This window comes from Herbidospora galbida (assembly GCF_005233835.1).
Taxonomy (GTDB): Bacteria; Actinomycetota; Actinomycetes; order Streptosporangiales; family Streptosporangiaceae; genus Herbidospora; species Herbidospora galbida.
On sequence record NZ_SZQA01000005.1, the window covers coordinates 56,951 to 169,749 of the forward strand.

Annotated in this window: 112 protein-coding genes and 1 pseudogene (2 of these 113 running past the window's edge); 34 read left to right on the forward strand and 79 right to left on the reverse strand. The window is 69.8% G+C overall.

Going from position 1 to position 112,799, the window contains the following annotated elements; genetic code table 11:
- The 16 genes from nuoN to FDA94_RS07725 form a co-directional block, all read right to left on the reverse strand.
- Positions 1-417, reverse strand: partial view of an NADH-quinone oxidoreductase subunit NuoN gene (nuoN, locus tag FDA94_RS07650; RefSeq protein WP_137246339.1) — the start only. The gene continues 1,137 nt to the left of window position 1, outside the view; only the first 417 of its 1,554 coding nucleotides appear in the window; it begins with the start codon at positions 415-417; the stop codon falls past the left edge of the window.
- The gene (locus FDA94_RS07655; protein WP_137246340.1) at positions 414-1,925 is read right to left on the reverse strand and encodes an NADH-quinone oxidoreductase subunit M; all 1,512 of its coding nucleotides are present in this window, start codon (positions 1,923-1,925) and stop codon (positions 414-416) included. Before FDA94_RS07655 ends, nuoN begins: the two co-directional genes overlap by 4 nt.
- A complete protein-coding gene (gene nuoL, locus FDA94_RS07660) occupies positions 1,925-3,769 on the reverse strand; it encodes an NADH-quinone oxidoreductase subunit L (RefSeq protein ID WP_137246486.1) in 1,845 nt (614 codons plus the stop codon). The genes FDA94_RS07655 and nuoL overlap by 1 nt, the downstream gene beginning before the upstream one ends.
- 69 nt (positions 3,770-3,838) lie before the next feature.
- A complete protein-coding gene (nuoK, locus tag FDA94_RS07665; RefSeq protein WP_062357224.1) occupies positions 3,839-4,135 on the reverse strand; it encodes an NADH-quinone oxidoreductase subunit NuoK in 297 nt (98 codons plus the stop codon).
- Entirely contained in the window at positions 4,132-4,884 is a 753-nt protein-coding gene (locus FDA94_RS07670; protein WP_137246341.1) for an NADH-quinone oxidoreductase subunit J, read from the reverse strand. The genes nuoK and FDA94_RS07670 overlap by 4 nt, the downstream gene beginning before the upstream one ends.
- Positions 4,877-5,392 carry an NADH-quinone oxidoreductase subunit NuoI gene (nuoI, locus tag FDA94_RS07675; RefSeq protein WP_030456122.1) on the reverse strand — a complete coding sequence of 172 codons (516 nt, stop codon included), beginning with the start codon at positions 5,390-5,392 and terminating at the stop codon, positions 4,877-4,879. The genes FDA94_RS07670 and nuoI overlap by 8 nt, the downstream gene beginning before the upstream one ends.
- The gene (gene nuoH, locus FDA94_RS07680; protein ID WP_425460137.1) at positions 5,385-6,743 is read right to left on the reverse strand and encodes an NADH-quinone oxidoreductase subunit NuoH; all 1,359 of its coding nucleotides are present in this window, start codon (positions 6,741-6,743) and stop codon (positions 5,385-5,387) included. Before nuoH ends, nuoI begins: the two co-directional genes overlap by 8 nt.
- A gap of 5 nt (positions 6,744-6,748) precedes the next feature.
- Positions 6,749-9,136: an NADH-quinone oxidoreductase subunit G gene (locus tag FDA94_RS07685; RefSeq protein ID WP_137246343.1), complete on the reverse strand. Its 2,388-nt coding sequence runs from the start codon at positions 9,134-9,136 to the stop codon at positions 6,749-6,751.
- Positions 9,133-10,419, reverse strand: a complete 1,287-nt coding sequence (gene nuoF, locus FDA94_RS07690) for an NADH-quinone oxidoreductase subunit NuoF (protein ID WP_137246344.1) — start codon at positions 10,417-10,419, stop codon at positions 9,133-9,135. Before nuoF ends, FDA94_RS07685 begins: the two co-directional genes overlap by 4 nt.
- Positions 10,416-11,069 carry an NADH-quinone oxidoreductase subunit NuoE gene (nuoE, locus tag FDA94_RS07695; RefSeq protein ID WP_137246345.1) on the reverse strand — a complete coding sequence of 218 codons (654 nt, stop codon included), beginning with the start codon at positions 11,067-11,069 and terminating at the stop codon, positions 10,416-10,418. The genes nuoF and nuoE overlap by 4 nt, the downstream gene beginning before the upstream one ends.
- On the reverse strand, positions 11,066-12,382 hold the full coding sequence (locus FDA94_RS07700; protein ID WP_062340572.1) for an NADH-quinone oxidoreductase subunit D: 1,317 nt from the start codon (positions 12,380-12,382) through the stop codon (positions 11,066-11,068). Before FDA94_RS07700 ends, nuoE begins: the two co-directional genes overlap by 4 nt.
- Positions 12,379-13,032, reverse strand: coding sequence for an NADH-quinone oxidoreductase subunit C (locus tag FDA94_RS07705; RefSeq protein ID WP_137246346.1), 654 nt, complete (start codon positions 13,030-13,032; stop codon positions 12,379-12,381). The genes FDA94_RS07700 and FDA94_RS07705 overlap by 4 nt, the downstream gene beginning before the upstream one ends.
- Complete coding sequence (locus FDA94_RS07710; protein ID WP_062340570.1) at positions 13,029-13,580, reverse strand: NuoB/complex I 20 kDa subunit family protein; 552 nt, start codon at positions 13,578-13,580, stop codon at positions 13,029-13,031. Before FDA94_RS07710 ends, FDA94_RS07705 begins: the two co-directional genes overlap by 4 nt.
- On the reverse strand, positions 13,580-13,939 hold the full coding sequence (locus FDA94_RS07715) for an NADH-quinone oxidoreductase subunit A (RefSeq protein ID WP_030456130.1): 360 nt from the start codon (positions 13,937-13,939) through the stop codon (positions 13,580-13,582). Before FDA94_RS07715 ends, FDA94_RS07710 begins: the two co-directional genes overlap by 1 nt.
- Before the next feature lie 53 nt (positions 13,940-13,992).
- Complete coding sequence (locus tag FDA94_RS07720; RefSeq protein ID WP_137246347.1) at positions 13,993-15,258, reverse strand: geranylgeranyl reductase family protein; 1,266 nt, start codon at positions 15,256-15,258, stop codon at positions 13,993-13,995.
- Positions 15,259-15,468: 210 nt separating this feature from the next.
- Complete coding sequence (locus tag FDA94_RS07725) at positions 15,469-16,197, reverse strand: demethylmenaquinone methyltransferase (protein WP_137246348.1); 729 nt, start codon at positions 16,195-16,197, stop codon at positions 15,469-15,471.
- A gap of 100 nt (positions 16,198-16,297) precedes the next feature.
- On the opposite strand from FDA94_RS07725, the gene FDA94_RS07730 reads away from it, so the two are divergent.
- Positions 16,298-17,512, forward strand: coding sequence for an NHL repeat-containing protein (locus FDA94_RS07730; RefSeq protein ID WP_137246349.1), 1,215 nt, complete (start codon positions 16,298-16,300; stop codon positions 17,510-17,512).
- Here FDA94_RS07730 and FDA94_RS07735 read toward each other — a convergent pair whose 3' ends face one another.
- On the reverse strand, positions 17,513-17,719 hold the full coding sequence (locus tag FDA94_RS07735) for a DUF4229 domain-containing protein (RefSeq protein WP_137246350.1): 207 nt from the start codon (positions 17,717-17,719) through the stop codon (positions 17,513-17,515). It lies immediately after the preceding gene.
- Between the two features lie 240 nt (positions 17,720-17,959).
- On the opposite strand from FDA94_RS07735, the gene FDA94_RS07740 reads away from it, so the two are divergent.
- The gene (locus tag FDA94_RS07740) at positions 17,960-18,184 is read left to right on the forward strand and encodes a BldC family transcriptional regulator (RefSeq protein WP_030456135.1); all 225 of its coding nucleotides are present in this window, start codon (positions 17,960-17,962) and stop codon (positions 18,182-18,184) included.
- Between the two features lie 279 nt (positions 18,185-18,463).
- Here the strand turns inward: FDA94_RS07740 and FDA94_RS07745 are convergent, their stop codons facing one another.
- Positions 18,464-18,703, reverse strand: a complete 240-nt coding sequence (locus FDA94_RS07745; RefSeq protein WP_062340566.1) for a hypothetical protein — start codon at positions 18,701-18,703, stop codon at positions 18,464-18,466.
- Positions 18,704-18,715: 12 nt separating this feature from the next.
- On the reverse strand, positions 18,716-19,420 hold the full coding sequence (locus FDA94_RS07750) for a hypothetical protein (protein ID WP_246059622.1): 705 nt from the start codon (positions 19,418-19,420) through the stop codon (positions 18,716-18,718).
- A gap of 305 nt (positions 19,421-19,725) precedes the next feature.
- On the opposite strand from FDA94_RS07750, the gene FDA94_RS07755 reads away from it, so the two are divergent.
- Entirely contained in the window at positions 19,726-20,022 is a 297-nt protein-coding gene (locus tag FDA94_RS07755; protein WP_034385986.1) for a PLDc N-terminal domain-containing protein, read from the forward strand.
- Between the two features lie 18 nt (positions 20,023-20,040).
- Here the strand turns inward: FDA94_RS07755 and ccsA are convergent, their stop codons facing one another.
- The 4 genes from ccsA to FDA94_RS07775 are packed head-to-tail and all read right to left on the reverse strand — an operon-like array spanning position 20,041 to position 23,791.
- Complete coding sequence (gene ccsA / locus FDA94_RS07760) at positions 20,041-20,964, reverse strand: cytochrome c biogenesis protein CcsA (protein ID WP_137246352.1); 924 nt, start codon at positions 20,962-20,964, stop codon at positions 20,041-20,043.
- Entirely contained in the window at positions 20,954-22,501 is a 1,548-nt protein-coding gene (gene resB, locus FDA94_RS07765) for a cytochrome c biogenesis protein ResB (protein WP_137246353.1), read from the reverse strand. The genes ccsA and resB overlap by 11 nt, the downstream gene beginning before the upstream one ends.
- Positions 22,498-23,226 carry a cytochrome c biogenesis CcdA family protein gene (locus FDA94_RS07770; protein WP_137246354.1) on the reverse strand — a complete coding sequence of 243 codons (729 nt, stop codon included), beginning with the start codon at positions 23,224-23,226 and terminating at the stop codon, positions 22,498-22,500. Before FDA94_RS07770 ends, resB begins: the two co-directional genes overlap by 4 nt.
- A complete protein-coding gene (locus FDA94_RS07775) occupies positions 23,213-23,791 on the reverse strand; it encodes a TlpA family protein disulfide reductase (RefSeq protein ID WP_137246355.1) in 579 nt (192 codons plus the stop codon). Before FDA94_RS07775 ends, FDA94_RS07770 begins: the two co-directional genes overlap by 14 nt.
- 912 nt (positions 23,792-24,703) lie before the next feature.
- Between FDA94_RS07775 and FDA94_RS07780 the strand changes: the two genes are divergently transcribed.
- A complete protein-coding gene (locus FDA94_RS07780) occupies positions 24,704-24,991 on the forward strand; it encodes a hypothetical protein (protein WP_137246356.1) in 288 nt (95 codons plus the stop codon).
- A 731-nt stretch (positions 24,992-25,722) separates the two neighbouring features.
- On the opposite strand, the gene FDA94_RS07785 is transcribed toward FDA94_RS07780, so the two are convergent.
- The 9 genes from FDA94_RS07785 to FDA94_RS07825 all read right to left on the reverse strand — a co-directional run bounded on the left by FDA94_RS07785 (position 25,723) and on the right by FDA94_RS07825 (position 34,983).
- On the reverse strand, positions 25,723-26,346 hold the full coding sequence (locus FDA94_RS07785) for a histidine phosphatase family protein (protein ID WP_137246357.1): 624 nt from the start codon (positions 26,344-26,346) through the stop codon (positions 25,723-25,725).
- 39 nt (positions 26,347-26,385) lie between these two features.
- The gene (locus tag FDA94_RS07790) at positions 26,386-27,306 is read right to left on the reverse strand and encodes a LysR family transcriptional regulator (protein WP_137246358.1); all 921 of its coding nucleotides are present in this window, start codon (positions 27,304-27,306) and stop codon (positions 26,386-26,388) included.
- Positions 27,307-27,494: 188 nt separating this feature from the next.
- On the reverse strand, positions 27,495-28,787 hold the full coding sequence (gene hemL, locus FDA94_RS07795; protein WP_137246359.1) for a glutamate-1-semialdehyde 2,1-aminomutase: 1,293 nt from the start codon (positions 28,785-28,787) through the stop codon (positions 27,495-27,497).
- Positions 28,788-28,798: 11 nt separating this feature from the next.
- Positions 28,799-29,422 carry a bifunctional DNA primase/polymerase gene (locus FDA94_RS07800; RefSeq protein WP_137246360.1) on the reverse strand — a complete coding sequence of 208 codons (624 nt, stop codon included), beginning with the start codon at positions 29,420-29,422 and terminating at the stop codon, positions 28,799-28,801.
- A 99-nt stretch (positions 29,423-29,521) separates the two neighbouring features.
- Entirely contained in the window at positions 29,522-30,508 is a 987-nt protein-coding gene (hemB, locus tag FDA94_RS07805) for a porphobilinogen synthase (RefSeq protein WP_137246361.1), read from the reverse strand.
- A 20-nt stretch (positions 30,509-30,528) separates the two neighbouring features.
- The gene (locus FDA94_RS07810) at positions 30,529-32,109 is read right to left on the reverse strand and encodes a bifunctional uroporphyrinogen-III C-methyltransferase/uroporphyrinogen-III synthase (RefSeq protein WP_170990825.1); all 1,581 of its coding nucleotides are present in this window, start codon (positions 32,107-32,109) and stop codon (positions 30,529-30,531) included.
- Positions 32,106-33,011, reverse strand: coding sequence for a hydroxymethylbilane synthase (gene hemC, locus FDA94_RS07815; protein ID WP_281286544.1), 906 nt, complete (start codon positions 33,009-33,011; stop codon positions 32,106-32,108). The genes FDA94_RS07810 and hemC overlap by 4 nt, the downstream gene beginning before the upstream one ends.
- On the reverse strand, positions 33,008-34,288 hold the full coding sequence (locus FDA94_RS07820; protein ID WP_137246363.1) for a glutamyl-tRNA reductase: 1,281 nt from the start codon (positions 34,286-34,288) through the stop codon (positions 33,008-33,010). Before FDA94_RS07820 ends, hemC begins: the two co-directional genes overlap by 4 nt.
- Positions 34,285-34,983, reverse strand: a complete 699-nt coding sequence (locus tag FDA94_RS07825) for a redox-sensing transcriptional repressor Rex (protein ID WP_030456151.1) — start codon at positions 34,981-34,983, stop codon at positions 34,285-34,287. The genes FDA94_RS07820 and FDA94_RS07825 overlap by 4 nt, the downstream gene beginning before the upstream one ends.
- A gap of 157 nt (positions 34,984-35,140) precedes the next feature.
- On the opposite strand from FDA94_RS07825, the gene FDA94_RS07830 reads away from it, so the two are divergent.
- Positions 35,141-35,380, forward strand: a complete 240-nt coding sequence (locus FDA94_RS07830; RefSeq protein WP_137246364.1) for a glutaredoxin family protein — start codon at positions 35,141-35,143, stop codon at positions 35,378-35,380.
- On the opposite strand, the gene FDA94_RS07835 is transcribed toward FDA94_RS07830, so the two are convergent.
- Positions 35,370-36,950: a putative quinol monooxygenase gene (locus tag FDA94_RS07835; protein WP_137246365.1), complete on the reverse strand. Its 1,581-nt coding sequence runs from the start codon at positions 36,948-36,950 to the stop codon at positions 35,370-35,372. The two genes, FDA94_RS07830 and FDA94_RS07835, sit on opposite strands and share 11 nt — an antisense overlap.
- A gap of 166 nt (positions 36,951-37,116) precedes the next feature.
- On the opposite strand from FDA94_RS07835, the gene FDA94_RS07840 reads away from it, so the two are divergent.
- The 3 genes from FDA94_RS07840 to FDA94_RS07850 all read left to right on the forward strand — a co-directional run bounded on the left by FDA94_RS07840 (position 37,117) and on the right by FDA94_RS07850 (position 39,447).
- Positions 37,117-37,752 (forward strand): sigma-70 family RNA polymerase sigma factor, encoded by a 636-nt coding sequence (locus FDA94_RS07840; protein WP_137246366.1) that lies wholly within the window; start codon positions 37,117-37,119, stop codon positions 37,750-37,752.
- 81 nt (positions 37,753-37,833) lie between these two features.
- Positions 37,834-38,523: a DUF5667 domain-containing protein gene (locus FDA94_RS07845; protein ID WP_137246367.1), complete on the forward strand. Its 690-nt coding sequence runs from the start codon at positions 37,834-37,836 to the stop codon at positions 38,521-38,523.
- A gap of 57 nt (positions 38,524-38,580) precedes the next feature.
- Positions 38,581-39,447 (forward strand): HAD family hydrolase, encoded by an 867-nt coding sequence (locus FDA94_RS07850; protein ID WP_137246368.1) that lies wholly within the window; start codon positions 38,581-38,583, stop codon positions 39,445-39,447.
- Here the strand turns inward: FDA94_RS07850 and FDA94_RS07855 are convergent.
- From FDA94_RS07855 to FDA94_RS07915, 13 genes are all read right to left on the reverse strand, one after another.
- The gene (locus FDA94_RS07855) at positions 39,444-40,265 is read right to left on the reverse strand and encodes a lysophospholipid acyltransferase family protein (RefSeq protein WP_246059624.1); all 822 of its coding nucleotides are present in this window, start codon (positions 40,263-40,265) and stop codon (positions 39,444-39,446) included. The two genes, FDA94_RS07850 and FDA94_RS07855, sit on opposite strands and share 4 nt — an antisense overlap.
- Positions 40,262-41,248 (reverse strand): NAD-dependent epimerase/dehydratase family protein, encoded by a 987-nt coding sequence (locus FDA94_RS07860; RefSeq protein WP_170990826.1) that lies wholly within the window; start codon positions 41,246-41,248, stop codon positions 40,262-40,264. Before FDA94_RS07860 ends, FDA94_RS07855 begins: the two co-directional genes overlap by 4 nt.
- A gap of 29 nt (positions 41,249-41,277) precedes the next feature.
- Positions 41,278-41,376, reverse strand: a complete 99-nt coding sequence (locus FDA94_RS07865) for a 30S ribosomal protein bS22 (RefSeq protein WP_018654693.1) — start codon at positions 41,374-41,376, stop codon at positions 41,278-41,280.
- A 137-nt stretch (positions 41,377-41,513) separates the two neighbouring features.
- Entirely contained in the window at positions 41,514-41,717 is a 204-nt protein-coding gene (locus tag FDA94_RS07870; RefSeq protein WP_030456159.1) for a helix-turn-helix domain-containing protein, read from the reverse strand.
- A 303-nt stretch (positions 41,718-42,020) separates the two neighbouring features.
- The gene (locus tag FDA94_RS07875) at positions 42,021-42,791 is read right to left on the reverse strand and encodes a phosphatase (protein WP_137246369.1); all 771 of its coding nucleotides are present in this window, start codon (positions 42,789-42,791) and stop codon (positions 42,021-42,023) included.
- Entirely contained in the window at positions 42,788-43,972 is a 1,185-nt protein-coding gene (locus FDA94_RS07880; RefSeq protein ID WP_137246370.1) for an acetoin utilization protein AcuC, read from the reverse strand. The genes FDA94_RS07875 and FDA94_RS07880 overlap by 4 nt, the downstream gene beginning before the upstream one ends.
- Positions 43,973-43,993: 21 nt before the next feature.
- Complete coding sequence (locus tag FDA94_RS07885; protein WP_137246371.1) at positions 43,994-45,178, reverse strand: ABC transporter permease; 1,185 nt, start codon at positions 45,176-45,178, stop codon at positions 43,994-43,996.
- Positions 45,175-45,855 (reverse strand): ABC transporter ATP-binding protein, encoded by a 681-nt coding sequence (locus tag FDA94_RS07890; RefSeq protein WP_137246372.1) that lies wholly within the window; start codon positions 45,853-45,855, stop codon positions 45,175-45,177. The genes FDA94_RS07885 and FDA94_RS07890 overlap by 4 nt, the downstream gene beginning before the upstream one ends.
- A complete protein-coding gene (locus FDA94_RS07895; RefSeq protein ID WP_137246373.1) occupies positions 45,852-47,171 on the reverse strand; it encodes an efflux RND transporter periplasmic adaptor subunit in 1,320 nt (439 codons plus the stop codon). Before FDA94_RS07895 ends, FDA94_RS07890 begins: the two co-directional genes overlap by 4 nt.
- 163 nt (positions 47,172-47,334) lie before the next feature.
- Positions 47,335-48,534: an MFS transporter gene (locus FDA94_RS07900; RefSeq protein ID WP_246059626.1), complete on the reverse strand. Its 1,200-nt coding sequence runs from the start codon at positions 48,532-48,534 to the stop codon at positions 47,335-47,337.
- A gap of 71 nt (positions 48,535-48,605) precedes the next feature.
- On the reverse strand, positions 48,606-49,406 hold the full coding sequence (gene proC / locus FDA94_RS07905; protein WP_170990827.1) for a pyrroline-5-carboxylate reductase: 801 nt from the start codon (positions 49,404-49,406) through the stop codon (positions 48,606-48,608).
- Between the two features lie 10 nt (positions 49,407-49,416).
- Positions 49,417-50,142, reverse strand: coding sequence for an ABC transporter permease (locus FDA94_RS07910; RefSeq protein WP_137246375.1), 726 nt, complete (start codon positions 50,140-50,142; stop codon positions 49,417-49,419).
- On the reverse strand, positions 50,139-50,867 hold the full coding sequence (locus FDA94_RS07915; protein ID WP_137246376.1) for an ABC transporter ATP-binding protein: 729 nt from the start codon (positions 50,865-50,867) through the stop codon (positions 50,139-50,141). The genes FDA94_RS07910 and FDA94_RS07915 overlap by 4 nt, the downstream gene beginning before the upstream one ends.
- Positions 50,868-50,945: 78 nt before the next feature.
- Here FDA94_RS07915 and FDA94_RS07920 point away from each other — a divergent pair, with 78 nt between their 5' ends.
- The 8 genes and pseudogenes from FDA94_RS07920 to FDA94_RS07955 all read left to right on the forward strand — a co-directional run bounded on the left by FDA94_RS07920 (position 50,946) and on the right by FDA94_RS07955 (position 59,475).
- Entirely contained in the window at positions 50,946-51,386 is a 441-nt protein-coding gene (locus FDA94_RS07920; RefSeq protein ID WP_246059627.1) for a hypothetical protein, read from the forward strand.
- Positions 51,383-51,751, forward strand: coding sequence for a hypothetical protein (locus FDA94_RS07925; protein WP_137246377.1), 369 nt, complete (start codon positions 51,383-51,385; stop codon positions 51,749-51,751). The genes FDA94_RS07920 and FDA94_RS07925 overlap by 4 nt, the downstream gene beginning before the upstream one ends.
- Before the next feature lie 162 nt (positions 51,752-51,913).
- The gene (gene dnaK / locus FDA94_RS07930) at positions 51,914-53,782 is read left to right on the forward strand and encodes a molecular chaperone DnaK (protein WP_137246378.1); all 1,869 of its coding nucleotides are present in this window, start codon (positions 51,914-51,916) and stop codon (positions 53,780-53,782) included.
- Positions 53,779-54,378, forward strand: coding sequence for a nucleotide exchange factor GrpE (gene grpE / locus FDA94_RS07935; protein WP_137246379.1), 600 nt, complete (start codon positions 53,779-53,781; stop codon positions 54,376-54,378). The genes dnaK and grpE overlap by 4 nt, the downstream gene beginning before the upstream one ends.
- Positions 54,379-54,460: 82 nt before the next feature.
- Positions 54,461-55,630 carry a molecular chaperone DnaJ gene (gene dnaJ / locus FDA94_RS07940; RefSeq protein ID WP_137246380.1) on the forward strand — a complete coding sequence of 390 codons (1,170 nt, stop codon included), beginning with the start codon at positions 54,461-54,463 and terminating at the stop codon, positions 55,628-55,630.
- 3 nt (positions 55,631-55,633) lie between these two features.
- Positions 55,634-55,892 (forward strand): annotated as a pseudogene (locus FDA94_RS07945) (heat shock protein transcriptional repressor HspR); the annotation flags it as partial.
- Between the two features lie 215 nt (positions 55,893-56,107).
- The gene (clpB, locus tag FDA94_RS07950; protein WP_137246381.1) at positions 56,108-58,687 is read left to right on the forward strand and encodes an ATP-dependent chaperone ClpB; all 2,580 of its coding nucleotides are present in this window, start codon (positions 56,108-56,110) and stop codon (positions 58,685-58,687) included.
- A gap of 98 nt (positions 58,688-58,785) precedes the next feature.
- Positions 58,786-59,475, forward strand: coding sequence for a hypothetical protein (locus FDA94_RS07955; RefSeq protein WP_137246382.1), 690 nt, complete (start codon positions 58,786-58,788; stop codon positions 59,473-59,475).
- Positions 59,476-59,703: 228 nt separating this feature from the next.
- Here the strand turns inward: FDA94_RS07955 and FDA94_RS07960 are convergent, their stop codons facing one another.
- Positions 59,704-60,234, reverse strand: a complete 531-nt coding sequence (locus FDA94_RS07960; protein WP_342778451.1) for a tetratricopeptide repeat protein — start codon at positions 60,232-60,234, stop codon at positions 59,704-59,706.
- Between the two features lie 158 nt (positions 60,235-60,392).
- On the opposite strand from FDA94_RS07960, the gene FDA94_RS07965 reads away from it, so the two are divergent.
- Positions 60,393-60,773 carry a hypothetical protein gene (locus tag FDA94_RS07965; RefSeq protein ID WP_137246383.1) on the forward strand — a complete coding sequence of 127 codons (381 nt, stop codon included), beginning with the start codon at positions 60,393-60,395 and terminating at the stop codon, positions 60,771-60,773.
- Here FDA94_RS07965 and FDA94_RS07970 read toward each other — a convergent pair.
- The 3 genes from FDA94_RS07970 to FDA94_RS07980 are packed head-to-tail and all read right to left on the reverse strand — an operon-like array spanning position 60,724 to position 63,878.
- Positions 60,724-61,419 carry a TetR/AcrR family transcriptional regulator gene (locus FDA94_RS07970; protein WP_246059630.1) on the reverse strand — a complete coding sequence of 232 codons (696 nt, stop codon included), beginning with the start codon at positions 61,417-61,419 and terminating at the stop codon, positions 60,724-60,726. The two genes, FDA94_RS07965 and FDA94_RS07970, sit on opposite strands and share 50 nt — an antisense overlap.
- A 22-nt stretch (positions 61,420-61,441) precedes the next feature.
- On the reverse strand, positions 61,442-62,737 hold the full coding sequence (locus tag FDA94_RS07975) for a DUF2252 domain-containing protein (protein ID WP_137246384.1): 1,296 nt from the start codon (positions 62,735-62,737) through the stop codon (positions 61,442-61,444).
- Positions 62,738-62,792: 55 nt separating this feature from the next.
- Positions 62,793-63,878 carry a CapA family protein gene (locus tag FDA94_RS07980; protein ID WP_137246385.1) on the reverse strand — a complete coding sequence of 362 codons (1,086 nt, stop codon included), beginning with the start codon at positions 63,876-63,878 and terminating at the stop codon, positions 62,793-62,795.
- A gap of 135 nt (positions 63,879-64,013) precedes the next feature.
- On the opposite strand from FDA94_RS07980, the gene FDA94_RS07985 reads away from it, so the two are divergent.
- Complete coding sequence (locus tag FDA94_RS07985) at positions 64,014-65,474, forward strand: catalase (protein ID WP_137246386.1); 1,461 nt, start codon at positions 64,014-64,016, stop codon at positions 65,472-65,474.
- A gap of 64 nt (positions 65,475-65,538) precedes the next feature.
- On the opposite strand, the gene FDA94_RS07990 is transcribed toward FDA94_RS07985, so the two are convergent.
- The 3 genes from FDA94_RS07990 to FDA94_RS08000 form a co-directional block, all read right to left on the reverse strand.
- Entirely contained in the window at positions 65,539-65,796 is a 258-nt protein-coding gene (locus tag FDA94_RS07990) for a DUF397 domain-containing protein (protein WP_137246387.1), read from the reverse strand.
- A gap of 67 nt (positions 65,797-65,863) precedes the next feature.
- Positions 65,864-66,097 carry a DUF397 domain-containing protein gene (locus tag FDA94_RS07995; protein WP_137246494.1) on the reverse strand — a complete coding sequence of 78 codons (234 nt, stop codon included), beginning with the start codon at positions 66,095-66,097 and terminating at the stop codon, positions 65,864-65,866.
- The gene (locus FDA94_RS08000) at positions 66,094-66,954 is read right to left on the reverse strand and encodes a helix-turn-helix domain-containing protein (protein ID WP_170990828.1); all 861 of its coding nucleotides are present in this window, start codon (positions 66,952-66,954) and stop codon (positions 66,094-66,096) included. The genes FDA94_RS07995 and FDA94_RS08000 overlap by 4 nt, the downstream gene beginning before the upstream one ends.
- Positions 66,955-67,625: 671 nt before the next feature.
- On the opposite strand from FDA94_RS08000, the gene FDA94_RS08005 reads away from it, so the two are divergent.
- From FDA94_RS08005 to FDA94_RS08015, 3 genes are read left to right on the forward strand one after another with little or no spacing between them, the layout of a single operon-like run.
- Complete coding sequence (locus FDA94_RS08005) at positions 67,626-69,728, forward strand: molybdopterin-dependent oxidoreductase (RefSeq protein ID WP_137246389.1); 2,103 nt, start codon at positions 67,626-67,628, stop codon at positions 69,726-69,728.
- Positions 69,729-69,751: 23 nt separating this feature from the next.
- Positions 69,752-70,354 carry an HD domain-containing protein gene (locus tag FDA94_RS08010; RefSeq protein WP_062340523.1) on the forward strand — a complete coding sequence of 201 codons (603 nt, stop codon included), beginning with the start codon at positions 69,752-69,754 and terminating at the stop codon, positions 70,352-70,354.
- 48 nt (positions 70,355-70,402) lie between these two features.
- Positions 70,403-71,311 carry a Rieske (2Fe-2S) protein gene (locus FDA94_RS08015; RefSeq protein WP_137246390.1) on the forward strand — a complete coding sequence of 303 codons (909 nt, stop codon included), beginning with the start codon at positions 70,403-70,405 and terminating at the stop codon, positions 71,309-71,311.
- On the opposite strand, the gene FDA94_RS08020 is transcribed toward FDA94_RS08015, so the two are convergent.
- The 4 genes from FDA94_RS08020 to FDA94_RS08035 all read right to left on the reverse strand — a co-directional run bounded on the left by FDA94_RS08020 (position 71,295) and on the right by FDA94_RS08035 (position 74,181).
- Positions 71,295-71,522: a hypothetical protein gene (locus tag FDA94_RS08020; protein ID WP_030456190.1), complete on the reverse strand. Its 228-nt coding sequence runs from the start codon at positions 71,520-71,522 to the stop codon at positions 71,295-71,297. The two genes, FDA94_RS08015 and FDA94_RS08020, sit on opposite strands and share 17 nt — an antisense overlap.
- Before the next feature lie 41 nt (positions 71,523-71,563).
- Positions 71,564-72,310: a sulfite exporter TauE/SafE family protein gene (locus FDA94_RS08025; RefSeq protein ID WP_137246495.1), complete on the reverse strand. Its 747-nt coding sequence runs from the start codon at positions 72,308-72,310 to the stop codon at positions 71,564-71,566.
- Between the two features lie 64 nt (positions 72,311-72,374).
- Entirely contained in the window at positions 72,375-73,316 is a 942-nt protein-coding gene (locus FDA94_RS08030; RefSeq protein ID WP_137246391.1) for an SPFH domain-containing protein, read from the reverse strand.
- 76 nt (positions 73,317-73,392) lie between these two features.
- Positions 73,393-74,181: an ABC transporter ATP-binding protein gene (locus FDA94_RS08035; protein WP_030456193.1), complete on the reverse strand. Its 789-nt coding sequence runs from the start codon at positions 74,179-74,181 to the stop codon at positions 73,393-73,395.
- A 60-nt stretch (positions 74,182-74,241) separates the two neighbouring features.
- Here FDA94_RS08035 and FDA94_RS08040 point away from each other — a divergent pair, with 60 nt between their 5' ends.
- Positions 74,242-74,967 carry a hypothetical protein gene (locus FDA94_RS08040; RefSeq protein WP_170990829.1) on the forward strand — a complete coding sequence of 242 codons (726 nt, stop codon included), beginning with the start codon at positions 74,242-74,244 and terminating at the stop codon, positions 74,965-74,967.
- On the opposite strand, the gene FDA94_RS08045 is transcribed toward FDA94_RS08040, so the two are convergent.
- Positions 74,964-77,822 carry a WD40 repeat domain-containing serine/threonine protein kinase gene (locus FDA94_RS08045; RefSeq protein WP_342778452.1) on the reverse strand — a complete coding sequence of 953 codons (2,859 nt, stop codon included), beginning with the start codon at positions 77,820-77,822 and terminating at the stop codon, positions 74,964-74,966. The two genes, FDA94_RS08040 and FDA94_RS08045, sit on opposite strands and share 4 nt — an antisense overlap.
- Here FDA94_RS08045 and FDA94_RS08050 point away from each other — a divergent pair.
- On the forward strand, positions 77,788-78,468 hold the full coding sequence (locus tag FDA94_RS08050) for a hypothetical protein (RefSeq protein ID WP_170990831.1): 681 nt from the start codon (positions 77,788-77,790) through the stop codon (positions 78,466-78,468). The two genes, FDA94_RS08045 and FDA94_RS08050, sit on opposite strands and share 35 nt — an antisense overlap.
- 64 nt (positions 78,469-78,532) lie before the next feature.
- Here the strand turns inward: FDA94_RS08050 and FDA94_RS08055 are convergent, their stop codons facing one another.
- Positions 78,533-79,135, reverse strand: coding sequence for a response regulator (locus FDA94_RS08055; RefSeq protein WP_137246394.1), 603 nt, complete (start codon positions 79,133-79,135; stop codon positions 78,533-78,535).
- Positions 79,132-80,244, reverse strand: coding sequence for a GAF domain-containing sensor histidine kinase (locus FDA94_RS08060; RefSeq protein WP_137246395.1), 1,113 nt, complete (start codon positions 80,242-80,244; stop codon positions 79,132-79,134). The genes FDA94_RS08055 and FDA94_RS08060 overlap by 4 nt, the downstream gene beginning before the upstream one ends.
- 91 nt (positions 80,245-80,335) lie before the next feature.
- On the opposite strand from FDA94_RS08060, the gene FDA94_RS08065 reads away from it, so the two are divergent.
- From FDA94_RS08065 to FDA94_RS08075, 3 genes are all read left to right on the forward strand, one after another.
- A complete protein-coding gene (locus FDA94_RS08065; protein WP_137246396.1) occupies positions 80,336-80,998 on the forward strand; it encodes an SDR family NAD(P)-dependent oxidoreductase in 663 nt (220 codons plus the stop codon).
- Positions 80,995-81,972, forward strand: coding sequence for an S-adenosylmethionine:tRNA ribosyltransferase-isomerase (locus tag FDA94_RS08070; protein WP_137246397.1), 978 nt, complete (start codon positions 80,995-80,997; stop codon positions 81,970-81,972). Before FDA94_RS08065 ends, FDA94_RS08070 begins: the two co-directional genes overlap by 4 nt.
- 98 nt (positions 81,973-82,070) lie before the next feature.
- The gene (locus FDA94_RS08075; RefSeq protein ID WP_170990832.1) at positions 82,071-82,613 is read left to right on the forward strand and encodes a DUF11 domain-containing protein; all 543 of its coding nucleotides are present in this window, start codon (positions 82,071-82,073) and stop codon (positions 82,611-82,613) included.
- Positions 82,614-82,685: 72 nt separating this feature from the next.
- Here the strand turns inward: FDA94_RS08075 and FDA94_RS08080 are convergent, their stop codons facing one another.
- Both FDA94_RS08080 and FDA94_RS08085 read right to left on the reverse strand, forming a co-directional pair.
- The gene (locus FDA94_RS08080) at positions 82,686-83,732 is read right to left on the reverse strand and encodes an ABC transporter permease (RefSeq protein WP_137246399.1); all 1,047 of its coding nucleotides are present in this window, start codon (positions 83,730-83,732) and stop codon (positions 82,686-82,688) included.
- Positions 83,729-84,634 carry an ABC transporter ATP-binding protein gene (locus FDA94_RS08085; RefSeq protein WP_137246400.1) on the reverse strand — a complete coding sequence of 302 codons (906 nt, stop codon included), beginning with the start codon at positions 84,632-84,634 and terminating at the stop codon, positions 83,729-83,731. The genes FDA94_RS08080 and FDA94_RS08085 overlap by 4 nt, the downstream gene beginning before the upstream one ends.
- 204 nt (positions 84,635-84,838) lie before the next feature.
- Here FDA94_RS08085 and FDA94_RS08090 point away from each other — a divergent pair, with 204 nt between their 5' ends.
- On the forward strand, positions 84,839-85,465 hold the full coding sequence (locus FDA94_RS08090) for a hypothetical protein (protein WP_137246401.1): 627 nt from the start codon (positions 84,839-84,841) through the stop codon (positions 85,463-85,465).
- A gap of 55 nt (positions 85,466-85,520) precedes the next feature.
- Here FDA94_RS08090 and FDA94_RS08095 read toward each other — a convergent pair whose 3' ends face one another.
- Positions 85,521-86,402 (reverse strand): lysophospholipid acyltransferase family protein, encoded by an 882-nt coding sequence (locus FDA94_RS08095; RefSeq protein ID WP_137246402.1) that lies wholly within the window; start codon positions 86,400-86,402, stop codon positions 85,521-85,523.
- On the reverse strand, positions 86,399-87,127 hold the full coding sequence (locus tag FDA94_RS08100; RefSeq protein WP_137246403.1) for a GNAT family N-acetyltransferase: 729 nt from the start codon (positions 87,125-87,127) through the stop codon (positions 86,399-86,401). Before FDA94_RS08100 ends, FDA94_RS08095 begins: the two co-directional genes overlap by 4 nt.
- Positions 87,128-87,272: 145 nt before the next feature.
- On the opposite strand from FDA94_RS08100, the gene serB reads away from it, so the two are divergent.
- Positions 87,273-88,493 carry a phosphoserine phosphatase SerB gene (serB, locus tag FDA94_RS08105; protein WP_137246404.1) on the forward strand — a complete coding sequence of 407 codons (1,221 nt, stop codon included), beginning with the start codon at positions 87,273-87,275 and terminating at the stop codon, positions 88,491-88,493.
- Here the strand turns inward: serB and FDA94_RS08110 are convergent.
- From FDA94_RS08110 to FDA94_RS08130, 5 genes are all read right to left on the reverse strand, one after another.
- Complete coding sequence (locus tag FDA94_RS08110; RefSeq protein ID WP_137246405.1) at positions 88,477-90,552, reverse strand: FUSC family protein; 2,076 nt, start codon at positions 90,550-90,552, stop codon at positions 88,477-88,479. The two genes, serB and FDA94_RS08110, sit on opposite strands and share 17 nt — an antisense overlap.
- A complete protein-coding gene (locus tag FDA94_RS08115) occupies positions 90,536-90,994 on the reverse strand; it encodes a SixA phosphatase family protein (protein ID WP_246059638.1) in 459 nt (152 codons plus the stop codon). The genes FDA94_RS08110 and FDA94_RS08115 overlap by 17 nt, the downstream gene beginning before the upstream one ends.
- Positions 90,995-91,181: 187 nt before the next feature.
- Complete coding sequence (locus tag FDA94_RS08120) at positions 91,182-93,482, reverse strand: sodium-translocating pyrophosphatase (protein ID WP_137246406.1); 2,301 nt, start codon at positions 93,480-93,482, stop codon at positions 91,182-91,184.
- Between the two features lie 362 nt (positions 93,483-93,844).
- Positions 93,845-94,300, reverse strand: a complete 456-nt coding sequence (locus FDA94_RS08125; protein WP_030456212.1) for an ATP-binding protein — start codon at positions 94,298-94,300, stop codon at positions 93,845-93,847.
- A 2-nt stretch (positions 94,301-94,302) separates the two neighbouring features.
- Entirely contained in the window at positions 94,303-94,653 is a 351-nt protein-coding gene (locus FDA94_RS08130) for an STAS domain-containing protein (RefSeq protein ID WP_030456213.1), read from the reverse strand.
- 157 nt (positions 94,654-94,810) lie between these two features.
- Here FDA94_RS08130 and FDA94_RS08135 point away from each other — a divergent pair, with 157 nt between their 5' ends.
- Positions 94,811-97,153: a DEAD/DEAH box helicase gene (locus FDA94_RS08135; RefSeq protein ID WP_425460136.1), complete on the forward strand. Its 2,343-nt coding sequence runs from the start codon at positions 94,811-94,813 to the stop codon at positions 97,151-97,153.
- Here the strand turns inward: FDA94_RS08135 and FDA94_RS08140 are convergent.
- From FDA94_RS08140 to FDA94_RS08185, 10 genes are all read right to left on the reverse strand, one after another.
- Positions 97,138-97,755 carry a hemerythrin domain-containing protein gene (locus tag FDA94_RS08140; protein ID WP_137246408.1) on the reverse strand — a complete coding sequence of 206 codons (618 nt, stop codon included), beginning with the start codon at positions 97,753-97,755 and terminating at the stop codon, positions 97,138-97,140. The genes FDA94_RS08135 and FDA94_RS08140 overlap by 16 nt on opposite strands.
- Before the next feature lie 35 nt (positions 97,756-97,790).
- Positions 97,791-100,901 (reverse strand): ATP-binding protein, encoded by a 3,111-nt coding sequence (locus FDA94_RS08145; RefSeq protein ID WP_137246409.1) that lies wholly within the window; start codon positions 100,899-100,901, stop codon positions 97,791-97,793.
- Between the two features lie 49 nt (positions 100,902-100,950).
- Positions 100,951-101,310 carry an Rv3654c family TadE-like protein gene (locus tag FDA94_RS08150; RefSeq protein ID WP_137246410.1) on the reverse strand — a complete coding sequence of 120 codons (360 nt, stop codon included), beginning with the start codon at positions 101,308-101,310 and terminating at the stop codon, positions 100,951-100,953.
- A gap of 34 nt (positions 101,311-101,344) precedes the next feature.
- A complete protein-coding gene (locus FDA94_RS08155; RefSeq protein ID WP_137246411.1) occupies positions 101,345-101,695 on the reverse strand; it encodes a TadE family type IV pilus minor pilin in 351 nt (116 codons plus the stop codon).
- A complete protein-coding gene (locus FDA94_RS41325; protein WP_342778453.1) occupies positions 101,692-101,988 on the reverse strand; it encodes a DUF4244 domain-containing protein in 297 nt (98 codons plus the stop codon). Before FDA94_RS41325 ends, FDA94_RS08155 begins: the two co-directional genes overlap by 4 nt.
- A gap of 330 nt (positions 101,989-102,318) precedes the next feature.
- The gene (locus FDA94_RS08165; protein ID WP_246059640.1) at positions 102,319-102,906 is read right to left on the reverse strand and encodes a type II secretion system F family protein; all 588 of its coding nucleotides are present in this window, start codon (positions 102,904-102,906) and stop codon (positions 102,319-102,321) included.
- 172 nt (positions 102,907-103,078) lie between these two features.
- Positions 103,079-103,801, reverse strand: a complete 723-nt coding sequence (locus FDA94_RS08170; protein ID WP_246059641.1) for a type II secretion system F family protein — start codon at positions 103,799-103,801, stop codon at positions 103,079-103,081.
- Positions 103,798-104,943, reverse strand: coding sequence for a TadA family conjugal transfer-associated ATPase (locus FDA94_RS08175; RefSeq protein WP_137246413.1), 1,146 nt, complete (start codon positions 104,941-104,943; stop codon positions 103,798-103,800). The genes FDA94_RS08170 and FDA94_RS08175 overlap by 4 nt, the downstream gene beginning before the upstream one ends.
- Positions 104,940-105,971: a septum site-determining protein Ssd gene (ssd, locus tag FDA94_RS08180; RefSeq protein ID WP_137246414.1), complete on the reverse strand. Its 1,032-nt coding sequence runs from the start codon at positions 105,969-105,971 to the stop codon at positions 104,940-104,942. The genes FDA94_RS08175 and ssd overlap by 4 nt, the downstream gene beginning before the upstream one ends.
- Positions 105,972-106,684: 713 nt before the next feature.
- Entirely contained in the window at positions 106,685-107,449 is a 765-nt protein-coding gene (locus FDA94_RS08185) for a Fic family protein (protein ID WP_137246415.1), read from the reverse strand.
- 244 nt (positions 107,450-107,693) lie between these two features.
- Here FDA94_RS08185 and acs point away from each other — a divergent pair, with 244 nt between their 5' ends.
- From acs to FDA94_RS08210, 5 genes are all read left to right on the forward strand, one after another.
- Positions 107,694-109,652 (forward strand): acetate--CoA ligase, encoded by a 1,959-nt coding sequence (gene acs / locus FDA94_RS08190; RefSeq protein ID WP_137246416.1) that lies wholly within the window; start codon positions 107,694-107,696, stop codon positions 109,650-109,652.
- A gap of 161 nt (positions 109,653-109,813) precedes the next feature.
- Positions 109,814-110,977, forward strand: a complete 1,164-nt coding sequence (nhaA, locus tag FDA94_RS08195; protein ID WP_246059643.1) for a Na+/H+ antiporter NhaA — start codon at positions 109,814-109,816, stop codon at positions 110,975-110,977.
- Positions 110,978-111,002: 25 nt separating this feature from the next.
- Positions 111,003-111,449 (forward strand): phage holin family protein, encoded by a 447-nt coding sequence (locus FDA94_RS08200; RefSeq protein WP_137246417.1) that lies wholly within the window; start codon positions 111,003-111,005, stop codon positions 111,447-111,449.
- Positions 111,446-112,372 carry an alpha/beta fold hydrolase gene (locus FDA94_RS08205; RefSeq protein ID WP_137246418.1) on the forward strand — a complete coding sequence of 309 codons (927 nt, stop codon included), beginning with the start codon at positions 111,446-111,448 and terminating at the stop codon, positions 112,370-112,372. The genes FDA94_RS08200 and FDA94_RS08205 overlap by 4 nt, the downstream gene beginning before the upstream one ends.
- Positions 112,369-112,799, forward strand: partial view of a DUF309 domain-containing protein gene (locus FDA94_RS08210; protein WP_137246419.1) — the 5' portion only. The gene runs 4 nt beyond the window's last position; only the first 431 of its 435 coding nucleotides appear in the window; the start codon lies at positions 112,369-112,371; its stop codon lies off the right edge, out of view. Before FDA94_RS08205 ends, FDA94_RS08210 begins: the two co-directional genes overlap by 4 nt.

Below are 112,799 nucleotides of genomic sequence, written 5' to 3' on the forward strand. Positions count from 1 at the left end.
GCCGATGGCGAACAGGGCCAGCGGGTAGACCTCGGTGTGCGCCGCACCCTCGGTGATCGCCTTCTCCTCCTCGGCGGAGCCGGGGACGGCCGCCGCGGAGGGGACGAACTGCTCCTCGTCGTTGATCAGCAGGACGCTGACGAACGACAGCACCAGGATGGTGCCCCAGATGAACAGGGTCGGGCCGTCGACCGCGACCGAGCCCATCGCCGCCGGAGTCGTCGGAACGCCGCGGACCGTCTGCAGGATGACCAGCGCGAACGCGCCGACCAGCGACAGCAGCGTCAGCGGGACGTGGACCGCCCGCCGCAGGTAGCGAGGCGCGAACGCCTCGACGAGGACTCCGATGATGGCCGCGCCGAAGATGATCAGCAGCGGGGCCAGAGCGAAGTACTCGATGGTGGGAGCCGTGATCACTGGCCCTCCTTAACAGCGACGACCGGAGCCGGGTCGGTGACCTTCACGTTGACGAGCGACTCCTTGACGGCCGGGTTGATCACGTCGAGAAGCGGCTTGGGGAAGAAGCCCAAGACGACGATCAGGGCGATCAGCGGCGCGACGACCCAGCGTTCGCGCCCGTTGAGGTCCTTCATCTCGGCGACCGACTCGGCGGTGGGGCCGTTCATGGTGCGCTGGTACATCCACAGGATGTAGATGGCGGCGAGGATGACGCCGGTCGTGCCGATGATGGCCGGGACTGCGTAGCGCTCGTAGGTGCCGAGGAGCACCATGAACTCGCTGACGAACGTGCTCAGACCGGGCAGCGACAGACCCGACAGACCCGCGATCAGGAACGCGCCCGCCAGCAGCGGGGCGACCTTCTGCACGCCGCCGTAGTCGGCGATGTACTGCGAGCCGCGGCGGTAGATCAGGAAGCCCGCCACCAGGAACAGCACACCGGTCGAGAACCCGTGGTTGACCATGTAGAGGGTCGCGCCCGAGGCCGCCGTGGTGGTCATCGCGAACACGCCCATCGTGATGAACCCGAAGTGCGAGATCGAGGTGTACGCCACCAGCCGCTTGATGTCGGTCTGACCGATCGCCACGATGGCGCCGTAGACGATGCCGATCACCGACAGCGCGATGACGACCGGGGTCGCCCACTTGGCCGCGTCGGGGAACAGCTCCAGGCAGAACCGCAGCATGCCGTAGGTGCCGACCTTGTCGAGCACGCCCACGAGCAGCACCGCGGCGCCGGCCGGGGCCTGCGCGGCGGCGTCGGGCAGCCAGGTGTGCACCGGCCAGAGCGGGGCCTTGATCGCGAACGCGATGAAGAAGCCGAGGAACAGCCACTTCTGCGTCGTCGGGTCGGTGACCGCGCCGATGAGCTCGGGGAACAGGAAGCTGTTCTTGCCGGCCACGTTGTAGAGCGCGATCACGGCCACCAGCATCAGCAGGCCGCCGAACAGCGAGTAGAGCAGGAACTTGACCGCCGCGTAGGACCGCTGCGCGCCGCCGTACGACCCGATCATGAAGTACATCGGGATCAGCATGGCCTCGAAGAACACGTAGAACAGGAAGACGTCGGTCGCCGCGAAGACGCCGATCATCATCGCTTCGAGGACCAGCAGCAGCGCGAAGTAGGTCCGGACCGAGCGCTTGCCCTGCTCGGCGTCGTGCCAGGAGGCCAGCACGACGATCGGGACCAGAATGGCCGACAGCAGGATCAGCACCAGCGCCACGCCGTCGACGGCCACCGCGTAGTGGACGCCGAAGGCGGGGATCCAGTCATACGTCTCGGCGTACTGGAACCGGTCGCCGTTGGGGCTGAAGCCGACCGTCATCACGACGGCCAGCACCAGCACGAGCAGCGAGACGCCGAGCGTCGCCTGCTTGGCGAGCTTGTCGTTCTTGAGGAACGACACGCCGAGCGCGCCCAGGACGGACACGCCCATCAGGATCGAAAGCCACGGGATGGCGGTCATCACAGGGTCCCAACCACGAACCAGGCGCCGGCCAGCACGGCGGCACCGACGAATATCGACAGGGCGTACGACCGGACGTAACCGGTCTGGATCTTCCGCAGCCTGCCGGAGGATCCGCCGACACCGGCCGCGAGGCCGTTGACCACGCCGTCGATGCCCCGGTTGTCGAAGAAGACCGCCAGGCGGGTCAGCCACTGGCCGGGGCGCATGAACAGCGCCTCGTTGAGGGCGTCGCCGTAGAGGTCACGACGGGCGAAGACGGTGAGGAACGAGCCGCGCGGCTGCACGACCGGCACCTCGGAGCGGCCGTACTTGGCGATCGCGATCCCCGCGCCGACGGCGACCAGGGCCAGCGTGGTCAGGCCGGGGACGCTGAACGGGTGGAACCCGGGCAGCTCCGCGGGCTGGCCGACGGCCGGGCCGAGGAAGACCAGCAGGCGGTTGCTGAGGATCAGGTAGGCGCCCAGGCCCACCGAGAAGATCGACAGGATGATCAGCGGCCAGGTCATCACGGCCGGCGACTCGTGCGGGTGGGCCTTCTCGTCCCAGCGCTTGGGGCCGAAGAAGGTCATCACGACCATGCGGGTCATGTAGAAGCCGGTGATGCCGGCGCCCAGCACCGCGAGCCAGCCGAGGATCGCGTTGTGGTGCATGACCGACTCGATGATGCCGTCCTTGGTGAAGTAGCCGGACAGCAGCGGGAAGCCGATGATCGCCAGGTAGCCGATGAAGAAGGTGACGAACGTGATCGGCAGCAGCTTGCGCAGGCCGCCGTAGCGCCGCATGTCGACCTCGTCGTTCATGGCGTGCATGACCGAACCGGCGCCGAGGAACAGGTCGGCCTTGAAGAAGCCGTGGGTGATGAGGTGGGCGATGGCGAAGGCGTAACCGGCGGGGCCGATGCCCGCGGCGAGCATCATGTAGCCGATCTGCGACATCGTCGAACCGGCCAGGCCCTTCTTGATGTCGTCCTTGGCCGTACCGATGATCGCACCGGCGAGCAGCGTGGCCACACCGACGATCGTCACGACCAGACCGGCCGTGCTGCCCTCGGGGAAGAACGCGGCGCCCGAGCGGACCACCAGGTAGACGCCGGCGGTGACCATCGTCGCGGCGTGGATGAGGGCCGAGACCGGGGTCGGGCCCTCCATCGCGTCGAGGAGCCACGACTGCAGCGGCAGCTGCGCCGACTTGCCGCAGGCGCCGAGCAGGAGCAGCAGGCCGATCGCGGTCAGCACGCCCTGGGAGGCCTGCGAGGCCGCCGGGAAGACCTCGGCGTACTGCAGGGTGCCGAACTGGGCGAAGATGATGAACATCGCGATCAGGAGGCCGAAGTCACCGACCCGGTTGACCACGAACGCCTTCTTCGCGGCCACCGCCGCCGACGGCTTGTACTGCCAGAAGCCGATCAGCAGGTAGGACGCGAGACCCACGCCCTCCCAGCCGATGAACAGGGCGACGTAGTTGTCGGCCAGCACCAGCAGCAGCATCGCCGCGACGAACAGGTTCAGGTAGGCGAAGAACCGCCGCCTGTCCGGGTCGTGCGACATGTAGCCGATCGAGTAGATGTGGATCAGCGAGCCGACGAACGTGATCAGCAGACAGAAGCTGATCGACAAGGGGTCGATCAGCAGCCCGATGTTCGCGACGCCCGGGATGAACTCGTAGAGGTTCACCGACTGGCGGCGCTGCGCCGGGTCGAGCCCGATCAGCTGAAGGAACACGAGGGCCGCCACCACGAAGGCGCCGACCGACATGAGCACGCCAAGGAGGTGGCCCCACTTGTTCGTGGCGCGGCCACCGATAAGGAGAATCGCGGCACCGGCGAGGGGCAGCACGATCATCAGCCAGGCCAGGCTGATCGCACCCCCGCCGGTGTGCGACAGGATCTCTGCGGGTTCCACGGCCACCTCTTAGTACTTCAGCAGGCTGGCGTCGTCGACGGACGCGGACCTGCGGGTTCGGAAGATCGTCACGATGATGGCCAGGCCGATGACGACCTCGGCGGCGGCCACGATCATCACGAAGAAGGCGATGACCTGGCCGTCGATGTTGCCGTTCTGGCGGGCGAAGGTGACGAACGCCAGGTTGCACGCGTTGAGCATGAGCTCCACGCACATGAACACGACGATGGCGTTGCGCCGGACGAGGACGCCGATCCCGCCGATCGCGAACAGCAGCGCGCTGAGCACGAGGTAGTGGGTGGTCACTTGTCCTCACCTTCCAGGATCTCGGCCACCTTCGGGTCGATGGTGCCTTCTTCGGCCTCGTACCTGGCGATGTAGCGGTTGACCGACAGCTTGGAGATCTTGCCGTCGGGCAGCAGCGCGGGCATGTCGATCGCGTTGGCGCGGGCGTAGGTGCCGGGGCCGGGGAGCGGCGAGGGGTCGAGGCCCTCCTCGCCGTACTTGACGAAGCGCTCGCGGGACAGTTCCCGCTGGGTGGCCTTCTGCTCCAGGCGCTCGCGGTGGGCCAGCACCATCGCGCCCAGCGCCGCGGTGATCAGCAGCGCCGAGGTGACCTCGAAGGCGAACACGTAGCGCGTGAAGATCAGCTCGGCCAGCGACGGCACGTTGCCCGCCGCGTTCACCGCGCCGAGACCGGCGGCCGGGGCGAACACCACGTTGCCGACGCCCAGCGCCACCAGGGCGGCGAAGGCGAGCCCGGCGACGACCGCCCAGAAGCGCTGGCCCCTGATCGTCTCGACGAGCGAGTCGGAGGAGTCGACGCCGACCAGCATCAGCACGAACAGGAACAGCATCATCACGGCGCCGGTGTAGACGATGATCTGCACCGCCGCCAGGAACGGAGCGTCCTGGACCGCGTAGAGGACCGCCAGCGAGAGCATCACCACGCCGAGCATCAGGGCGCAGTAGACGGCCTTGCGGCTGAAGACGAGGCCGAGTGCCGCGCTGACCGAGACGACGGCGAGCACCCAGAACGTGATGGTCTCACCCATTGTCGCGTCCCAGTCGGTAGTAGTCCTCTTCGGTCTCTCCGAGGCGCATCGCGTGGGGCGGCTGCTCCATGCCCGCGGTGAGCGGGGCGAGCAGCATCTCCTTGGTGTAGATGAGCGCCTCGCGGCTGGAGTCGGCCAGTTCGTACTCGTTGGTCATCGTGAGCGCCCGCGTGGGGCACGCCTCGATGCACAGCCCGCACAGGATGCAGCGCGCGTAGTTGATCTGGTACGTCCGGCCGTAGCGCTCACCGGGCGAGAAGCGCTCCTCGTCGGTGTTGTCCGCGCCCTCCACGTAGATGGCGTCGGCGGGACAGGCCCACGCGCACAGTTCGCAGCCGACGCACTTCTCGAGGCCGTCGGGCCACCGGTTGAGCTGGTGCCGCCCGTGGAAGCGCGGCGCGGTGGGCCGCTTCTCCTCCGGGTAGTTCACCGTCACCGGCTTCTTGAACATGTGGTGGAAGGTGACGCCGAACCCCTTGACGGGGTTCAGCCAGTCGAACTTAGGCACTGGGGACCTCCTTGCGATTCGCCCCGTGGTAGTGCGGCAGATCCAGCGGCGGGACCGGGAATCCACCGGCGGTGGGCTCCTCGCGGAGCTGCTCGAACTCCTCTTCGATCTGCTCGGCGCGGGCCTCGCGGCGGCGCTGCTGCACGGTGTCGAAGCGGAAGAAGACCGCGAGGGCGCCGATCACCACGATGGCCATCAGGATGAAGACCGGGGTGCTCTGTTCGACACGCAGCGCGCGGAAGGTGGCGACCAGCAGGATCCACGCCAGGTTCAGCGGGATCAGGACCTTCCAGCCGAAGGCCATGAGCTGGTCGTAGCGGACACGCGGCAGCGAGGCGCGGACCCAGACGAAGAAGCAGAAGATCAGCACGATCTTGGCGAAGAACCAGAGCAGCGGCAGCCAGCCGACGTTCGCGCCGTCCCAGAGCGAGATGGGCCAGGGGGCCCGCCAGCCGCCGAGGAACAGCGTGACCGCCACACCGGAGACCACGAACACGTTGACGTATTCGGCCAGCTGGAACATCGCGAACTTCAGCGAGGAGCTGTATTCGGTGTGGTAGCCGGCGACCAGCTCGCCCTCGCCCTCGGGGAGGTCGAACGGCACGCGGTTGACCTCGCCGAACATCGTCATCACGTAGATGAGGAACGACGGGATCAGCAGGATGGCGTACCAGCTGGGCAGCGGGATGTCGAGGCCGAAGAGGGTCGCGGTGCCACCGTCGGCCTGCTTGGCGACGATCTCCGAGGTGGAGAGCGTGCCGGCGTACAGGAAGACCGCCACGAACGACAGGCCCATCGCGATCTCGTAGGAGACCACCTGGGCCGACGACCGCAGACCGCCGAGGATCGCGTAGGGCGACTTGGACGCCCACCCGGCCAGCACGATGCCGTAGACGCCGATCGAGGACATCGCGAGGATGAACAGGACCGCGACCGGCATGTCGGTCAGCTGGAGCGGGGTCTTGTGGCCGAACATCGAGACGACCGGGCCCATCGGGATGACCGAGTAGGCCAGGATCGCCGGCACCGAGATGATCACCGGCGCCAGGAAGAAGATGACCTTGTCGACCTTGCGGGGCATCAGGTCTTCCTTGAGGCCCATCTTCAGACCGTCGGCGACGGTCTGAAGCAGGCCGAACTTGCCCGCCCGGTTGGGGCCGTAGCGGTGCTGCATGCGCGAGATGAGCTTGCGCTCCAGCCACACGCCGAACAGCACGCCCAGCAGCAGGAAGACGAAGATGACCAGGCCCTTGATGATGCTGATCCACACCGGATCGTGGCCGAAGTCGGCCAGCCCGGGGCCGGGGCTGCCCGGGGCCGCCGGGCTGGCCAGCACGCTGGCCGTTGTCAGGAGGCTCATGAGGCACTTCCGATCGTGACGACGTCGCCGGCCTCGGCCCGCAGGTCGCGGGTGACCGAGACTCCGCCGGAGTTGGCCGGCACCCAGACGACCCGGTCGGGCAGGTCGGCGATCCGCAGCGGCAGGGTGGCGCCGTTGACGGTGACCTTGTCGACCGCGCCGATCTCGGCGGCGGTGGCCGGGGACAGCAGCGCGACCGCGTCGCGGGCGGTGCCCGCGAGGAACGGCTCGCCGTCCTGCAGCTTGCCGTCGTCGAGCAGCAGGTGCCAGCTCGCCAGGACGGCCTGACCGGCGCCGGGCTCGGCGACGGTGCCGCCGGTGACGCTCGGCGCGACCGGGCGGCCGCCCTTGTAGGAGCCCAGGGCGCCGAGCTCGCGGCGGACCGCGGCGACGTCGGGCAGACCCAGGTGGACGTCCATCGCGTCGGCGATGGCGGCGATCGCGCGCAGGTCGCTCATCACGCCGGGCTGCGGGACGGACGCCTCGAAGGAGCGGCCGCGGCCCTCCCAGTCGACGAACGTGCCGGCCTTCTCGGCGACCGCCGCGACCGGCAGCACCACGTCGGCGCGGTCGGTGACGGCGCTGGCCCGGATCTCCAGGCTGACGATGAACGGCGTGTTCTCCAGGGCCCGCAGAGCGAGCTCGGGGTCGGGCAGGTCGTAGGGGTCGACGCCCGCGATGACCAGCGCGTCGAGCCGCTCGTCGAGGGCGGCCCGCAGGATCTCGCCCGTGTCGAGACCGACCTGCGCCGGCAGCGAGGCGACGTTCCACAGCCGGGCCACTTCGGCGCGGGCGGCCTCGTCGTCGACCGGGCGGCCGATCGGGAGCAGGTTGGGCAGCGCGCCCGCCTCGATCGCGCCGCGCTCACCGGCCCGGCGCGGCACCCAGGCCAGCCGGGCGCCGGTCGAGCCGGCCAGCCGGACCAGCGCCGACAGCGCGCCCTTGGCCGAGGCCAGGCGCTCACCGGCCATGATGATCGTGCCCGCGGGGAGCTTGACGCCGTCGGTGATGAGCTCGCCGATCGACTCGGCCTCGGCGCCGGGGACGGTCCGGATCAGGGTGCCGCCCATCTTGGCCAGGCCCGGCGTGGCGAACGGCGCCAGCGAGTAGACCTTGAGCCCCTTCTTCTGGGCCGCCTTGCGCAGCCGCAGGAAGACGATGGGCGACTCCTCCTCGGGCTCGAACCCGGCCAGCAGCACGGCCGGCGCGTTCTCGAGGTCGGTGTAGGAGATCTCGATGCCCTTGCCGGCCACCGAGTGGGCCAGGAACTGGGCCTCCTCGGCGGAGTGGGTCCGGGCCCGCATGTCGATGTCGTTGGTGCCGAGGGCGACCCGCGCGAACTTGCTGTAGGCGTAGGCGTCTTCGACGGTCAGCCGGCCGCCGGTCAGGACGCCGGCCTTGCGGCCCGCGAGCCCGGCGGCGACGGCCGCGAAGGCCTCCGGCCAGGAGGCCGCGACCAGCACGCCCTCTTCGTTGCGGACCAGCGGGGTGCGCAGGCGGTCGGGCTGGGTGGCGTAGGAGAACGCCCACCGGCCCTTGTCGCAGTTCCACTCCTCGTTGACCTGCGGGTCGTCACCGGCGAGGCGGCGGGTGACCTTGCCGCGCCGGTGGTCGGTGCGCAGGGCGCAGCCGGAGGCGCAGTGCTCGCACGCGCTCGGCTGGGAGACCAGGTCGAACGGGCGGGACCGGAAGCGGTAGGCCGAGCCGGTCAGCGCGCCCACCGGGCAGATCTGGACGGTGTTGCCGGAGAAGTAGGACTGGAACGGCTCGCCGTCGGCGACGCCCACCTGCTCCTTGGCCCCGCGCTCGAAGAACTCGATGAACGGGTCGCCCGCGATCTGGTCGGAGAAGCGCAGGCACCGCGCGCACTGCACGCAGCGCTCGCGGTCGAGCAGCACCTCGGTCGACAGCGCGATCGGCTTCTCGAAGGTGCGCTTCTGCTCGACGAACCGCGACTCGCCCTGGCCGTTGGACATCGCCTGGTTCTGCAGGGGGCACTCGCCGCCCTTGTCGCAGACCGGGCAGTCGAGCGGGTGGTTGAGCAGCAGCATCTCCATCACGCCGCGCTGCGCCTTCTCGGCGACCGGCGAGGTGAGCTGGCTCTGCACGACCATGCCCTGGGCGACCTCGATCGCGCACGAGGGCTGTGGCTTGGGGAAGCCCCGGCCGTTGCCCGCGTCGGGGATGTCGACGAGACACTGGCGGCAGTTGGCCGCCGGGTCGAGCAGCGGGTGGTCGCAGAAGCGGGGGATCTGGATCCCCAGCAGCTCTGCCGCCCGGATGATCATCGTGCCCTTCGGCACGCTGACCTGGAAGCCGTCGATGGTCAGGGTGACCATCTCGACGACCGCCCGCTCCTCGGGCTGGGTTGCTTGGATGGTCACTTGGCCCCCCACACGGTGGCGAGTGCGGGATCGAACGGGCAGCCGCCGATCTCGAAGTGCTTGAGGTATTCGTCGCGGAAGTGCTGCACCGAGGAGTAGATCGGGCTGGTCGCGCCGTCGCCCAGGGCGCAGAACGACCGGCCCAGGATGTTGTCGGCGATGTCGGTGATCGTGGTCAGGTCGTCTTCGGTGCCCTGACCCTTCTCCAGCCGCTTGAGCACCTGCTTGAGCCAGAAGGTGCCCTCACGGCAGGGGGTGCACTTGCCGCACGACTCGTGGGCGTAGAACTCGGTCCAGCGCAGCGTCGCCCGGACCACGCAGGTGGTCTCGTCGAAGATCTGCAGCGCGCGGGTGCCGAGCATGGAGCCCTTGGCGCCGACCGACTCGAAGTCGAGCGGCACGTCGAGGTGCTCGTCGGTGAAGATCGGCGTCGAGGAGCCGCCCGGCGTCCAGAACTTCAGCCGGTGGCCCTCGCGGATGCCGCCCGCCATGTCGAGCAGTTCCCGCAGGGTGATGCCCAGCGGGGCTTCGTACTGGCCCGGACGGGTGACGTGGCCGCTGAGCGAGAAGATGCCGAAGCCCTTGGACTTCTCGGTGCCCATGCCGGCGAACCACTCGGCGCCGTTGGCCACGATCGAGGGGACCGAGGCGATCGACTCGACGTTGTTCACGACCGTCGGCGCGGCGTAGAGGCCCGCGACGGCCGGGAACGGGGGCTTGAGCCGGGGCTGGCCCCGGAAGCCCTCCAGCGAGTCGAGCAGCGCGGTCTCCTCACCGCAGATGTACGCCCCGGCGCCGCTGTGCACGACGATCTCCAGGTCGTAGCCGCTGCCGAAGACGCCGCGCCCGATGTAGCCCTTCTCGTAGGCCTCGCGCACCGCCGCCTGCACCCGCCGGATGACGTGGACGACCTCGCCGCGGATGTAGATGAACGCGTAGTTGGCCCGGATGGCGAACGCCGTGATGATCACGCCCTCGATGAGGGAGTGCGGGTTGGCCATCATGAGCGGGATGTCTTTACAGGTCCCCGGCTCCGACTCGTCGGCGTTGACGACGAGGTAGTGGGGCTTGCCGTCACCCTGCGGGATGAAGCCCCACTTCATGCCGGTCGGGAAGCCCGCGCCGCCTCGGCCGCGCAGACCGGAGTCCTTGACCGCCTGGATGATCGCGTCGGGGTCCATCGCCAGCGCGCTGCGGGCGGCGGAGTAGTCGCCGTAGCCCTCCAGCGTGAAGGAGTTGGGCAGGTCCCAGTTCTTGGTGAGGACCGGAGTCAGCGTGGTCACTTGGGAGCCTCCCAGCCGTTGGCCTTGGCGATGCGCAGGCCCTCAAGGGACGGGCCGGCGGCCGAGGGACCCTCACCGGCGAGCTCGTCGGGCAGGCCCGACAGCACCCGCGAGGTCTCCTTGAAGGTGCAGAGCCGGCCGGGGCCGCGGGTCGGGACGACGGGCTTGCCGGCCCGCAGGTCGTCGACGAGCTGCTTGGCCGACTCGGGCGTCTGGTTGTCGAAGAACTCCCAGTTGACCATCATCACCGGCGCGAAGTCGCAGGCCGCGTTGCACTCGATGCGCTCCAGCGACACCTTGCCGTCGGAGGTGGCCTCCTCGTGCCCGATGCCGGTGTGCTCGCTGAGCTCCTCCCAGATCTGGTCGCCGCCCATCACCGCGCAGAGGGTGTTGATGCAGACGCCGACGTGGTAGTCACCGGCGGGCTTGCGCTTGTACATCGTGTAGAACGTCGAGACGCCCACGACCTCGGCCTTCGACAGGCCCAGCATCTCTGCGCAGAACTCCTGACCGGCGTCGGAGACGTAGCCGTCCTCCGACTGGACCAGGTGGAGCAGCGGGAGCAGCGCCGACCGGGCCTTGGGGTACTTGCCGATGATCTCCTTGGCGTCCAGTTCCAGACGCTCGCGGACCTCTGGGGAGTAGGTCATCGGTCCACACCTCCCATGACGGGGTCGAGCGAGGCCACCGCCGAGATGACGTCGGCGATGTAACCGCCTTCGCACATGGCCGGCACGGCCTGCAGGTTCGTGAAGGACGGGTCGCGGAAGTGGACCCGGAAAGGCCGGGTGCCGCCGTCGCTCACCACGTGGGCGCCCAGCTCGCCGCGGGGCGACTCGACCGGCACGTACGCCTGGCCGGCCGGCACCCGGAAGCCCTCGGTCACCAGCTTGAAGTGGTGGATCAGGGCCTCCATCGAGCTGCTCATGATGTGCGCGATGTGGGCGGGCGAGTTGCCGAGGCCGTCGGGGCCGAGCGCGAGCTGCGCGGGCCAGCCGATCTTCTTGTCCTCGATCATGACGGGCTGGTTCTTCAGCGGCCCGGTGAGCCGGTCGAGCGCCTGCTCGATCAGCTTCAGCGACTCCTCCATCTCCGAGACCCGGACCTGGTAGCGCCCGTAGACGTCGCAGGAGGTCTGGGTGGCGATCTCGAAGTCGTAGGTCTCGTAGCCGCAGTAGGGCTGCGACTTGCGCAGGTCCCACGGCAGGCCGGCGGCCTTCAGCACCGGGCCGGTGATGCCCAGCGCCATGCAGCCGGTCAGGTCGAGGTAGGCGATGTCCTTGGTACGCCGGGTGTAGACCGGGTTGGCGTCCAGGATCTTGCGCATGTCCTTGATCCGCTCGGGCATGACCTTGAGCAGCTCGCCGATCTTGTCGACGGCGCCGGCCGGCAGGTCGACGCTGACGCCGCCCGGCCGGATGTAGGCCATGTTCATCCGGAGACCGGTGATGTACTCCATGATGTCGAGCACCATCTCGCGCTCGCGCAGGCCGTAGAGGAACGGGGTGGTGGCCCCGAGCTCCATGCCGTAGGTGCAGATCGCCATCAGGTGGGAGGAGATGCGGGTGAGCTCCATCGTGAGCACCCGGATCGCCTGCGCCCGGTCGGGGATGCGGTCCTCGATGCCGAGGAGGCGCTCCACGCCCAGGCAGTAGGTCGCCTCGTTGAAGATCGGCGACAGGTAGTCCATGCGCGTCACGAACGTGACGCCCTGGGTCCAGGTGCGGTATTCGAGGTTCTTCTCGATGCCGGTGTGCAGGTAGCCGATGACGGTCCGGGCCTCGGTCACCGTCTCACCGTCGAGGGTGAGCACCAGCCGGAGCACGCCGTGGGTCGACGGGTGCTGCGGGCCCATGTTGATGACCAGCCGCTCCTCGGACGACTCGGCCACCGCCTCGGTGAGCTTGTCCCAGTCCTGGCCCGCGACGTCGTAGACCTTGCCTTCGGTCGCTTCCTGGGTCATGCGTACGACCTCCTCTGGTCTGGCGCGGGGATCTCGGCGCCGCGGTATTCGACCGGGATGCCGCCGAGCGGGTAGTCCTTCCGCTGCGGGTGGCCCTCCCAGTCGTCGGGCATCTCGATGCGGGTGAGCCCCGGGTGCCCGTCGAAGATGATGCCGAAGAAGTCGTAGGTCTCCCGCTCGTGCCAGTTGTGCGTCGGGTAGACCGACACCGTCGACGGGATGTGACGGTCGGCGTCCGGCGTCGAGCACTCCACCCGCACGCGGCGGTTGTGGGTGATCGAGCACAGGTGGTAGACCGCGCGCAGCTCCGACCCGGTCTCGTGGGGGTAGTGGACCCCCGAGACGCCCAGGGAGAGCTCGAACCGCAGGGCGGGGTCGTCGCGCAGCTTCTTCATGACCTCGACGAGGTGCTCACGCGCCACGTGGATGGTGAGTTCGCCCCGGTCGACCACGACCCGCTCGACGCCCTCGTGGTCGAGGCCGTCGACGATCTCGTCGAAGTAGCTCCCGTAGGGGCGCGGGCTGGAGACCGGCGCCGGCCGGCGGACCACGAGGCCGCCGTAGCCGGAGGTGTCGCCGGTGCCGGAGGTTCCGAACATGCCGGTCCGGGCGATCGGCTGCTCCGGGACCTCAGGAAGGTTGTCGCTCATTTCTGCCCTCCCTGGTCGATGAGCGGCAGGGTGCGCAGCGCCTGGAGCTCGAGCTCCTCGACCTGCTTCTCCCTGTGGGCGCCGAACTTCATGTTCTGGATCTTGTCGTGCAGCTTGACGATCGCGTCGATGAGCATCTCGGGCCGCGGCGGGCAGCCGGGCAGGTAGATGTCGACGGGCACGACGTGGTCGACGCCCTGGACCACCGCGTAGTTGTTGAACATGCCGCCGGACGAGGCGCACACGCCCATCGAGATGACCCACTTGGGCTCGGCCATCTGGTCGTAGATCTGGCGCAGCACCGGCGCCATCTTCTGCGACAGGCGACCGGCCACGATCATCAGGTCGGCCTGGCGGGGCGACGCGGACGCGCGCTCCATGCCGAAGCGGGCCAGGTCGTGCTTGGGGCCACCGGTGGACATGAGCTCGATCGCGCAGCAGGCCAGTCCGAAGGTGGCCGGCCACACCGAGTTCTTCCGCGCCCAGCCGGCGACCTGCTCGACGGTGGTCAGCGCGAAGCCGCTGGGCAGTTTCTCTTCAAGGCCCATTAGTCCCAGTCCAATCCGCGACGCCGCCACACGTAGGCGTACGCCACGAGCACGGTGACGATGAACAGCACCATCTCGACCAGACCGAAGACCCCGAGCTTGTCGAAGGCCACGGCCCACGGGTAGAGGAAGATGATCTCGATGTCGAAGACGATGAAGAGCATCGCTGTGATCATGTACTTCAGCGGGAACCGGCCGCCGCCGATCGGCTGCGGAGTGGGGTCGATACCGCACTCGTACGCGTCGAGCTTGGCGCGGTTCCACCTCTTCGGCCCGGTGAACGGGGCGATGCTCACGGAGAAGACGGCGAATCCCGCCCCGAGGACCGCGAGCACCAGGATGGGGGCGTAGAGCTCCATCGCTTAAGGCGTCCTCTCGGTGAATGTGGTCATGATTCTTCGATCCAGTGGTGTCATGCCGACGGCGCGACCTTCGACAGGGCGTTGATGATCCGGTCTGACGCGTCGCCACCGTGGTCGGTCAGGTTGCCCAGGAGTTTCAGGCCGAACCTCATCAACCGGGGGTGGGGCAGCGCGTGCCGCGTCAGCATATTCATCACGCCCGGTTTGCCGATCGCCTCGACGAAGGCCCGGCCCAGGGTGAAATAGCCGCCGTACGCGTCTTTGAGTATCCGCGGGTAGGCCCGCAGGACCCGCTCGCGCGCGGCGGGGGTCGGCTGGGCGAGCGCGGTCACCACGGCGTCGGCCGCGATGCGGCCGGTCTCCATCGCGTACGCGATGCCCTCGCCGTTGAAAGGGTTGATCATCCCACCGGCGTCGCCGACGAGAACCAGGCCCCGGGTGTAGTGGGGCTGCCGGTTGAAGGCCATCGGCAGCGCGGCACCCCTGATCGGGCCGACCATGTTCTCTTCGACGAAGCCCCACTCGGCCGGCATGTTCTTGGTCCAGCGCCGGAGCAGGTCGCGGTAGTCGATCTTCTTGAACGCCTCACTGGTGTTGAGCAGCCCGAGGCCCACGTTGGAGGTGCCGTCGCCGACGCCGAAGACCCAGCCGTAGCCGGGCAGCAGGCGTTCGCCGTCCCACAGCTCCAGCCAGGTCTCGAGGTAGTCGTCGGTGTGGCGCGGGCTCGTGTAATAGGTGCGGACCGCGACCCCTATCGGGCGGTCTTCGCGTTTGTGCAGGCCCATGGCCAGGGAGATGCGGGTGGAGTTGCCGTCGGCCGCGATCACCAGGCGGGAGCGGTAGACGTCGCCCGAGGCGGTCTTCACCCCGACGACGTGGCCGCTGCGCTCGTCGATCACCGGGGCGGTCACGTTCACGCCCTGCAGCAGGGTGACGCCCTTGGACACGGCGTTGTCGGCCAGGATGACGTCGAAGTCCTTGCGCGTGCGCACGAGCCCGAAGTCGGGGAAGCTCGACAGCTCAGGCCAGTCGAGCTCGAACGACAGGCCGCCGCCGACGACGCGCAGGCCCTTGTTCCTGATCCAGCCGGGCGCGTCGACGTTGATCCCCATCGCGAGCAGTTCCTTGACCGCGCGCGGGGTCAGGCCGTCGCCGCAGACCTTCTCCCTGGGAAAGGTCGTCTTCTCCAGCAACAGGACCGACAGCCCGGACTGCGCCAGATAAAACGCGGTCGTCGATCCGGCGGGGCCGGCGCCGACGACGATCACGTCGGCATCGGTCTCGCTCCGCCGGGCCACAAGGGCTGGCTCGCTCACGAGGGGACCTGTCCTGTCCTTTTGAGATTCTTAGGGCCGCAGACCGTGTAGGCTGACCCTTTCGTGCCTTTGTGAACTACTTCACAAACTTGTCGCGCCGCAGTCTAGTCCCTCTTCCGACACCTTCGTCAGGGGGTAGACACCTACCGGCGGGTAAACATGCACAGTCGTGACGAAAAGATCGCCTCACCTGGCGTGGCGGTGCAAATTTCATGACTTTTCCGGGCGGATGCCCCGATGCAGAGCCACGATCCCCATGCTCAGGTCACGCCACGCCACCCGCTTCCACCCGGCGGTCTGGATGATCGCCGCGAGGCTCTTCTGGTCGTGCCAGTCACGGATGGACTCGGCGAGGTATTCGTACGAGTCGGGGTTGGAGCTGACCGTCCGGGCCACCACCGGCAGCAGGCGCATCAGGTAGTGGGTGTAGACCAGATCGAACGCCTTCGGCTTCGGCCGGGAGAACTCGCACACCACGAGCCGCCCGCCGGGACGGGTCACCCGCAGCATCTCCTCCAGCGCCTGACCGGTGTCGGCGACGTTGCGCAGCCCGAACGAGATCGTGACCGCGTCGAACACCCCGTCGGCGAACGGCAGCCTCAGCGCGTCGCCTGCGACGAACGTCACACCCGCGACACCGCCGGTCAGCCCCGACGATCCGCGCCGCTGGACGCCCGCCCGCAGCATGCCGAGCGAGAAGTCGCAGGCGATGGCGCGCGCCCCGAGCTGGGTGAACGCGTCGGTCGAGGTGCCGGTGCCGGCCGCCAGGTCGAGCACCAGCTCGCCGGGCCCGGCGTCGATCGCGGACGCGGTCGCCCGCCGCCACAGCCGGTCCTGGCCGAGCGACAGCACGTCGTTGACCAGGTCGTAGCGCGCGGCCGTGCGGTCGAACATGGCCGCGACCTCATGGGGCTGTTTGTCCAGCGAAGCGCGCGTCATGGTGCCCAGCCTAGGACGCCCTCACACACCGTCACGCCATGCCCGGTCGAATGTGCGCAACGTAGTGCGTTGATTACTCTGCGTCTGCTAGGACTTGGCCATGCGTGCCAGATTCATGATCACAGTAAGCGCTCTCGCGCTCGTGGCCACCCCGGCCTCGGCGGGCATCCGTCACCCCTCGGTAGTGGCGCCCGATCCGGTGAACCACACGCCCCACGTCTTAGACGGGATCGTCAACGCGTTCGCGCTGGTGGGGAACACCGTGATCGTCGGCGGCGAGTTCTCCACGGTGAAGTCGGGCACGTCCACCCTGCGCCGCACCAACCTGTTCGCCTTCGACCTGACGACCGGCCGGATCTCCCCCTTCGCCCCCTTCCTCGACGGCCCGGTCAACGCGCTCGCGGCCGGAACCGGCGGCACCGTCTACGCCGGCGGCTCCTTCTCCCGGGGCCTGGCCGCCTTCTCCGTCCCGTCGGGCGCCCCGATCCCGTCGTTCGGGGCCACCGCCTACGGCGGTGAGATCACCTCTCTTGTACGCCGGGGCGCGCACCTTTACGTCGGTGGTGATTTCTCCCACATCGGCCGAGCCCAGCGCACCGCGCTGGCCCGCCTCGACGCCGCCACCGGAGCGGTCGACCCCGCATTCGCCGTGGCCGTCGGCGGGGGCCGGTCGGAAGGCGACCCGAAGGTCCACGCGATGGCCGCGACGAAAGACCGGCTGATTCTCGACGGCTCGTTCACCACCCTCGACGGGCAGCCGCGCGACCAACTCGGCCAGATCGATCTGAAGACCGGCACGGTCGCCCGATGGCGCACCAATGCCTACGCCCCCCATTGCCGCGACGGTTTTCCGTCGTATGTACGCGGACTCGACGTCTCCCCCGACGGCTCCTATTTCGTGGTCGTCACCACCGGAGGCGCGGCGCCGAAGACGGGGAAACTCTGCGACACCGCGGCGCGCTTCGAGACGTACGCGAAAGGCGCGAACGTGAAGCCGACGTGGGTGAACCACACCGGCGGCGATTCGCTCTACAGCGTCGCCGTCACCGGCGCGGCCGTTTACGTCGGAGGCCATCAACGCTGGATGGACAACCCGCTGGGAAAGGACTCCGCCGGGCCGGGAGCGGTCCCGCGAGAGGGCATCGCGGCGCTCCATCCACGTACCGGAAAGGCACTCCGGTTCAATCCCGGCCGCGAGAGAGGAATCGGGGTGAAGGCCTTTCTCCCGGTAAAGAAGGGGCTTTTGGTGGGAAGCGACACCACGAAGCTCGGGCACGAGTACCATGCCCGAGTCGGAATGTTCCCGATGCCCTGACTAGCCCTCGGGCTGGTTCCTCTTGTCGCTGATCTTCTCGCTGACCGCGTCCCGCTGCTTCGACAGCAGAACGTAACTGGCGAGCCCGCTCAGCACCACGGCCACTGCGAGCAACACGTAGGTCCGCAGACCCAGCAGATAGAGGACGCCCAGGGCGACGGCGAACAGGCCCAGGCGGGACAGGGTGTAGACGATTACCGGATGCACGCCGTAGAGGTTACGTCACTGTCCCGTATGGCGGACTCTCTTCGCATCCGGCACGAGCGCTGCTAGTGTGCCCATCACGGCGCTTTCGTAAAGAAACACCCATGAGCGCCCCAAAGAGGCTCTATCATATAACAATCGGGCACTGAGCCGGTAACATCCCGTGATCTTCTCTGAAAACCACGGATAAATCAGGCTTCGCTCGGCACACTGGTTACCTGTCCGCCCGCTGCATGACGCGGGATGCGAGGGGGAGAGATTGTGGAGAGTAGCAGCGAGCGACTGCTGACCCCTGGAGAGGTTGCCGCCCTCTTCCGGGTCGACCCGAAGACCGTGACTCGCTGGGCCGCGGCGGGGCGAATCAGCAGCATCCGTACCCCCGGAGGGCATCGGCGTTTCCGCGAGTCGGAAGTGCACGCCCTTCTCCGCGGAGAAGACGTCTTGACGGCCGACAAGCCGAACGGATAGAGCTTCGCGGGAAGAAGCAGAGAGGCGCGGCCAGAACCTGGGAGCCGCGCCTTTTTCTTGCCCGGGTGACGGCCGCGCCTTCGGCGCGGCGGTCCTCGCGCTTATATCCGGCGTCTTCCCTCGTCGCTCCGGGTCGCTTCGCTCCCCTGCGCTCCTCAGTCCAGACGTCGGCGCGCTGCGGCAATTCATGAATCTCGCCTGAATTATTTCGGCCGCCGGCCTGGTGATTGAATATTTGACCAATCACGTGGCATGTGAAATTGCACTACCGCCGGCTGGTTATTTTTCCTGTTCGGCCTTGAAGGCCAGGAATTCTTGTTCCAGAGCGTCGTTCTCTTCTTGCCATCTTCTGCGGCGGTCTGCCTCTTCTTCTTCGGTGATGGACTCTTCGAGCCACTGGTCGTAGTCCGGCTCGCCGGGCGCTATCTCGACATACGCGTTGCCGATCAGGCGGCCGTCGTCGCTGGTCAACGACTGCGGGACCCGCAGCGTGCCGTCAGCGAGCCGGATCACGAACATCAGGGGACCTACCTAGATTCCGTAGCGCCTGTTGAAGAAGAGCATGACGTTGAGTGCCGTGCGGGTGTCGCCGCCCAGCATGTCGATCAGGGCGGGACGCTGCCTCGACGCGATGGCGGCGAAGGCGTCGGCGAAGAACTCCTTGCGGCCGAGTTCTCCGGACTGCTTGTGGAAGGCCGAGGCCAGATGCGGGATGCACTCGTCGTAGAGCGCGGCGAACTCGGGTGAGTCCGAGACCCACTCTCCCGGACGGGAGTCCACGTCGTCCAGCGCATGACCGACTTCGTGCATCATCACATCGGGCGTGGGACTCGGGCGATCGCCGACGACGATCTTCCGGTCGCCGTACGCGCCGGCGCAGATGTCCCAGGTCGCGCGGCCGCTGGGAAGCGGGGCGCCTCTCAGGTAGCCCATGTCGTCGAGGTCGGGGACGCCGCCCGGACCGACGTAGATGCCGTCGAGGCCGACCGCCAGCATCTCCTTCAGCCGGTCGGGCAACCTGGCGAGGCTGTCGACCGCGCGGATGACGTCGGGGGGCGGCGGGCCGTCCATGGCGTCCCACTGCCGGTAGAGGATCGTCTCCAGGGCGCCGCAGTTGCGGCGGCCGTCGCGGTAGTCGGGACTGTCGGGGCGGTGCGGCTCGGCGCGGGCGGGCTGGTCGTCCAGCTCGAAGTCGCGCCAGGTGTACTGCGGCCGGTCGACGACCGGGGCGGTCACCGGGGTCTCGACGACCCTGGGGGCGTCCGCCCACCTGTCGGTGACCTTCGTTTCGATGCGTTCCTGCGTCGTCTCCGTCCCTCGACGGGAGACGTAGCTGGCCCCTGCGTGGCTCCGCTGCCACCACCGATTCCCTCGCCGGTGGCGGCCTCTGTCGCCCTGCTGCGCCATCGCACCTCTCTTTGGTCGGGAAGGTGCTGTACCGATGCAGCGTACGATGCCCGTCTGGTCCGAGTCATCCCGCTTCGTCGGTCGCTATCGAAGACGCAACACGATCAGGCCACGGGATGGCATACCGTGTTGGAATGGCGAACGTGGTTGTCGGCCTGGCGTTGCTGGCCTTCTGGCTCTACTGCCTCTTCGACGTCATCACCACTCCCCCGGAGATCGTGCGGACCCTCCCCAAGGCCGCGTGGGTTCTGGTCGTGATGATTCCGGCGATGGGCGGAGTGTTGTGGCTGCTCGCCGGGCGGCCGGTGCCCGAACCGATCACCCCCGGACAGAACCTGCTCCCCTCACCGCCTCCTGAGGCGCCGAGGGGACCCGACGACGACCCCGACTTCCTGCGCAGCCTGGAACGCAAGCTGCGCGACGAAGACTGACGACGGTTACCCCGACGGTTATTTGACGTCGGCGTAGGAGTGCAGGCCGCCGATGAAGATGTTCACCCCGACCAGGTTGAACATCAGGCAGGCGAACGCGATCAGCGAGACGATCATCGCGGCCTTGCCCTTCCAGCCGGCGGTCGCGCGGGCGTGCAGGTAGGCGGCGTAGGCCACCCAGGTGATGAACGCCCAGACCTCCTTCGGGTCCCAGCCCCAGTAACGGCCCCACGCCTTGTCGGCCCAGAGCGCGCCCGAGATGACGGCGAACGTCCAGATCGGGAACGCGATGACGATGACGCGGTGGGCGACGCGCTCGAGGTCGGCCCGCGACGGCAGCCGCGACGGGCCCTCCTTGCGCACCAGGAACAGCGCCGCGGCGACGCCGCCGACGATGAACAGGCCGCTGGCCGCGACGGCGGCGGTGACGTGGATGGCCACCCAGTACGAGTCGAGCGCGGGCACGACCGGGCCGGCCTGCGTGTAGAGGACGCGGGCCGCGAAGCCCAGGCCGATCGCGGCGACCACGCCGACGAACGCGCCGAGGAACCTCACCGGGTAGCGCACCTGCAGGAACAGGAACACCGTCACGGCCGCGAGCAGCATGGCGACGACGAACTCGTACATGTTGCCCCACGGCCAGCGGTCGACCGCGAGGCCGCGCGTGAGCGTGGCGCCCAGGTTGGCGACCCAGCCGAGCCACATGGCGGCGGTGCCGACGAGGCCCGCCTTCGGGGCCCACGACGCCGGTTCCGGCGCGGGAGCGGGCTCGGGGAGGTCGTCGGACGGACCGCCGACGCCGACCAGACGGCGCTCCCGCACCGTCTCGGTGACCCGGCCGAAGCCCAGCTCCAGGGCGTAGCCGATCATCGCGGCCAGGTAGAGGAGAATGGCGGCCAGTACGAGCTGGTCGCTCAGCGTGGCCAAATGATCAGGAGACATCCTTCACCTCTGCGCGAGCGTGGTGTTCCAGGGCTTTCGTCAGCTCGGCGAACTCCTCGCCGAAGTCTCCGCCCTCGGTGCGGGTCAATCCTCCCACCGTGACCCCTCCGTCCCTTACGCGCACCCATACGCGGCGGCGGTGGATGAGCAGGGACAGCAGCAGGCCGAGGATGGCGACGCCGGAGGCGAGCAGGGCCGGGAAGCGGCCCGGGTCGTAGGTGGTCTGAAGGGTGATCCACTCCTTCAGGCCGGTGAACTCGATCTTGCCCGCCCCGTCGGGCAGGTCGACGGCGTCGCCGACGGCCATCGGCTTCGGCGAGGCGGTCATCTTGCCCAGCGGCTTGAGGTTCTGGTGGCCGCCCAGGTCGTACACCGACTGAGGGATTCCCGCGTCGAGCCCCAGGTCGCCCTTGAACGGCCAGATCTGCACGGTCGGGTTGACCGCGCCCGGGAAGACCGACAGCCACTGGTCGCCGTTCGGCACCGTGGACGGCAGGAACCGGCCGAGGAACGCGAGCTGGTCGGGCGCCGCGTCGGGCACCTTGATGACGCACTCGGACTCGTAGGTCGAGGTGTTGCTCACCAGGCACGGCACCGCGCCCTCGAAGGCGACCTTCCCGTCGCCGCCGGTGATCCGGAACGTGGGGGCGTAGCCGTGCCCGATCAGGTACGTCAGCGCGCCGTCGGCCTCGAGCGGTTCGTTGACCCGGAGGGTGAACTCGCGCTCGGGGGCGGTCGGCGAGTCCTGCACGGCCAGCTTGGCGAAGTAGTCGAGCGGCTGGCCCTGCTTCTCGTGGCCGGGCCCGATGTAGCTGGCCTGGAAGTCCTTGAGCGTGAACGAGAACGGCTGCAGATCCTCGGGCGACACCTGCGACCCCGGCAGATAGCGGTCGTACGCCGCCACCGTGTTCGCGAACCCGTCGCCCTCGATCACGAGCACGTTGCCCCGGTAGCCGAACAGCCCGCCCACCCCGACGGCGACCAGCAGCACGAGCAGCGCGACGTGGAAGAGCAGGTTGCCGGTCTCGCGCAGGTGGCCCTTCTCGGCCGACACCCAGCCGTCACCGGTCGTCACCCGCCAGCGCTTCGACCGCAGGTAGGCCTCGGCCGAGGCGAGGTCGCCCTCGATCTCGGCGTGGTGCGGCAGCCGGGCGAGGTTGCGCGGCGCGGGCGGCGGGGTTCGCCGCATCTCCTTCAGGTGCACCATCGTGCGCGGCAGCACGCAGCCGATCAGCGACAGAAACAGCAGCAGGTAGATCGCCGCGAACCAGGGCGAGGTGAAGACGTCGAACAGGAAGAACCGGTCGAGCCACTCGGCCTTGGTGGGGTCGTTCTCGAAGTAGCGGGCGACCGCGCCCGGATCGACCCCGCGCTGCGGATAGAGCGACCCGGGCACGGAGGCCAGGGCCAGCAGGAACAGCAGGATGAGGGCGGTGCGCATCGAGGTGAGCACCCGCCAGCCCCAGCGCAGCCAGCCGACCACGCCCAGCCCCGCGGGGCCGTTCGAGGTCGTCTTCTCTTCGTCGGTCAGTGTCATATCACCGGCTCGAATCCGCCGATCCACACCTGGAGACCGGCGATGAGCTCGCCCCACAGACCGGTGACCAGCAGCAGCCCGACGGCGACCAGCATGGCTCCTCCGATCCGCGTGATGAGCTGGGTGTGTCGGCGCACCGCGCGGAACGTGTGGAGCGCCTTGCGGTAGGCGAGCCCGGCCGCCACGAACGGCAGCCCGAGCCCGAGTGCGTAGCCGAACGCGAGCAGCGCGCCCCTGGCGGCGCTGCCCTGGTCGACCGAGAGGGTCAGCACGACGGCCAGCGTGGGGCCGATGCACGGCGTCCAGCCGAGTCCGAACACGATACCCAGCAGCGGAGCCCCGGCGAGCCCGGCCGCCGGCGCCCGGTGGATGCGGAAGTCACGCTGCAGCCCGGGGATGATCCCGATGAAGGCCAGCCCGAGCACGATCGTGACCACGCCCAGCACCCTCGTGATCACCTCGGCGTTCCCGAGCATCGCCGCCCCGAGCCCGCCGAACAGCGCGCCGCCCAGCACGAACACGAGGGCGAACCCGAGCACGAACAGCCCCGAGCCCAGCACCAGGCGCCCCCGCTTGGGGTCGGCGCTCATGCCGGTCACGTACGACAGATAGCCCGGCACCAGCGGCAGCACGCAGGGCGACAGGAACGACACCAGGCCCGCGAGCAGCGCGATCGGCAGGGCGACCAGCAGCGACCCGGAGGCGACGGTGTCAGCGAGATTCACTGGAGACCTTGGTCACGGCGTCGAGGAGGGCCTGGTATTTCACGGCGCCCAGCGCGCGGGCCGCGATCCGGCCCTCCCGGTCGATGATCAGCGTGGAGGGGATGGCGGCGGGCGGGACCGTGCCGGAGAAACCGAGCAGGACCTTGCCGCTCTGGTCGTGGATGCTCGGGTAGCCCGGCGTCAGCTGGGCGTCGTAGGCGGTGGCGGCGGCCTTCTGGTCTTTGAAGTTGATGCCGAGGAAGTCGACGCCGTCGGCCTTGGTCCGGGCGGCGACGTCTTTGAGCGTCGGCCCTTCGGCCCGGCACGGCGCGCACCACGAGGCCCAGAAGTTGATGACCGTGACCTTGCCCTTGGCCATCGTGGTCTGGGCGCCTTCGAGGGTCTGCCCCGCGACGACGGGAGCGGGCTTACGGTCGCCGGCGTCGAACACCTGCACCTTGCCGTCACCGGCGACGAACCGGGTGTCATCTGACTCCGGTTGCCCCGCCCCCCCGACGTTCGCGGCGCATCCGGTCAGAACCAGCGCCGAACACACGACGATGAGAGCACGCGAGAAGGGGGACATGGAGGAGATCTCCTTGAACTACAACCGGTAGAGCAACCATATTATCGGCCCACCCTTCCGGTGGTCGGTCCGGGCGCTCCTGTTTGATGGCCGCGCCTCCGGCGCGGCGGGTCCGGGCGCTCTTGTCCGGCGTCTTCCCTCGTCGCTCCGGTTCGCTTCGCTCTCCTGCGCTCCTCAGTCCAGACACCGGCGCGCCCGGACAGAGCACAAGTAGACGTGGCGGACAACCATGACTAGTTCTTGAGCAACGCCGCGGCGGGTCCGGGCGCTCAGGTCCGGCGTCTTCCCTCGTCGCTCCGGTTCGCTTCGCTCTCCTGCGCTCCTCAGTCCAGACACCGGCGCGACAGGCAGATCCCATGGCTGGGGGATTCAGGCACGGCGGGCGGATCCCATCGCAGATAGTCCTCCCGCCGCTTGCGGCGCCCACGCGGGGTGACCAGGCCATGTCGCACCGGCGCCCGATAGACCGTCATCCGCGACGGTGGCGGATCCACGCCCAGACGAGCGGCCTCATGAACGAGCGGGACCAGGCCCCACCGCGGATGCTCTCATGATGGCGACGAGGCCGGACCGGGAACGAGTTCTATAGACGTCAAGGGCGACGCTCCGCGCCGTCAGCCGCCGCGCACGGCGGGCGAAAGCCGGCGAGCATGCGGATCTTCGGGCCGACTCCCCGGCACACACGGCGGCCACCATGTCCACCCTAGATCTCAAGATCATTTGGAATGGGACTGCGGAGGCCCTTCAAGATCAGCTCACCCGCTCGCAGCCAGGAGACGCAGAGCCTGTCGCCGACTCCGCGACCGCCGGTCAACCTCCCCGATTGCCTATCAGCGCCCTTCGGATGACAAAGCCGCTCCTGCGTCGCCCACCCCTCTTCTCATGGAATCCGGGCGCTGTCACAGTGATCACATGACGGAACAGGCAGAAACCATGGGCCAGGTCGGTCGCCGCCCCCGGTTCCAGTCCTTACGTACTTTGCTCAACATCCTGGTGATCATCTTCAGCGTATTTATGATCATCGTCCAGACGCCCGGACTACTCGCGGGCAAACCATCGGATGCTTTCGAGGTCCTGTTCGGCTGGGACACGGGTTCCTGGTCGTGGGTCGGTCGCGTCGCCATGATCATCGGATGGCTCGCCATCATCTACTACCGCGTCCAGGCCCTCAGACGCACGCGTGCGGCAACGCAATCGTGAGCTCCTCACGAAGGTACTCGCCGCCGTGATCTCCCGAGCGCCTTCTCCACCTCACCCCTCGGCATCCTTGCCGAGGCTCTCGGACTTCACATCCCCGTAGTGGTCTTGCCCTTCGTCAACTCGACTTCGGCCGCCCACGCCCCTCCAACGCAGCGTCACAGACCTACGCGCCGAAGGAGTTCGCGTCCTGCTTAGCCCAGGGCGATTTGAGCCCCACGCCCGGGCGGTGGACGCAACCAGTTCGAGGCCTACCCCTGGCACCTCGCGCTTACCGAGGCCGAGGAACTCGTTGAAGCTGGACAGCAGATCTGACTAGGTCTCAAGCCGAACGCCCATCGGGGTCATCGCCGTAAGCTCTGCCCCCGCCGCCCGATTGTCCTGGTCAGCCGGAACCCGTCAAGGACGGCTGTGCACGTAGGGCAACCAGCGCGCGAGGAAGGTCACCGGGAAATGGAACACGCGAGGCCGCCCTTGACCGAACGCCGCCCCGACAGACCCTCTAGCAGGAGCAGGGCCGGAAGCGCACGCGAGACGTTTGGCTGTACCAGCTCTACGCAGCACACCCGGACCCGCGCACCGGCCGGCACCCGAGGTCATGGTTTGGCTACGCTTTCAGAGGATCTATAAGCCCAGGTCAGAGATGGTGCATCTAGGTCACTCCAAGAAGGTGCATTTGTCCAGACGCCGGCGCGCCCGGACAGAGCACAAGTAGACGTGGCGGAAAACCATGACTAGTTCTTGAGCAACGCCGCGGCGGGTTCGCTGTAGCCGACGCTGATGAGGCGGTCGCCGTCGAAGGTGAAGGAGGTCAGGCTGCACAGGCTGGCCTGGCGGCGGCGGGGGTCGTGCCAGAGGCGTTTGCTCTCGGCGGCCAGCCGGATGATCCAGATCGGCAGCTGGTGGGAGACCAGCAGCGCCTCGTGGCCCCGGGACTCGGCGCGGGCGTCGTCGATCACCGACTTCATGCGGGCCACGACGTCGCGGTAGGCCTCGCCCCACGACGGGCGGCGGGGATCGCGGAAGTGCCAGAAGTTGCGGGGATCGCGGAAGAAGGCACGGTTGTCGTTGGCCACCGGCTTGCCCTCGAAGACGTTCGTGGCCTCGGTGAGCCGGTCGTCGAGGACGACGGGGAGTTTCAGCGCCTCGGCGGAGGGTGCGGCGGTCTCCTGGGCGCGCTCCATCGGCGAGCTCCACAGGGTCACGATGTCGCGACTGGCGATCGACTTGGCCACCATGTCGGCCATCGCCCGGCCGTTGTCCGACAGGTGGAAGCCGGGCAGCCTGCCGTAGAGGACCCCGGTCGGGTTGTAGACCTCACCATGGCGCAACAGGTGAACAACGGTCGTCTCAGTCATGGTGGCGCCAGCCTACTCGGACCACATGACGAGACGGCGTCAGGCAAGCCGAAGGGTGGTTTCCAGTTGCGCGCAGACCGTGCGCAGCGCGTCAACGGCGGCCCGGATCGCCGGCCGGCGGGCCGCGTCGGTACGCCACAGGGCGTAGATCCGGCGGGTCGGCCGGGGCAGGATCGGGATCGCCCGGACCCCCTCGGGCAGGACGCCGCGCCCGAGCCGGGGGATCAGCGCGTGGCCGTGGCCGCCCGCGACCAGCGCGAGCTGGGTCGGGTATTCGTCGGCCATGCAGACGATGTCGGGCTCCTTGCCCGCCGACCGCACCAAGAACAGCAGGAAGTCGTGGCAGACCGTGCCCGGCGCCGAGGTGATCCACCGGTCGTCGGGCAGCTCCGACAGGGAGATCTCGCGCCGGTCGGCCAGCGGGTGGTCGGCAGGCACGGCGATGTCGGCGACGTCGTCGAGCAGGGCGGCCCGCGACAGCCCTTCGGGGATGGCCATCGGGCGGTTCAGCCAGTCCTGCACCACCGCCAGGTCGATCTCGCCCCGGGTGACCTCCCGCATCTGCCGTTCGGGCTCGCGCTCCCAGAACAGCATGCCCAGGTCGGGGTGCTGCTCGTTGAGCAACTTCAGCGCGGCGGGGAAGATGCCGCGCGCGGCCGTCGGGAAGGCCGCGATCGACAGCCGCCCGACCACCGCCCCGCGCAGCGCCTCGAAGTCGGCCTCGGCCGTCTCGACCAGGGCGAGGATCTTCTCGGCGTGCTCGGCGAGCAGCCCGGCGGCGTCGGTGAGCTTCACGCCGCGGCCGTTGCGCTCGACGAGCACCGCGCCGGTCTCCTTCTCCAGCTTCGCCAGCTGCTGGGAGATCGCCGAGGGGGTGACCATCAGCGCTTCGGCCGCGGCGCCGACCGAGCCATAGGTGGCGACCGCGTGCAGGGCCTTCAGACGGTGCAAGTCCAACATGTAGCTAGTCTAAACCGTCCACCCAAGAAAATCTCGCTTGTCCTCAACTATTAAGCGTTGCATCATGAAGACATGCGAATCATCAACAACCTCTTCACGAAGCAGTCCGCTGTCGCCCGTGTCTCCTACCTGGAGACGCTGGCCACCAACGCTCGCCAGTCGCGCGCCAAGAACCGCACCCGGGGCGCCTAACCAGCAGCCTGGGCCGCGGCCTTGGCCGCGATCGGAAGAGCATCGACGACCTTCGACAGCGCTCCGTCGTCATGGGCCGACGACAGGAACCAGGCCTCGAAGGCCGACGGGGGAAGATAGACGCCCTGGTCGAGCATCGCGTGGAAGAACGCGGTGAACACGGCCGTGTTCTGGGTCTTCGCCGACGCGAAGTCGGTCACCGGCCCCTCGGTGAAGAAGATCGAGAACAGGTTGCCGGCTCGCTGGAGCCGGTGCGCGACACCTTCGGCCGCCAGCGCGCCGGACGCGGCGTCGCCGATGGCCAGGGCGGCCGCGTCGACCTTCGCGTAGACGTCGGCGTCACAGTTCCGCAGAGTCGCCAGACCGGCTGCACAGGCCAGCGGGTTACCCGACAGGGTGCCCGCCTGGTAGACCGGGCCCTCCGGGGCCAGCCGGGCCATCACGTCGGCCCGTCCGCCGAACGCGGCGGCGGGCAGCCCGCCGCCCATGACCTTGCCGAAGGTCATCAGGTCGGCGTCCACCGGGTCGAGGCCGTACCACCCCTCGGCCGAGACCCGGAAGCCGGTCAGCACCTCGTCGACGATGAGCAGCGCGCCGTTGGCCGCGCAGAGCTCCTTGAGCCGCCGGTTGAACCCCTCGGCGGGCGGCACCACGCCCATGTTCGCCGGGCACGCCTCGGTGATCACCGCGGCGATCTCGTGAAGCGTGAACGCCTCTTCGACCGCCGCCAGGTCGTTGTAGGGCAGCACCAGTGTGTCGGCCGCCGCCGCGCCCGTCACGCCAGGAGTGTCGGGCAGGCCGAACGTCACCACGCCCGACCCGGCCGAGGCCAGCAGGGCGTCGACGTGGCCGTGGTAGCAGCCGGCGAACTTGACGATCTTCGAGCGGCCGGTGAAGCCGCGGGCCAGCCGTACCGCGCTCATGGTGGCCTCGGTGCCCGAGCTGACCAGGCGGAGCTTCTCGACCGGCGCCACCCGGGAGACGATCTCCTCGGCCAGCAGCACCTCGCCCTCGGTCGCCGTGCCGAAGGAGAACCCGCCCGACATCGCCTCGGTGACCGCCTCGACCACCGCCGGGTGACGGTGGCCCAGGATCATCGGCCCCCACGAGCAGACCAGGTCGACGTAGGTGTTCCCGTCGGCGTCGGTGATGTGGGGCCCCTGCCCGGACGCCATGAAGCGGGGCGTGCCCCCCACCGAGTTGAACGCCCGGACCGGCGAGTTGACCCCACCCGGCACGATCTCCTTGGCCCGCGCGAACAGGGCCGCTGATTTGTCGGTACGACTCACGGCCAACGAGCCTAGTCGGCGAGCACGTCCAGCACGCGCAGCGGATCGGGCAGCGGACGCCCGTCAGGCGCCCGGAGCCATCGCACCGTTCCCCCGCCGACCAGCGACGACGGCGGCGCCATGACGTAGGAGTCGCGGCAGTGCCAGCGGAGCCCCGGATTGGACTCGATCGTCTCCGGAGCGTGGTCGATGGACGAGGTCCACCACTCGTCCTCGTCTTCGGGGTTGCCGCGCGTGGCCACGAAAAAAAGAACCCGGTCGCCGCTTGCGGCAACCGGGCCTGGAGACTCCATCGAGGTCAGGGCGGTCATCCCGAGCTCGGCCGGGACGTCGAACACGTCGAACACCCGTCCGGTGGGCAGGATCACATTCGCCTCTGGCTCCTGCTCCCACCACCGGGTGAGCTGCGCCGTGTCGGTCGTGGCCTGCATGCGCCAGGCCGGCGACAGCGGATGGGCGCCCGGATCTGGACAGCCCACACGGTCACACGAGCACGCCCGTTGCCCCTCGCGCAGCGGATGAGCCCCCAGACAGCTCGCCCAGCCCAGCCGGGCGTATTCGACCACCGCTTCGAGCCGGTGCGGTATTCGGTGCGCGCGGCGTTTCGAACGACGAGCGAGCGGGACCCCGACCATCAGATGCTGTTCCTCCCCCACAGAGAAAAAACGGGCTGTTGCCCCCGATAATGCCCGGACCAACCGGATCTTCGCAGGGCGACCCCGGGAAACCCGGTTTTAGCCCAGCCGCCGCGCCACCTCCGTGGCCCAGTAGGTCAAGATCATGTCGGCTCCCGCGCGGCGGATCGCGATCAGCGATTCCATGATCACGCGGTCGCGGTCGATCCAGCCGTTGGCGGCGGCGGCCTCGACCATGGCGTACTCGCCCGACACCTGGTAGGCGGCCACCGGGACGTCGACCAGCTCTCTGACCTGGTGAATGATGTCGAGGTAGGCCATGGCGGGCTTGACCATGACGGCGTCGGCGCCCTCGGCCAGGTCGAGCCTGACCTCGCGCAGCGCCTCGCCGATCGGACCCGCCGGGTCTTGCTGGTAGGCGCTGCGGTCGCCGAACTGGGGGGCGCACTCGGCGGCGTCGCGGAAGGGGCCGTAGAAGGCGGAGGCGTACTTGACCGAGTAGCCGAGAATCGGGATCTCGGCGTGGCCGTCGGCGTCGAGGGCGGTGCGGATCGCGCCGACCTGGCCGTCCATCATGCCGCTGGGCGCGATCACCTGGGCGCCGGCGCGGGCCTGGGCGACCGCCGCGGCGGCGTAGCGCTCCAGGGTCAGGTCGTTGTCGACCTCGCCCGACTCGGTCAGGATGCCGCAGTGGCCGTGGTCGGTGTACTCGTCGAGACAGGTGTCGGCCATGACCACCAAGTCGTCGCCGAGGTCCGCACGCAGGTCGGCGAGGGCCAGCTGGACGATCCCCTCGGGGTCGTCGGCGCCGGAGCCCCGGCCGTCCTTGACGGCCGGGATGCCGAACAGGATGACGCCGCCCACGCCGGCCTCAGCGGCCTCGTGGGCGGCCTTGCGGAGGCTCTCGCGCGTGTGCTGGACGACCCCGGGCATCGACCCCACCGGAGCCGGCTCGGCGATGCCCTCCTTGACGAACATCGGCAGGATCAGCTCGGCCGGGTGCAGCCGGGTCCCGGCCACCATCCGGCGCAGCGGAACGGTCCGGCGCAGCCGTCGTGGGCGGGCGACCGGGAACTCGGCACTCATGCGAAAACCACCTTCTGAGGTCACTTGGGACGTCGCCGGGCACCCCTTCGGGTCTGCGAGGGGCGGCGCGGGATCTCGCCGGCGGAGACGGCCGCCTGGCGCTGCTTGGCACCATACTCCGCCAGTGCGGCGGCCAGCGCCGAGGCCGACGGTTTGTCGGCCATCACGTCGACGCGCAGGTTGAACTCCTCGGCCGTCTTGGCGGTCTGCGGCCCGATGACCGCGATCACCGTGACGTTGTGCGGCTTGCCGGCGATGCCGACGAGGTTGCGCACCGTCGAGGACGAGGTGAACAGGACGGCGTCGAAGCCGCCGCTCTTGATGGCGTTGCGGATCTCCTCGGGCGGCGGCGCGGCCCGGACGGTCCGGTAGGCCGTCACGTCGTCGCACTCCCAGCCGAGCTCGGTCAGGCCCGCCACCAGGGTGTCGGTGGCGATGTCGGCCCTCGGGAGCAGCACCCGGTTGATCGGGTCGAGCATCGAGTCGTAAGGCGGCCACTCCTCCAGCAGCCCCTCGGACGACTGCTCGCCCGTCGGCAGCAGGTCGGGCTTGACCCCGAACTCCACCAGGGCCTTGGCGGTCGCCTCGCCGACGGCGGCCACCTTCAGCCCGGCGAAGGCGCGGGCGTCGAGGCCGTATTCGTCGAACTTCTCGCGTACGGCCTTGACCGCGTTGGCGCTGGTGAATGCCACCCACTCGTAGCGGCCGGTGACCAGGCCCTTGATGGCGCGGTCCATCTGCTGGGGTGTGCGGGGCGGCTCGACGGAGATCGTCGGCACCTCTTCGGGCACCGCGCCGTAGCTCCGCAGCTGCTCCGACAGGCCCGCGGCCTGTTCTTTGGTACGCGGCACGAGAACGCGCCAACCGAAGAGCGGCTTGGTCTCGAACCACGAGTGCTTCTCACGCTGGCCGACGGCGTCGCCGACCACGATGAGCGCCGGTTCGGTCATCCCGGCGTGCTTCAGGTCGGGCCCGAGACGGCCCAGCGAGGAGACCACGGTGTACTGCTCGGTGGTGGTGCCGTCGCTGGTCACCGCGACCGGGGTGTAGTCGGGCAGGCCCGCGGCGATCAGCGCCTTGCCGATCGCGGGCGCCTCGGCGACCCCGTTGTAGATCACCAGCGTGCCCTCGACCGAGGCGTGCTTGGACCAGTCGTCGATCTGGCTCGCGTCGACGATCCGGAACTCCGGCCCGGACGACGCCGGCGGGATGCCCGCGTAGGTCAGCACCGCCGTCGCCGGCGGCACGCCGGGCACGATCTCGAAGTCGACCTCGTCCTGCGAACAGGCCGCGACCTCCTCGGACACCGAGGAGAAGAACGACGGGTCACCCGGGCACACCCGGACGACCAGCTTCCCGGCCTTGGCCGCGCCCACCGCGCCGGACAGCGCGTCGGGGTCGGCCGCGACGTCGCGCACGTCGACGCCGGCCCGGCAGTGCCGCAGCAGCTGGCCGTACGACTCGCGGTCGACGACCACGACGTCGGCCTTGGACAGCAGATCGGCGCCCCGGAGCGTCAGCAGGTTCTCGTCCCCGGGACCAGCTCCTACGAAGGCGACGAAGCCCCCGATGCCATGCTCATGATGCTCTGATGTGGTCAATGGGCCTGCTCTCCCATCAATTGCCCGGCCCCCTCCGCGATCATGGTGGCCGCGAGCTCTCGCCCGAGTTCCATGGCCGAGGAGATGGGTCCGGTGGTGGACTTGCGCACCGCCGCGGCGCCGTCGATGGACACCACGGTGGCGGTCAGGGTGAGCGTGTGGCCGTCATCGACGGCATAGGCGCCGACGGGGGCCGAACAGCCCGCCTCCAGCGCCGCGAGAACGGCACGCTCGGCGATGACGGCGTCACGGGTGCGCGCGTCGTCGAGCGTGCTCAGCAGTTTGATCAGCTCGGGCCGGTCGGCCCGGCACTCCACCGCGAGCGCGCCCTGGCCGGGGGCCGGCAGCATCTCGTCGGTGTCGAAGAAGTTGGCGATCTCGTCGTCGCGCCGGAGCCGGGCGAGGCCGGCCGCGGCCAGTACGACGCCGTCGAGCTCGCCGGAGGTCACCTTGCCGATCCGGGTGTCGGCGTTGCCGCGGATCGGGACGTAGTCGAGGTCGGGGCGCAGCAGCCGGAGCTGGGCGATGCGGCGCGGCGAACCGGTGCCGACGCGGGATCCGGGCGCCAGATCGGCGAGCTTGCGCGAGCCGACGAGCGCGTCGCGCGGGTCGTCGCGCAGCGGGATCGCGGCCAGGACGAGCCGGGGGTCGGGGGTGGTCGGCAGGTCCTTGAGCGAGTGGACCGCGAAGTCGATCTCGTCGGCGGCCAGCTTCTCGCGCAGCTCGCTGACGAACACGCCGGTGCCCCCGAGCTGCGAGAGCTGGGCCTTGGAGACGTCGCCGAAGGTGGTGATCCCGACGAGGTCGACGCCGCGGCCGGTGAGCTCGGTCAGCCGGTCCGCCACCTGCTGCGACTGCGTGGTCGCCATCAGGCTCTTGCGGGTGCCCAGCCTCAGGTTCACTGCTCGATCTCCATCCGGGAAACGGCGTCGGGCGCCTTCGGGTCCAGGTTGAACAGCTCGCGCAGCGCCTCCGCATAATGATCGCCTGCCGGAGACGCAGCGAGCTGCTTGACACGCACAGTCGGCTCGTGGAGCAGTTTGTCTACCACCCGCCGGACCGCCTGTGCCACTTCGTCGCGCTGGCGCTCGTCGAGGTCGGGCATGCGGGAGTGGAGCCGGCCGAGTTCGGCCTCGACCACCTGGGCCGCGCGGCTGCGCAGCGCCACCACAGTAGGCGTCACCTTGGCCGCGCGGGCGGAGTTGAGATAAGCGGTGACCTCGTCGGCCACGATCCGGCGCACGGCCGCGATGTCGGCGGCCCGGCCGCCGTCGGACCCGGCGCCCGACTGCTGCATGTCTTCGAGGTCGACCAGGGTGACCTGGGGAAGCGCGCGGACGGCGGTGTCGATGTCGTGGGGCAGCGCGAGGTCGAGCAGGAAGAGGGGGACCTGCCGGGCGGGGATCATCTCGGGGGTGATCACGCGGGTGCCCGCGCCGACGCAGGTGACGACCAGGTCGGCGGTGGCCAGTTCGGCGGCGATCTCCGACAGCGGGACGGCCCGGCCGCCGACGGTCTCGGCGAGCCGCTCGGCCCGTTCGAAGGTCCGGTTGGCGATGACGATCTCGGTCACCCCGGCCCGCGCGAGGGTCGCGGCGGTGAGCGCGCTCATCGAGCCCGCGCCGACGACCAGCGCCCGGCGGCCCTCGATGGGCCCGAGCACGGTCTCGGCCAGGGTGATGCCCACGCCGATGAGCGAGGCGCCCGCGCGGTCGATGCCGGTCTCGCTGTGGGACCGCTTGCCGACCCGCAGGGCGTGCTGGACCAACTCGTTGAGGATCGAGCCGACCGCGTCCTCCTGCTGGGCCAGGCGCAGCGCGGCCCGGATCTGCCCGAGGATCTGGCCCTCGCCGACCACCATCGAGTCGAGCCCGGAGGCCACCGACATCAGGTGGTGTACGGCCTGGTCTTCGTAGTGGACGTACAGATGGGGAGCCAGGTCGGCCCCCGCGTGGCGGTCGAGCAGGGTGGTGATCGCCGACACCCCGCCGTGGAACCGGTCGACCTCGGCGTAGACCTCGACCCGGTTGCACGTGGAGACCACCATCGCCTCCGCGACGTGGGCGTCCTGCCGCACGTCGTGGAGGAGCTTCACCAGGGCGTCGCCGGAGATCGTCACCTGTTCGAGCACCGAGACCGGTGCGCTCCGGTGGCTCAGCCCCACGATCAGCAGACTCATGAGACCTCCCCCGCCCATTCCTCGCCCATTACGGGCCCCCCATTCACCTTGCGCTGCTCGTGGAACGCGAGGATCTGCAGTTCGATGGACAGATCGACCTTGCGGACGTCGACGCCCGCAGGAACCGTGAGCACGACGGGGGCGAAGTTCAAGATACTCGTCACTCCGGACGCGATGACCCGGTCGCAGACCGCCTGCGCGGCGGTCGCCGGAGTCGCGATGACCACGATCGACACCCCCCGCTTGGCGATCACCGATTCCAGTTCGTCGCTGTGCTCCACGACGAGACCGGCGATGTGGTCGCCCACGACCTCCGGGTCGGCGTCGAGCAGCCCGGCCACCCGGAACCCCCGGGAGACGAACCCGCCGTAGTTGGCGAGGGCCCGGCCGAGGTTTCCGACTCCGACGATCGCGACCGCCCAGTCCTGGGTCAGGCCGAGTTCGCGGGAGATCTGGTAGATGAGGTACTGAACGTCGTAGCCGACGCCCCGTGTTCCATAAGATCCCAGATGCGACAGATCTTTGCGGAGTTTGGCGGAATTGACCCCCGCCGCGACCGCAAGATCCTCGGAACTGACTGTGGCTACGGCCCGCTCGGCCAAACCGTTCAACGCGCGCAGGTAGAGCGGCAGCCGGGCGACGGTCGCGTCGGGGATGCCGCGTTCACGCGGTTGTTGCGGGGTTCGGCGGATCACAGGCCGGCACTCCTGAGGGGGAATCGGTTTCGGGGCCGCTTTCCAGGTTAGTGCCTTTGTGAAGTGATGCACAAAGTCGAGCGACCCCCTTGTCGTGCTCGCTTCCAGGGTGTCAGGACTGGCCACCGGTCCCGAATCCGCCCCATACGGTAGGCATATGGCTCACCGCATCACCCTCCTCGGCAAACCCGGCTGCCACCTGTGTGACGACGCCCGCGCCGTCATCGAACGCGTCGCGGCCGAACTCGGCGTCGAATGGGACGAGCGCGACATCACGCAGAACCCCGCCGACCTGGAGAAATACTGGGAGATGATTCCCGTCACACTCGTCGACGGAGTGCAGCACGACTACTGGCGGGTCGACGAGAACCGGCTGCGGCAGGCCCTCAAATCTTGAACGTCGTGGGCAGCGGCACGACCTTCGCGGCGTTGACCGTGAGTTCGATCACATTCGTGGCCAGCACCAGCGGCTGACGCTCGGTGGCGAACCGCTCCATGTGGGCCTGGCGCTGGTGGTCGTGGAAGGCCGTCTGGTCGCGGTAGAGCTCGTAGACCAGCCGCTGGAGCGGGGCCGACTTCACGCCGTGGCAGACGAACAGCAGCGTGTCGGGCTCGTTGCGGAGCACCTGCTCGACGGTGTCTTCGGCGAGCTTGTCGAAGGCCTCGCCGGCGCCGTCCATCAGGGTGAAGACGGTCAGCATGCCGTAGATGGTCGGTGAGGGCCGGACCGAACCGGTCGCCGTCGCCGGGACCTGCGCCGCGGCCATCGACTGGGCGGCCTGGACCTGGCCCGGGTAGAGCACCCCGGTGTTCGGCATCTGGAACTCGGTGGAGGCCGTCGGGGGCGGCACCGGCATGCCGTATTCGGGGGCCTGGGGGTTGTAGGCGTCGGCGGCCATGAGGGTGCCGGTCGCCGGGCCGCCGAAGTCGGGGGGCAGCGGCGGCTTGGGCGGCTGCTGCTGCGGCGGCGGGGGCTGCATGCGGGAGGCGTAGTCGAAGCCGCCGCCCTGCTGTTCGCCGGCGCGGTATTCGGCGACCAGGTCGCCGAGGCCCGAGCGGGGAGCGGGCGGGACCGCCGGCTGCGGACCGGTGGTGGGCATCGGCGGGCCGCCCATCGGGCCGCCGATGGGACCGCCCATGGGGGCGCTCATCGGCCCGCTCATCGGACTGGCCATCGACTGCTGCTGCATACCGGCCACGCGGCGGCCGAGGCTCTGCTCCTGCCACACCGGCTGCTGGGGCTGCACCGGCATCGGGCCGCTCGGCGGGCCCTGTTGCGGGGCCGGCTCCTCCTCGTCGTCGTAGGGAGCGAGGGGGCGGTTGACGGCGTACCAGATGCCACCGGGGATGGCGGCCAGCAGCGCCGCGACGAAGATGCCCTGCACCAGGAAGAGCTGGGAGCCGATCGCGGCCATGCCGATGGGGGCCAGCACGACGGTGGCGTTCATGTTGTCGGCGTCGTAGTCGTCGCCCGAACGCATGCGGATCAGCGCCACGATCAGCGCGACGAACAGGATCACCAGGTCGAGCACGTGGACGCCGCGCGCCAGCCACTCGGGCGGGATGTCCCACTTCTCGGTGGCGATCGGCAGCGTCTTGTTGAAGCCGCTCTGCACCGGGTCGAGGGCCATGATGACCACGCCGACGAAGCTCAGGCCGCCGCCCAGGAGCCAGCCGCCGAGCCGGGCGGACCGCGACTCGGCGAGCAGCTGGATCAGTCCACCGGCCAGCCACAGCGGCGCCAGCAGCGCGCCGCCGATCTGGAACACGCGGAAAGTCAGGGGGCCGAACCCGAGAAGGGTGCCGACGGCGACCGCGCCGAGCCCGAGGCACACCGAGACCGTGGTGATCGCCCACGCCACGAGCCAGCCGGAGGACTCCTCACGGATCCGCCCGACCAGGACGCCTGTGGTGACCGCGGCGAGGATCGCCCCCGCGAACGCGATGACTGCGACAACGAGTTCCATGACGGACCAACTCTATGGCCTGTCCCTGTCCACACGCCCAGCCAGCGGGACTCGTCGGAAGCGTCCGTTACGGAAGGGATTACAGAGACAGCCCTCATTGTGTAATTTATGGGAGATTTCTAGAGTGGCGAGCACGCCGACTTCCCCTCTCCCATGGGATATCCGGATGCTGAACAGTTGGTCGTTAGCCGGGCTGGCCCCTTCGGTCACCTCTGGAGCGTTGCAGTCCGCGCCCGAGGCGGTCTCACCCGAGTTCGACGAGATGCGCACGCTGGTGCTGCGCGCCAAGACGGGCGACACCGAGGCCTTCGGGCAGCTCTACGACCGGTACGTCGACCTCGTCTACCGGTACGTCTTCTTCCGCGTGGGCTCCCACCCCCTCGCCGAAGACCTGACGAGTGACACGTTCCTGCGCGCGCTGCGCAACATCTCCGACTTCACCTGGCAGGGCCGCGACTTCGGCGCCTGGCTCGTGACCATCGCCCGCAACCTGATCACCGACCACTACAAGTCGGGCCGCAGCCGTCTTGAGGTGTCCACCGCCGAGGTCCTGGACACCCCGCTCGACGGCCACCACATCCCCGAGAACGCCGCGATCACCAACATGGTGAACGAGCACGTCATGCGCGCCGTCCAGCAGCTCGGCCCCGAGCAGCAGGAGTGCGTGATCATGCGTTTCCTGTACGGCATGTCGCTCGCCGAGACCGCCGCCGCGATGGGCAAGAAGAGCGGCGCGATCAAGGCCCTCCAGTTCCGCGCCATCAAGGCGCTGGCCAGGTCGCTCCCGAAAGATCTCAGTTGAGAAACGCCCCGTAACCCCTCCGACGCGTCGTCGTTGGACCATTCGCAGGGGTGGGTGGATCTTCGAGCGGGAGCTCTGGCGATGGGGTGGTGGCGTCTTCCGCGTGCGCGGCGTGCCGCGCGTATCGCCGCCCGTCTGGAGGAGCTCGGCCGCCGTGAGGCCGCAGGTCACGAGGGCGCCGGTCCCCGGGCCGAGTTCCGCGAGGGGCTGCGGGCCGAGTTGCTGCGTACACACCAGGAAGAACGCGCCGCGCCGCGGCGCCCCGGGCCGGCCCATGCGCGGCCGCGCATCCGACGTGTCCCCCTGCTGGTGCGGCTGCGGCCGTGGCTGGCCCTCGGCGCGATGGTCGGGGCGACCATGTCGGTGGCCGCGGTGACCTACTCGGCCGGGCCGGGCGAGGTGCTCTACCCGCTGAAGCGGGCGGCCGAGTCGACGCTGCTGACCCTTACCCGCAGCGAGGCCGAGCGCGCCGACCGGCAGATGACGGTGGCCCGCTCGCGCGCCGCCGAGGCCGCCGAACTGCTGAAGGCCGCCACGCCCGACCGCGCGGAACTGATCGGCCAGACCCTGGAAGACATGGACAGCACCACGCGGCTCGCGCTGGAGAAGGTGAAACAGCCCACCAAGCCGCCCGCGAAGGTCCGCCGGTTCGCCCGGGAGCAGAAGAAGGTCGTCGAGAAGATGGTGCCGAAGCTCGACGCCGAGAACCGCGAGATCGCCACCGAGTACCTCAGCCTCATCGACGGCTACGCCGGGCCCGCCGGCAACTAGCGCTGTTCACGCGCGGGCAACCGGGCGACGGGACCCCAGCGGTTAAGCTCGGAGGTTATGAAGCGGCTACTGAGACGGCGCGAAGCGGCGGAACTCGCGGGCGAGGTGGCGGCCGCGGCCGCGTTGCCGGCCCCGAGCGCCGAGCCCGATCCGACGGCCGCCGCCTTCTTCGACGTCGACAACACCATGGTCCGCGGGGCGTCGATCTACCACTTCGCCCGGGGCCTGGCCGCCCGGGGCCTGTTCACCACCGGCGACCTGGTCAAGTTCGCCGTCGGGCAGGCGATGTTCCGGGTCCGCGGCAACGAGAACCCCGACCACGTCGCCAAGGCCAAGGAGATGGCGCTGGCGTTCGTCGCCGGGCTGAAGGTCGACGAGGTCGTCCTGCTCGGCGAGGAGATATACGACGAGGTGATGGCCGACCGCATCTGGTCGGGCACCCGGGCGCTGGCCCAGGCCCACCTCGACGCCGGTCAGCGGGTGTGGCTGGTCACCGCGACGCCGGTGGAGCTCGCCCACGTCATCGCCCGCCGCCTCGGCCTGACCGGCGCTCTCGGCACCGTCTCCGAGACCAAAGACGGCGCCTACACCGGCCATCTGGTGGGCGATTTACTGCACGGCCCGGCCAAGGCGGAGGCCGTCAGGGCGCTGGCCCGGCGTGAGGGGCTCGACCTGACCCGCTGCTCGGCCTACAGCGACTCGGCCAACGACCTGCCCATGCTGTCGCTGGTCGGCCACCCCTACGCGATCAACCCCGACACCGAGCTGCGCGAACACGCCCGCCAGCGGGGCTGGCAGGTGCGCGACTTCCGCACCACCCGCAAGGCGACCATGATCGGGCTGCCCATCGCGGCCACGGCGGGCGCGGTCGCGGGCGGCGTGGCGGCGGGCCTGGCCCTGCGACGCCACTACAAGAAGCACTAGAGGAAGAACGCCGGTCCGCGGCGCAGCCGCAGCGCGTTGAGCGAGCGCTGGATCGTCTCGCGGACCTGGTCGGTGAGCTCGAAGACGACCATCGGATCGTCGGCCTCGGCGGGGTCGACCTCGTCAGATCTGATCGGCTCGCCGAACTCGATCAGCCACTTCGACGGCAGCGGCACCAGCCCGAGCGGCCCGAACCACGGGAACAGCGGCGTGATCGGCAGGTAGGGCAGGCCAAGCAGGCGGGCCGGCAGCCGCAGGTCGCCGATCTTCGGGTAGATCTCCTCGGCCCCGACGATCGAGCACGGCACGATCGGCACCCCGGCCCTGATCGCGGAGGCGACGAACCCGCCCCGGCCGAACCGCTGAAGCTTGTAGCGCTGGGACCAGGGCTTGCCGATCCCCTTGAAGCCCTCGGGGAAGACCCCGACGAGCTCGCCCTTGCGCAGCAGCCGGTCGGCGTCTTCTTTGCAGGCCAGGGTGTGGCCGGTCTTGCGGGACAGGTGGCCGAGCAGCGGCAGCCGGTGGACGAGGTCGGCGCCGAGCAGCCGGACCGCCCGCCCGGCCTCGTCGTGGAGGGCGACCTGCAGCATCAGGGCGTCGACGGGGAGAGTGCCCGAGTGGTTGGCGACCACGAGGGCGCCGTCGGGCGGCAGGTTGTGCAGGCCGATGGTCTCGACGCGGAACCAGTGGCGGTAGAGCGGGCGCAGCAGTTCGAGGAGGACCTTGTCGTTGAGCTCCGCGTCGTAGCCGAACTCGTCGACCTCGTAGCGGCCCGAAAGACGGCGGGCGGCGAAGGTGAGCAGCTCCTCGGCGTTCACCGCGCGCCCCGGGTCTGCAGGAAGTCGTCGAACGCCGACGCGGTGGTGAACTTGGGCACCCAGCCGAACTCCTCGGCCAGCCGGCCCGAGTCGACCACCCGGCCGTGGCTCATCAGGGCGAGCTGGTCGGGCGTGAAATCCATGCGTCCGAGCGCGCGGGCGCCCTCGCCCAGGAACCGGAACGCCGGGGCCGGCACCGGCACCCAGAACCGCCCGGCCCGCCGCAGGCACTGCGACAGCAGCAGCACGCCGTCGCCGGCGACGTTGAAGACGCCGGGATGATCATCGAGCGCGGCCAACCTGAGCACCTCGACCCCGTCGTCTTCGTGGACGAACTGGAGCCGCGGGTCGAAGCCGAGCACGGTCGGCCGCAGCGGCGCGCGAAAATAGCGCGTCAGCGGAGAGTCGACCTTGGGCCCGATGAAGTTCGCGAACCGCAGGGTCGTCGTCACCACGTCGGGCCGCCGCCGCGCGTAGCCGCGGACGTAGCCCTCGACCTCGGAGGCGTCCTTGCCGTAGCCGGTGTGGGGGACCTCCACCGGCTCGCTGTCTTCGGTGAAGACGGCGGGATCGGTGGGCGAGGAGCCGTAGACGGCCGTGGTGGAACGGACGACGACCCGGCGCACGGTCTCGGAGCGCTGGCAGGCCGCGAGCAGCTGCATCGTGCCGATGACGTTGTGCTCTTTCATCGCCGGACGACTGCCGGCCGGCCCGCTCATCAGGCTCATGTGGACGACCGTGTCGATGTCGGCCGCCGCGATGACCTGGGCGATGTCGGGGCTGCGCAGGTCGACGCGGACGAACTCGACGCGGCCCAGGGGGTTGAGTTGGGCGCCGCCATCACGCGTTAGCGACGTCGGCGGCACCGTGTCGACTCCGATGACCCGGCTGACGGCCGGGTCGGCTGCGAGGACGCTCGCCAGCCGAGCGCCGATGTGCCGGGATATCCCGGTGACCAGGACAGTCCGGGTCACGGGACTCATAGACTCTTCCTCGCAGGGACCGCGGTGGGCTACTTCTTGTTACGCCGCTGGATGCGGGTCTTCTTGAGCAGCTTGCGGTGCTTCTTCTTGGCCATGCGCTTGCGGCGCTTCTTGATCACAGAGCCCACGGGACCCCCAGGTGAAGATAGACGTCGTACCGGTGCGCGAGCGCACACCGGCACAACAGCCTACCGGCGATCCATGGTTGATCGTTCCCCTGGGGGACCCGCGTTGCCCTTGGTATCGCTAGTCGCTACAGGTCACTTCATCCAGCCTCGATGAAAGCGTCCCTCAGATAGTCGTGCACCGCCTGTTCGGGCACTCTGAAGGACCGGCCTACCCTGATGGCCGGCAACTCGCCCGAGTGCACGAGCCGGTACACCGTCATCTTGGACACCCGCATGACGGTGGCCACTTCTGCCACCGTCAGGAACTTCACCTCGCTGAGAGGTCTTTCGCCTGCACCCATCGGACGCCTCTTCCGCACGTGTTTCCGGGTTATCCCCACTGGTGCCATTGCTCACGCACGTGTACTGCTGTCAGCGTAAGTCGGGACTTCATTGAGGCAAACCCCCCATTTCATCAGCCATCGGGGGATCTTGCCCGAGAAACACCGAAAAACGCTGGCCAGCAGCCGGACCGTGCCCCTCGCCTTGATCTTGGAACGGACCAACTTCTCTCACATTAGAGTCGCCCAGGATCACTAAAAAGTTGGCAACCGGTCGACACACCAGTGCAAAAGCGGGCGTGAAACCCCCCAAAAGGGACGCCCCTAAAGGCCGGCCGCCACACGTCGGAGCAGGTAGTCGGTCAACGGTCCGTAATAACGGGGCAGCACGTTGTCATCCAGGGGGACGGTGACCGCGATCTTCCCCTCGGCTTCTCCCACGAAAAGGGCCGGATCGTTGCAGTCGGCGAACCCGACCGTCTCGACGCCGGCCTCTCCGGCCGCGCCTGCCCAGCCGTGGTCGGCGACGACGAAATCCGGTCTCTGTTCTTCGAGCATCTTCCGCATCGGAGCGGAGTCGTGCGTGTGCACAAGGGCACCGCCGTCGTCGAGGAGGGCGACGTCGTCGATGTAGCGGATCGAGCGCCGGCGGCCGAACGAACCGGGAAGGTACGTCCACCCTTCCGCCGGAGTAAGCAGAGTCGCCCCCTGAGTCACGACGAAACGAGCGATAGCCATGTGAACGACCATCAGCCCGGTCGGGTGCCCCGTGGCGATGATCATCTTGGGGTTCGGGCGCCGCAGCGCCACCGCGATCCGGTCGCCCATCGCGTCGAGGGCCGCGACGGTCCGCTCAGGGTCGATCGTGTCCTGGCCCGACCGGTGGCCCGGATCGGCCACCACGCCCGCCGACTTGGCCATCAGATCGAGGACGTCGCGGTAGGTCCAGGCGCCCTCGAAGGTCAGCCCGAACATGTAGTGGGGGTCGCGCACCGCGAGCGACCGGTAGTGGTCGAGGTTGTTCTCACGGCTCGTGGCGACGTCACCGGCGATGCGGGTGCGGACGAGGTGGTCGATGAGCTCTGCTCGCGTCATGGCAGTGGATCCAGACCGTGGTAGGGGAAGACGGCGTTCCGGGTGGCCATAATCGCGCGGTCGATCGGATCGGCCGGGTCGTAACCCTCGGAGATGGGCCGATATTCGGGCGTGCGGCCGTCGGTCATCGTGAGCGGCGGCAGCTCGCCGGTCCGCGCCCGGACGAACTCGCGCCACGCCTCGGGGGTGGCGGTGTCGGGCTCGACGGGAGCCCCGGCGGCCTCGGCGATCAGGTGGGTCCAGGCCCTCGGCACCACCTGGACCAGCTCGTATCCCCCGCCGCCGGTGGCGAGCCACCGCCCGCCGGCCGTCTCGTGGGCCAGCTTGTGCAGTTCCCGGTACGCCGTCCGCTGCCCGTCGAGCGAGAGCATCAGGTGGGCCAGCGGGTCGAGGGCGTGGGAGTCGCAGCCGTGCTGGGTGACCAGGAAGTCGGGGGCGAACTCGCGCAGCAGCGGCGGCACGACCGCGTGGAAGGCCCGCAGCCAGCCCGCGTCGCCGCAGCCGGCCGGGAGCGGCACGTTCACCGCCGTCCCCTCGGCGCCGGTCTCCTCGGCGAAGCCAGTGCCGGGGAAGAGGGTGCGGGGCGATTCGTGGAGGCTGATCGTCAGCACCCGGGGGTCGTCGAAGAACATGGCCTGCACGCCGTCGCCGTGGTGGACGTCGACGTCGACGTAGGCGATCTTCTCGACCCCCTGGGCCAGCAGCCAGGCGATGGCGACGGCCGGGTCGTTGTAGACGCAGAAGCCGCTGGCCGTGGCGGGCATGGCGTGGTGGAGCCCCCCGGCGACGTTCAGCGCGTGCATCGCGCCGCCCTGGTGGACCTGCTTCACGGCCTCCAGCGTCGCCCCGGCGATCAGGGCGGAGGCCTCGTGGACGCCGACGAAGGCGGGGTTGTCACTCGTGCCCAGCCCCGCCCGCAGATCGGGCCGCCCGTCGCGCGAGACCTGCTTGACGGCTTCGATGTAGTCGCGCTTGTGCACGCTCGCGAGGTCGTCGTCGGTGGCCGGCTCACAGGGCACGATCTCGACCGCGTCGAGCACGCCGAGCTCCCGCGCCAGCGCCATGGTCAACTCGACCCGCACCGGCGCGAGGGGATGGTGGGGACCGAAGTCGTACGACGTCAGGGCGTCGTCCCAGACGACCCGCACGGGTCCGCAGGCGCCACGCGCGAAGTCGCTCATAGCCAGCAAATTACCGCACGGTCACTCGGCGCGGAGTGCCACCACCGGGTCTAGGCGCCCGGCGCGGCGGGCGGGGGCGACGCCGAAGAAGACGCCCACGACGGCCGAGACGCCGAAGGCCAGCAAGATCGACCAGAGGGTGATCGAGGCAGGTACGGGAGAGAGCGCCTCGATCAGGAGGGAGCCGCCTACGCCGAGGGCGATGCCGATGGTGCCGCCGATCGTCGTCAGCAGCACGGCCTCGATGAGGAACTGGCCGAGGACGTCGCGCTGGCGGGCGCCCAGGGCCTTGCGCAGGCCGATCTCCTTGGTCCGTTCGCGGACGCTGACCAGCATGATGTTCGACACCCCGACCCCGCCGACCAGCAGCGAGATGCCGGCGATGGCGGCCAGTACCCCCGTCAGCATGCCGAGGACGGTGCCGATCGTGCCGAGGAGCTGGGTCTGGGTGACGGCGGAGAACTTCTCGTCGGGGTAGCGGGCGGTCAGGGCGTCCACGACCTTCTGGCCGAGGGAGTCGATCACGTCGGGGCCGGAGGCGCCGATGGCGATGCCGTTGACCCTTTCGACTCCTAGGAGCCGCTGGGCCGTGGTGACCGGGATGTGGGTCTCCCGGTCTCTCGCGACCCCGAAGGTCGCGCCGACCTTCTCGTACACGCCGACGACCCGGAAGCGCACCCCGGCGATCGTGGCCTGTCTCCCCACCGGGTCGAGGTCGCCGAAGAGCTGCTGCGACACCTCGGAGCCCAGGACGGCGACCCGGCGACGGGTGTCGATGTCGGTCTCGGTGAGGTAGCGGCCTCGCTTCAGGGGGCGTTCGAAGACGTTGGGGATGTTCTCGTCGGTGCCGACGACGGTCACGAACGCCTCGTTGCGGCCGACGCGGATGTTCTCGCCCGACTGGACCGAGACGGTGACCCGGCTCGGGTCGCCGACCACTCTGCGGACGTAGTTGACGTCGCCGAGGTCGAGGCGGCTCTGCGTGGGGGCGGCCTGGAAGTTCAGCTGGCCCGGCACAACCAGGATGATGTTGGAGCCGAGACCGGAGATCTCGTCTTCGATGGCGTCTTTCGCGCCGGTGCCGATGGCGACCAGGATCACCACGGCCGACACCCCGATGATCACGCCGAGCATGGTAAGGGCGCTGCGCAGCCGGTTGACCCGCAGCGCTTCGAGGGCCATCCGGAAGGCCTCGGCGGTCCTCACGCGACGTCCCGCTCGATCAGGCCGTCTCTGACGTGGATCTGCCTGCGGGCCCGGTTCGCGACCTCGGGTTCGTGGGTGACCAGCACGATCGCCACCCCCTGGTCGGCGTTGAGGCGTTCGAGCAGGCCCATGACCTCCTCGCCGTTGCGGGTGTCGAGGTTGCCGGTCGGCTCGTCGGCCAAGACCACCTGGGGGTCGCCGACGAGCGCGCGGGCGATGGCGACCCGCTGCTGCTCGCCGCCGGACATCTGCGAGGGCCGGTGGTCGAGCCGGTGGGCCAGGCCGACGGCCTCCAGCGCGGCCCTCGCGCGCTTGCGCCGGTCGGCCTTGGCCACTCCTCGGTAGACGAGCGGCAGGGCGACGTTGTCGAGGGCGCTGGTGCGGGCGAGCAGGTGGAACGACTGGAAGACGAAGCCGATCATCTGGTTGCGCAGCTCGGCGAGCTTGGTGTCGTCGAGGGTCGAGACGTCGACGCCGCCCACCTTCAGCACCCCGGAGGTGGGCCGGTCGAGACAGCCGAGCAGGTGCATCAGGGTCGACTTCCCCGACCCCGACGGCCCGAGGATCGCGGCGAACTCGCCGTCGCCGATGGTCAGGTCGACACCGCGCAGCGCGTCCACGGTCACGCCTTCGAGTTGGTACGACCTCGTCAACCCGGCCGCCTCGAACGCCGTCACCGGATCTCCTGCCCCTGACGCACGCCGTCGGCGCCGCGCGTGATGACCCGGTCGCCGACCTTGATCCCGTCGACGACCTCGACGAAGGCGTCGCCCTCGGCCCCGAGGCGGACGGTCCGGCGTTCGGCCCTGCCGCCGACGACGGCCCAGACGACGGCGTCGCGCCCGCTGGTCACCACGGCCGCCGCCGGGACCGCGACGGCCTCGGGCGACTCCTTGACGATCATGCGGACGACCGCGCTCATGCCGGGTTTGGGGTCGGGCGCCTCGGAGCCGTCGTCGAACCGGCCTTCGGCGAGCGAGAGGCGTACCGGATAGCTGACGCCGCCCGTCGCGCCCTCCTGGGGCGTGACCCCCACGCCGGTGACCTCGGCCGTGTAGATCGCGCCGGGCACGGCGTCGAACTCGACCTCTGCGCGGGTGCCGTCCTTGACGAGCAGCACGTCGGTCTCGTCGACGTCGGCCCGCAGGTTCAGCTCGGAGACGTCGGTGACGGTCAGCAGGGCCTCCCCCTGGCCGACCGGGACCCCTTCGGCGATCGTGCCGGCCGAACTGCCGCCCGACTGCGCCGGGACGCCGCCGCCGGAGACGAGCTGCGACAGGTCGGGCAGCGCAGGGGCGGCCGACCCGCCACCACCGCCCAGAGTGACGACCCCGCCGAAGGGCGCCTTGATCGTGAGGCCCTTGACGGTGTCTTCGGCGGCCTTCACGGCGGCGCGGGTCTGGCTGCGCGAGGCCGCCTGCAGGGAGCTCATCGACGACGAGAGCCCGCTCATGCCCGCGCCCAGCTGGCCGGTGAACGAGCCGAGCATCCGGTTGAGACCGCCGACGATCCCGTTCAGCGCCTTCTGCTGCGACCTGTGCTGCTGCTCGGCCAGGTCGATGGCCGACAGCAGGTGCCTGCGGATGGCCTTGTCCTCGACCTTGCGCGCGGCCCGCCGGGCCTGCGCGAACGACTTCCGTACGTGGGCGTCGACGCCCGTGGGGAGTTTCAGGGCGGGCACGCTCGGCGCGCCCCCGAAGGAAACCGGCCGGGCCGCCTGCCGGTCGGCCTTCTTGGCCTCTTTCAGCCGGTCGCGGGCCTGCGGCGCGCTGATACGGGCGAGGATCTCGCCCTTCTTCACGGTGTCGCCGTCGGAGACGTAGAGCTTGGCGACCGTCCCGGCCGCGGGAGAGGTGAGGCTCGCGGTGGCCCGCGCCCCAACGGTCGCCGGGGCCTCCACCACCTCACTGACGGGCGCCCGCGCCACAGCCGCGGTCTGGACGACGGGCGCCTCCTCCGCCGTACAGGCGGATAACGCGAGGAGAAGCGCCAACAGGGGGATACCACGCCGGATCACCACAACCGCCCATCGTAGGATGCGCCCGTGTCGATCCCCGAGTTAGCCCGCTACGACCATCTGTGCCTGCCGGTCATAGGCATGACCGTGGCGCAGGCCCTCGACGAGGTGGAGACGGAGCTGACCCACTCCGTGGATCTCAGCGGCCTACGGCGCGCAGGTTCCTGACCGGGCGGATCGACAGCAGCACGCCGATCCCGGCCAGGCCCGCGACGAAGCCGGCCCAGATGACCGTCTGCGCGCCGATCGCCTCGCCGACGACCGGGCCGAGGGACTGGCCGATCGGGATGCTCAGCACCGAGCCGGCCACCTCGTAGGCGGTGACGCGGTTGAGCACCTCGCCCGGGACCTGGGTCTGGACGCTGGTCGCCCACATCACCGACCAGAAGGCCCAGGCCGCGCCCGCCAGGGTGAAGCCGATGACGATCACCGGGATCGGGGCGGCCAGGGCCACCACCAGCGGCATGGCCATGAAGGCGATCATCGCCAGGGCGCCCGAGAACAGCGGGCGGGCGGGCCGGTAGCGCATGGCCACCAGGCCGCCGAGGATGCTGCCGAGGCCCTCGCCCGTGATGGCCATGACATAGGCCGCGTCGCCGTTGGCCTCGGAGATGACCTGGGCGCCGACCGGCCACATCGGGCCGAACAGGACGATCCCGTAGACCGCCCAGACCAGGATGACCGACCACATCCACGTACGGGACCGGAACTCGGCCCAGCCCTCCCGCAGGTCGCTGACCAGCGAGGTCGCCTCGGTCTTGGTCAGCCGCACCCGCATCGCCAGCAGGCAGAGGGCGCTGACCAGGAAGGTTCCGGCGTTGATGGCGTAGACGACGCCCGGTCCGCCGAGCAGGACGATGGCGCCGGCGATGCCGGGGCCGATGAGGCGGGCGACCGCGTCGGCCACCCGCAGGGTCGCGTTGGCGCGCTGGGGGTCGGCGGCGATCTGCGGGATCATGCTGTTCACGCCGGGCTGGAAGAGCGCCGCCCCGAGGCCGCTCAGGAACGACATCGTGATCAGGAGCCACAGCGGGGGCTGGCCGGTGAAGAACGTCACCGCGATGGTCAGCTGGGTGGCGACGCGGAGGACGTCCGCGAAGATCATCATGCGCCGGGCGGTGAACCAGTCGGCCAGCACCCCGCCGAACAGGACGAGCCCGCCGAAGGCCGCCATCCAGGCCGCGAGCACGACGCCGACCCCGACGGGGCCGTAGATGCCGAGGACGCCGAGCGTCACCGCCACCGGCAACATCGCGTCGCCCATGAGGGCGACGGCCCGGCCGACGAAGTAGAGGGAGAAGTCACGCGTCCACAGGCGCGCCGGGGAGAGTACGACCACTCGCCCCAGCCTATAAGGAAAGCTTCCTAACCAATAAACCCTTTTCGCCTGGTCACAGCGGGTAGCGAGGGCTACTTGTTCGTGCCGCCGAGCTCACGGCTGCGGTCGCGCGCCGCCTCGATCGCGTCGAGGAAGGCGGCGCGGACGCGGTGGCGCTCCAGTTCGGCGATGGCCGCGATGGTCGTGCCGCCCGGAGAGGTGACGGCCTCGCGCAGGATCACCGGGTGCTCCCCCGAGTCGCGCAGCATGATCGCCGCGCCCACGATCGACTGCTTGACCATGTCGAGGGCGGCCGCCCTCGGCATGCCGAGCAGGATGCCCGCGTCGACCATGGCCTCGACCAGGTAGAAGAAGTAGGCGGGACCCGAGCCGCTCAGCGCGGTCGCGCCGTCTTGCTGCGACTCGGGGATGCGCAGCACCTTGCCGACCGGCTGGAGCAGGTCTTCGGTCAGCTTGAGGTGCTCTTCCTTGGCGTGCGCCCCGGCCGAGATCACGCTCATCGCCTCGTCGACCAGCACCGGGGTGTTCGACATCACCCGGACGACCGGGATCGGGCCGCCCAGCCGGGCCTGCACGAAGTCGGTGGTGATGCCCGCCGCGACCGAGATGACCAGCTTGTCGGAGGGCACCACGGGGGCGATCTCGCGGAGCAGGGTCCCCATGTCCTGCGGCTTGACCGCCAGGATGAGCGCGTCGGCCTGCTCGGCCGCCTCGAGGTTGGTGACGACCCTGACGCCGTAGGTCTCGGTGAGCGCCTTGGCCCGGTCGGGCCGGCGGGTGGTGACCATGATCTGGTCAGCCGCCCGCCCTGCCCGGACCAGGCCGGAGAGCAGAGCCTCACCCATCTTGCCGGTGCCCAGGATCGCGATCATGCGTGGCAGTTTACGGGGTGCGCCTCTTCAGCGTCGCGGCCCCCAGAACCAGCGCCAGCAGGACCGATCCGGCCACCACGGCGATGTCGCGCCAGAAGTCGGAGCCCAGGTCGCCGGTCATGACCGCCAGCTTCATGGCCTCCAGGGCGTAGGACATCGGCAGCACGTTGGAGATCCACTCCAGCACGGTCGCCATCTGGTCGCGCGGCACGATGATCCCGCCGAGGAGGAGCTGCGGGACCATCACCAGCGGCATGAACTGGACCGCCTGGAACTCCGAGCGGGCGAACGCGCTGCAGAACAGGCCGAGCGCGGTGCCCAGGAGCGAGTTGAGCAGGGCGACCAGGACCAGCGCCCACAGCTCTCCCCGCAGGTCGAGCCCGAGCCAGGTCAGCGAGACCGTCAGCGCCAGGGCCACCTGGAGGACGGCGGCGGCGCCGAAGGCCAGGCCGTACCCGAGGAGGAGGTCGAGCTGGCGCAGCGGGGAGGCCATCAGCCGCTCCAGCGTGCCGGAGGTGCGCTCGCGGAGGGTGGCGATGGAGGTGACCAGGAACATCACCAGGAAGGGGAAGATCGACAGCAGCGCGGGGGCCCACTGGGCGAAGACCGGCCCGTTGTCGATCACGTAGTAGAGCAGGATCATGATCAGGCTCGGGACCAGCACCATGAGGGCGACCGTGCGGTGGTCGTTGCGGAGCTGGGCCAGGATCCGGCGGGCCGTGGCGAGCGTGATCATGCCGGCTGCCTCTCTTCGATGAGGCGCAGGAAGGCCTGCTCCAGGTCGGCGGTGTCGGTGCGGGCGCGCAGGCCCTCGGGGCTGTCGTCGGCGAGGATGTCGCCGTCGCGCAGCATGATCAGGCGCTGGCAGCGGGCGGCCTCGTCCATGACGTGACTGGAGACCAGGATCGTCACGCCCCGCTCGGCCAGGCCGCCGAACAGCTCCCACAGCTCCTTGCGTAACACCGGGTCGAGCCCGACGGTCGGTTCGTCGAGCACGAGGAGCTGCGGCGAGCCGAGCAGCGAGACCGCCAGGCTGGCCCGGCTGAGCTGGCCGCCCGACAGGGTGCCGCCCAGCTGGTCGGCGTGCCCTTCCAGGCCGACCTCCCGGAGGACGCGGGCCGGGTCGGTCTTCGGCGCGCCGAGCACGGCGGCGAAGTAGCGGAGGTTCTCCACGACCGACAGATCGCGGTAGATCGCCGGGTTCTGGGTGGAGTAGCCGATGAGCCGGCGCAGCTCGGCCGACCCCGCCGGACGCCCCAGCACGGTCACCTCGCCCCCGGCGACGACCTGCACGCCCACGATCGATCGGATCAGCGTGGTCTTACCGCAGCCGCTCGGGCCCAGCAGCCCGGTGATCTGGCCCTTCGGCACCTCGAACGACAACCCGTGGAGCACCTCGCGGGCTCCCCGGACGACCCGCAGCCCGGTGACGGCTATCGCGGGTTCAGCAGAACTCATCATGTGATGAAATTAGACCCGGCCCCATACCGGAGTCAACGGGTCACTGAACCCCTTCCGAGTGACACCCGTCATACGGGCATGAGAAGGATCTGGCTCGTCACCGCGGCCATGCTCACAGCCGTGATCATGACCTCGGCCTGCGGAAAGGGAGACGCCGTGGACAGCGGTTCGCCGATCGGCCCCGACCAGCCCGCCACGCCGCCGGCCTCGGCCATGCCGAGCTCCGGACCGGAGCTGGTCCAGCCCAAGGGCGGCACACTGGAACCCCGGAAGGTGCCCTGGACCCGCGCCACCCCCGCCGGAGACGGCGTGATGATCTCCTGGAGCTCGGGGGTCGAGCCCTGCTACACCCTCGACCGCGTCGACGTGAAGGAGGCCGACACCGAGGTGACGGTGACCCTGTGGGAGGGCACCACCGACCCCGAGGCGGCCTGCATCCAGATCGCGATCGAGAAGGAGACGTTCGTCAAGCTGGCCAAACCCCTGGCCGGCCGGGAAGTCGTGGATGGTGCCAAGTGAGGCTCTTAGTCGTCGCCGCGGCCGTCGCCGCGCTGCTCGTACCCGCCGCCGCCCCCGCGCAGGCCGCTCCCGGGCCGAAGGTGGTGAAGGTCCAGAAGGGCGCCCTCTCGCCGAAGAAGGTGAAGTGGCTGACCGCCAAGCCCCACATGCGCGGGGTGCGCGTCGTGTGGTGGTCGGGCGTCGAACCGTGCACCGTGCTGACCAAGGTCACGGTGAAGGAGACCAGGAAGACGGTCCGGATCACCCTGTACGAGGGCTCGGTCAAGGACGCCGGCATGTGCGTGGCCATGGCGATCAAGAAGGCCACGTACGTGAAGCTCAAGAAGCCCGTGGGGAAGAGGGTGATCCTCGACGGCGCCAGGTAACCCCTAAGGGTCGAATCAGGGATATCCCGGGAACATTCCGCTCGCGCCGAGAGTTGAGCGCACTAGACTCAAGACCGTTGACAGGACAGCGTTTGACAAGGGCTGTCGTACTCACCGAGACTTGAGTCACCACGACTCAACTTTGACTACAAGGACGTACTCATGGCACGTGCGGTAGGTATCGACCTGGGGACGACCAACTCCGTCGTCTCGATCCTCGAAGGCGGTGAGCCCACCGTCATCGCCAACGCGCAGGGCTCCCGCACCACCCCCTCGGTGGTCGCCTTCGCGAAGAACGGAGAGGTCCTCGTCGGCGAGGTCGCCAAGCGTCAGGCCGTGACCAACGTCGACCGGACCATCCGCTCTGTCAAGCGTGAGATGGGCACGAACTGGACCGTCGAGATCGACGGCAAGAAGTTCACGCCCCAGCAGATCAGCGCCTTCGTCCTCCAGAAGCTGAAGCAGGACGCCGAGGCCTACCTCGGTGAGAAGATCACCGACGCGGTCATCACCGTCCCGGCCTACTTCAACGACGCGCAGCGCCAGGCCACCAAGGAGGCCGGCCAGATCGCGGGCCTCAACGTGCTCCGCATCATCAACGAGCCGACCTCCGCGGCGCTGGCCTATGGCCTCGACAAGGACAAGGACCAGACGATCCTGGTCTTCGACCTCGGCGGCGGAACCTTCGACGTGTCGCTGCTCGACGTCGGCCAGGAAGACGGCCACAGCTTCGTCGAGGTCAAGGCGACCAGCGGTGACAACCACCTCGGTGGCGACGACTGGGACCAGCGCGTCGTCGACGAGCTCGTGACCCGTTTCAAGAACGCCCACGGGGTCGACCTGTCCAAGGACAAGATGGCCCTCCAGCGTCTCCGCGAGGCGGCCGAGAAGGCCAAGATCGAGCTCTCGGCGCAGACCGAGACCACGATCAACCTCCCCTACATCACCGCCTCCGCCGAGGGCCCGCTCCACCTCGAGGAGAAGCTGACCCGCTCGGAGTTCCAGCGCATCACGGCCGACCTGCTCGACCGCTGCAAGGGCCCGTTCCACCAGGTCATCAAGGACGCCGGGATCAAGGTCTCCGACATCGCCCACGTGGTGCTCGTCGGCGGCTCGACCCGCATGCCGGCCGTGACCGACCTGGTCAAGGAGCTCACCGGCGGCCAGGAGCCCAACAAGGGCGTCAACCCCGACGAGGTCGTGGCCATCGGCGCCGCGCTCCAGGCGGGCGTGCTCAAGGGTGAGGTCAAGGATGTCCTGCTGCTCGACGTGACCCCGCTGTCGCTGGGCATCGAGACCAAGGGCGGCATCTTCACCAAGATCATCGAGCGCAACACGACGATCCCGACCAAGCGCTCCGAGGTCTTCACCACGGCCGAGGACAACCAGCCGTCGGTGCAGATCCAGGTCTACCAGGGCGAGCGCGAGATCGCCGCGCGCAACAAGAAGCTGGCGACCTTCGAGCTCACCGGCATCGCGCCGGCGCCCCGCGGCATCCCGCAGATCGAGGTCACCTTCGACATCGACGCCAACGGCATCGTCAACGTCGGCGCGAAGGACCTGGGCACCGGGAAGGAGCAGTCGATGACCATCACCGGCGGTTCCTCCCTGGGCAAGGACGACATCGACCGCATGGTCCGCGAGGCCGAGTCCTACGCGGAAGAGGACAAGCAGCGTCGTGAGGAGGCCGAGGTCCGCAACAACGCCGACTCGCTGGCCTACCAGACCGACAAGTTCCTCCGCGAGAACGACGACAAGGTCCCGGCCGACATCAAGGCCGAGGTCACCGAGGCGCTCGCCGAGCTGAAGAAGGAGCTCGAGGGCACCGACGTCGCGGCCATCCGCACCTCCGCCGACAAGCTCGCCACCGTCAGCCAGAAGATGGGTTCGGCGATCTACGCCAACTCCCAGGCCCAGGCCGGCGAAGGCGCCCCCGGCGCCGAGCACGACGACGCGGGCAAGGCCGACGACGACGTCGTCGAGGCCGAGATCGTCGACGACGAGCCGAAGCGGGAGGGCGGCGCCAAGTGACCCCGCGTGAGAACGGTTCCGAGCAGGAGCCGGTGATCCGCGACAACCGCAAGATCGACCCCGAGACGCTGGCGGCCCGCGAGAGCGCACCGGCCCCCGACGAGACCGCGGCCGACGCCTCCGCCCTGAGCGGGGCGGCCGCGGAGCTCCTGGCCGAGCGCACCGCCGATCTCCAGCGTCTCCAGGCGGAGTTCTCCAACTACCGCAAGCGGGTCGAACGCGACCGGATCACGGTCCGGGAGCAGGCCGTCGCGGGTGTCATCAACGAACTGCTGCCGGTTCTCGACGACATCGGCCGGGCGCGTGACCACGGGGAGCTGACCGGTGGTTTCGCCAAGGTGAGCGAGTCGCTCGAAGCGGCCGTCGGCAAGCTGGGCCTGTCGACCTACGGCTCGAAGGGCGACCCCTTCGACCCGACGATCCACGAGGCCCTGATGCACAGCTACTCGGCCGAGGTCACCGAGGCGACCTGCGTCGAGATCCTGCAGCCCGGCTACCGTCTCGGCGAGCGCGTCCTGCGCCCCGCCCGGGTCGCGGTGGCCGAGCCGGAGACCGGTGGTGGCGACGTCCTCGACGACGAGCCCGCCGGCGCCTGATTCTCCAGGGGAGCCCCCTCCCGCCCCGGACGCGGGAGGGGCACCCATCACATATGTGTATTTCACGCGGAGGAAGCGTTAGATGAGCACCAAGGACTACCTGGAGAAGGACTACTACGGCGTCCTCGGTGTGCCCAAGACCGCGACCCCCGAAGAGATCAAGAAGGCCTACCGCAAGCTCGCCCGGCAGTACCACCCCGACGCGAACAAGGGCAACAAGGAGACCGAGGAGAAGTTCAAGGAGGTCTCCGAGGCCTACGACATCCTGAGCGACACCAAGCGCCGCAAGGAATATGACGAGGCCAGGAGCCTGTTCGGCAGCGGCCTCGGCGGGTACAGCCGGGGCGGGCGGCCCGGCCAGGGCCAGCAGGGCTTCGACTTCGGCGACCTGTTCGGCGGCACCGCCCAGGCGGGCGACCGGATCGGCGACATCTTCGGCGGCCTGTTCAACCGCGGCGGCGGCCCGAAGGCCAACACCGCCGGGCGGGCCCGCCGTGGCCAGGACATCGAGTCCGAGGTCACCCTGTCGTTCGCCGAGTCGATCGACGGCGCGACCGTCTCCCTGCGGCTGACCAGTTCGTCGGCCTGCCCGGCCTGTTCCGGCACCGGCGCCAAGGCCGGCACCACGCCCCGCGTCTGCCCGACCTGTGACGGCACCGGCGCGGCCAGCCGCAACCTGGGCAACTTCGCCTTCTCCGAGCCCTGCCGCGACTGCCGGGGCCGGGGCCTGCTGGTCGACGACCCCTGCCCGGTCTGCGAGGGCAGCGGCCGTGGCCGCAGCACCCGCACCATCCAGGCCCGCATCCCGGCGGGCGTCAGCGACGGCGGCCGGGTCAAGCTGAAGGGCAAGGGCGCCCCCGGCGAGAACGGCGGCCCCGCGGGCGACCTCTACGTGCTGGTGCACGTCCAGCCCCACCCCGTCTTCGGCCGCAGCGGCGAGAACCTCACGGTCACCGTGCCCGTGACGTTCCCCGAGGCGGCGCTGGGCGCCGAGATCAGGGTGCCCATCCTGCGCGGCATGCCGGTCACGCTCCGCATCCCCGAGGGCACCCCCAACGGCCGCACCTTCCGGGTGCGCGGCCGGGGCGCCCCCCGCAAAGACGGCACCAAGGGCGACCTGCTCGCGACCGTCCAGGTCGCGGTGCCCGAGCACCTCGACGAGAAGGCCCGGGCCGCCCTGGAGCAGTTCCGCGACGCGACCGACGGCCATGACCTGCGCGAGGAACTGATCAAGCAGGCCAGAAGCGAGTAGCGCATGGACGCCAATTTCTTCGACCTGTCCGACGAGACGCCCGTCTATGTGATCTCGGTGGCGGCCCAGCTGAGCGGCCTCCACCCCCAGACTCTCCGCCAGTACGACCGCCTCGGCCTGGTCAGCCCCGGCCGCACGGCCGGCCGGGGCCGCCTCTACTCGACCCGCGACATCGTCCTCCTGCGCGAGGTCCAGCGGCTGTCGCAGGAAGAGGGCATCAACCTGGCGGGCATCAAACGCATCTTGGAGCTGGAGACCGAGAACCTCCGCCTGAGAGACGAGCTCAACCGTGTGGCCACGGAACTGAAGCTGATCCGGGCCCTGGTCAGATATGAACTACCGCCGTCATAACCGAAGACATTTGTCGTATGGGGGACTTGCCCGGCCGCGCCGCCGTCTGGACTGAGGAGCGGAGCGACGAGGGAAGACAGTGGCTGAAGGCGGCCGGGCCGCCGAGCGAAGGCGAGGCCGATAAAGATGGATTACAAGCTGACCCAGAAGAGCCAGGAAGCGCTGGCGGGGGCGGTGCGCCGGGCGGCGGCCGAGGGGAACCCCGAGGTGGCGCCGGCTCACCTGCTGACCACGTTGCTGGCCCAGACCGGCGGCACGGCCGTCCCGCTGCTGGAGGCGGTCGGGGCCGACTGGAAGAGCCTGCGCACGCGGGCCGAGGAGATGCTCGCCGCGCTCCCGAAGGCGCAGGGCGCCACGGTGAGCGCGCCGTCGACCTCCCGCCAGCTGCTGACCGTGCTGCACACCGCCGCCCAGCGGGCCGCGCAGCTCGAAGACGACTACGTGTCCACCGAGCACCTCCTGGTCGGTCTGGCCACCGACGGCGGACCCGTCGCCGACCTGCTGAAGAGCCAGGGCGCGACGGCGCAGGCGCTGCTCGACGCGTTCGAGAAGGTACGCGGCCACACCCGCGTCACCAGCGAGAACCCCGAAGACACCTACCGGGCGCTGGAGAAGTACGGCGTCGACCTGACCGAGCGGGCCCGCCACGGCAAGCTCGACCCGGTCATCGGCCGTGACTCGGAGATCCGCCGCGTGGTGCAGGTGCTGTCGCGGCGGACCAAGAACAACCCCGTCCTCATCGGTGAGCCCGGCGTCGGCAAGACCGCCGTGGTCGAGGGCCTGGCGCAGCGGGTGGTCGCGGGCGACGTACCGGAGAGCCTGCGGAACAAGCGGCTCGTGGCGCTCGACCTCGGCGCGATGGTCGCCGGGGCCAAGTATCGGGGCGAGTTCGAAGAGCGTCTGAAGGCCGTGCTCAACGAGATCAAGGAGAGCGACGGCCAGGTCATCACGTTCATCGACGAGCTCCACACGATGGTCGGCGCGGGCGCGGCCGAGGGCGCGATGGACGCGGGCAACATGCTCAAGCCCATGCTGGCCCGGGGCGAGCTGCGCATGATCGGCGCGACCACGCTCGACGAATACCGCGAGCGCATCGAGAAGGACCCGGCGCTGGAGCGCCGTTTCCAGCAGGTGTACGTCGGCGAGCCCACCGTGGAAGACACGATCGCCATCCTGCGTGGCCTGAAGGGCCGCTACGAAGCCCACCACCAGGTCCAGATCGCCGACGGCGCGCTGGTGGCCGCCGCGACCCTGTCCGACCGCTACATCACCGCCCGGTTCCTGCCCGACAAGGCCATCGACCTGGTCGACGAGGCCGCCTCGCGGCTGCGCATGGAGATCGACTCCCGTCCGGTGCAGATCGACGAGCTGCAGCGCATCGTCGACCGGCTCAAGATGGAGGAGCTGGCCCTGGCCAAGGAGACCGACGAGGCGAGCGTGGCCCGCCTCGAACGGCTCCGCGAAGAGCTGGCCAACCGGCAGGAGGAGCTCAACGGCCTGGTCGGCCGCTGGGAGGCCGAGAAGGCCGGCCTGAACCGGGTCGGCGACCTGAAGATGCGTCTCGACGAGACCCGCAGCCAGGCCGAGCGGGCCCAGCGCGACGGCGACTTCGAGGAGGCCGCCCGGCTCATGTACGGCGAGGTCCCGCGCCTGGAGAAGGAGCTGGCCGACGCCATCCAGGCCTCCCAGCGCGAGCAGACCATGGTCAAGGAGGAGGTCGGCCCCGACGACATCGCCGAGGTCATCTCCGCCTGGACCGGCATCCCGTCGGGCCGCCTGATGGAGGGCGAGACCGCCAAGCTGCTCCGCATGGAAGACGAGCTGGGCCGCCGTCTCATCGGCCAGAGGGCCGCCGTCCAGGCCGTCAGCGACGCCGTCCGGCGGGCGCGGGCGGGCGTGGCCGACCCCGACCGGCCGACGGGCTCGTTCCTGTTCCTCGGCCCGACCGGCGTCGGCAAGACCGAGCTGGCCAAGGCGCTGGCCGACTTCCTGTTCGACGACGAGCGGGCGATGACCCGCATCGACATGAGCGAGTACAGCGAGAAGCACAGCGTGGCCCGCCTGGTCGGCGCCCCGCCCGGCTACGTCGGCTACGAGGAGGGCGGCCAGCTCACCGAGGCCGTGCGGCGCCGTCCCTACACGGTCGTGCTGCTGGACGAGGTCGAGAAGGCCCACCCCGAGGTCTTCGACATCCTGCTCCAGGTGCTCGACGACGGGCGGCTGACCGACGGACAGGGGCGTACCGTCGACTTCCGGAACACGATCCTGATCCTGACGTCCAACATCGGTTCGCAGTTCCTGGTCGACCCGGCTCTCGAAGCCGGGGCCAAGCGCGACGCGGTGATGGCGGCGGTGCGGGGGGCGTTCAAGCCCGAGTTCCTCAACCGGCTCGACGACGTGATCCTGTTCGACGCGCTCGGCTCCGAGGAGCTGTCGCAGATCGTCGACCTGCAGGTCGAGCACCTGGCGCGGCGACTGTCCGACCGGCGGCTGACGCTGACGGTCACCCCGGCGGCCCGCGAGTGGCTGACCCTGACCGGCTACGACCCGCTCTACGGCGCCCGGCCGCTGCGGCGGCTGGTGCAGTCGGCCATCGGCGACAAGCTGGCCCGCGCGCTGCTGAGCGGGGAGATCCGCGACGGCGACGAGGTGATCGTCGACCTCGACGAGGCCGGCGACACGCTGAGCGTGCGGCCCGGCACGTAATCAGTTCTCCACGACTGGGACAAGCGGCTCCCGGCTGCGAAAACCCCGCTGCTACGTTCGGCACTCACCGAACTACCGCAAGCAACAGGGGGACGTCGATGTCGACGACACCACGTAGCATCCGGGGGCGGCTCGTCGCCCTGGCGGTCGTCACCGCCGGGGTGAGCTGGTTGTCCGCCGCCGGCCAGCAGGCCCACGCAGACGACGGCCTGTGCGTGACCGGTTACCGGGCCGCCGCCAAGACCGGCGCGGTCGCCGCCTCGGTCGTGAAGGGCGCCGCCGACGTCGCGAGGTCCGCGGGCGCGGCCGGGCAGACGGTCCGCGACCTGACCCGCACGGGCGGATCCGCGGCGATGACCATGGCCCAGGCGGGTCGCCTGGCCGGGGTGCCGTGCGGGCGGGTGGCCCCCAAGGACGAGGTGGCCCGGACCGTCGAGCGCGCCGCCGCCCTGCTCGGCCTGTCGGGCCTGGCGCGGGCCGACGGGGTGCTCGGCATCGCGTCGGGGTCGGCGCTGCCGGGGGTGCCCAACGTGGTCCCCGACCTCTCTGTGCTGCCCGACCTGCCGGGCGTGCCGCCGGTGCCCCGGGTGTCGAAGGTGCTGCCGAAGGTCCCGAAGGTCGGCGTCGTGCCGCGCGGGGTCACCGACTCGGTGGGCGGGGTCGTCGACGGCGTCCAGCCGCAGCGGGTCCCCGCTCCGAAGAAGAAGGCCGACGACCTCGGCGTCGGCGGCCTCTCGGGCATCACCCGGCTTACCGGCGGGCTCCTCGGCGGAGCCCTCCTCAACTGATCTTCGTTTCCCCGTAGTTCCCTTTTCGCCTCCGGCCAGCGCTCCCAGAGAGCGGGCAGGCCGTCGACATATGGCCACTAATGGCCCATTTGAGAGATATCAACCGCCGGTCATCCGGCGGACAGTCAAAGAACGGGCCGCGAGTGTTCTTCTCGCGGCCCGTTCTTCATTGCGCTTCCAGGTCACACAACGGGCCGCGAGTCTCTTTCTCGCGGTCCGCTCTTTTCGTCAGGAGGCCAGAGCGTCTAGGTCGTCTTCCGGGAGGCCCAGGTCGATGCGAATGCGGTAGCGGGTGCGCAGCAAAGATTCGCGGAGCGAGTTGCCCGGAGGGCAGGCGGTGACGCCTTCGGTGGCCCATTCGTGGGCTCCCGCCAGGTCTCCGTACGCCGCCAGGGTCTCGGCCACGTTCAGCACGGTCGCCGGGGTGCAGGGAGCCGCGCGCAGGGCCTCGATCACGTCGCGGGCCTCGTCGGGGCGGTCGAGTTCGAAAAGGGTGTCGGCGATGCCCGCCCGGGGGTCGACGTTGACGTCTCCCCCGTCGTCTTCGGCCGCCATCCGGTAGCGGTCGAGGGCCGCGTCGGGGTGACCCGCCTGACGCCATTCCTCGGCGGCCAGCGCCAGGATGTAGGCCCGGGAGACTTCGCCCGATTCGTACCTTTGCGCGAGGTCGTCGAGGCGCTCCGCGAGGGCACCGTGGTCGTCGAGGAGCAGAGCCTGTTCGAGCAGACGATCAAGCTGCTCCCGCGTCACATGTGCCACAAGGATGAGGCTAGCGAGCGCGAAGGTTCTTTGCCCGGACAACGGCAGGCATTCCTCCGGCAACGATTCGCGCCAGATCACCTACAGAGCGTGTGTCGTTCCAGCTCATGGGCATTATTGACGGGACCTGAGCTTCATCAGGAGGTGACGGGACTGCGATGGGCCTTTCCAAGCAGACGACCTTCACAGTGGCCGGCGCGCTCATGGCGGCTGCGATTCTGCCCGGTTTGGCGGGTTATGTCGCGGCGCGTTTCGAGGCCCACGAACAAGCCGTCAAAGAAGTGCTTCGCTTGAGGGCACAGCTACAGGACATCCGGACCGCGAGGGGCGCCGACATGCGGACCCTCGAACTGCGCGACGCCGAGCTGCGGGCCGCGCAGGTGCGCGACGAACAGGCGCGGCGACAACCATGCCGGCCGCAGCTCGAACGCATCACCCTCGCCGTGCCGCGCACACCGGTGCTCGGCCCGGCCGCCGTCGAGGCGATCATCAAGAGCCGGATCGAGCTCCAGGCGCCGCCCGGCTGGCCGACGCGTTGAAGTCGCGCAGCTGCCGCGACAGATAGCTGCGTACCAGCGTCTTGGCCTCCGCGATGATCTCGGGGTCACCGTCGGGATCACGCCGGAAGGCCAGTTTCAGTACGGCGTCGCCGCCCTCGACCGCCACGAGTATCGAGGTGTCGAGGCGTTCGCTGTCGGCCATCCCGAACTCCTTCAGCAGGAGCCCGCGCAGGCGGCCGGCGATGACGGTGTTGTTGTCGGTGCCCGCGTCGAGCAGGTTGAGGTCGACCGCGTCGCCGAACCGCAGTGACTTGAAGCCGGGCACCGAGCGATGCATCTCGACGTACTCGTCGATGATCGCGTCGACCGCGTCCCACCAGCCGCCGTATTCCTCGCTGATGAAGCGGCGGCCCACCCGGGCCACGAAGAGCTCGACGTTTCGCCTGGTCAGGGCCTGGCTGATGGCGCGTTTGTCGGGGAAGAACTGGTAGACCGAGCCGATCGCCACGTCGGCGCGCTCGGCGATCCTGGTCGTCGACAGGCCGTCGTACCCGACCTCGTCCAGCAGCTCCGCGCAGGCGTCGAGCATCCGCTCGACCCGGCGCGCGCTGCGGCGCTGCGTCGGCTGACGGCGTAGCGAGGAGTTGCCGGAATCGTCGGAGTAGTCAAGGGGCTGGCTGGACACTCTCCCTATCTTGCCCGGGAATCTATAGACCGGGGAATCGGCCGTTACGGAACAGATCCACAAAAAGCTGATGGTCGTGTCGGGCGCGGGCGCCGTACGCGTGGGCGAAGTCGACGAGCAGCGCGGTGAACTCGGGCTCGTGACCGTCGATCACCGCGACGATCGCCTCTTCGGTGGAGAAGTCGACCAGGTCGTGGCTCGACTCGTCGTCGGCGACCGAGTGCATGCGGGCGACCGCGCGGCCCAGGTCGGTGATCACCGAGGCGAGCTCGGCCGGTTCGTTGACGTCGCTCCAGTCGAGGTCGGCCGAGTAGGGCGAGACCTCGGCGACGAGCTGGCCGACGCCGTTGAGGTCGGCGTACCCGAGCCAGGAGTCGGCGTAGGCCTGGAGGGCGCGCTGCGACTCGGCGGTGCGGTGGCCCTGGTGCTTGAAGTAGCCGTGCACCTTCTCGTCGTCGATGTAGCGGGCCACGGCCGGGACCTGGGCCTGCTTCATGTACAGGATGACGTCGTTCTCCAGCGCCTGCGTGTGCCCTTCGAGCAGCAGGTTGTACGACGGCAGCCCCGCCGACCCGATCCCGATGCCCTGCCGCAGGACGACGTCCTTGACGTGGTGCTCGACCGGGTTGAGCGGCTGCGGCAGCGAGGCCAGGTAGCCCTCGTAGGCGGCCAGCACGGCCTCGCGGGTGGCGTCGTCGACCGGGCGGCGGTTGTCGGCGACCGCGAAGCGGCGCTCGAAGTTCTCGATCGTGGTCTCCTCGTCGAGCAGTGCCACCCGCGTGTTCAGCCGCGCGGTCTGCAGCACCCGGTGGAGGACCCCGCTGGTGGTCTCCAGCGTGAGCGACCCGATGGCGTCGTCGCCGCCGTGGGCGATGGCGGTGAGCTCGTGGAGGTAGGAGCCGGCGAACTCGCGTACGAGCTGGGAGATGACCTCGTCGGACAGCGCCTTGGCGTAGCCGATGAGCGCGACGCTGGCCACGAACCGCTTCAGGTCCCAGATGTACGGCCCGACGTAGGCCTCGTCGAAGTCGTTCACGTTGAAGACCAGGCGGCCCGAGGAGTTCATGTAGGTGCCGAAGTTCTCGGCGTGCAGGTCGCCGTGGATCCAGACGCGGCTGGTCAGGTCGTCGAGGAACGACTCGTCGGCCAGTTCGTCCGAGAGGTCGGCGTAGAAGAGGCACGCGCTGCCCCGGTAGAAGGCGAACGGAGAGGCGGCCATCTTGCGGAACTTGGCCCGGAACGCCCCGGGTTCGCGGGCGATGGACTCACCGAACTCGGCCAGCAGGACGTCGAGAATGAACTGGGACCGCTGCGTCATGAGGAGACGGTAGTGCTGTCGGGGCTTACGACGCCATGACCAGCCGATTGACAAATCAGGGCTTGGCCGAGAGCCCGGTGCACTCGCGCAGCGACCGCCAGTACGCGATCTCCTGCCTGCCCGCCGATCCGGTGACCGGGACCGGCACGCCGCCGTTGATGCGGGCCGGGGTCCAGGTGTCCTTCATCACCTTGCGGCCGTTGATCGTGAGGGTCAGCACGCCGGTGCGTCCGGTGTCGGGCCCCCAGTTGTAGAAGACGAAGTTGCCCAGGCCGTAGCTGACGTAGGCGTTGTCGAGGTAGCCCGCGCCGAGCAGGATGTGGGCGTGCCCGCCGACCACGACGTCGGCGCCCGCCGCGACCAGCTTGGGGGCCAGCGAGAGCTGCGCCTCGTTGGGGCACTTCTGCAGTTCGGTCCCCCAGTGCAGGTGGACGATCACCGTGTCGTTGTTCTTGCGGGCGTTCTTGACCGCCTGGATCAGCCGGGCCTCCTCCTTGGCCGAGGCGAGGCCGCCCTGGGAGCCGGTGGCCGTCCAGGAGGAGATGAACTCGGCGTCGAGGACCTGCGTCGCGCCGATGATCGCGACCTTGTTGCCGTTCACGACGGTCCGCCAGGGCCGGTAGGCCTCGGTCGCGTTGCGCCCGATGCCCACGATGGGGAACCTGGACTTCTTGATGGCGGCGAGGGAGTCGTCCAGGCCGCTCTGCATGTAGTCCATGCCGTGGTTGTTGGCCATCGAGGCGACGTCGACGCCGGCGGCCTTCAGCGCGGTCAGCGCGGAGGCCGGGGCGCGGAAGGTGTACTGCTTGCCGGGGGCCGGGGTGCCCGCCTCGGTGATGGCGGTCTCCAGGTTGACCATCGCGAGGTCGGCCCTGGACAGCACCTTGGCGATCGGCCCGAGCGCGGTCTTCGGGTTGGCGTTCAGCCGGGTGCGCAGGATGCCCTCGAAGTGGACGTCACCCCCGAAGGCGATGGTGAACGGCTTCTTCGTCGGCGTCGGCTTGGGAGACGGCGTCTCGCGGGTGGCCTGCTCAGGCGCCTTGACGCGCTCCACGCCGGGATCCTCCGCGGCGGCGGCGCATCCGGCACTCAGGGCAGCGGCGGCGATCATCGCAATTGCACGTCTCACGACCCAGAGCATGCCATCTCATGACGGTTCGCGCCTTAGGGAGACTTCTTGTGGACAAACTGGGGAAATTCACTTACTTGAATAGTTCAAGTTAAGCGACGTAGCGTGGGGAAAGTGGTGATACCAGACCACTCTGGAGGACACCCGATGACTGATCGAATCAATGGCAGGCCACGTACGACGACGGATTCCGGCACTCCGGCCCCGAGCGACGAGTTCTCGCTCTCCGTCGGCCTCGATGGACCGCTGCTGCTGCAGGACCACTATCTGATCCAGAAGATGGCCCAGTTCAACCGGGAGCGGGTGCCGGAGCGCGTCGTCCACGCCAAGGGCGGGGGCGCCCACGGGTTCATGGAGATCACCGAGGACGTCAGCCAGTTCACCAAGGCCGGGCTGTTCCAGAAGGGCGCCCGCACCGACCTGTTCCTGCGCTTCTCGACGGTCGCGGGTGAACTCGGCAGCGCCGACACCCAGCGCGACCCGCGCGGCTTCGCGATCAAGTTCTACACCGACGAGGGCAACTACGACCTGGTCGGCAACAACACCCCCATCTTCTTCGTCCGGGACCCGCAGAAGTTCCAGGACTTCATCCACAGCCAGAAGCGCCGCGCCGACAACCACATGCGCGACCACAACATGCAGTGGGACTTCTGGACGCTGTCACCCGAGTCGGCCCACCAGGTGACCTTCCTGATGAGCGACCGCGGCACCCCCGCGTCGTGGCGGCACATGCACGGCTTCGGCTCGCACACGTTCCTCTGGTACAACGCGGCCGGCGAGAAGTTCTGGGTCAAGTACCACCTGCGCACCGAGCAGGGCATCAAGAACTTCACCGACGCCGAGGCCAACGCGATGATCGGTCAGGACGCCGACTTCCACATCCGCGACCTGTACGACGCCATCAAGCGCGGCGACCACCCGTCATGGACGGTGAACGTGCAGATCATGCCGTTCGAGGAGGCGGCCGACTACCGCTTCAACCCGTTCGACCTGACGAAGGTCTGGCCCCACGGCGACTACCCGGAGATCACCATCGGCCGGTTCACGCTGAACCGGAACCCGGCGAACTACTTCGCCGAAGTGGAGCAGGCGGGGTTCGAGCCGTCGAACTTCGTGCCCGGCATCGGCCCTTCGCCGGACAAGATGCTGCAGGGACGGCTGTTCTCATACCCGGACACGCACCGCTACCGGATCGGCCCCAACTACCAGCAGCTGCCGATCAACGCCCCTCGGGTGCCGGTCCACAGCTACAACCGGGACGGCGCGATGCGCTACGCCAACATGCCCGACCCGGTCTACGCGCCCAACAGCATGGGCGGCCCGGCGGCCTTCGAGGACCTGTACGCGGGCGACACCTACCACGTGACGGGCGAGATCATGCGCAGCGCGTACCGGCCGCACGCGGAGGACGACGACTTCGTGCAGCCTCGGGCACTGTGGGAGAACGTGCTGAGCGACGAGGACCGGACCAACCTGACGAGCAACATCGTCGGGCATGCTTCGGCGCCGGAGATGACGCCTGAGGTGCAGAAGCGCGTGGTCGAGTACTGGACCAACGTGCACAAGGACCTGGGACAGGGCGTGGCCCGCGGCCTGGGCATCGACTGACCTCGGACATAGTTACGGCCCGCGTCCTCCCCACCGAGGATGCGGGCCGTTGTCACGTCAGCGCCTAGTCGAACTCTCCAACCGCCAAACCCTGGAGGAAGGCGTTCCACTCGGCTTCCGTGAAGACCAGTACGGGCCCATCAGGGTCCCGGCTGTTGCGAACTGCGGTGTAGCTCCCTGCCAGCCGAGCAACTTCGACACAGTTCCCTGTGGCGCTGAAGCTGCTCTTGTGCCAGACGGCATCGGACATGTCGACATTCGACACGGCCCACCCCTTTTCGTCTTGGTCACCATAAGGATGACCGAAAAGGTCCCATGCCATCTATGTCGCAAAGGTGACTGTGCGGCTCCAAGGCACGCAGAGTAGACCATGCGCGACTCTCCAGCGATTAAAGGTCGAATTCGCCCTCCTTGACCCCACCAATGAAGGCCGCCCACTCACTCTCAGTGAAGACGAGAGCAGGGCCGGATTGATCTTTGCTGTCGCGAACCCCGATTCGATTGATCCCGACTTGAGCTACTTCGACACAGTTTCCACTGGTGCTCCAAGAGCTCTTCTTCCAGACAGCGTCATTGATGTCCACGACTGATCGAATCCCGTCCGCGCAGCGATTGAGGCTCATGTCTGCCACTGCGCCATCGTTTCTCTTATCAGCCGCTCAGAAGCCGGTCCATCGAGAGCCACATCCATTGACCATTCGAAAATTCGCTCGACAGAGAATGCTCTTTTGGGATCACTGGAAAATCGCCCACCTTCATCATCCTCCTGATACACGACATCAGGGAAATTACGGAACTTGAAGTGGACGAACGAGCCCCAGGGTGCTGGAGCTTGTGTCTTCAAGGCATTGATCCGAAGCTCGACGTGAGGAAGCGATGCGAGCTCGAGCACATGCTGTAACTGCTCGACCATGACTTCCGGTCCGCCCACTTCACGCTTGAGCACCGACTCATCAAAGATCACGCGCAGGCGCAGCGGGTCGCTGCCATAAAGAAGCGTCTGCTGCCGACGCATGCGCACCTCAACGCGATCGCGAACGAATGCGGGAGGGATCTTGACCATCGGATGAATCGTGCCTGCCGCCATAAAGCGAGCGTAGGCTGATGTCTGCAACAGGCCCGGAAAAACCATCGGCTCCCAGTTGCATATTTCCGTCGCTTCGGCCTCAAGTCCTATGAAGGCGATGTATCCCTGATCGAGGGAGTCGCTGTACTTCTCCCACCACCCTTTTTGGGTAGCGGCACGGCGAAGATCAAGCACCTCTTGGAGAAGGACGTCATCGCTCCCGTAATGATCAATTAGGGCTGCGATGTCATCCTCGCTCGGAAGTGTCAGGGCGGTCTCGATGCGACTGAGCTTGGCGGCCGACCAGCCCAACTCCACAGCCGCTTGGGTCCCCGACTTGCCGGTGGCTTCGCGGAGGCTTCGCAGCAACTGACCGAGTCGCTGGCGACGCGGCGTGACAGTCTTGTCTGCCATCCTCGTCCCCTCCGTCCTCGACGAGCTGGACTGGGGGCTCCCATCGGGAGAGCCATCTTGCATCGTATGCAATTTGCATGGACAGTTGCATGCATTCGGCAGAAATTTTTTCGCGATGTCTTGCCGACAATTCTCATCTGATGGAACATCAGGTTAGAAAGGTTCACAGAAGATCGCCAACCGGACACTCAGTGCCTCCGCGGTCTTCCGGCAAAGAAAAAAGGCCGGGCCGAAGGCTGCCACCGACGACCCGACCCGAGAGCTCCACTCGAAGCCACCGATAAGGAGTCTCCTATGCCCTTCCACCGTACCAACGCCATGTTGCTATGCAAGGCCCGACTCATACTGCTCCGTGATGGTGCCGATCGTCGGCTGTGCTCCGCGCAGGACCGTTGGGCTTATGAGCTGGAGTGGACCACCACTCGCCGAGGCTTCGGGAGTCGTGTCTACCGCGATCCCCGTTTCGACGTCGTCCGTGAGGTCGAGGAGGTCGGCCGGCTCGTGCTGGCCGGTTGACCCACTAGAGCTGGGCCGTGCCCACCGGGCGCCGGGCGCGGCTCAGTAGGAGGCCCGGACGGTCCGCGGGGGCGTCTGGGCTACGGCGGGGGCCGCAGAATTTTATTCCGTTCTGGGGCTTCCGCCCCTCCTGCTCGCGGGCGCACGATGAAATCATGACGACCGTCCACCGAACCTGCCCGCTCTGTGAGGCCGTCTGCGGTCTCACGATCACCCTTGAGGGTGATCACGTCACCAAGGTGACCGGCGACCGTGACGATCCCTTCTCCAAGGGTTTCATCTGCCCCAAGGGGGCCTCGCTCGGGCGGCTCGACGAAGACCCCGACCGGCTTTCCGCACCATTGGTTCGCGAGGGTGACCAGTGGCGCGAGGTGAGCTGGGAGGAGGCCTTCGCGGCCGTCGCCAAGGGCCTGAAGGACATCTCGGGACCCGAGCGGGCCGTCTACCTGGGCAATCCCAGCGCCCACAGCATGGCGGGGTCACTCTACGGAGGGGCGCTGATCAGAGCGCTGGGCACCCGGAACGTCTTCTCGGCGAGCACGGCCGACCAGATGCCCAAGCACGTCGCCTCCGGGCTGATGTTCGGGCATCCGATGACGATCGCCGTCCCCGATCTCGACCGGACCGACTTCCTGCTGATGCTGGGGGCCAATCCGCTGGAGTCCAACGGGTCGCTCTGCACCGCGCCCGACTTCCCCGGCCGGCTCAAGGCCCTCCGGAAGCGGGGCGGGACGCTCGTCGTGGTCGATCCCCGGCGGACGCGGACCGCCGACCTGGCCGACGAGCACGTCTTCGTCCGGCCCGGCACCGACGCGTTCCTGCTGGCCGGGATCGCGCACACGCTCTTCGCCGAGAACCTGCTGAACGTCGCGCTGCCGGTCGAGGGGCTCGCGGAGGTCGAGGCGGTCGTCAAGGACTTCCCGCCGCAGGTGGTGGAGGCCGCCTGCGGCGTCCCGGCCGAGGTGACGGTACGGCTCGCGCGCGCCCTCGCCGCCGCCCCCACGGCCGCCGTCTACGCCCGCATCGGGACCTGCACCGCCGAGTTCGGCACCGTGGCCCAGTGGCTCGTGGACGTCATCAACGTCCTCACCGGCAACCTCGACCGCCCCGGCGGGGCCATGTTCCCGGCGCCCGCGACGGAGGGGGCGCGGCGGCGCAAGCCGTACCGGACCGGACGGTGGACCAGCCGGGTCCGCGGCCTGAAGGAGACCAACGGCGAGCTGCCCGTCGCGACCCTGGCCGACGAGATCGAGACGCCCGGCGAAGGCCGGGTCAGGGCCCTGGTGACCGTGGCCGGAAACCCGGCCTCCTCGGCGCCCAACGCCAAAAGGCTGGCCGGGGCCCTGGAGAAGCTCGACTTCATGGTCAGCGTCGACATCTACCTCAACGAGACCACCCGCCACGCGAACGTGATCCTGCCGCCGCCCCGGCTGCTGGCCACCGGACACTACGACTTCGCGCTGCTGAACTTCGCGGTGCGCAACTACGCCCGCTACTCCCCGCCGGTCATGGCCGCCGACGGGCCCTCGGAGGCCGAGATCCTCATCCGGCTCATCGAGATCGCCTCCGGCTTCTCCGGCGTGGACGACCTGATCATCGGGCAGCTGATCGGCGACCACGATCCGGGCGAACTCGACGGGGAGACCGGGGCCGAGCGGCGTCTGGACGCCATGCTCCGGCTGGGGCCGTACGGGAAATGGAACGGCGGCGACCTCACGCTGCGCAAGCTCCGCGACGAGCACCCCCACGGCCTGGACCTGGGGCCGCTGAAGCCGCGCCTGCCCGAGATCCTCACCACGGCCTCGGGGCGGGTCGAGCTGGCCCCGCCGGAGATCGTCGAGGACGTCGCCCGGCTCAGAGAGCGGCTCTCCGCCCAGAATCCGGAGTTCGTGCTCATCGGACGCCGCCACCTGCGGTCGAACAACTCGTGGCTGCACAACATCGGGCCGCTCGTCGGCGGCACCAACCGCTGCACGCTCCAGATCAACCCCGAGGACGTCGCCCGCCTCGGGCTCGGCGACCACGCCCTCATCCGGTCGGAGGCGGGTGAGCTGACCGTCCCCCTCGAACCGACCGACAAGATCATGCCGGGCGTCGTGAGCCTGCCGCACGGCTGGGGGCACGACGGGTTGCCGCAACAGGTGGCGTCCGGGAACGCGGGCGTGAACGTCAACGTGCTGACCGATGAAAAGATCATCGATCCGCTGTCCGGGAATGCCGTGTTCAACGGTGTTCCGGTGATCCTGTGCCGCGTTTGATCACCACGGAATAGGGTGGCGCGGTGACCATCGCGCAGCACCGGGATCGCCTCGACGCTCAGCTCGCCTTCGTGGTGGAGATCGACAAGCTGAAGCGTGTCATCCGCCGGAACACCCTCATCGACGGATCGCGCCGCGAGAACGACGCCGAGCACTCCTGGCAGCTCGGCGTCTGGGCGCTGGTGATGGCCGAGCACGCCCCGGCGGGCACCGACATCGACCGGGTGGTGCGCATGCTGCTCGTCCACGACATCGTCGAGATCGACGCCGGTGACACCTTCATCTACGACCGGGTGGCCGTCGAGGCCCAGGAGGCGGCCGAGCGGGCCGCCGCCGACCGGATCTTCGGGCTGCTGCCGAGCGACCAGGCCGGGCCCCTCCGGGAGCTGTGGGACGAGTTCGAGGCCCGGCAGACCCCGGAGGCCCGCTACGCCAAGGCCCTCGACCGGCTCGCGCCGATCATGGCCAACCACCACAACGACGGCGGCACCTGGGCCCTCTACAAGGTCACCGCCTCCCAGGTGCTCGCCAACGTGGCGATCATCGAAGAGGGCTCCCCCACGCTGGGCGCCTACGCCCATGACCTGGTGGAGACCTCGGTGCTCCGAGGTCACCTCGCCCGATGATGTTCGGGTCCTGACTGGCCGGGTACGTCGTGTCAGGGGGTGACATCGATGGACAGATCAACCGAGAAGTCCGCGAAGCCACGCAAAATCGGCAATGGCGGCGGCGATCTCCTCGACCGGCTCGAACACGCGACGACGCTCGACCGGCCGATCAGAGGGCTCGCGAAGGCGGTCAGGGCGCGGATCGGGCCCGGCTGGGTGCGTGACGCGCTGCACGGCGTGCCGATCGGCCATCCGGTGCACCCGCCGCTGGCGACCGTGGCCGTGGGCTGCTTCGTGGCCACTGCCATCCTCGACGTGACCAAGTCCGACCCCATGGCCGCCCGGACCGTCCTGGCCGCGGGCCTGGCGACCGCGCTGCCGACCGCCGCGGCGGGGGTCACCGACTGGTCGACCCTGCACCGCGAGCAGCAGCGGGTCGGCTTCGTGCACGCCCTCGCCAACGCCGCCGCCGTGGGCCTCTACGCGGGCTCGCTGGCGTTCCGGATCGCCGGGCGCGAGAAGGCCGGGCGCTTCTTCGCGACGGCGGGCCTGATGGCCGCGAGCGCCGGCGCCTACCTGGGCGGCCACCTGGCCTACCGGCTCGCGGCGGGGGCCAACCACGCCGAACAGGTCAGCCATCTGGTGCCGACCGGCTGGCATGACCTCGGCCCCATCAGCGACCTGCCCAACGGGCGGCCCGTCGCCCGCCGCCTGGGCTACATCGACCTGTTCGTCCTGCGCCTGGGCGAGGGCGTGACCGTGCTGGCCGACGGGTGCTCCCATCTGGCCGGGCCGCTGCACCAGGGCCGCGTGACGGTCGAGAACGGCGAGCCGTGCGTGGTGTGCCCGTGGCACGGCAGCGTGTTCCGGATCGCCGACGGCGCGGTGATCCACGGCCCGGCGACGGCGAAGCAGCCCTCGTTCGAGACGAGGGTGCGCCGCGACGGCGTGGTTCAGGTCAGGCCGGCTCGTTAGCGTCGATCGGGTGCTCCACCAGTGCGAGCACCCGGCTCTGCATGAACCGGGCGGTGCGGACCGGAGTTCCGTTCCTGGTCACTTCGGAGACCTCGACGACGCCCCGGCCGGTGGTCACCTCGACCCGGCGGCCGGCCTTCGTCGCGATGACCTCGTAGGTGCGGGGGGTTCCTCCGGCGTCGATGACGATTTCTACGCGATCGCCTTTCACATGGGGTTTCATACCCGTTTTCGATAATTTGTACGCATAAATCAAGCCAACAACTTCACGATCGCCGCGATCCCCACCACGACGATCACCCCCCGCAGAATCGGCGCCGGGATCCGCCGCCCGAGCCGGGCGCCCACGAACCCGCCGATCGCCGAACCGACCGCGATCAGCGCGACCACCGTCCAGTCGACCTCGGCGATCAGCACGAACAGCACCGCCGCGGTGAAGTTGACCAGCAGCGAGAGCAGGTTCTTGGCCGCGTTGAGGCGCTGGAGCTCCTCGTCGAGGAACACCCCCATCAGCCCGATGAGCACGACCCCCTGGGCGGCGCCGAAGTAGCCCCCGTACATTCCGGCCCCGAAGACCCCCAGCCAGAGCCACGGCCCGCCGTGTTCGGAGCGGCGGCGGTGGGAGATCCAACCGGCCACCCGGGGCTGGATGACCACCAGCACGCACGCGATGGCGATCAGCACCGGCACGATCACGTTGAAGGCCTGCGCGGGGAGCCGGAGCAGCAGGAAGCCGCCGACCAGAGACCCCACGACCGAGGCGACGGCGAGCCTGGTCAGCCGGGCGCGCTGGCCCTTCAGCTCGGCGCGGTAGCCGAGCACGCCGGTGACACCGCCGGGCACCAGCCCGATGTTGTTGGACACGTTCGCGACGATCGGCGGATAGCCCACCGCGAGCAGCGTCGGGAACGTGATCAGGGAGCCGGACCCGACGACGGCGTTGATGCCGCCCGCCCCCACCCCGGCCGCGAACACCGCGACCGCTTCCCACGCTGTCAACACGGTGTCACAGATCCTCGTCTCGTCATGGCTGACCGCGATCCTAGGCGGCCGCCATACGAGATCAGGACGTGGGGGGCTTGGCGGGCAGGTCCTTGTCGGGCTTGCTCTGCGGCTGGAAGAGGCCGCCCAGCGATTCCAGCGCCTTGCCCATTTCGGACGGCACGATCCACAGTTTGTTCGCATCGCCCTTGGCGATCTGCGGCAGCGTCGTCAGGTATTGGTAGGCCAGCAGCTTCTCGTCGGGGTTGCCGTCGTGGATGGCCTTGAAGACCATGCCGATCGCGTCGGCCTCGCCCTTGGCCCGCATCGCGCGGGCCTCCGCGTCGGCCTGCGCCCGCAGCACCACGGCCTCGGCCTCGCCGCGCGCCTTCAGCACCGCCGCCTCGCGCTCGCCCTGGGCGGTGAGGATGGCCGACTGCTTGTTGCCCTCGGCGGTGAGGATCGCGGCGCGCTTGTCTCGGTCGGCGCGCATCTGCTTCTCCATCGAGTCCTGGATGGAGGCCGGCGGGTCGATGGCCTTCAGCTCGACCCGGTTGACCCTGATGCCCCAGCGGCCGGTCGCGTCGTCGAGCACCCCGCGCAGTTCGGTGTTGATCTCCTCGCGGGAGGTCAGCGTGCGTTCGAGGTCCATGCCGCCGACGACGTTGCGCAGGGTCGTCACGGTCAGCTGCTCGACCGCGACGATGAAGCTCGCGATCTCGTACGTCGCCGCCTTCGGATCGGTCACCTGGAAATAGATGACCGTGTCGATGGAGACGACCAGGTTGTCGGACGTGATGACCGGCTGGGGCGGGAACGTCACCACCTGTTCGCGCAGGTCGACCTCGACTTTGATGCGGTCGATGAACGGCACGACGATGTTCAGCCCCGCGTTCAGGGTGCGGTGATATCGCCCGAATCGTTCGACGATTCTCGCGGTCGCCTGCGGCACGATGCGAATCGTCCGGGCCAGCGCGAACGCGGCGAGGAAGACCACGACGAGGGTGATGACGAGCTGGGTCATGCGTCCACTCCAGTCTGTGACGACTGGAGTAAATGATATTTGGACGACGCTTTACAAGAGGAAAAAGAACGAAATATCAGAATGGCCGGGCGTACCAACGACCGGACGCGTTCCTCTCCAGCCCCAGGGGCACCCCGAACGTCTTCGACAGGTTGTCGCCGGTCATCACGTAGTCGATCGGGCCCTGGGCGACGATCGAACCATGCCGGAGCATCAGCGCGTGGGTGAACCCGGCCGGAATCTCCTCGACGTGGTGGGTGACGAGCACCATCGTGGGCGCCTTCGGGTCTTGCGCGAGCTGGGAAAGGCGCCTTACCAGATCTTCGCGGGCGCCCACGTCGAGCCCGGCGGCCGGCTCGTCGAGCAGCAGCAGCTCGGGGTCGGGCATGAGGGCACGGGCGATCTGGACGCGCTTGCGCTCACCCTCGGACAGGGTGCCGAACCGGCGGCGGATCAGGTGGGCGCACCCGAGCTGGTCGATCAGCTCGACGGCGCGGGTGACGTCGTGGGAGTCGTACTCCTCGGTCCAGCGGCCGAGGATGGCGTAGGAGGCGGTCAGGACGAGGTCGATGACCTTCTCCTCCGGCGGGACCTTCTCGGCCAGCGCCGAGCTGGCCAGGCCGATGCGGGGACGCAGCTCGAACACGTCGGTCTGGCCCAGGCGCTCGCCCAGGATGTCGACGTGGCCGTCGGTGGGGAACAGCAGCGCCGCGGCGATCTGCAGCAGGGTGGTCTTGCCGGCGCCGTTGGGGCCGATCACCACCCAGCGTTCGTCTTCGGCCACCGCCCAGTCGATGTCGCGCACCAGGATCGCGCCGTCGCGCCGAATGGCCACGCCACGCATGTTGAGCACCTGACCGCCCACGACGATCCCCCTCACGTCCGAATCCGTCCGCGTAAAATCTATTGCCTTATCGTGGTTGGGGTGCGCACCGATTCACCGATCTCCGCGGCCCTGGTCTCCTGGGGCAACGCGTGGCTGACCGGCCACACCGGTCTCGACGACGCCGTCGACGCGCTTGAGCGGTCGGCCGGTCCCCAGATCGTGACCGATATCACTGGCGAGTCGCCGATGCGCGTCTTCCTCGCGGAGCTGCGGGCGACGGGGCTGTCGTCGTTCCGGCTCGCGCTGCCCATCCCCGGCGACCTTCTCGGGCTCACCGGGCCGCCGGTCTTCAACGGCGCGGCGCTCGAAGCGGGGCAGGCCGTCATCGCGGTGCTCGGCGCCCGGCGGTTCGGGCTGGTGCCCTCTCCCGACCGGCGCGGGTCGTCCTACTCGGGCATCCGGTGGACCGTCCACGACGCCCACGTGGCCGACGCCGACGTGCCGCAGCTGGCCGACGCCGAACGCGCCCTGTCGGCCGCGATGCGGTCGGCGACCGACGCGCTGACCTCGGTCGACGGGCCCATGCAGGGCTTCCCGGCGCTCGACCACGTCGACGGCGCGCTGGCGCCCGGCTATCCCGGGCGGGCCCACCGCGTCGGCCACCTCGCGGCCCGCCTCGCGCTCGCGCTGCGGCTGGCCGAGGAGCGCGGGCTGACCTCCGGCCAGGTCGCCGCGCGCCGCGAGGCGCTGAAGGCCCTCGACCACGCCGTACGCCGGGCGCGCGTCGCCGCCCACCACGCGATCCTCGAGCAGCTCAGCGCCTAGTCGGCCAGCTTCCAGAACCTGACCCGCTTGTCCTCGCCGGCCGAGACGACGACGGTCTTCCCGTCGACGTCGGCGAACCCGACCGAGTAGACGTTCTTGCCGTCGTGGGCCTTCACCGGCTTGCCGACCTCCTCCGACTTCTCCAGGTCCCACATGCGGAGCGTGCCGTCGGTGGAGCCGGAGACCGCCATCGGGTGGCCGCCGATCTCGCGGTAGGCCAGCGAGTAGACGTTGTCCTTGTGGCCGGTGAGGCTCTTGCCGACCTGCTTGCCGGTCTTCAGGTCCCAGATCCTGACCTTCTCGTCCTCACCGCCCGAGATGGCCACCGCCTTGCCGTCGACCTCGCCGGTGGTGACGGAGTAGACGGGCTTGCCGTGGCCCTTGAAGGTCTTGCCGTACTGCTTCCTGGACGAGGCGTCCCAGACCTTGAGACTCTTGTCTTCGCTGGCCGAGACGATGACGGTCTTGTCGCCGACCTGGCCGAAGGACAGCCAGTTGATGACGTCCTTGTGGGCTCTGATGCCGCCGCCGATGGGCTGACGGGTCTTGAGGTCCCACAGCCTGATCCGGCCGTCGGCGCCGCCGGAGGCGGCCACCCACTTGCTGCCGACCTTGCCGATGGCGACGGTGTAGACGGCGTTGCCGTGGCCCCACAGGCCGCCGCCGACGGCCTTGCGCTTCTCGACGTCCCAGACGCGGACCGAGCCGTCGCGGCTGCCGGTGACGGCGAGCGGGCGGCCGTTGACCTCGGCCGTCGCGACGGCGTAGACCCAGTCGCCGTGGGCGTAGATCGGCTTGCCGAGCGCCTTGTGCGACTCTGCGTTCCACATCCGCACCGACCGGTCGACGCCTGCGGTGACCACGACGGGGTGGTCCTTGTCGCCCCCCACGGCGACGGAGTAGATCGAGCTCCTGTTCCCGGACATGGAGCTGCCGTCCTGCTTGCCGAGAACGGGGACGGGCGCCCCGGTCGGCGTCGGGCTGGGCGACGGCGACGGCGCGGTGGTCGGGGACAACGAGGCCGCCGCCGGTGACGGGACCCCCGCCGCCGAGGGAGTCGTGGCCGGCAGCTGGGTCACGGGCGCTCCGGTGATCCCGCCCTGGGCGGCCGCGGGGATCTTGCCGGGCTCGTCGCCGCCGCCGCCGAAGAGATTCGGTACGAGGAACAGCGCGGTCGCCGCCACCGCGAGCACGCCGACGAGGACCCCGGTGACCAGACCCGCCCTGCTCTTCGTGGGCGGCGCCTCCCCGAGCCAGCCGCCGGTGGGGTCGGGCCGGGGGTGGAACGTGGTCGCGTCGGCGTCGAGGGGCGGCGGCGTCTCCTGCGCCTTCTGCTTGGCCTTGCCCTTGGGCTTCGGCTTCGGCTCGGCCGGCGGCGCGGGGTTGCCGCCGTTGGGCGCCTGGTATCCGGGCGAGGGCTGGTAGGGCGGCGGGTAACCCTGCGCGGGACCCCGCTGGGGCGGGCCCTGCGGGTGGCCCGGCGGCGGGAAGCTCTGCCCCGGCTGCTGCTGGTAAGGCGGCGGATAGCCCTGGGCGGGACCCGGCTGAGGCGGGCTCTGCGGGTAGCCGGGAGGCGGAAAGCTCTGGCCCGGCTGGGCCTGGTAACCCGGGGGCGGGAAGCTCTGGCCCGGCTGGGCCCGATAGCCCGGCGGCGGGAAACTCTGGCCCGGCTGGGCCCGATAGCCCGGCGGCGGGAAACTCTGGCCCGGCTGGGCCTGATAGCCCGGCGGCGGGAAACTCTGGACCGGCGGCCGTAAGTGGGGCGCCTGCGGGTCGGGCGGGGCGAAGCCCGGGGTGGCCGGCGGCGGGGGCGTGCCGGGATCCGCCGGCGGCGGGGTGTCCTTCTTCTTCGAGGCGGCGTTGAGGCCGGCCAGGAGGGACTTGTCGAGGTCGTCGTCGACCTGGTGGTCGAGGAGGGCGAACAGGGCCTCGCTCGCGGTCGGGCGGTTCTCGGCCTGCTTGTCGAGGCTGGCCTCGACGATGGGGCGCAGCAGGTCAGGGAGCGTCGAGACGTCGGGGGTGTCGTTCATGACGCGGTAGAGCACGGCGGGCAGGCTGTCGTGGCCGAAGGCGGGCCGCCCGGTCGACGCGTAGAACATCGTCACGGCCCAGCTGAACATGTCGGACGGCGGCCCGACGCGCTTGGCCTCGATCTGCTCGGGCGACATGTACGCCGGCGTCCCCACGACCCCGCTCGACAGGGTCGACGACGAGTCGAGCGCCCGTGCGATGCCGAAGTCGATCACGCGCGGCCCGTCCTGGGCCAGCAGCACGTTCGACGGCTTGAAGTCGCGGTGGACGATCCCGGCCCGGTGGATGGCCGCCAGGGCGGTGATGGTGCCGACGGCCAGCCGGTGGAGGTTGCCGCCGGTGCGGGGGCCCTCCTGCTGGACGACCCGCTGCAGCGAGACGCCGTCGACGAGTTCGGACACGATGTAGGGCCGGTCGCCGTCCATGTGGGCGCCGAGGACCTGGGCGGTGCAGAACTGGGCGACCCGCCTCGCGGCGGACACTTCGCGGAGAAACGAGTCGGCGTCGATCGCGTCCGAAACGCGCAACAGTTTTATCGCGACGGGGGTCCCGTCGGGTGCGGTCCCGGCGTACACGACACCCTGCGCGCCCTCCCCAAGACGCGCATCGATGCGGTAAACCCCCAGCTCAGTTGGGTCGCCAGGCCGTAATGGCGATGTCTGCGGCACGACGGTGCTCCCCCGGTACAAACGATCAACTCTACGCGAAGTGTAGTAGTGCTTAACCGTTCCAAAGTGATAATGGTCTAGACATACGGGGATTGCCATGTCTTGTCCAACGGAGAATTCCATGCGCCGAACTTCCGGCATCGTCGCCGGACTCATGCTCTTAGCGCCGCTCGCAGTGAGTGTTCCCGCGAGCGCCGCGCCCGCCCTGGCGAGCGCCGCCAAGGGCGTCACCGCGAAGAAGGCTCCCTTCGCCAACTTCAAGGTGCACCACATCGTTTATCCGAAGAAGGTGAAGGCCGGGGCCAAGATCACCTATTACTTCGAGATCACCAACGTCGGCCCGCACAGCGCCGACTACTACTACATCGGGGGCATCCTGCCGAAAGGCATCATCAGCACCCTGAAGTGGAACGGCCCGAAGAACACCACGTGCACGTGGGAGGGCAACGAGTTCTGGTGCTGGCCGCCGCCCATCCTCTACCCGAACCCGGAAGAGGACTGGCAGACCGACACGACCTGGCTGACGATCCAGGTCACCCTGAACAAGAAGACCCGTGGCACCGCCACCGCCAAGCTCGGCGGCATGACCTTCGACGTGCCGACGGGCGCCGGCGACCTCGACGAGAAGCGCCTGCGCGAACTCGGCATCAAGGGCTGGATCTTCACCAAGACCGTGAAGACCCAGATCGTCGCCCCCTCGGTCAAGAAGAAGAAGAGCACGAAGCAGGTCTACGTGCCGCCGCCCCCGCCCCCGCCGAAGCCCGACCGGGCCCCCACGCGCAACCGCAAGAAGGGCACCTGATCGTTTCTTCCGGGCAGATTCACGACGCGAGACACGGCCGGCCTGCGGCCGTCCGTGTCTCGCTTCAGGCGAGCCCGTGCCTAACCGCGTACAGGGCCGCTTGGGTGCGGTCCTGTACGCCCAGCTTCATCAGCACGTTGGACACGTGCGTCTTGACCGTCTTCTCGGCCACGTCGAGCGCCCGCGCGATCTCCCGGTTCGACCGCCCGCCGGCGATCAGCGCCAGCACCTCGCGTTCCCGGTCGGTCAGCGCCACCGCCTCGGACGACGGCGTCAGCATCGCCTCGGCCGCCTCGGGGGCCAGCGCGACCTGCCCGCCGTGGACGGCCCTGATGGCCGACACGAGCGCCGCCGGGTCGACGTCCTTGTAGAGGAACCCGGCCGCCCCGGCCCGCATCGCTGGCGCGACGTCGCCGCGTTCGGTCATCGAGGTCAGCACGATCACCCGTGCGGCCCCGTCGAGCTCGGCCAGCGCGCCCAGCCCGTCGAGGACGGGCATCTTCAGGTCGAGCAGCACGACGTCGGGCGAGAGCGCGCGGGCCAGCTTGACGGCCTCGGCGCCGTCGCCTGCCTCCCCCACGACCTCGATGTCGCCCTGGACCTCAAGGAACGTGCGCAGGCCCTGGCGCACGATCGGATGGTCGTCGGCGATCAGCACCCGGATCATGTCGGCACCACCATCCTCACCGTCGTCCCGGCCCCCGGCCGGGAGATCACGTCAAGCCTGCCACCGACTCCGGCCGCCCGGTCGCGCATCGACTCGAGCCCCAGGCCCCGGGTGGGCTCGCCGTCGAAGCCGCTGCCGTCGTCGACGACTTCGAGCACGAGGTCGGCGCGGTCGCGGCGCAGCCGTACCCACAACGAGGAGCATCCCGAGTGGCGCAGCGCGTTGTGCTGGGCCTCCTGGGCGACGCGCAGGACCGCGACCTCGTGCTCGGCCGGCAGATCGCCGTCGAAGTGCCCCTCGAAGGTGATCGTGGCGGAGTGGAGGCGGTCGAGCAGCCCGACGTTCTTGCGCAGCGTCTCGACCAGCCCGTGGCTGTCGAGCTCGGCCGGCCGGAGCTCGACGATGACCTCCCGGAGCTCCGCCAGCGCCTCACCGGCCATCCGCTGGACGGTGTCGAGCTCCCGCGCGGCCCGCTCGGGGTCGGTGGCCAGCAGCGCCCTGGCGGCCTGGGCGGTGAGCCGCAGCGAGAAGAGCTTCTGCGTGACGGCGTCGTGGAGCTCGCGGGCCATGCGCTGGCGTTCTTCGATGACCGTCAGCTCGCGCCCCCGCTCGTAGAGGCGGGCGTTGGTGAGCGCGATGGCGGCGTGGGCGGCGAAGAGGGTCAGCACGTCCTGGTCGTCGTGGGTGAACGGGCCGCAGGCCTTGTTGGCCAGGAAGATGATGCCGAGCACCTGGTCGCCGTCGTGGATCGGCACGCCGAGGAAGTCTTTCAGCACGGGATGGGCCTTGGGCCAGCCGTCGAAGCGGGGATCGCGGCGCACGTCGCCGAGCCGGACCGGCGTGCCCTCCCGCAGCATCGCGCCCAGCAGGCCGTGCTGGCGCGGGGTGGGCCCGATGGCCGCCCACTGCTCGGGGGTGATCCCGTCGGCGACAAACTCGGCGAACGACCCGTCGTCGTCGGGGACGCCGAGCGCGGCGTAGCGGGCGTCGAGGAGCTCCCGGGCGGAGCGCACGATGACCTGCAGCACCTCCCGGGGAGAGAGGTGCCGGGTGACCGCGAGGACGGCGGCGCTGACGGCGTTCAGCAGGGCGTCCTGACTATCCCGCATGCTGCAACCCTAAGTCCTAGCCCGGAAGGCCTAGGTCCGGCCGGTCTCGGGCCCGATGTGGTCGATCGCCGGAATTCCTAGCGTTGAGCCCATGAAGAACGCACTGATCACCGGGGCCTCCCGAGGGCTCGGGCTGGCGCTGGCCACCGAGCTCGCCAAGGACGGGTGGCACCTGACCCTGACCGCCCGGGGCGCCGACGACCTCGCCGAGGCGGCCGGGCGTCTCGGCGCGACCGCGATTCCGGGCGACGTCGCCGACCCCGCGCACCGGGAGAGGCTGGCGGAGGCCGTACCGGACCTGGATCTGCTGGTGAACAACGCCAGTGGGCTGGGGGCGGTGCCCCTGCCGGCGCTGGGCGACTATCCCGTCCCCGTCCTGCGGCAGCTGCTGGAGACCAACGTGGTGGCGCCGCTGGCGCTGACCCAGGCGGTGCTGCCCGCGCTGCGGCGGCGCAAGGGGGCGGTGCTCAACGTCTCCTCCGACGCCGCCGTCGAGGCCTACGAGGGGTGGGGCGGGTACGGCGCCTCCAAGGCCGCGCTGGAGCAGATCTCCCACGTGCTGGCCGCCGAGGAGCGGGATCTGGCCGTCTGGTGGCTGGACCCGGGCGAGATGCGGACGAGGATGCTCGCCGACGCGATCGGGCCGCAGGAGGCGGGCGAGGCGCCGCTCCCCGACGAGGTCGCGCCGCTGATCGTCAAGCTGGTGAACGAGCGTCGGTCCAGCGGACGCCACACGCGCGGGAGCCTGGCATGAGCATCGACTTCGCCCTGCCCTCGGTCAACGAGGCCCACCGCCCGCCCGAGGCCCGCGACTCGGTCAAGCTCATGGTCTCCGAACGGGAGACCGGTGCGATCACCCACCACGCCTTCACCGACCTGCCCGAACTGCTCGACCCCGGCGATCTGGTCGTGGTCAACAACTCGCGCACCCTCCCGGCCGCCGTGAAGCTCGACCGGCTCTGGGTGCACTTCTCGACCGAGCTGCCCTGGGGAGAGTGGCTGGTCGAACTCCGGTGCCCGGGGGGCACCACGTACAAGGGCGGCGCCCCGGGCGAGTGGCTGCCGCTGCCGGGCGGGGCCACGCTGCGGCTGGTCGAACGCTTCACCCCCCGGCTGTGGAAGGCGAGGCTCGACACCGACGTCGTCGGCTACCTGCAGCGGCACGGCACGCCGATCCGTTACTCCTACGTCGACCGCGACTGGCCCATCGACGACTACCAGACCGTGTTCGGCCGGATCCTGGGCAGCGCCGAGATGCCCAGCGCCGGGCGGCCGTTCACCACCCGCCTGGTCACCGACCTGGTCGCCAGGGGCATCACGATCGCGCCCGTCACCCTACACACGGGCGTGGCCTCACCCGAGAAGGACGAGCCGCCCTACGCCGAACGGTTCGACGTCCCGGCCGCCACGAGGCGGCTGGTCGCGATGACCAAGGAGAACGGGGGCCGGGTCGTCGCGGTCGGCACGACGGTGGTCCGGGCGCTGGAGACCTCCCACGACTCGGGGTGGACGTCGCGGATCGTCTCGCCGGAACACCCGCCCGAGGTCGTCGACGGGCTGCTGACCGGCCTGCACGAGCCCAGGTCGACCCATCTCATGATGCTGTCGGCCATCGGGGGCGCCGATCTCGTCATGAAGTCGTACGAGGCCGCGCTCGACGACGGCTATCTGTGGCACGAGTTCGGAGATGTCCACCTCATACTTGGAACGCGCCGAATCGACATATAAAAGATCTTTCGAAGTTCAGCCGGGAAATGGTAGGAAATCCCATCGAGTATCACGGGGGTTCCTTCTCTCTCCCCGTCTGTTCTTTGGGAGACAATCACATGCGCACTGTCACGCGCGCGATCGCAGGGGTCGCCCTGCTGGCCTCGGCGGCCTTAGTCGCCCCGGCCTCCGCCTCGGCCACGACCGCCGACGACCCGTGGTCGCTGTTCAAGATCACGAAGTTGTCGTACACCAAGAAGGCCAAGCCGGGTGGCTACGTCACCTACACCTTCCAGGTGACCAACAACGGCCCCCACGCGGCCGACTACTTCGACGTGGGCGGCGTCCTGCCCAAGCACGTCGACCTCAAGAAGAAGATCTCCTACGGCTCCGGCGACGAGCTCAAGTGCTACCTCGACGGCCGCAACTTCTTCTGCCCCAACGACTTCATCCTCGAGGTGGGCGACTCCACCTGGGTGAGTCTCCGGTTCCAGCTGAAGAAGACCGCCAAGGGCACCCAGACCGGCAAGGTCGGCGCCTGGGTGTACGACATCCCCGCCGGCGCGGAGAACCTCGACCGGGCCCGCCTGCGCGAGCAGAACCTCAAGGGCTGGGAGATGATGCGGACCGTCAAGACCGCAGTGGTGGTCAAGAAGAAGTAACGCACCCCCAAAGGCACCCCCAAGACCCGCCGTCGTGGCCGCGACGGCGGGTTTCCGCGTTCCACCCGCGTTCTACACGCTGTCCCAGCGGAACACCTTCATCGCGATCAGGCTGATGACCAGGCCGAACGCCAGCACGATGCCCAGTTCGGGCAGCACCGACAGCGGCCCCTGGCCGCGCACCATCACGTCGAGCAGGCCCTGGTTGAGGTGCTTGAGCGGGAAGACGTTCGAGAGCGTCTGGAGCCAGCCGGGCGCGGCGTCCAGCGGGATGAACGAGCCCGACAGGAACGCCATCGGCAACACGATCAGGTTGGCGATGCCCGACGCGGCCTCCGCCGACTTGGCCAGCCCGCCCGCGACCAGGCCGATCGCCATGAACGTCAGGGTGCCCGCGACGACCAGCGGGATCGCCATCCACCAGTAGGCCGACAGTCGCAGCCCGAAGAACGGCAGCGAGGCGACCACCAGGAAGATCGCGGTCTGGATCAGGGCGATGGCGACACTGACGCCGACCCGGGCGCCGACGACCGACCCGAGCGCGACCGGGGCCAGCCGCAACCGGCGCAGGATGCGCTTCTCCCGCCAGGTGACCAGCGTCGCCGCCGCGCCGAACGCGGCGCCCATGGCGACCGCCCAGCTGAGCAGGCCGGGGGTGACGTACTGGATGGCTTTGAGCGAGTCGTCCTCGACCTGCTGGGCGGTCATCGTGAAGCGCTGCGGCACCCCCACGGCGTTGGCCTGGGCGACGACCTGCCGCAGCACGCCCTGGACGGTCCCCGACCGCACCTGGTCGGCGGCCGAGTAGGAGACCTGGAGGGCGTCGCCCTGCTGGCTGATCGCGGCGACGACGTCGCCCTGCCTGACCTTCTCGCGCGCGGCGGCCGGGTCGTCGCTCTTCTGGATCTCCAGTACGTCGCCCAGCCCCGCCGCGCTCTGCTCCAGCAGCGGGACCTTGCCGACCTGGATCACCGCCATCTTGGAGGTGCCCATGTCGCTGAAGATGCCGCCGAACAGGACCAGGAACATCAGCGGGAACAGGATGGAGAAGAACAGCGCCGACCTGTCGCGGAACCATCCGAGCAACATCGCCCGCGACAGGGAGGTGAAGGCGGTCACGCGCGGTACTCCCGTCCGGTGAGGTTGAGGAAGACGTCTTCGAGGGTGGCGCCGCGCACCTGGATCCCGGTGAGCAGGTTGCGCTCGGCCAGGGCGGTCAGCACCCGCGCGGGGTCGTCGGTGCCGATGGTGACCGAGACGCCGTCGTCGTCGACGGAGGCGCCGGGGCCGGCGATCTCGGCGGCCGACTCGACGCTGAGCGTGCCGGTCTCCAGGCTGATCCTGGTGACCGACTCCAGGCCTCTGACCAGGGAGGCCGGGGGGCCGAGTTCGAGGATGCGGCCGTCGTCCATGATGGCGACGCGGTCGCAGAGCGACTCGGCCTCGTCCATGTAGTGGGTGGTCAGCACGACCGTGCGGCCGCTTTCGTTGATCTGGCGCAGCAGGTCCCACAGGTTGCGGCGGGCCTGTGGGTCGAGGGCGGCGCTGGGTTCGTCCAGGAAGACGATGTCGGGGTCGTGGACGAGGGCGCAGGCGATGGAGAGCCGCTGCCCCTGGCCGCCCGACAGCCGTTCGGCGGGGGTGTCGGCCTTGTCCTCCAGCCCGACCTGGCCGAGCATGTCGTCGGCCTTCTTGGGGGCGACGCCGTACAGGGAGGCGAAGGTCCTGATCTGCTCTCGGGCGGTGAGCCGCTCGAAGAACGACGTCGCCTGCAGCTGTACGCCGATCCGCGTCAGCAACTTGGCGTTGCGCGGCCAGGGGCGCATGCCGAGGACCTCGACCGTGCCCGAGTCGGCCTCCCGGAGACCTTCGACGATCTCCAGGGTGGTGGTCTTCCCGGCGCCGTTCGGGCCGAGGATGCCGAAGAACTCGCCCTCTTCGACGGAGAACGACACGCCGTCGACGGCACGCACCTGGCCGTAGTGTTTTCGCAGATCATTGACGATGATCGTGGACCCCATGGGGCGAAGACTACCCAGGTATGAAAGTCGACGGGCGATTCGCCCGCACCTGCCCCAAAAACCCCCTGTAGCCCTGACGTATTGATTTTGCACTTTCGGTAACCGGAGTCACAGGATTCACATGCGTTGACGGGTATTTCTGATCTTGCGCCCCTGCGAGGCCGAACGTGTGGGGCGCATCTCTCAGACAACCCAGGAGAAACAGTGATTCACCGACTCAAGATCGGGTTCTCGTGCCCGCCGGCCAAGGGGTCCCTCGCGACCGCCGTGGCGGCGGCGGCGCTGATGACCGGCGGCCTCCTCACTATGGCGACGCCGGCGCAGGCGAGCGAGGCCCAGCCGGTCACGCCGCAGTACGTGGCCGAGGCGCAGACGTCCAGCTGCAACCACTGGAGCTGCGACCGCTACCACCACAAGCCCAAGCCGCCCTGCGTGATCTGCAAGGGCCGTCCCGGCCCGCCCGGAAGGCCCGGACCGCCCGGAATGCCCGGAATGCCTGGACGATCCGGCTCCTCGATCTCCACTGCCTTCCAGGGCGACAACAAGTTCATCGGGTACGCCCCCGGTGACGGCTCCACGCTGATCCGGGACCCGCGGCTTCCCATGATGAACCGCTGGCGCAACCTCAGCACCGTGCCGAACTACCCGGGGAACGTCACCGGGGTGTCCCTGGTTGAAATGGGCATGAGGCTGCACGTCACCGTCGTCAACGCCGCCGGCGTGGTTCGGCAGACGGTGTGCACGCTCAACCCGACTCCGGGCACCACCCCGGCGAACCCTGCGTGGCCTGGCAACTGCACGATGTTCGCCGACCACACGCCGCCGAACTGACCGTGAAGTGTGCGGACAGGCGATCAGGCCTCATGGCTTGGTCGCTTGTTCGTCTTTACGCGTGCGGGCCGGTGAAGGACGCGCCGAGGGCGGTCCTGACCTGTGCCTCGGCCACTCCGGCCAGGGACCGCCGCGTCTGGCCGGCTCCGGCGACCGGCGGGAACATCGTCACCTCGACGGTCATGCGCTTGGTCGAGGCCACCCGGGCGATCGAGCCGACCAGGGAGTCGCCGCCGACGTAACAGGGCCTGGCGGAGGTGGCGTCGTCCTCCAGGTAGCGGATCGTCGCCGGGCGGACGGAGCCGCCCGCGTCGATGGCGGCCTGGAACAGGGCCGGGCGGAAACCGCCCATGCTCTGGCCGCACCAGGTGGTGCCCTCGGGGAAGGCGACCACGGTGTCGCCGGCGCGCAGGGCCCCGGTGACCTCGCCGACCGTGCGGGGCAGCAGGCTGAGCCGCTCGCGGTCGATGAAGATGGCGCCCGAGCCGGCGACCAGCGTGTTGATGAGCGGCCAGCGGGCGATCTCGCTCTTGGCGAGCAGGCGTGCGGGCATGACGGCCGCCATCACGAGCGGGTCGAGCCAGGAGATGTGGTTGGCCACCATGAGGGCGCCGGCCCCGTCGGAGGCGGCCTTGACGGCCACGGCCGCGCCGCCGACGAAGGCGAATCCCTGCGCCACCGTGACCTTGATGCCGAGGGCCCGCAGCAGCAGCCGCGACCAGGCCATGGTCACCCGGGCCAGGGTCTCGGCCGACAACCGCCGCGCGAAAACCGCGAAGAGCACCCCCGCCGTGAGCACGACGACGGCACCGGTCAGCCGCGCCGCCTGGCGCACCACCCCGGCCGGACGGCGGGCGGGCGCCACGCAGGTGTCCGGCTCGCAGGGCGCCAGCGGCAGCCAGGGCGTGAGCGCCCGGACCGGCGCCGTGATGGTCATGCCGCCTCTCCCAGGAAGTGCCGCAGGTAGCGGGCGTCGACGTTGGCCAGCGAGAGCAGCACGAAGAAGTCGGCGGTGCCGAAGTCGGGGTCGTGGGCGGGCGCGCCGCAGATCCACGAGCCGAGCCGCAGGTAGCCGCGCAGCAGCGGCGGGATCACGAACCGCTCCGGCGGGGTGCCGCCCCTCCACGGCCTGCGCGGGGTGACGCGGTACTCCTCCGGCCCGAGGTCGATGTTGGCGACCACGCCCGCGGCGGCCGTGCCGTTGTCGTCGAGGGGCACCGAGCAGCACCCGGCGAGCCAGGAGTGGCCGCCGCCGACCATGTAGTGGGCGATGCCCGCCCACATCAGGCCCATCACCGCGCCGCCCCGGTGGTCGGCGCGCACGCAGGTGCGGCCCACCTCCACGAGGCTGTCCCGGACGCCCGACAGCCTGGCGGTGTCGAAGTAGCCGTCGGAGTACATCCGGTCGGTCCGCCCCGGGGGCAGCATCCGGTAGGTGCCGACGACCTCGGTGCCCGCGCGCACGATGAGGTGGTCGCAGTAGGCGTCGAACCGGTCGGCGTCGAGCCCGGACACCGGGGAGTCGAGCCGCGCGCCCATCTCCCCGGCGAACACCTCGTAGCGCAGCCGCTGGGCCGCCTGGACGTCCGCCGCGCTCGTGGCGAGGCTGACGGAGTACCGTCCGCGGGCGTCCGTGAGGTGGAGTTCCCTTTCAGTCTTCATGACTGAAATGACGACATGAGGAAGTGACGAAGATCTCTCACTTTTCGGGCGTGTCGGCGTCCGCATGGTGAACCTGATGTACGGCCCCGGGATCAGGCCCAGTAGCGTTGAGACGACGGAACCGTCCTACGCCCAGAGATCCGGGATGAAACAGCGCACTCTTCTGATCACGCTCACCGGTCCTGACCGCCCTGGGGTCACCTCCCGACTTTTCTCCGTACTCTCCGGTTTTCCCGTGACCGTCGCCGACGTCGAGCAGGTGGTCATCCGCGGCCGCCTGACGCTGGGCGTCCTGGTGGCCTACGCGGGAGGCAAGCCGAAGGGCACCGGTGAGACCATCGGCGGCCTGTGGACCGCAATCGAGCAGGTCGCCGCCGACCTGGACATGGACCTCGAACTGACCACCGGGACGGCCTCCAAGGAGACCCGCAGGCGAGGGCGCCTGCACATCTCGGTCCTCGGCAATCCGCTCACCCCGGCCGCGATGGCCGGGATCACCGGCCGGATCGCCGCCAGCGGGGCCAACATCGACCGCATCGAACGCCTGTCGGCCTACCCGGTCACCTGCATCGAGATGGCCGTCTCGGGCGCCGACCCGAAGACGCTGCGGGCCGAGCTGGCCATCGAGGCCAGCCACCAGCAGGTCGACGTGGCCGTCCAGCGCACCGGCATCCTCCGCCGGGCCAAGCGCATGGTGGTCATGGACGTCGACTCGACCCTCATCCAGGGCGAGGTCATCGAACTGCTGGCCCGCCACGCGGGCAACCTCGACGAGGTGGCTCGGGTGACCGAGGCGGCGATGCGCGGCGAACTCGACTTCGCCGAGTCGCTGATCCGCCGGGTCGCCCTGCTGGAGGGCCTGCCGGAAGAGGTCTTCGAGAAGGTCGCCAAGGAGGTCGTGCTCACTCCCGGCGCCCGCACCCTGGTCCGCACGCTGAAGCGGCTCGACTACAAGTTCGCGATCGTCAGCGGCGGGTTCACCCAGATCACCGACACGCTGGTGGCCGACCTGGGCATCGACTACTCGGCCGCCAACACCCTCGAAGTGGTCGACGGCCGGCTCACCGGCAAGGTCGTCGGCGAGATCGTCGACCGGCCCGGCAAGGCCCGCGCCCTGGAACGGTTCGCCGCCCAGGCCGGGATCGCGGTCACCCAGACGGTCGCGGTCGGCGACGGCGCCAACGACCTCGACATGCTGGAGGTCGCCGGGCTCGGCATCGCCTTCAACGCCAAGCCGGTGGTCCGGGCCAAGGCCGACACCGCGCTGAACGTGCCCTATCTCGACTCGATCCTCTACCTGCTCGGGATCTCCCGCGACGAGGTCGAGGCGGCCGACGCCGAAGACGGCCTCACCGGTCCTCGGTAGCCAAAATCACCACCCGCGCCGAGTCGTCGGCGAGGGCCTTGAGCGCGTGGTCGGCGGCGGCCGCGTGCAGCAGGGCCCTCCTGACCTCGGTGCGGGAGTCGGCCGGGTCGGCGGCGAGCTCGCCGAGCCGGGTGACCGCCAGCTTCCCCAGCCAGGTCCGCAGCTCCGAGAGCGTCTGGTCGACGTCGCCCTGCGGCTGGTAGGGCTCTCCTTCCTGTACGGCCACCGCCCCGCCCTCCAGCCGGTCGGCCACCGCGTGCAGCACCGCCGGAGCCGGGCCGACGTCGTTGCCCGGGTCCTCCCGCAGCACCGAGGTCAGCGTGATGAGCCCGTCGCGGACCCTGGTGACCTCGTCGAGCAGCTCGGCGACGTGCGCGGTCTCGCCCGCGCCGGGTTCGTGCGCCATCGCCGCGATGCCCTGCTCGACCGTCTCGGCCATGTCGGCGGCCCGCCGGATGGCCAGCTCGGCCGACCCCTCGGGCCGTCTGCCCCGGGTCGTCTCGGCCAGCGTCCGGGCCGCCAGGGCGTGCGCCCTGAGCAGGTCGGCCAGCCGCCGCCGGAGCCGCACCGCCTCGCCACGCGGCCACAGCAGCCGTACGCAGGCCAGCGCGATGGCCCCGCCGAGCACGTTCAGCCCGATCCGGAACCCGGCGATCTCCCACGTCTGCATCGCCTGGATGTCGATCAGCAGCAGCACGCACATGGTCATGAACGTGGCCCAGTAGGCGTAGTGGACGGCGTACAGGCCGAATCCCAGGCCGGCGCTGACCACGATCAGGGCGGCGAGCCAGCCGTACCCGGGGGCGATCAGCAGCACCACGGCGGCGACCAGCGCCCCGGCGATGCTGCCGCCGACGCGGGCGCCGGCCTTGTCGAGGGTCTCGCCGTAGGTGGGCTGGATGGTCAGCAGCACGCCCAGCGCCAGCCACTGCGCGTGCTCCGGTGTGAAGATCGCGATGATCACGCACGCCGTGGCGGTGCCGAGCATGGCCCGCAGCAGGTGCCGGAACCCGGGGTCGTCCCTGGTCAGCCGCATCGACGGAGCTCTGGGCACGATCATGATGGCGTCGGTGACCGGGCTCTCCGCGGGCAGCCTCGGGATCGGGATCAGCGCCGACTTCAGCTTCATCGCGGGCGTCTTCGCCTGGTCGAGCGTGGCCCTGATCCGGGTCGCGGCATGGTCGATCTGCCGCAGCAGCACCACCCGCAGCAGCTCCCGTTCGTCGTCGGGCCGCTCGCCGCGCAGTTCGTCGATCCGGGCGGCGAAGTCGACCTCGACGACCTCGACGTCGTCCTGGAACAGGGCCCGGGTGCGCGCGGCCAGTTCGGCCGTCAGCGGCTCGATCTCCGCCTGCCGGCCCGCCGCCGCGGCGAGTTCGCGCAGCGTGATGGCCTCGTAGAAGACCCTGCGCAGGGCCGTGGTGATCCGCTCGGCGTCAGGGGAGCGGCGTTCCCACCGGTGCCGGGCGCAGGCGGTGCGGGCGTTCTGAAGAGCGTCGGCGACCTCGTCGCGCAGCGCCTCCCGGCGCTCCCCGTCGAAGGTCGCGTCGAGCAGATCGGCCAGCAGGCCGGCGGTCTCCGCCAGGGTCGCCGCCAGCGGCCGGGTCCGCCGCCACGCCCACGGCAGCGTCAGCAGGAAGGCCGCCAGCAGCCCGCCCACCACCTGCAGCACCAGGTGCGGGATCGGGTCGACCGGCAGCGGGTTGGCCGCCGTCAGCAGCAGCGCCAGCGGCGCGGTGAAGCCCACCACCGGGAACCGGATGGCCAGTGCCGCCGCCGCCGTCGCCACGGGGATCAGCAGCCAGTCGTTGCCGACGAGTAACACACCGAGGACCGACCCCACGGCCAGCACGAGCACGCCGGCGAGCATGAAGGGCAGGCGTACACCCGGCGGATCGGGGTTGGCCCTGATGGTCACCAGGAAGGCGCCGAGCGCCACCACGCCGCCCTGGGCGGGCCGCCCGGTGGCCAGCCCGATGAGGAGCGGGATGAGCAGTCCGGCCGCGCCGACGAGGCCGTAGCCGACGGCGAGGCCGCGGTCTCTAAGGCTGGTGGCCATCGACCAGGGTGCCGGTGCCCGGGTCGAGCTCCTCCCACGGCCCCGGCAGCTCGATCACGGCGAACGCCCCCGGCTTGAACGTCTCGGTCTGCGGCCCCGACAGCTGCACCACCAGGTCGTGGACCGACGGGTTGTGCCCGACCAGCACCAGCGTGTCGATCTCGGGATCGGTCCGCCGGACGATCTCGAACAGTTCGTCGGTGTACGCCTCGTAGACGTCCCGCTCGAACTCGATGGGCACCCCTTCGAGGCCGAGGAGCTCGGCCGTCAGCCGGGTTCGGGCCGACGGCGATGCCACGATCAGGTCCGGCGTCAGCCGGGCGATCAGCTCACCGGCCTCGCGGGAGTTGCGCTCGCCGCGCTTGGTCAGCACCCGGTCGAAGTCGAGGACCCCGGGCGTGTGCTCGGCCTTGGCGTGCCGCAACACGATCAGCTTCTTCACGCGGTCAACTCCCCTTTCAGGGCATCGCCCACATGGCGAGAGCCACGATCACGGCGAACATCAGAGCCATGCCGAGCAGAATGACTGCCAGGCCGCGGCCACCCTTGTCGTTCATGAACATCGAGTCTATGGACGTGCGGCGGCCCCCCGGCACGTGGGTGCCGGGGGGCCGCCGTCGGCCGGGGGTCTAGCTGACCACCGGCTCCAGCTTCTTCTCGTTGTCGCTGTTCGGCTTGTCGATCGTCACCGAGCGCCGCTTGGACGCGATGATCGCGCCGACCACGACGACCAGGGCCACGACCGTCACGCCGACCCGCAGGGCGACGTTGTCGAAGTAGGTCACCACGGCCGGCGCGATCAGCAGCGCGACCAGGTTCATGACCTTGATCAGCGGGTTGATGGCCGGACCGGCGGTGTCCTTGAACGGGTCGCCGACGGTGTCGCCGATGACCGTCGCGGCATGGGCGTCGGAGCCCTTGCCGCCGTGGTGGCCGTCTTCGACGAGCTTCTTGGCGTTGTCCCAGGCACCGCCCGAGTTCGACAGGAAGACCGCCATCAGCGTGCCGGCCGCGATGGCCCCGGCCAGGAAGGCGCCCAGCGGCGCGTAGCCCAGCGCGAACCCGACCGCGATCGGCGTCAGGACGGCCAGCAGACCAGGCGTCGCAAGCTCACGCAGCGAGTCTTTGGTGCAGATGTCGACCACGCGGGAGTAGTCGGGCAGTTCGGTGCCCGCCATGATCCCGGGCTTGCTGCGGAACTGGTCGCGTACCTCGAAGACCACCCGCATCGCCGCGCGCCCGACCGCCATGATCGCCAGACCGGAGAACAGGAACACCACGGCCGCGCCGATGATCAGACCGACCAGCACGTTGGGCGCGTCGACGCTCAGCGAGAAGCTCGAGAAGCCGCCGAGCATGTCCTTGACCGCCGGCGACGCGTTGGCCAGCGCCCCCTCGACGGCGGTCCGGAACGAGCCGAACAGCGCCGTCGCCGCGAGCACGGCCGTCGCGATCGCGATGCCCTTGGTGATCGCCTTCGTGGTGTTGCCCACGGCGTCGAGCGAGGTGAGCACCGCGGCGCCCTCGCCCTCGACGTCGCCGGACATCTCGGCGATGCCCTGCGCGTTGTCGGAGACCGGGCCGAAGGTGTCCATGGACACGATCACGCCGACCGTGGTCAGCAGACCGGTTCCGGCCAGGGCCACGGCGAACAGCGCCACGGTGACGTTGCCGAAGCCGAGCAGGAAGGCGCCGTAGACGGCGCCGCCGATCAGCAGCGCCGAGTAGACGGCCGACTCCAGGCCGACCGAGATGCCCGACAGGATGACCGTCGCCGGGCCGGTCAGCGAGCTCTCGCCGATCTCCCTCACCGGACGGCGGTTCGTCTCGGTGAAGTAGCCGGTGAGGATCTGGATCGCGCTGGCCAGCACCAGACCGATCAGGACCGCGCCGATGGCGATCCAGCGGGGGTCGGCGTCGAGGTTCTGCACGCCGCCGTTCAGCTCGGAGAAGCTGCCCGGCAGGTAGAGGAACGCCGCCACCGCGACGAGGATCGCGGAGATGATCGCACTGATGAAGAAGCCGCGGTTGATGGCGGCCATCGCGTTGCGGTCACCCGCCCGGGGCGCGGTGATGAAGATGCCGATGATCGCGGTGAGAACACCGATCATCGGGACGATCAGCGGGAACACCAGACCCTCGGTGCCGAAGGCCACCTTGCCCAGGATCAGCGAGGCGACCAGCATGACCGCGTACGACTCGAACAGGTCGGCCGCCATGCCGGCGCAGTCGCCGACGTTGTCGCCCACGTTGTCGGCGATGGTCGCCGGGTTGCGCGGGTCGTCTTCGGGGATGCCCTGCTCGACCTTGCCGACCAGGTCGGCGCCGACGTCGGCGGCCTTGGTGAAGATGCCGCCGCCGACTCGCATGAACATCGCGAGGAGGGCGGCGCCGAAACCGAACCCTTCGAGGACGCTCGGCGCGTCCCCCTTGTACGCGAAGACCACGATCGCCGCGCCCAGCAGACCCAGGCCCACCGTGAACATGCCCGCCACACCGCCGGTGCGGAAGGCGATGCGCATCGCCGTCTTCTCACCGGACTCGCGGGCCGCCGCGGCGACGCGGACGTTGCCGCGCACCGCCAGCCACATGCCGATGAAACCGGTCAGCGCCGAGAACAGCGCGCCGATCACGAAGAAGACGCTTCGTCCGATACGCACCCCCGTCGTCTCCGCCGGCAGCAACAGAAGCACCAGCGGGATCAACACGACAAAGATGGCAAGCGTCTTGAACTGCCGGGTGAGATAGGCGGCGGCACCCTGCTGAACGGCTTTCGCGATGTTCTGCATGCGCTCGGTGCCCTGACCCGCCGCGAGAACCTCGCGTACGAGCCCGCCCGCGACGGCGAGGGCGAGCAGGGCCACGGCCGCCACCACGACCACGAGTGTGAGGTGACCACCGCTCAGGGAAACCGCCGCGCCGTCATCCACGGCTAGAAAATGTGCAGGAGCAGACAATCCGTCCTCCTCGGCCAGACGGGTAGGTCCTGCCCGGGAGTGGCTGCCCCAAAATGTTACGGCTGCCCCGTAGGAGGAGAGCTCCGGCGGCGCACTTCCGGGTCATTGGCAGTGCCGCTTCCGGTTGCGTTCCGCAATACCTTGGCCGGTGCCGGGTACTCTACGCAGCGCTCCGCCATATATGAACCCCCTGCGCCCCGCAAATTGGTGAACAGATCGGCTGCGGATTGGGCATCGCCGTATGTCGCGGGGATTGCGCACAGGTAAAAAAGGGCTCCCGCATGACGGGAGCCCTGACTTCGAGACAGTGTCACTGTCGCGAGACTGGTTCTGCTTTAGACGGCGGCCAGCCCGTTGGGGGTGGGCGCGGCCGGCCAGCTCATTCTGATCTTCACGCCGGTCGGACCGGGTGAGACCTCGACGTCGTCGGCCAGGCCCGCGATCACCGCGATCCCGAGGCCGGGCATCTCGGGCACTATCCCGAGCATCGCGTCGACCAGCCGGTAGCCGTCAGAGGAGTCGACGGCCTTGAGGTCGTCGCTGGGGGCGGCGTCGGTCACGGTGACCTCGAACCGCCCCGAGTCGTCTTTGAGCTCGATCCGGATCGGCTCTCCCGGACAGTGGAGACGATGCGCCTCCACGGCCCGGGAGCACGCCTCTCCGACGGCGAGCCGTACTTCGTCCAGCAGCGCCTCGGCCACGCCGGTGCGCCGGGCGATGGCCGTCGCGACCAACCGAGCGGTACGCACGTGGGCCGGTAGCGCGCTGAACGTCAGCTCGACGGTGGCCATGACTACTTGTCTCGGCCGTGGGCTTCCTTGGCCTCCTCCACAGAGGCGTAGATCCCGAAGACCTTGGTCAGTCCGGTGATCCGGAAGATCTTCAGAATCCGCTCCTGAGTGCAGACGAGTTCCAGGGAGCCATCGTGCGCCCGCACCCGCTTGAGCCCGCCGACCAGCACACCAAGGCCGGTCGAGTCGAGGAAGTCGACCTTCTCCATGTTCACGAGAAGGTGAAAGTTCCCCTTGTTCACCAAATCGATGAGCAGCTCACGCAATCTGGGCGCGGTGTAGACGTCGATCTCACCCTCAACCTCGACGATGGTGAGTCGGTCCTCGGTACGGTGGTCCAACTTCAGATCCACTGATCCTCCAGCGCCTTGCCTGCGTAGGTCCCGATGCGGATCGTGCATCCTAGGAAGCACGACCCCGACGCGCGGCATTCAACCACGCCACGCCCCTGTGTCTATACGAAATCACGACTCCGGGCGACTCTCCCCCGAGATGCCAGGATGGAAACCCATGACTTCGCCGACGTCCCCTGCTCTTCCCCGAGAGCGTACGCCAAACCCGGGCGGTCCCCTTCTCGACCGTCTGGTCACGGTCTCGGGCCGCCACGGGCGGGTCACTCATGTGGAGCATGTTCCGGCACGTCAGGCAGGTCAAGCCCAGTGGCCCTCATGGGTTCACCCGCTGGTGAGGGAGGGTTTCGAGGGACTCGGGATACAGGGGTTGTGGAGTCACCAGTCAGAGGCCGCCGACCTGGCGCACCGTGGCCAAAACGTGATCATCGCCACCGGCACCGCGTCGGGGAAATCGCTGGCCTACCTGGTTCCGGCGCTGACCGAGGCGCTGTCGGGCGGGACCGTCCTCTATCTGACCCCGACCAAGGCCCTGGCGGCCGACCAGCTCCGCTCGGTGAGCGCGCTGGGCGTCCAGGGCCTGCGCGCCGCGACCTTCGACGGCGACACGCCCCATGAGGAACGGGCCTGGATCAGGCGCAACGCCAACTACGTCCTGACCAACCCCGACATGCTGCACCGCTCGATCCTGCCGAGGCATTCGGCCTGGACGTCGTTCTGGCGGCGCCTGCGCGTGGTGGTCGTCGACGAGTGCCACGGCTACCGGGGCGTCTTCGGCTCCCACGTGGCCCAGATCCTGCGCCGCCTGCGCAGGGTCTCGGGGAAGTACGGCGCCTCCCCCGTGTTCTTCCTGGCCTCGGCCACGGCGAGCGACCCGGCGACGACCGGCATGCGCCTGACGGGCCTCCAGATGGCCGAGGTGACCCGCGACGCCTCCCCGAGAGGCACGACGACGGTCGCGCTGTGGGAACCGCCCCTGACCGATCTGCGCGGCGAAGGTGGAGCCCCAATTCGTCGCGCCGCCACCGCCGAGGCGGCCGACCTGCTGGCCGACCTCGTGGTCGACGGGGTGCGGACGCTGGCGTTCGTGCGCTCCCGCCGGGCCGCCGAGACGGTCTCGCTCACCGCCCGGGGGCACCTGGAGGACGCGGGCGTCCCCCTGGCCGACAAGATCGCCGCCTACCGGGCGGGCTACCTGGCCGAAGACCGCCGGCTCCTGGAGAAGGCCCTGCGGTCGGGCGACCTGCTCGGCGTGGCCACGACCAACGCCCTGGAACTCGGCGTCGACGTGTCGGGCCTCGACGCGGTCCTGATCGCCGGCTGGCCCGGCACCCGGGCCAGCCTGTGGCAGCAGGCCGGCCGGGCCGGGCGCGACGGACAGGACGCCCTGGCGGTCCTGATCGCCCGCGACGACCCGCTCGACACGTATGTCGTCCACCACCCGGAGGCCCTTTTCGGCCGCCCGGTCGAGGCGACGGTCCTCGACCCCGACAATCCCTACGTGCTGGCGCCCCACCTGTGCGCCGCCGCGGCCGAGGTGCCGCTGACCGAGGCCGACCTGGAGATCTTCGGCCCCGCCGCGGCCTCGGTGCTCGACGACCTGGTGGCCGATGGCCTGCTGCGCCGCCGCCCGGCCGGCTGGTTCTGGACCAGCCGCGACCTCGCCGCCGGGCTGGCCGACATCCGGGGCTCCGGGGGATCGCCGGTGCAGATCGTGGAGACCGACACCGGACGGCTGCTGGGGACCTGCGACGAGGCGTCCTCCCACACCTCGGTGCACACCGGCGCGGTGCACATCCACCAGGGGGAGACGTTCGTCGTCGACGAACTCGACCTGGAGATGGGCGTCGCCCTGGTCACTCCCGGGACCCCCGACTACTCGACCTTCGCCCGCGACGTGACCGACATCGCGGTGATCGAGTCGCTGCGGTCGCACGCCCTCGGCCCCGGTGAGCTGCACTTCGGGTCGGTCGAGGTGACGCGGCAGGTGGTGTCCTACCTGAAGCGGCGGACGTCCACCGGCGAGATGCTCGGCGACGAGCCCCTCGACCTGCCGCCGCGCAGCCTGCGGACCAAGGCGGTGTGGTGGACGCTGCCGCCGGAGGTCCTGCCCGCGAGCATCGGCGACCTCGGCGGGGCCGCCCACGCCGCCGAACACGCGGCCATCGGGCTGCTGCCCCTGTTCGCGACCTGTGACCGGTGGGACATCGGCGGCGTGTCGACCGAACTCCATCCCGACACCGGCCGGCTGACGGTCTTCGTGTACGACGGCCACGCGGGCGGCGCGGGCTTCGCCGAGCGCGGGTTCGGGAACGCGGCGGCCTGGCTGACGGCCACGCGCGACGCCATCGCGTCGTGCGAGTGCGGGCACGGGTGCCCGAGCTGCATCCAGTCACCCAAGTGCGGCAACGGCAACGAGCCGCTGAGCAAGCGGGGCGCCCTGGAGCTCCTGGACGTGCTCCTGGGTTCTGATCAGCCAGGTTCCGGTCAGCCGAAAACCTGAGCGGTCCGGCGCTCGTAACCGCGCCGCCAGCTCAGCCGGTAGAGGACGCGCAGCACGCCCGGGACGGTCCGCAGGATGTGCTCGCGCTGCTCCCGCGTGGCGGCGTCGATCGTCCACGCGGCGACGAAGGGCAGGTCCCGCCCGTGGCTCTTCATGACCTCCTTGCCCGACTCCGCCCACCAGCCGGCGGGGATGTGCTCCCGGATCAGCGGGACGACCTCACCCTCCTCCAGGTCGAGGTGGTCGTTCAGCAGGTCGTGGAGCCGGCGCAGGTCGCGGGCCTGCTCGCCGGCCGGCCGCCGCGGGCCGGTGAGGCGTTCGATGACCTGGTCCATCTCCTGGTGCTCCGCTTCGAGCGTGTCCAGCACCTCCGCGGCCTGCGGCGCCTCCTTTCTCAGGTACGGCCAGACGTTGGCGTCCTCGTCGGAGTGGTGGTGGTGCAGGGCGCGGAGCTGGAGGGCGGTGTGGTCGTCGATGAGGGCCCGCCGGGGCGCGTCGTCGGCGGGGAGGCGGTCGAGCGCGTCGGCCAGGCGGCCGAAGTCGCGGCGCAGGGCGCGGTGGAAGGCGAGGAAGGCGGTCAGGTCGGGCGTGGTCGTGGTCATGGCCCCGACGATGGAGGCTCCCTATTCACGCCGACTCAACGCTCACTTGAAGCCCGCTCCGCCCAGTGGCCGAGGCCGGCGGCCCGCGCCCGCTCGGCCACCGCGGCGAGGTGGCCGTCGCGGGTCTCGCGGTCGGGGGCCACGAGGGCCAGGAAGTAGCCGACCGGCCCGGTGAGGAAGGTTCCTTCGCCGGTGGACAGGCGGTTCTCGTAGGGGAGGAGCCGCCGGTAGAGCTCGGGATGGGGGCGGCGGAGGGTGTCGGCGTACAGGCACAGGACGGTGAGCTCGCTGAAATCGCGGGGCGGTTCGATCCAGCGGAATTCGGGTTCCGGTTGTCCGGAATAGCGGGCCGACAGTGTTCTGACCAGTCGGCGGTGGACCTCCATCGGCGAGAACTCCGAGATCAGCTCGTCGGCCCCGACCGGCTCCCGCCGGGCCAGCGCCAGCGAGATCATCGCGGAGGCCAGGACGCTCCGCGTGTGCCACACGTTCAGCCGCTCCCCCGCCTCGGCGGCGGCCACGTAGGCGTCTTCCGCGCCGTCGAAGTCGCCCTCGACGAGCCTGCGGCTGCCCGTCCAGACGAGATGCTGGAACCTCGGCCACGGCAGGTCGAGCCGGTCGACCAGGGTCTTCGCGCGCTCTGCCGCCGCGTCGGCGCCGGGCAGGTCGACGCGTTCGAGCCGGGTGCGTTCGAGGATCAGCCACCCCAGCAGCTCGAAGCCCGGCAGCCCGAGCGTGGTCAGCTCGGCCCCGATCGCGTCGAGCTCGGGCAGCATCTCGGCCCGCTTCACCGCGAGGTAGCGCGCGTTCAGCGTGACCGCCAGCAGCCGCCGGTCGCCGATCCGCCGCGCCATCGCCAGCGCCTCTTCGGTGGCGGCGTCGCCCCGGGGGTCGGCCGATCCGTCGTACATCTCGACACCCAGGCACCCCAGCAGGCGGCACCTGGCGGCCGAGTCGCCGTCGGGCAGGTCGTCGAGCACCGAGACGATCCGCTCGACGCTGTGCAGCTCGATGTCGCCGTAGTAGTAGAACTTCCACAGCGCGGGCGCGTCGAGGCTGGTCAGCGCCTGCGCCTTGAGCAGCGGATCAGCGGTCCTGTCGGCGGCCCGAACCGCCTCGGCCCGGGTCTTCCTGGCCCCGTAACCGTCGCCCGCGTCGAGCCGCGCCCTGACGAGGCTGAGCAGCAGTTCGACATGCGTCCGCGGATCGGCCCCCGGGATGTTCCCGTGGAGCTCGGCCGCCTGCCGCCACCACTCGACGGCGTCCTCGTAGGCGTGCCGCCGCGCCGCCTGCCCGGCCGTCGCCACCGACCACGTGACCGCCGCCTCCGACCCCGCCGCCTTGGCGTGCCGGGCCAGCGAGGCGACGTCGGTGGCCGGCCGGTGCTCCAGCGCCGTCAGCGCCGCGGCGTGCAGCGCGATGCGCCGGGCGGCCGGGAGGTCGGCGTACCAGGTCTCGCGGACGAGCTCATGGGCGAACCGCCCCCGGTCGGTGACGAGGTGCAGCGCGGCCGCCGCCTCCAGCGCCTCTTCGACCCGCTCGGGCGCCTCCCCCGAGACCTCGGCCAGCAGCCGCGCGTCGCCGGCGTGCCCGATCACGGCGGCGGCGTCGAGCGTGGCCCGATGGGCGTCGGGCAGGGCGCGCAGCCGCTGCCGGATGACGTCGGCCAGCGCCTCGGGAACGGTCGTGAGCGCCGTCTCGATCCCCCGGTCTTCGGCCAGCCGGAGAGTCTCCCGTACGAAGAGCGGATTGCCCCGGGTGCGCTCGGCCAGCCGGTCGACGGCACGCGGATCGGTGATGTCACCCGAGGAGGCCATCTCGGAGACCGCGTCGCGGCCCAGCCCCGCCAGCGGCAACCGGAGGGCGTTGTCACGGCTGATCAGCCCCAGGGTGTCGTAGACGGCGGGCGCCCCCTCACCCGACCGGACCGTCACCAGAACGGCGATCCGCCCCCGCTTCAGCAGATGGACGAGATCGGCCAGCAGCCCCAGCGACGCCGAGTCTGCCCACTGGAGATCGTCGAGGACGACCAGCAGCGGCCGGACCGCGGCGGCCGAGGCCAGATGGGCGGCGACGGCCTGGTGGAGCCGGAACCGCCCCTCCCCAGCTTCGGTCTCCCCGGTGGGGACGGGGTCGTCGATGACCAGAGGATCGAGCTCGGGGCCGGGCGCGGTGCCGAGCTCTCGGACGACCTGCCGCCAGGGCCAGAGGGGCGGCGTGCCCGACGTCTCATGACATCGCCCCCAGGCGACCCGCCAGCCGTCGTCCTGACACCGCCGCGCGAACTCCTCCGCGAGCCAGGTCTTCCCGATCCCCGGCTCGCCGGAGACGACGGCGGTGCGGGGCACGCCCCTGACGACGTCGCGCGCGAGCGCGTCGAGACGATCGAGCTGGACCTCACGGCCACCGCCCCGCCGCGCCCCGCGCGGTGCGGCGGGGAGGACGGGATCCTGGGTGAGGATCATGGACTCCAGCCTGCGCAGACCCGGCCCGGGGTCGATGCCGAGCTCCTCCGCCAGGGTCGCCCGGACGGTTCTGATGGCCTCCAGGGCATCGGCCTGACGGCCCAGCGTGTAGAGGGTGCGGGCCAGCGACTCCCAGAGAGACTCCCGCAGGGGGTTCTCCCGGGCGAGGGTCTCCAACCGGCCCGCGGTCTCGGCGTCGGGCGGGCGGGCCAGGAGAGCTTTCTCCTGGACGTCGACGCGCGCCTCCACCAGCCGGTCGATCTCCGGCCGCAGCCAGACGACGTCGGCGAACTCCTCGTAAGGGGGGCCGTGCCAAAGGGCCAGCGCTTCGTCGAACCGGCCTGATTTGGCGTGGTCGGCGAACTGCTCGGCGTCGACCTCGCAGGGGCCCAGCGCGTAGCCCAGGGGGCGGCTCAGGATGGCGGTCGACGGGGTTCGCGGAGGACGGCCGGGTTCGAGGACCTTGCGCAGGTTGGAGAGGTAACTGTGGAGTGTTCCGTGGGCCCTGGGCGGCGGGGCGCCGTCGTAGACGTCGCCGAGGAGCGTGTCGACCGAGACGGTGGCGCCACGGGCGATGAGGAGGCGGGCGAGAAGGAGCCGGGGGCGGGGGCCGCCCACGTCGACCGGCTCTCCGTCGACGGAGGCCCGGAAGGGACCGAGCACCCGGAACGCCAGAGCCATGATGCGCAAGCGTACCTGGACGATCACGGCGCGACCCTTCGTCACGCCGTCAGTGCTCCGCCCGCAGGTAGACGGGCCCCGCTCGCGCACTGGCCGAAGCCTCACGTGAGGTCAGCCCGGGAAACCGGAGCGCCACGGTCGCGGTCACCTCGGTCACCCCGGCCTCGATCTCACACGACGCGAGCCGCGCGGCGTTGGCGGCGACCACCGCCGCCGCCCGCTCACACGCCTCGCCGGGGGCGGCGATCGCCAGTTCGGCGGCGGCCAGCGCGCCCAGGTCGGCGGCGCTCCGCGCCGTGTGAACGGCCACTCTCGCCATCCCGACCTGGACGAACACGTAAGCCAACCCCCACGCCAGAGCCGTGGCCGCGACCACCCAGACGGTCGCCGACCCCCGATCACGTCGCACTTCTCACCCTCACGATCGACTTCTCCCTGTCACGTCACGGCAGTACGCCCTTCTCGGTCGCCGAGGAGGCCGACGCGGACACCGTCACCTCGGGCCCCGCCCACATGGGACGAACCCGGGCCCGCACCGTCACCTCCGTGAGCGACGCCCCGACCGTCACCTCGACCGAGGCCCCGGCAGGCGCCACCGCCAGCGCGCCCTCCCGCACGGCGGAGACCCCGTCTCCTCGGGCCGCGGCCCGCGCTCCGGCACGGGCGGCGTCCACACACTCCAGCCGGGCACCCACGACGGCCACCGCCCACAGGGCCGCACCGAGGACGACCACCAGCGCAGGCAGCGCGACGGCCGTCTCGGCGGTGGCCGAGCCGCGCTCCCGCCGGCTCATCCGGCCAGCGCCAGCGCCTTCTGCACGAGCGAGACGAGCAGCTGCTGGACGTCGGGCGAGGTCACCACCTTGAACAGCAACCCCGCGAACCCACAGGCCGCGACGGTCCCGACGGCGTACTCGGCGGTCGACATCCCCGCGTCAGTCCGCGCCGGCCCGGCCCGCTCGGCCAGCACCCGGGCCGCCCGAGCGGCCGCCTCGCGGAGGCGACCGGCGGCGCGGGCCCGCTTGGATGCGGCCGGGGGCGGAGCGGCGGCTCTGGTCCACGAGATGCCTTGGGTCTTGACGTTCACGCGTCCTCCTGTCACCGGTCCGGACTCTCCGTCCCGGCACCGGTAGCCTGCCGACGGGGGAACCCTTTCCACCGGCCTGAGGCTCTGCCTGTGGAAAACGAAAGACCTGTGGATAACTCGAAAGCCCTGTGTGTACGGGGATTCAGACCCTGGAACAGGCATGCCGAAGCGGCGTTATCCACATCTGTGGATAACGCCGATCCACAGGCTGTGCAGAACCAGCTGCACCTGTGGACAGCGCCTGGGTGACCAGCTGACGCGACCGAGTCCTTCGCGAGTTACGAAATATCAGGCAGTGGCACGGATCGACGCCTCACGCCGAACCGCCGGTCACGGCGCGAGTACCTGAGCGGCAAGCCCCGCCACGACCGGGATGATCCCCAGGAAGCAGAACGCCGGCAGGAAGCACACCCCCAACGGCGCCACCGCCTGCACCCCGACCCGCCGGGCAGCCGCCGAAGAAGCCGCCCGACCGGCTTGGCGAGCGTCCTCAGCCACCCGGGTCAGCACATCGGCGACCGGCGCCCCCGACTCCACCGCCCGCGCGATGGCCCTGGCCAGCAACGCCAGAGAGTCCTCGGCGGCAAGCCCCCGCCACACCTCGACGGGATCGGCCCCCAGCCGCATCTGCCCACCCGCCCACCGCAACCGCTCCCCCAACGGCCCATCCACAACCCGGGCGACGATCTCGACCGCACCGACAAGGGGCTGCCCCGCCCGCAGACACTCGGCCATCAGATCCGCCGCGAACGGCAGATCAGCCCGAACCAGCTCCTTACGCCGCCGCTCCTGAGGAGACTCCTTCCGCCTGACGTGCACCACGACAGCCCCGGCGAGCAACACCCCCAGCACCACGCCGGCCACCCCGCCGACCACCAGCACCACCAGGACAAGCACCGGCCCCGCGACGAGAGCCATCCGCCCCGCCGGGTTCTCAGCCACGGCAGCCCGAGCCACAGGAGGCGCGACAACCGCCCGAAGCCGATCAGCCGGCCTCCGCCGAACCGGCCAACACATGACAGCGAGCGCCACGCACAGCCCCGAAAGAATCCCCACCATCACACCCTCGCCCCCAGCGAAACAGCCGACATCAGCGAACGCTCTCCTCCGCCTTCCGGACCATCCGGTCCGTCCACCGCAGCCCCGCCACATTGAGCAGCACCCCCACCCCCAGACACCCCAACCCGGGCGCCGTAGTGAAGAGAAACGGCAGCGGCCGCATCCCCAACCCGGCGGCCATCAGCAACCCGAGCACGGGCAACCCCGCCAGGAGGCGAGCGGTGGCCCGGGGCCCCGCCAGTTGGGCCGAGATCTCCTGACGATGGTTCTCCATGTCCCGCAGCGCCCCGCCCACCCGCTCCACGAGCGGAGCCAGCCCCCCGCCCACGCTCACCCCCACCTCCCAGCACGACGCGAGCCGCCGCAGGCCCTCACCCCCGACGGCAGGTGCCGCATCCACCAGAGCCGCCGCGACGTCACCCCCGTCACGCGCGACCCGGGCCACCGGCCGGAGCGCCTCGACGAACTCCGGTGGCCCCTCCACGGACCCGATGCCCCTGGAGAGCGCCTCACCGGGCGTACGCCCCGCCGCCAGCTCCGCGACGATCGCCTGGCACAGTTCGACCGTTCCAGCCCGCCAGGCCCGAAACAGGGCCGCGCGCGAGCGCCGGGCCCGGAGGAAGTTCGGCACGGAGAAGCCGGGGCTCGCCTCGCGGGTCAGTCGCACCAGACGTACGGCAGGCAGGGAAGGCCCGCACCACACCCAGACGGCCAGCCCGGCGCAGAGCCCGGCCAGCACAACGATGATCGTCACCGCCCCACGCACCGATCCCGGAGCGCCTCGAAGGCCGCGCCCTCACGCACCCCGCCCCGCCCGTCGAACGTCACGGCGGGCACCGCTTCGACGAACCCGCCCGGGCCTCGGCGCAGCAGGCAGATCTCCGCCACCCGCCGGACGCCCGTCCCGGTGTCGCGCACGACGTGGACGACGGCGTCCAGGGCCGCCGCGAGCTGGCTGTGCACGGCCTCCCGGCTCAACCCGGCGGCGCAGGCGAGGGCCTCCAGGCGGGGCGGCACGTCGGCGGCGGTGTTGGCGTGCAGCGTGCCGCACCCGCCTTCGTGGCCCGTGTTCAGCGCGGCCAGGAGATCGACCACCTCGGCACCTCGGACCTCCCCGACCACGACGCGGTCGGGCCGCATGCGCAGGGCCTGCCGGACGAGGTCGCGCAGCGTCACCCCGCCGACGCCCTCCAGGTTCGGCGGACGCGTCTCCAGCCGCACCACGTGCGGATGCGCGGGGCGCAGTTCGGCCGAGTCTTCGACCAGTAGCAGCCGCTCCCCCGGGTCGGCGAGCGACAACAGCGCGGACAGGAGGGTCGTCTTGCCGGTGCCGGTGCCGCCTGACACCAGGAACGCCAGCCGGGCCCGGATCACCGACCGGAGCACCTGCGCCCCCACGCCCGTCACCAGGTCGTCGAGCCCGTAGGCGTGCCGGGGCGGCAACCGCAACGACAGGCAGGTGCCTTCGGCCGAAACGGGCGGCAGCACCGCGTGCAGCCGGACCCCGCCCGACAGCCGCGCGTCGACGTAGGGGCAGGCGTCGTCGAGCCGTCGCCCGGCGGCGGCGGCCAGCCGCTGCGCGAGGCGTCGCACGTCGTCGTCCGACCGGAAGACGACCGGCGTCTTCCGCAGCCCGCCCCCGTCGTCGACCCACACCTCGCGAGGCCCGTTGACCAGCACGTCGGTCACCCCGGGTTCGGCCAGCAGCCCTTCGAGCGGCCCCGCCCCGATGAGTTCGGCGCGCAGCACCCGGGCGACGGCCAGCACTTCGGCGTCTCCCAGAACGGCCCGCTCGGCGCGCAGCGCGCCGGCCACCTGGGCCGGTGAGGGATCGAGCCCGTCGCGCGCCAGCCGGACCCGGACCGCTTCGAGCAGCTCCGCCGAGACCGCACTCACGCCAGACCCGCCAGCAGTTCCCCGCAGAACCGCCCCAGCGGTGTTCGCTTGAGGGGCGGCGCGTCCCCCCGGTCGAGCGCCTCGGCCAGGCCCCGCTGCTCCGGCAGCACCCCGGCCAGCGGCACCCCCAGCGACTGGGCCACCACGGCGGGATCCAGGCTCCCGCCGCGCACGACCGCCCGTACGTCACCCGCCTGTTCGCGCACCCCGGCCAGCGCCTGCCCGGCCGCCAGCACACCTCGCACATCTGCGGAAACCACCAGCAAAGCCACCCCGGACCGCGAAAGCGCCTCCTCGGCCCCGGCGTCGACGAACCGTGGCAGATCGACCACCACGAGATCGCACCCGCGCCGGGCCGCCTCCAGCACCGCGCGCATGGCCTCGCGGGGGATCCGCATCGGCTCGCCCCGGTGCCATGACAGGACAGTCAACTCGCCGAAGGTCGGCAGCGCCCCTTGAAGGGCCGCGTAGCTCACCCGCCCCTCGCGCCCCACGATGTCGGGCCACCGGGCCCCGGTCGCCTCCTCCTGCCCGAGCACCACGTCGATCCCGCCGCCCAGCGGATCGGCGTCGACGAGCAGGGTCCGCGACCCCGATCGGGCGGCGGTCAGCGCCAGCGAGGCCGCCAGCACCGTGGCCCCCACGCCGCCTCGCCCGCCGGCCACGCAGACCACCGCCCCGGCGCGGGAGGAGGGCTCGGCGGCCTCGGCGAACTCGTCGACGAGCAGCCGTTCGGCGTCGGGCAGCTCCAGGACGGCCGACGCCCCGACCGCCACGCAGCGCCGCCACATCGAGGGATCGGCCGGGTCGGACGTCACCAGCAGCACCCCCTGCCGGGGCGGCGGGCCGGTGGCGGCGAGGGCGTCGGCGAGGTCGGCCCCCACGACGACCAGCGGCGCGGTGCGCCAGCGCGGCCGGGCCTGGGCGGCTTCGTGGGCGACGTCGAGTTCGACTCCGGCGGCGGCCGCCACGCGGAGGAGGTCGTCGAGCAGGTCGCGGTCGGCGGTGACGGCGAGAGGGCGGTGCATAAGTGGAAGCTCCTCGGTCAGTAACCCAAGGAAGCCCACGGTGCCGACCGCGAGGAGATCAGAAACGCCCGAACCGAGCTCTGTGGATAAGGGTCGCCCTGTGGAAAAAGGGGGCGACCCCCGCCGGGGGGGAGAGCGGGGGTCGCCGATCGGTCCGGCTCCGGGGGGGTAGAGCCGGTCCCGTGTGATGAAAGCTTTCATCAGTGGGCCAGGGCATGGCAAGGGACTTGCAAAGGTGCCCTGTGCACAGTCACTCCCACACTGGGAGATAACACCGTATGCTGCCCGATCCGCCCGAGTTTCGTCGAGGAGCAATCTGCAATTTGCGGCAGTTTTTTTGGGCTTCGCGCAAACGGTGGGAATGCGGCCAGACGGTCACGGTCAGTGATCACTGTCAGAAGGGGACGTGATGTATCGATCCATTGCCCCACACGGCCACAAACCACACCAGAAGCCGTAATCGGCGGATTCCGGGCTCAGTAAAGGTCTTGCTCGGAGGGGTTCCCAAGTGCGCAGTTCCGACGTACAAAGGGCGTACGGACCGAGTGTCCGGGTACGGCCGCCGGGTACCCACGTGCGACCAGCCGCGGGAGGCGTGTCGTTGCGGGCTTGCCCCGTTTCGACAAAATTAGGTGCACGCTTGGTAACCCGGCTCGACGTACTGGCGACGGCGTCCCATTCCAGGGACGCCGTCCGCTTGTGTCCGCAATTGCTTAACGCGACAGCGCTTCACAAATGGCCGTCGTCTCCCTGGCCCCCAGAACCACTGCCCGCGCGCAGTGGACCACCCACGCCGCCACCCCGTCGGGCGTCCCGGTCAGATAGGCCTTCAGAGCCTGGGTGTACGACCCCGCCGACTCCCGGTGCCCCACCTCCACCGCCACGATCGACTTCGGGTCGAGGCCGTGCTCGACCAGGCTGAGCCGCTCGGCCGCCCGCGCCACCAGCCCGTCGGCCACGCCGAACGGCCGCAGCGCCACGATCTCGGCGTGCACGATCGCGCCCAGCACGAGCGCGGGCGCCTTCGTCGAGGTCAGCCCGGCCAGCGCCGCCATCCGCGCGGACACGTCCACCGGAGCCGGCCCGATCCCCAGCGGATCGGCCACCGTGCCGCCCGTACGCGGACGCCCCGGATCGGCGAGCAGCCCCGCGGCCGCGAGCGTGTGGAGACGGGCCAGCACCTGCGGCGGCGCCGACCGCCACAGCGGCCCGAGCCGCCCCAGCTCGGCGGAGACCCGCAGCGCCCCCTGCGCCACCGGATCGTCGGCCTCCCCGGCCCGCAACGTGCCCAGCGGAACGTCGACGCCCTCCAGCGCGGCCGAGGCCCTGGCACCACGCAACGCGGACTCGGCCGACACTTCGGGCTGCCGCCTGCGCAGGATGCGATGCCGATAGAGGACGTCGACGGCCTCCCGGGCCTCCGACACGGCCTCGGGCACCCCGGGCAGTTCAGCCACCACGACCAGCGGATCACTCATCCGGCCGACCCTATCGACAGCCAAGGCCCCTTCCGTTACGGCTCCGCCCACCCGGCCCGCGCCGTCACGAGCCCCCGGAGACCCCAAAGACCACGCCAGCCTTCCGGAGACCGTTCAACGACGAGCTGACGCCGCTGAACGAAGTCGGGTTTGACTCCCCCAGGCCCAGTCACGTGTCATTAACACCCGATACGGCACGATACGAAGAAGTAAGGCCATAGGAATTTCGGGTAAGGAGTTCGCGGTGACGGAGTCCCAGGAAACGCTGTCGAACCTGTTGCAGGAGAACCGCCGGTTCGAGCCGCCCGCGGAGCTCGCGGCGGCGGCGAACGTCACGGCGAGCGCCTACACGGAGGCCTCGGCCGACCGGCTGGCCTTCTGGGAGGCGGCGGCCGACCGGCTGACCTGGGCGGAGCGCTGGCACACCACCCTGGAGTGGGAGGCGCCGTTCGCGAAGTGGTTCGTCGGCGGCAAGCTGAACATCGCCTACAACTGCGTCGATCGGCACGTCGAGGCCGGCAACGGCGACAAGGTGGCCTTCTACTGGGAGGGCGAGCCCGAAGGTGACAGCCGCGTCATCACCTATGCCGACCTGCAGAAAGAGGTCTCGAAGGCGGCCAACGCGCTGACCGAGCTCGGGGTCGGCAAGGGCGACCGCGTGGCGATCTACATGCCGATGATCCCCGAGTTGCCCGTCTCGCTGCTGGCCTGCGCGCGCATCGGCGCGATCCACTCGGTCGTGTTCGGCGGGTTCTCCGCCTCGGCGCTGAAGAGCCGCATCGACGACGCCGACGCCAAACTGGTGATCACCGCCGACGGCGGCTTCCGGCGCGGGGCGCCCAGCGCGCTCAAGCCCACCGTGGACGAGGCCGTGGCCGAGTGCCCGCAGATCGAGAAGGTGCTCGTCGTCCGCCGGACCGGCCAGGACGTCGCCGTCACCGACAAGGACGTCTGGTGGCACGACGTGGTGGAGCGTCAGAGCGACCAGCACACCCCCGAGCCCCACGACGCCGAAGACCCGCTCTACATCCTCTACACGAGCGGCACCACGGGTAAGCCGAAGGGCATCCTGCACACCACGGGCGGCTACCTCACCCAGACGGCCTGGACCCACAACGCGGTCTTCGACCTCAAGCCCGACACCGACATCTACTGGTGCACCGCCGACATCGGCTGGGTGACCGGCCACAGCTACATCGTCTACGGCCCCCTGGCCAACGGCGCGACCAGCGTGATCTACGAGGGCACCCCCGACACCCCGCACCGCGGCCGGTTCTGGGAGATCGTGCAGAAGTACAAGGTCACGATCCTCTACACGGCGCCGACCGCCATCCGCACGTTCATGAAGTGGGGCGACGACATCCCCGCCAAGTTCGACATGTCGTCGCTGCGGGTGCTGGGCTCGGTCGGCGAGCCGATCAACCCGGAGGCCTACGTCTGGTACCGCGAGCACATCGGCGCGAGCCGGACCCCGGTCGTGGACACCTGGTGGCAGACCGAGACCGGCGCGATCATGATCAGCCCGCTGCCCGGCGTCACCGCCGGCAAGCCGGGCGCGGCCATGCAGCCGCTGCCGGGCATCGTCGCCGACGTCGTCGACGACCAGGGCAAGTCGGTGCCGAACGGCGGCGGCGGCTTCCTGGTCGTGCGCGAGCCGTGGCCGTCGATGCTGCGCGGCATCTGGGGCGACCCCGAGCGCTACAAGGAGACCTACTGGTCGCGGTTCGACGGGTTCTACTTCCCCGGCGACGGCGCCAAGCGCGACGACGACGGCGACCTGTGGCTGCTGGGCCGCGTCGACGACGTCATGCTGGTCTCTGGCCACAACATCTCGACCACCGAGGTCGAGAGCGCCCTGGTCAGCCACCCGAAGGTGGCCGAGGCGGCCGTCGTGGGCGCGACCGACCCGGTGACCGGCCAGGCCATCGTGTCGTTCGTGATCCTGCGCGGCAGTGCGGAGGAGGGCGGGGACATCGCCGCCGAGCTGCGTCAGCACGTCGCCAAGGTCCTCGGCCCGATCGCCAAGCCCCGGCAGATCATGGTCGTGCCGGAACTGCCGAAGACCCGATCGGGCAAGATCATGCGCCGCCTCCTGCGTGACGTGGCCGAGAACCGGTCGCTGGGCGACGTGACCACCCTCACCGACAGCTCGGTCATGAACCTGATCTCGGAGAAGCTTCCCAGCGCCAAGAGCGAGGACTGATCCTTCGTCCACAGCCGGGGCGGTTGTCCACAGGTGACAGCCCACCCCGGCTGTGATCGTTCGGCGCTGGGTAAAGTGGGCCGAAGGTGTGCCGGGAAGTCTGGTCGGCGATTTCTGGGGGAATCGTCCGGGCATTTCCCCAATCACCCGAGGGGGAGCACTTGCGCCGTCCACTCCACTACGCGGCGCAGGTCGCCGAGGCTCTGCGGACCGAGACGATCGGTGGCGTGATCATGCTGATCGCCACGGTCCTCGCACTGATTTGGGCGAATTCGCCCTGGTCGGGGGCTTATGAGGCGCTCCGGTCCGTCGTCGTGCCGGGTCCGCTCCATCTCACGCTGTACGAATGGGCGGCCGACGGGCTGCTGGCGATCTTCTTCTTCGTCGCCGGGGTGGAGCTGAAGGAGGAGTTCGTCCACGGGGAGCTGTCCCGCTTCCGCGACGCGATCCTGCCGGTCGTGGCCGCGCTGGCCGGGATGGTAGTGCCGGCGCTGATCTACGTGGGGGTGAGCTGGGGAGTGCCGAACGCCGCACGGGGGTGGGCGATTCCGACGGCGACCGACATCGCGTTCGCGCTGGCCGTGCTGGCCGTGACCGCGTCGGCGCTGCCGATGGCGCTGCGCGCGTTCCTGCTGACCCTCGCCGTGGTCGACGACCTCGGCGCGATCATCGTGATCGCCCTGTTCTACGGCGATAAACCGTCCTTCCTGCCGCTCTTGGCCGCCGTCGTGGTGCTCGCCGTCTTCGGCCTGCTCCAGCGGCGCCGGGTCAGATCCGCCTTTCTGTACGTCCTTCTCGGCGTCGCCGCCTGGGTGCTGCTGCACGAGGCGGGCATCCATCCGACCGTCGCGGGGGTGGCCTGCGGGCTGCTCATGAACGTCGACGGCGATCCGTCGCCCGCCGCCAGGGCCGACCACGTGGTCAGGCCCGTCTCGGCGGGGTTCGCGGTGCCGGTCTTCGCCTTCCTCGCCGCCGGGGTTCCGCTCGATTTGAGCGCCCTCGAAGGCGTTTTCACCGACAGAATCGCTCTCGGCGTGCTTCTCGGGCTCGTCGTCGGGAAGTTCGTCGGTGTGTTCGGCGGTGCGTGGCTCTCGGTACGACTGGGTTTCGCCCGGATCAGCCCAGATCTGGTCTGGCGTGACATTGCGGCCGTGTCGGTCCTCGCCGGGATCGGCTTCACCGTCTCGCTGCTCATCGGCGACCGCGCCTACCAGGGCGACACCGGGGTCACCACGGCGGTGCTGATGGCAAGCGTCATCGCATCGTTGCTGGCGGCGGCGCTGCTCAGGATCCGCGTACGGACGAGGGCACGAGATGATATTTGACAGTCCGCAGAATAGGAGATCCCTGATGCGCGAGGACGAATCGCTCGGCGCTCTGGTCGCCGAGGCGAGCACCCATGTTTCCACGCTGGTGAGGGCGGAGATCGAGCTCGCCAAGAGCGAGCTCAAGTTCGACGCGAAGCGGGTGGGCATGGCCACCGGCCTGTTCGCCGCCGCCGCCTTCACGCTCCACCTGGTCCTGATCCTGGCCTCCTTCACGATCGCCTACGTCCTGCACGACGCCGTCGGCCTGTCGACCTGGCTGTCATTCCTGATCGTCACCGTGTTCTACCTGGTGGTGGCCGGGGTCCTGGGCTTCGTCGGCTACCGCAGGCTGCAGGGCCTGGCCGGGTTCAAGCGCACCAGGCGCTCGCTCCAGAGCCTCAAGTCCACCGACGAGACGCCCCACATCGAGCCGGTGGCCACGACCACCGCGGGCGAGGTGGGCGCCCACCGCGCCACGATCGCGTCATGAAACAGGCCCCGGAGGAGAACCAGCTGGTCCGGGCCGAGGGCCCGTGGGAACACCGCTGGATCCACGCCGGGGGCACCCGCTTCCACGTGGTGGAGGCCGGTGAGGGCCCGCTCGTCCTGCTGCTGCACGGCTTCCCGCAGTTCTGGTGGACGTGGCGGCACCAGCTGGAGGCCCTGCCCGCGGCCGGCTACCGGGCGGTCGCGGTCGATCTCCGGGGGTACGGCGCCAGCGACAAGCCGCCCCGGGGATACGACCTGCCGACCCTGGCCGGAGACGCGGCCGGCCTGATCAGGGCCATGGGCGAGACCGGCGCCATCGTCGTCGGCCACGGGTGGGGCGGCTGGACGGGCTGGACGATGGCCGCCCGCGAGGCCAAGTTCGTACGCCGCCTGGTGGTCGTCTCGGCGCCGCACCCTTTGCGGCTGCGCACGGCCATGCTCACCGACCCACGGCAGCTGCGGGCCAGCGGCCACGCGTTCGGCTTCCAGCTGCCGCTGTGGCCCGAACACCGGCTGACCCGCAAGAACGCCGCCCGCGTCGGCCGGCTGCTCGACACGTGGTCGGGCCCCGCCTGGCCGTCCGAGGAGCTCAACCCGGTCTACCAGGACGTCTTCCAGATCCCGGCGTCGGCCCACTGCGCCCTGGAATACCACCGCTGGTTCGCCCGCTCGCAGTTGCGCCCCGACGGCCGCCGCTACGCCCGTCAGATGCGCCGCGAGGTCGAGGCCCCGACCCTCCAGCTCCACGGCGCGCTCGACACGTGCATGCTGCCCCGCACCGCCCAGGGGTCGGGCCAGTTCGTCGCCGCCCCCTACCGCTGGCGGCTGATCGAGGGCACGGGCCACTTCCCCCACGAAGAACGCCCCGACGTCTTCAACGCCGAGCTGACCTCCTGGCTGGCCGACCCCGAACCCGACCGATGAGCCGCGACCGCGACGCCGAGGGCCGGGCCCGCAGCGCCCGTCCCCGCGACGCCTTCGGCCGCCCGCTCCCCCACGGCGCCGAGGGCGTGGCCCGCGTCCCCGACGACTACGCCCCCACGGCCGAGCAGGCCGTCGCCGACGGCGTCGAGATGCTCCGCCTCGACCGCCCGTTCCACGCCCACGAGATCTTCGAAGGCCGCTGGAAGTCCTGCCCGCCCGACGAGAGGGAACTGTGGCAGGGCCTCGCGCAGATCTGCGTCGGCCTGACCCACCTGCAGCGGGGGAACGCGCGGGGCGCGGAGACGCTGCTGGAACGCGGCGCGGCCCGCCTGGTCCCGGTCGAGGGCCGGCCCTACGGAATCGACGCGGCCCGGGCCGCCCGGGCGCGGTCGGTCGCCGACCTCCTGGCCGCGCTGGGAGCCGAGCT

Bases quoted from the DNA above. Each gene is read 5' to 3' on its own strand.
- FDA94_RS07870 (WP_030456159.1), bottom strand. From the start codon at position 41,717: ATGGGTGCAGGCGAAAGACCTCTCAGCGAGGTGAAGTTCCTGACGGTG.
- FDA94_RS08125 (WP_030456212.1), bottom strand. From the start codon at position 94,300: ATGGCCACCGTCGAGCTGACGTTCAGCGCGCTACCGGCCCACGTGCGT.
- dnaJ (WP_137246380.1), top strand. From the start codon at position 54,461: ATGAGCACCAAGGACTACCTGGAGAAGGACTACTACGGCGTCCTCGGT.
- FDA94_RS07990 (WP_137246387.1), bottom strand. From the start codon at position 65,796: ATGGCATGGGACCTTTTCGGTCATCCTTATGGTGACCAAGACGAAAAG.
- FDA94_RS07980 (WP_137246385.1), bottom strand. From the start codon at position 63,878: ATGCTCTGGGTCGTGAGACGTGCAATTGCGATGATCGCCGCCGCTGCC.
- FDA94_RS08060 (WP_137246395.1), bottom strand. From the start codon at position 80,244: ATGCGGGATAGTCAGGACGCCCTGCTGAACGCCGTCAGCGCCGCCGTC.
- FDA94_RS07800 (WP_137246360.1), bottom strand. From the start codon at position 29,422: ATGGTCGGGGTCCCGCTCGCTCGTCGTTCGAAACGCCGCGCGCACCGA.
- FDA94_RS07955 (WP_137246382.1), top strand. From the start codon at position 58,786: ATGTCGACGACACCACGTAGCATCCGGGGGCGGCTCGTCGCCCTGGCG.
- FDA94_RS08045 (WP_342778452.1), bottom strand. From the start codon at position 77,822: ATGAGTCCGGCGACGATGCCGGAAGTTCGGCGCATGGAATTCTCCGTT.
- FDA94_RS08100 (WP_137246403.1), bottom strand. From the start codon at position 87,127: ATGAAGACTGAAAGGGAACTCCACCTCACGGACGCCCGCGGACGGTAC.
- FDA94_RS07705 (WP_137246346.1), bottom strand. From the start codon at position 13,032: ATGAGCGACAACCTTCCTGAGGTCCCGGAGCAGCCGATCGCCCGGACC.
- resB (WP_137246353.1), bottom strand. From the start codon at position 22,501: ATGACACTGACCGACGAAGAGAAGACGACCTCGAACGGCCCCGCGGGG.
- FDA94_RS07700 (WP_062340572.1), bottom strand. From the start codon at position 12,382: ATGACCCAGGAAGCGACCGAAGGCAAGGTCTACGACGTCGCGGGCCAG.
- FDA94_RS08155 (WP_137246411.1), bottom strand. From the start codon at position 101,695: ATGAGCCGGCGGGAGCGCGGCTCGGCCACCGCCGAGACGGCCGTCGCG.
- hemB (WP_137246361.1), bottom strand. From the start codon at position 30,508: ATGAGTGCCGAGTTCCCGGTCGCCCGCCCACGACGGCTGCGCCGGACC.
- FDA94_RS07850 (WP_137246368.1), top strand. From the start codon at position 38,581: ATGAAGCGGCTACTGAGACGGCGCGAAGCGGCGGAACTCGCGGGCGAG.
- FDA94_RS07775 (WP_137246355.1), bottom strand. From the start codon at position 23,791: ATGTCCCCCTTCTCGCGTGCTCTCATCGTCGTGTGTTCGGCGCTGGTT.
- FDA94_RS08055 (WP_137246394.1), bottom strand. From the start codon at position 79,135: ATGATCCGGGTGCTGATCGCCGACGACCATCCGATCGTGCGCCAGGGC.
- FDA94_RS08065 (WP_137246396.1), top strand. From the start codon at position 80,336: ATGAAGAACGCACTGATCACCGGGGCCTCCCGAGGGCTCGGGCTGGCG.
- FDA94_RS08000 (WP_170990828.1), bottom strand. From the start codon at position 66,954: ATGGCAGACAAGACTGTCACGCCGCGTCGCCAGCGACTCGGTCAGTTG.
- FDA94_RS08095 (WP_137246402.1), bottom strand. From the start codon at position 86,402: ATGACCATCACGGCGCCGGTCCGGGCGCTCACGCCCTGGCTGCCGCTG.
- FDA94_RS08030 (WP_137246391.1), bottom strand. From the start codon at position 73,316: ATGACCCAGCTCGTCATCACCCTCGTCGTGGTCTTCCTCGCCGCGTTC.
- dnaK (WP_137246378.1), top strand. From the start codon at position 51,914: ATGGCACGTGCGGTAGGTATCGACCTGGGGACGACCAACTCCGTCGTC.
- FDA94_RS08205 (WP_137246418.1), top strand. From the start codon at position 111,446: ATGAAACAGGCCCCGGAGGAGAACCAGCTGGTCCGGGCCGAGGGCCCG.
- serB (WP_137246404.1), top strand. From the start codon at position 87,273: ATGAAACAGCGCACTCTTCTGATCACGCTCACCGGTCCTGACCGCCCT.
- FDA94_RS07740 (WP_030456135.1), top strand. From the start codon at position 17,960: ATGCGAGGGGGAGAGATTGTGGAGAGTAGCAGCGAGCGACTGCTGACC.
- FDA94_RS08110 (WP_137246405.1), bottom strand. From the start codon at position 90,552: ATGGCCACCAGCCTTAGAGACCGCGGCCTCGCCGTCGGCTACGGCCTC.
- nuoE (WP_137246345.1), bottom strand. From the start codon at position 11,069: ATGACCTACTCCCCAGAGGTCCGCGAGCGTCTGGAACTGGACGCCAAG.
- FDA94_RS08050 (WP_170990831.1), top strand. From the start codon at position 77,788: ATGCGCCGAACTTCCGGCATCGTCGCCGGACTCATGCTCTTAGCGCCG.
- FDA94_RS07790 (WP_137246358.1), bottom strand. From the start codon at position 27,306: ATGTTGGACTTGCACCGTCTGAAGGCCCTGCACGCGGTCGCCACCTAT.
- FDA94_RS07845 (WP_137246367.1), top strand. From the start codon at position 37,834: ATGGGGTGGTGGCGTCTTCCGCGTGCGCGGCGTGCCGCGCGTATCGCC.
- FDA94_RS07780 (WP_137246356.1), top strand. From the start codon at position 24,704: ATGACGGAACAGGCAGAAACCATGGGCCAGGTCGGTCGCCGCCCCCGG.
- FDA94_RS08005 (WP_137246389.1), top strand. From the start codon at position 67,626: ATGACGACCGTCCACCGAACCTGCCCGCTCTGTGAGGCCGTCTGCGGT.
- FDA94_RS07730 (WP_137246349.1), top strand. From the start codon at position 16,298: ATGCGTGCCAGATTCATGATCACAGTAAGCGCTCTCGCGCTCGTGGCC.
- proC (WP_170990827.1), bottom strand. From the start codon at position 49,406: ATGATCGCGATCCTGGGCACCGGCAAGATGGGTGAGGCTCTGCTCTCC.
- FDA94_RS07785 (WP_137246357.1), bottom strand. From the start codon at position 26,346: ATGACTGAGACGACCGTTGTTCACCTGTTGCGCCATGGTGAGGTCTAC.
- FDA94_RS07840 (WP_137246366.1), top strand. From the start codon at position 37,117: ATGCTGAACAGTTGGTCGTTAGCCGGGCTGGCCCCTTCGGTCACCTCT.
- FDA94_RS08140 (WP_137246408.1), bottom strand. From the start codon at position 97,755: ATGACCACGACCACGCCCGACCTGACCGCCTTCCTCGCCTTCCACCGC.
- FDA94_RS07725 (WP_137246348.1), bottom strand. From the start codon at position 16,197: ATGACGCGCGCTTCGCTGGACAAACAGCCCCATGAGGTCGCGGCCATG.
- FDA94_RS07880 (WP_137246370.1), bottom strand. From the start codon at position 43,972: ATGAGCGACTTCGCGCGTGGCGCCTGCGGACCCGTGCGGGTCGTCTGG.
- FDA94_RS07975 (WP_137246384.1), bottom strand. From the start codon at position 62,737: ATGACGCAGCGGTCCCAGTTCATTCTCGACGTCCTGCTGGCCGAGTTC.
- FDA94_RS07755 (WP_034385986.1), top strand. From the start codon at position 19,726: ATGGCGAACGTGGTTGTCGGCCTGGCGTTGCTGGCCTTCTGGCTCTAC.
- FDA94_RS07670 (WP_137246341.1), bottom strand. From the start codon at position 4,884: ATGGGTGAGACCATCACGTTCTGGGTGCTCGCCGTCGTCTCGGTCAGC.
- FDA94_RS07745 (WP_062340566.1), bottom strand. From the start codon at position 18,703: ATGTTCGTGATCCGGCTCGCTGACGGCACGCTGCGGGTCCCGCAGTCG.
- FDA94_RS08015 (WP_137246390.1), top strand. From the start codon at position 70,403: ATGGACAGATCAACCGAGAAGTCCGCGAAGCCACGCAAAATCGGCAAT.
- FDA94_RS07915 (WP_137246376.1), bottom strand. From the start codon at position 50,867: ATGATGAGTTCTGCTGAACCCGCGATAGCCGTCACCGGGCTGCGGGTC.
- FDA94_RS08185 (WP_137246415.1), bottom strand. From the start codon at position 107,449: ATGAGTGATCCGCTGGTCGTGGTGGCTGAACTGCCCGGGGTGCCCGAG.
- FDA94_RS07860 (WP_170990826.1), bottom strand. From the start codon at position 41,248: ATGAGTCCCGTGACCCGGACTGTCCTGGTCACCGGGATATCCCGGCAC.
- FDA94_RS07995 (WP_137246494.1), bottom strand. From the start codon at position 66,097: ATGAGCCTCAATCGCTGCGCGGACGGGATTCGATCAGTCGTGGACATC.
- FDA94_RS07830 (WP_137246364.1), top strand. From the start codon at position 35,141: ATGGCTCACCGCATCACCCTCCTCGGCAAACCCGGCTGCCACCTGTGT.
- FDA94_RS07710 (WP_062340570.1), bottom strand. From the start codon at position 13,580: ATGGGCCTTGAAGAGAAACTGCCCAGCGGCTTCGCGCTGACCACCGTC.
- FDA94_RS08070 (WP_137246397.1), top strand. From the start codon at position 80,995: ATGAGCATCGACTTCGCCCTGCCCTCGGTCAACGAGGCCCACCGCCCG.
- FDA94_RS07655 (WP_137246340.1), bottom strand. From the start codon at position 1,925: ATGACCGCCATCCCGTGGCTTTCGATCCTGATGGGCGTGTCCGTCCTG.
- FDA94_RS08075 (WP_170990832.1), top strand. From the start codon at position 82,071: ATGCGCACTGTCACGCGCGCGATCGCAGGGGTCGCCCTGCTGGCCTCG.
- FDA94_RS08145 (WP_137246409.1), bottom strand. From the start codon at position 100,901: ATGGCTCTGGCGTTCCGGGTGCTCGGTCCCTTCCGGGCCTCCGTCGAC.
- FDA94_RS07715 (WP_030456130.1), bottom strand. From the start codon at position 13,939: ATGGAGCTCTACGCCCCCATCCTGGTGCTCGCGGTCCTCGGGGCGGGA.
- FDA94_RS07835 (WP_137246365.1), bottom strand. From the start codon at position 36,950: ATGGAACTCGTTGTCGCAGTCATCGCGTTCGCGGGGGCGATCCTCGCC.
- FDA94_RS08085 (WP_137246400.1), bottom strand. From the start codon at position 84,634: ATGGGGTCCACGATCATCGTCAATGATCTGCGAAAACACTACGGCCAG.
- nuoL (WP_137246486.1), bottom strand. From the start codon at position 3,769: ATGATCGTGCTGCCCCTCGCCGGTGCCGCGATTCTCCTTATCGGTGGC.
- FDA94_RS08165 (WP_246059640.1), bottom strand. From the start codon at position 102,906: ATGGCTCTCGTCGCGGGGCCGGTGCTTGTCCTGGTGGTGCTGGTGGTC.
- FDA94_RS08200 (WP_137246417.1), top strand. From the start codon at position 111,003: ATGCGCGAGGACGAATCGCTCGGCGCTCTGGTCGCCGAGGCGAGCACC.
- ssd (WP_137246414.1), bottom strand. From the start codon at position 105,971: ATGCACCGCCCTCTCGCCGTCACCGCCGACCGCGACCTGCTCGACGAC.
- FDA94_RS07965 (WP_137246383.1), top strand. From the start codon at position 60,393: ATGGGCCTTTCCAAGCAGACGACCTTCACAGTGGCCGGCGCGCTCATG.
- FDA94_RS07820 (WP_137246363.1), bottom strand. From the start codon at position 34,288: ATGAGTCTGCTGATCGTGGGGCTGAGCCACCGGAGCGCACCGGTCTCG.
- FDA94_RS07875 (WP_137246369.1), bottom strand. From the start codon at position 42,791: ATGACGCGAGCAGAGCTCATCGACCACCTCGTCCGCACCCGCATCGCC.
- ccsA (WP_137246352.1), bottom strand. From the start codon at position 20,964: ATGTCTCCTGATCATTTGGCCACGCTGAGCGACCAGCTCGTACTGGCC.
- FDA94_RS07910 (WP_137246375.1), bottom strand. From the start codon at position 50,142: ATGATCACGCTCGCCACGGCCCGCCGGATCCTGGCCCAGCTCCGCAAC.
- clpB (WP_137246381.1), top strand. From the start codon at position 56,108: ATGGATTACAAGCTGACCCAGAAGAGCCAGGAAGCGCTGGCGGGGGCG.
- FDA94_RS07920 (WP_246059627.1), top strand. From the start codon at position 50,946: ATGAGAAGGATCTGGCTCGTCACCGCGGCCATGCTCACAGCCGTGATC.
- FDA94_RS07985 (WP_137246386.1), top strand. From the start codon at position 64,014: ATGACTGATCGAATCAATGGCAGGCCACGTACGACGACGGATTCCGGC.
- FDA94_RS08135 (WP_425460136.1), top strand. From the start codon at position 94,811: ATGACTTCGCCGACGTCCCCTGCTCTTCCCCGAGAGCGTACGCCAAAC.